The organism is Novosphingobium sp. (genome assembly GCF_965229225.1).
In the GTDB taxonomy this organism is placed as follows: domain Bacteria; phylum Pseudomonadota; class Alphaproteobacteria; order Sphingomonadales; family Sphingomonadaceae; genus Novosphingobium.
Genome location: NZ_OZ245867.1, coordinates 1,641,007 through 1,754,357 on the forward strand (window position 1 = coordinate 1,641,007; position 113,351 = coordinate 1,754,357).

At 66.3% G+C, this 113,351-nt stretch carries 101 protein-coding genes and 2 tRNA genes (2 of these 103 only partly in view); 43 read left to right on the forward strand and 60 right to left on the reverse strand.

Translation table 11 applies throughout. The features are described 5' to 3' along the window. The 3 genes from ACO06X_RS07400 to ACO06X_RS07410 form a co-directional block, all read right to left on the reverse strand. Nucleotides 1-604: the 5' portion of an SPOR domain-containing protein gene (locus ACO06X_RS07400; RefSeq protein WP_421839287.1), read on the reverse strand. It extends 215 nt beyond the left edge of the window; only the first 604 of its 819 coding nucleotides appear in the window; the start codon lies at nt 602-604; its stop codon lies beyond the left edge, outside the window. Nucleotides 605-608: 4 nt separating this feature from the next. After that, nucleotides 609-2,372: an arginine--tRNA ligase gene (gene argS / locus ACO06X_RS07405; protein WP_421839288.1), complete on the reverse strand. Its 1,764-nt coding sequence runs from the start codon at nt 2,370-2,372 to the stop codon at nt 609-611. Between the two features lie 92 nt (nt 2,373-2,464). Next, nucleotides 2,465-3,151, reverse strand: a complete 687-nt coding sequence (locus ACO06X_RS07410) for a hypothetical protein (RefSeq protein ID WP_421839289.1) — start codon at nt 3,149-3,151, stop codon at nt 2,465-2,467. 121 nt (nt 3,152-3,272) lie between these two features. Here ACO06X_RS07410 and ispH point away from each other — a divergent pair, with 121 nt between their 5' ends. Genes ispH through rnhA form a run of 3 tightly spaced genes read left to right on the forward strand, consistent with a single transcriptional unit; the run spans nt 3,273 to nt 5,690 of the window. Then, on the forward strand, nt 3,273-4,268 hold the full coding sequence (gene ispH, locus ACO06X_RS07415; protein WP_421839290.1) for a 4-hydroxy-3-methylbut-2-enyl diphosphate reductase: 996 nt from the start codon (nt 3,273-3,275) through the stop codon (nt 4,266-4,268). A 10-nt stretch (nt 4,269-4,278) separates the two neighbouring features. Continuing rightward, complete coding sequence (gene thrB, locus ACO06X_RS07420; RefSeq protein ID WP_421839291.1) at nt 4,279-5,262, forward strand: homoserine kinase; 984 nt, start codon at nt 4,279-4,281, stop codon at nt 5,260-5,262. Further along, a complete protein-coding gene (rnhA, locus tag ACO06X_RS07425) occupies nt 5,259-5,690 on the forward strand; it encodes a ribonuclease HI (protein WP_421839292.1) in 432 nt (143 codons plus the stop codon). Before thrB ends, rnhA begins: the two co-directional genes overlap by 4 nt. Nucleotides 5,691-5,696: 6 nt before the next feature. On the opposite strand, the gene ACO06X_RS07430 is transcribed toward rnhA, so the two are convergent. From ACO06X_RS07430 to ACO06X_RS07440, 3 genes are all read right to left on the reverse strand, one after another. Beyond that, nucleotides 5,697-5,879, reverse strand: coding sequence for a YegP family protein (locus ACO06X_RS07430; RefSeq protein WP_298165593.1), 183 nt, complete (start codon nt 5,877-5,879; stop codon nt 5,697-5,699). Nucleotides 5,880-5,960: 81 nt separating this feature from the next. After that, nucleotides 5,961-7,076, reverse strand: coding sequence for an NAD(P)/FAD-dependent oxidoreductase (locus ACO06X_RS07435; protein ID WP_421839293.1), 1,116 nt, complete (start codon nt 7,074-7,076; stop codon nt 5,961-5,963). Between the two features lie 5 nt (nt 7,077-7,081). Then, nucleotides 7,082-8,050 carry an alpha/beta hydrolase gene (locus ACO06X_RS07440; protein ID WP_421839294.1) on the reverse strand — a complete coding sequence of 323 codons (969 nt, stop codon included), beginning with the start codon at nt 8,048-8,050 and terminating at the stop codon, nt 7,082-7,084. A 105-nt stretch (nt 8,051-8,155) separates the two neighbouring features. On the opposite strand from ACO06X_RS07440, the gene ACO06X_RS07445 reads away from it, so the two are divergent. The 7 genes from ACO06X_RS07445 to ACO06X_RS07475 all read left to right on the forward strand — a co-directional run bounded on the left by ACO06X_RS07445 (nt 8,156) and on the right by ACO06X_RS07475 (nt 15,519). Beyond that, the gene (locus ACO06X_RS07445) at nt 8,156-8,644 is read left to right on the forward strand and encodes an A24 family peptidase (RefSeq protein WP_421839295.1); all 489 of its coding nucleotides are present in this window, start codon (nt 8,156-8,158) and stop codon (nt 8,642-8,644) included. A 59-nt stretch (nt 8,645-8,703) separates the two neighbouring features. Continuing rightward, nucleotides 8,704-9,738 (forward strand): Flp pilus assembly protein CpaB, encoded by a 1,035-nt coding sequence (gene cpaB / locus ACO06X_RS07450; RefSeq protein ID WP_421839296.1) that lies wholly within the window; start codon nt 8,704-8,706, stop codon nt 9,736-9,738. A gap of 1 nt (nt 9,739) precedes the next feature. Beyond that, a complete protein-coding gene (locus ACO06X_RS07455; RefSeq protein ID WP_421839297.1) occupies nt 9,740-11,413 on the forward strand; it encodes a type II and III secretion system protein family protein in 1,674 nt (557 codons plus the stop codon). 14 nt (nt 11,414-11,427) lie between these two features. Beyond that, a complete protein-coding gene (locus ACO06X_RS07460; protein WP_421839298.1) occupies nt 11,428-12,111 on the forward strand; it encodes a CpaD family pilus assembly protein in 684 nt (227 codons plus the stop codon). A gap of 3 nt (nt 12,112-12,114) precedes the next feature. Beyond that, a complete protein-coding gene (locus ACO06X_RS07465; protein WP_421839299.1) occupies nt 12,115-13,446 on the forward strand; it encodes a pilus assembly protein CpaE in 1,332 nt (443 codons plus the stop codon). 82 nt (nt 13,447-13,528) lie between these two features. Next, complete coding sequence (locus ACO06X_RS07470; RefSeq protein ID WP_421839300.1) at nt 13,529-14,500, forward strand: type II secretion system F family protein; 972 nt, start codon at nt 13,529-13,531, stop codon at nt 14,498-14,500. An 8-nt stretch (nt 14,501-14,508) separates the two neighbouring features. Next, nucleotides 14,509-15,519 (forward strand): type II secretion system F family protein, encoded by a 1,011-nt coding sequence (locus ACO06X_RS07475; RefSeq protein ID WP_421839301.1) that lies wholly within the window; start codon nt 14,509-14,511, stop codon nt 15,517-15,519. A gap of 163 nt (nt 15,520-15,682) precedes the next feature. On the opposite strand, the gene ACO06X_RS07480 is transcribed toward ACO06X_RS07475, so the two are convergent. From ACO06X_RS07480 to ACO06X_RS07505, 6 genes are all read right to left on the reverse strand, one after another. Beyond that, nucleotides 15,683-16,690 (reverse strand): fumarylacetoacetate hydrolase family protein, encoded by a 1,008-nt coding sequence (locus ACO06X_RS07480; protein WP_421839302.1) that lies wholly within the window; start codon nt 16,688-16,690, stop codon nt 15,683-15,685. After that, nucleotides 16,687-17,145 (reverse strand): MarR family winged helix-turn-helix transcriptional regulator, encoded by a 459-nt coding sequence (locus ACO06X_RS07485; protein ID WP_298165571.1) that lies wholly within the window; start codon nt 17,143-17,145, stop codon nt 16,687-16,689. The genes ACO06X_RS07480 and ACO06X_RS07485 overlap by 4 nt, the downstream gene beginning before the upstream one ends. A 65-nt stretch (nt 17,146-17,210) precedes the next feature. Further along, nucleotides 17,211-17,861, reverse strand: a complete 651-nt coding sequence (locus tag ACO06X_RS07490) for a TetR family transcriptional regulator (RefSeq protein WP_421839303.1) — start codon at nt 17,859-17,861, stop codon at nt 17,211-17,213. Beyond that, a complete protein-coding gene (locus ACO06X_RS07495) occupies nt 17,858-18,727 on the reverse strand; it encodes a crotonase/enoyl-CoA hydratase family protein (RefSeq protein ID WP_421839304.1) in 870 nt (289 codons plus the stop codon). Before ACO06X_RS07495 ends, ACO06X_RS07490 begins: the two co-directional genes overlap by 4 nt. Before the next feature lie 77 nt (nt 18,728-18,804). Beyond that, nucleotides 18,805-19,587 (reverse strand): SDR family NAD(P)-dependent oxidoreductase, encoded by a 783-nt coding sequence (locus ACO06X_RS07500; protein WP_421839305.1) that lies wholly within the window; start codon nt 19,585-19,587, stop codon nt 18,805-18,807. A gap of 55 nt (nt 19,588-19,642) precedes the next feature. Further along, nucleotides 19,643-20,815, reverse strand: coding sequence for an acetyl-CoA C-acetyltransferase (locus ACO06X_RS07505; protein ID WP_421839306.1), 1,173 nt, complete (start codon nt 20,813-20,815; stop codon nt 19,643-19,645). A 307-nt stretch (nt 20,816-21,122) separates the two neighbouring features. On the opposite strand from ACO06X_RS07505, the gene ACO06X_RS07510 reads away from it, so the two are divergent. Continuing rightward, on the forward strand, nt 21,123-22,388 hold the full coding sequence (locus ACO06X_RS07510; RefSeq protein WP_421839307.1) for a hypothetical protein: 1,266 nt from the start codon (nt 21,123-21,125) through the stop codon (nt 22,386-22,388). A 356-nt stretch (nt 22,389-22,744) separates the two neighbouring features. Here the strand turns inward: ACO06X_RS07510 and ACO06X_RS07515 are convergent, their stop codons facing one another. Further along, entirely contained in the window at nt 22,745-23,701 is a 957-nt protein-coding gene (locus ACO06X_RS07515; RefSeq protein ID WP_421839308.1) for an acyl-CoA dehydrogenase family protein, read from the reverse strand. A gap of 124 nt (nt 23,702-23,825) precedes the next feature. Then, a complete protein-coding gene (locus ACO06X_RS07520) occupies nt 23,826-24,965 on the reverse strand; it encodes an acyl-CoA dehydrogenase family protein (protein WP_421839309.1) in 1,140 nt (379 codons plus the stop codon). 88 nt (nt 24,966-25,053) lie between these two features. On the opposite strand from ACO06X_RS07520, the gene ACO06X_RS07525 reads away from it, so the two are divergent. The 3 genes from ACO06X_RS07525 (at nt 25,054) to ACO06X_RS07535 (ending at nt 29,097) form a co-directional block, all read left to right on the forward strand. Further along, on the forward strand, nt 25,054-25,860 hold the full coding sequence (locus tag ACO06X_RS07525) for a crotonase/enoyl-CoA hydratase family protein (protein ID WP_421839310.1): 807 nt from the start codon (nt 25,054-25,056) through the stop codon (nt 25,858-25,860). Between the two features lie 140 nt (nt 25,861-26,000). Beyond that, complete coding sequence (thiL, locus tag ACO06X_RS07530) at nt 26,001-26,879, forward strand: thiamine-phosphate kinase (protein ID WP_421839311.1); 879 nt, start codon at nt 26,001-26,003, stop codon at nt 26,877-26,879. A gap of 112 nt (nt 26,880-26,991) precedes the next feature. After that, the gene (locus tag ACO06X_RS07535; protein ID WP_421839312.1) at nt 26,992-29,097 is read left to right on the forward strand and encodes a sodium-translocating pyrophosphatase; all 2,106 of its coding nucleotides are present in this window, start codon (nt 26,992-26,994) and stop codon (nt 29,095-29,097) included. A 70-nt stretch (nt 29,098-29,167) separates the two neighbouring features. On the opposite strand, the gene ACO06X_RS07540 is transcribed toward ACO06X_RS07535, so the two are convergent. Then, complete coding sequence (locus ACO06X_RS07540; RefSeq protein ID WP_421839313.1) at nt 29,168-30,067, reverse strand: LysR family transcriptional regulator; 900 nt, start codon at nt 30,065-30,067, stop codon at nt 29,168-29,170. A 140-nt stretch (nt 30,068-30,207) separates the two neighbouring features. Between ACO06X_RS07540 and bdcA the strand changes: the two genes are divergently transcribed. The 5 genes from bdcA (at nt 30,208) to ACO06X_RS07565 (ending at nt 37,308) form a co-directional block, all read left to right on the forward strand. Further along, complete coding sequence (bdcA, locus tag ACO06X_RS07545; protein WP_421839314.1) at nt 30,208-30,921, forward strand: SDR family oxidoreductase; 714 nt, start codon at nt 30,208-30,210, stop codon at nt 30,919-30,921. Nucleotides 30,922-31,183: 262 nt separating this feature from the next. After that, nucleotides 31,184-31,591 (forward strand): glycine zipper 2TM domain-containing protein, encoded by a 408-nt coding sequence (locus ACO06X_RS07550; protein WP_421839315.1) that lies wholly within the window; start codon nt 31,184-31,186, stop codon nt 31,589-31,591. A gap of 79 nt (nt 31,592-31,670) precedes the next feature. Next, complete coding sequence (locus ACO06X_RS07555) at nt 31,671-32,441, forward strand: SH3 domain-containing protein (protein ID WP_421839316.1); 771 nt, start codon at nt 31,671-31,673, stop codon at nt 32,439-32,441. A gap of 151 nt (nt 32,442-32,592) precedes the next feature. After that, nucleotides 32,593-32,784, forward strand: coding sequence for a Thivi_2564 family membrane protein (locus ACO06X_RS07560; RefSeq protein WP_421839317.1), 192 nt, complete (start codon nt 32,593-32,595; stop codon nt 32,782-32,784). A 246-nt stretch (nt 32,785-33,030) separates the two neighbouring features. Beyond that, nucleotides 33,031-37,308, forward strand: a complete 4,278-nt coding sequence (locus ACO06X_RS07565) for a CheR family methyltransferase (protein WP_421839318.1) — start codon at nt 33,031-33,033, stop codon at nt 37,306-37,308. A gap of 84 nt (nt 37,309-37,392) precedes the next feature. Here the strand turns inward: ACO06X_RS07565 and ACO06X_RS07570 are convergent, their stop codons facing one another. The 10 genes from ACO06X_RS07570 to infA all read right to left on the reverse strand — a co-directional run bounded on the left by ACO06X_RS07570 (nt 37,393) and on the right by infA (nt 44,629). After that, nucleotides 37,393-38,508, reverse strand: a complete 1,116-nt coding sequence (locus tag ACO06X_RS07570) for an OmpA family protein (RefSeq protein WP_421839319.1) — start codon at nt 38,506-38,508, stop codon at nt 37,393-37,395. 343 nt (nt 38,509-38,851) lie between these two features. Next, nucleotides 38,852-39,733 carry an enoyl-CoA hydratase/isomerase family protein gene (locus tag ACO06X_RS07575; RefSeq protein ID WP_421839320.1) on the reverse strand — a complete coding sequence of 294 codons (882 nt, stop codon included), beginning with the start codon at nt 39,731-39,733 and terminating at the stop codon, nt 38,852-38,854. A gap of 19 nt (nt 39,734-39,752) precedes the next feature. Then, nucleotides 39,753-40,532, reverse strand: coding sequence for an SDR family NAD(P)-dependent oxidoreductase (locus ACO06X_RS07580; protein WP_421839321.1), 780 nt, complete (start codon nt 40,530-40,532; stop codon nt 39,753-39,755). A gap of 328 nt (nt 40,533-40,860) precedes the next feature. Beyond that, the gene (locus ACO06X_RS07585) at nt 40,861-41,586 is read right to left on the reverse strand and encodes a spermidine synthase (protein WP_421839322.1); all 726 of its coding nucleotides are present in this window, start codon (nt 41,584-41,586) and stop codon (nt 40,861-40,863) included. A gap of 3 nt (nt 41,587-41,589) precedes the next feature. Next, nucleotides 41,590-41,898, reverse strand: coding sequence for a DUF6481 family protein (locus tag ACO06X_RS07590; RefSeq protein ID WP_421839323.1), 309 nt, complete (start codon nt 41,896-41,898; stop codon nt 41,590-41,592). A 483-nt stretch (nt 41,899-42,381) separates the two neighbouring features. Further along, nucleotides 42,382-42,457, reverse strand: a tRNA-Phe gene (locus ACO06X_RS07595). Between the two features lie 104 nt (nt 42,458-42,561). After that, nucleotides 42,562-42,732, reverse strand: a complete 171-nt coding sequence (locus tag ACO06X_RS07600) for a DNA gyrase inhibitor YacG (RefSeq protein ID WP_421839324.1) — start codon at nt 42,730-42,732, stop codon at nt 42,562-42,564. Beyond that, a complete protein-coding gene (locus tag ACO06X_RS07605; protein ID WP_421839325.1) occupies nt 42,729-43,742 on the reverse strand; it encodes a ribonuclease E/G in 1,014 nt (337 codons plus the stop codon). Before ACO06X_RS07605 ends, ACO06X_RS07600 begins: the two co-directional genes overlap by 4 nt. 1 nt (nt 43,743) lies before the next feature. Continuing rightward, nucleotides 43,744-44,343, reverse strand: coding sequence for a Maf family protein (locus ACO06X_RS07610; RefSeq protein ID WP_421839326.1), 600 nt, complete (start codon nt 44,341-44,343; stop codon nt 43,744-43,746). Nucleotides 44,344-44,383: 40 nt separating this feature from the next. Then, nucleotides 44,384-44,629 (reverse strand): translation initiation factor IF-1, encoded by a 246-nt coding sequence (gene infA / locus ACO06X_RS07615; RefSeq protein ID WP_292940983.1) that lies wholly within the window; start codon nt 44,627-44,629, stop codon nt 44,384-44,386. A 247-nt stretch (nt 44,630-44,876) separates the two neighbouring features. On the opposite strand from infA, the gene ACO06X_RS07620 reads away from it, so the two are divergent. Then, the gene (locus ACO06X_RS07620) at nt 44,877-47,429 is read left to right on the forward strand and encodes a TonB-dependent receptor (RefSeq protein WP_421839327.1); all 2,553 of its coding nucleotides are present in this window, start codon (nt 44,877-44,879) and stop codon (nt 47,427-47,429) included. Here the strand turns inward: ACO06X_RS07620 and ACO06X_RS07625 are convergent, their stop codons facing one another. Then, nucleotides 47,430-47,843 carry a PilZ domain-containing protein gene (locus tag ACO06X_RS07625; RefSeq protein WP_421839328.1) on the reverse strand — a complete coding sequence of 138 codons (414 nt, stop codon included), beginning with the start codon at nt 47,841-47,843 and terminating at the stop codon, nt 47,430-47,432. Nucleotides 47,844-47,987: 144 nt separating this feature from the next. Between ACO06X_RS07625 and uvrC the strand changes: the two genes are divergently transcribed. The 3 genes from uvrC to ACO06X_RS07640 all read left to right on the forward strand — a co-directional run bounded on the left by uvrC (nt 47,988) and on the right by ACO06X_RS07640 (nt 52,108). Further along, nucleotides 47,988-49,967, forward strand: coding sequence for an excinuclease ABC subunit UvrC (uvrC, locus tag ACO06X_RS07630; protein WP_421839329.1), 1,980 nt, complete (start codon nt 47,988-47,990; stop codon nt 49,965-49,967). Nucleotides 49,968-50,153: 186 nt separating this feature from the next. Then, on the forward strand, nt 50,154-51,329 hold the full coding sequence (locus tag ACO06X_RS07635; RefSeq protein ID WP_421839330.1) for a hypothetical protein: 1,176 nt from the start codon (nt 50,154-50,156) through the stop codon (nt 51,327-51,329). After that, nucleotides 51,326-52,108, forward strand: coding sequence for a hypothetical protein (locus tag ACO06X_RS07640; protein ID WP_421839331.1), 783 nt, complete (start codon nt 51,326-51,328; stop codon nt 52,106-52,108). The genes ACO06X_RS07635 and ACO06X_RS07640 overlap by 4 nt, the downstream gene beginning before the upstream one ends. A 1-nt stretch (nt 52,109) precedes the next feature. Here ACO06X_RS07640 and ACO06X_RS07645 read toward each other — a convergent pair whose 3' ends face one another. From ACO06X_RS07645 to ACO06X_RS07665, 5 genes are all read right to left on the reverse strand, one after another. Then, complete coding sequence (locus ACO06X_RS07645; RefSeq protein ID WP_421839332.1) at nt 52,110-53,027, reverse strand: acyl-CoA thioesterase; 918 nt, start codon at nt 53,025-53,027, stop codon at nt 52,110-52,112. Nucleotides 53,028-53,076: 49 nt separating this feature from the next. Then, nucleotides 53,077-53,925 carry a transcriptional regulator gene (locus tag ACO06X_RS07650; RefSeq protein WP_421839333.1) on the reverse strand — a complete coding sequence of 283 codons (849 nt, stop codon included), beginning with the start codon at nt 53,923-53,925 and terminating at the stop codon, nt 53,077-53,079. Continuing rightward, nucleotides 53,922-55,088, reverse strand: a complete 1,167-nt coding sequence (locus ACO06X_RS07655; RefSeq protein ID WP_421839334.1) for a GNAT family N-acetyltransferase — start codon at nt 55,086-55,088, stop codon at nt 53,922-53,924. Before ACO06X_RS07655 ends, ACO06X_RS07650 begins: the two co-directional genes overlap by 4 nt. Nucleotides 55,089-55,174: 86 nt before the next feature. After that, nucleotides 55,175-56,566, reverse strand: a complete 1,392-nt coding sequence (locus ACO06X_RS07660; protein WP_421839335.1) for an APC family permease — start codon at nt 56,564-56,566, stop codon at nt 55,175-55,177. An 18-nt stretch (nt 56,567-56,584) separates the two neighbouring features. Then, complete coding sequence (locus ACO06X_RS07665) at nt 56,585-57,337, reverse strand: GntR family transcriptional regulator (RefSeq protein WP_421839336.1); 753 nt, start codon at nt 57,335-57,337, stop codon at nt 56,585-56,587. 301 nt (nt 57,338-57,638) lie between these two features. Here ACO06X_RS07665 and ACO06X_RS07670 point away from each other — a divergent pair, with 301 nt between their 5' ends. The 3 genes from ACO06X_RS07670 to ACO06X_RS07680 are packed head-to-tail and all read left to right on the forward strand — an operon-like array spanning nt 57,639 to nt 61,255. Beyond that, nucleotides 57,639-59,030, forward strand: a complete 1,392-nt coding sequence (locus ACO06X_RS07670; RefSeq protein ID WP_421839337.1) for a glutamine synthetase family protein — start codon at nt 57,639-57,641, stop codon at nt 59,028-59,030. Continuing rightward, nucleotides 59,005-60,288, forward strand: coding sequence for an aspartate aminotransferase family protein (locus tag ACO06X_RS07675; protein WP_421839338.1), 1,284 nt, complete (start codon nt 59,005-59,007; stop codon nt 60,286-60,288). Before ACO06X_RS07670 ends, ACO06X_RS07675 begins: the two co-directional genes overlap by 26 nt. Then, entirely contained in the window at nt 60,281-61,255 is a 975-nt protein-coding gene (locus tag ACO06X_RS07680; protein WP_421839339.1) for a phosphotransferase enzyme family protein, read from the forward strand. The genes ACO06X_RS07675 and ACO06X_RS07680 overlap by 8 nt, the downstream gene beginning before the upstream one ends. A gap of 355 nt (nt 61,256-61,610) precedes the next feature. Here ACO06X_RS07680 and ACO06X_RS07685 read toward each other — a convergent pair whose 3' ends face one another. Together ACO06X_RS07685 and ACO06X_RS07690 are read right to left on the reverse strand one after the other, a co-directional pair. Next, a complete protein-coding gene (locus ACO06X_RS07685; protein WP_421839340.1) occupies nt 61,611-62,927 on the reverse strand; it encodes an FAD-dependent oxidoreductase in 1,317 nt (438 codons plus the stop codon). Between the two features lie 125 nt (nt 62,928-63,052). Beyond that, entirely contained in the window at nt 63,053-63,538 is a 486-nt protein-coding gene (locus tag ACO06X_RS07690; RefSeq protein ID WP_421839341.1) for an Lrp/AsnC family transcriptional regulator, read from the reverse strand. Nucleotides 63,539-63,620: 82 nt separating this feature from the next. Between ACO06X_RS07690 and putA the strand changes: the two genes are divergently transcribed. Then, on the forward strand, nt 63,621-67,250 hold the full coding sequence (gene putA, locus ACO06X_RS07695) for a bifunctional proline dehydrogenase/L-glutamate gamma-semialdehyde dehydrogenase PutA (protein WP_421839342.1): 3,630 nt from the start codon (nt 63,621-63,623) through the stop codon (nt 67,248-67,250). An 80-nt stretch (nt 67,251-67,330) separates the two neighbouring features. After that, nucleotides 67,331-68,449 (forward strand): bifunctional transcriptional activator/DNA repair enzyme AdaA, encoded by a 1,119-nt coding sequence (locus tag ACO06X_RS07700; protein WP_421839343.1) that lies wholly within the window; start codon nt 67,331-67,333, stop codon nt 68,447-68,449. A gap of 11 nt (nt 68,450-68,460) precedes the next feature. Here the strand turns inward: ACO06X_RS07700 and ACO06X_RS07705 are convergent, their stop codons facing one another. The 3 genes from ACO06X_RS07705 to ACO06X_RS07715 all read right to left on the reverse strand — a co-directional run bounded on the left by ACO06X_RS07705 (nt 68,461) and on the right by ACO06X_RS07715 (nt 72,291). After that, nucleotides 68,461-68,949, reverse strand: coding sequence for a low molecular weight protein-tyrosine-phosphatase (locus ACO06X_RS07705; RefSeq protein WP_421839344.1), 489 nt, complete (start codon nt 68,947-68,949; stop codon nt 68,461-68,463). Nucleotides 68,950-68,952: 3 nt separating this feature from the next. After that, entirely contained in the window at nt 68,953-69,966 is a 1,014-nt protein-coding gene (locus ACO06X_RS07710) for an ACP S-malonyltransferase (RefSeq protein ID WP_421839345.1), read from the reverse strand. 126 nt (nt 69,967-70,092) lie between these two features. After that, the gene (locus ACO06X_RS07715; protein WP_421839346.1) at nt 70,093-72,291 is read right to left on the reverse strand and encodes a dehydrogenase E1 component subunit alpha/beta; all 2,199 of its coding nucleotides are present in this window, start codon (nt 72,289-72,291) and stop codon (nt 70,093-70,095) included. Between the two features lie 148 nt (nt 72,292-72,439). Here ACO06X_RS07715 and ACO06X_RS07720 point away from each other — a divergent pair, with 148 nt between their 5' ends. Further along, nucleotides 72,440-73,582 carry a diguanylate cyclase domain-containing protein gene (locus ACO06X_RS07720; protein WP_421839347.1) on the forward strand — a complete coding sequence of 381 codons (1,143 nt, stop codon included), beginning with the start codon at nt 72,440-72,442 and terminating at the stop codon, nt 73,580-73,582. A 4-nt stretch (nt 73,583-73,586) separates the two neighbouring features. On the opposite strand, the gene ACO06X_RS07725 is transcribed toward ACO06X_RS07720, so the two are convergent. The 5 genes from ACO06X_RS07725 to wrbA form a co-directional block, all read right to left on the reverse strand. After that, nucleotides 73,587-74,657 carry a glycerophosphodiester phosphodiesterase family protein gene (locus ACO06X_RS07725; RefSeq protein ID WP_421839348.1) on the reverse strand — a complete coding sequence of 357 codons (1,071 nt, stop codon included), beginning with the start codon at nt 74,655-74,657 and terminating at the stop codon, nt 73,587-73,589. 52 nt (nt 74,658-74,709) lie between these two features. Next, a complete protein-coding gene (locus ACO06X_RS07730) occupies nt 74,710-75,651 on the reverse strand; it encodes a carbon-nitrogen hydrolase family protein (protein WP_421839349.1) in 942 nt (313 codons plus the stop codon). 26 nt (nt 75,652-75,677) lie between these two features. Then, the gene (locus ACO06X_RS07735; protein WP_421839350.1) at nt 75,678-76,265 is read right to left on the reverse strand and encodes a GNAT family N-acetyltransferase; all 588 of its coding nucleotides are present in this window, start codon (nt 76,263-76,265) and stop codon (nt 75,678-75,680) included. Next, a complete protein-coding gene (locus ACO06X_RS07740) occupies nt 76,262-76,672 on the reverse strand; it encodes a ketosteroid isomerase-related protein (RefSeq protein ID WP_421839351.1) in 411 nt (136 codons plus the stop codon). The genes ACO06X_RS07735 and ACO06X_RS07740 overlap by 4 nt, the downstream gene beginning before the upstream one ends. A 133-nt stretch (nt 76,673-76,805) precedes the next feature. Beyond that, entirely contained in the window at nt 76,806-77,405 is a 600-nt protein-coding gene (wrbA, locus tag ACO06X_RS07745; protein ID WP_421839352.1) for an NAD(P)H:quinone oxidoreductase, read from the reverse strand. Nucleotides 77,406-77,705: 300 nt separating this feature from the next. Here wrbA and purC point away from each other — a divergent pair, with 300 nt between their 5' ends. Continuing rightward, nucleotides 77,706-78,491, forward strand: coding sequence for a phosphoribosylaminoimidazolesuccinocarboxamide synthase (gene purC / locus ACO06X_RS07750; protein WP_298164217.1), 786 nt, complete (start codon nt 77,706-77,708; stop codon nt 78,489-78,491). 168 nt (nt 78,492-78,659) lie between these two features. Here the strand turns inward: purC and ACO06X_RS07755 are convergent, their stop codons facing one another. After that, the gene (locus ACO06X_RS07755; RefSeq protein ID WP_421839353.1) at nt 78,660-79,250 is read right to left on the reverse strand and encodes a group I truncated hemoglobin; all 591 of its coding nucleotides are present in this window, start codon (nt 79,248-79,250) and stop codon (nt 78,660-78,662) included. 11 nt (nt 79,251-79,261) lie between these two features. Then, nucleotides 79,262-80,149, reverse strand: a complete 888-nt coding sequence (locus tag ACO06X_RS07760; RefSeq protein WP_421839354.1) for a DUF3034 family protein — start codon at nt 80,147-80,149, stop codon at nt 79,262-79,264. Nucleotides 80,150-80,242: 93 nt separating this feature from the next. Here ACO06X_RS07760 and ACO06X_RS07765 point away from each other — a divergent pair, with 93 nt between their 5' ends. Both ACO06X_RS07765 and ACO06X_RS07770 read left to right on the forward strand, forming a co-directional pair. Beyond that, nucleotides 80,243-80,851, forward strand: a complete 609-nt coding sequence (locus tag ACO06X_RS07765) for a carboxypeptidase regulatory-like domain-containing protein (protein ID WP_421839355.1) — start codon at nt 80,243-80,245, stop codon at nt 80,849-80,851. A gap of 4 nt (nt 80,852-80,855) precedes the next feature. Next, nucleotides 80,856-83,177, forward strand: a complete 2,322-nt coding sequence (locus ACO06X_RS07770; protein WP_421839356.1) for a putative bifunctional diguanylate cyclase/phosphodiesterase — start codon at nt 80,856-80,858, stop codon at nt 83,175-83,177. 327 nt (nt 83,178-83,504) lie between these two features. On the opposite strand, the gene ACO06X_RS07775 is transcribed toward ACO06X_RS07770, so the two are convergent. Together ACO06X_RS07775 and ACO06X_RS07780 are read right to left on the reverse strand one after the other, a co-directional pair. Further along, a complete protein-coding gene (locus tag ACO06X_RS07775) occupies nt 83,505-84,035 on the reverse strand; it encodes an MltR family transcriptional regulator (protein ID WP_421839357.1) in 531 nt (176 codons plus the stop codon). Nucleotides 84,036-84,442: 407 nt separating this feature from the next. After that, nucleotides 84,443-86,344, reverse strand: coding sequence for a CocE/NonD family hydrolase (locus ACO06X_RS07780; protein ID WP_421839358.1), 1,902 nt, complete (start codon nt 86,342-86,344; stop codon nt 84,443-84,445). 99 nt (nt 86,345-86,443) lie between these two features. Here ACO06X_RS07780 and ACO06X_RS07785 point away from each other — a divergent pair, with 99 nt between their 5' ends. Then, the gene (locus tag ACO06X_RS07785) at nt 86,444-89,296 is read left to right on the forward strand and encodes a M16 family metallopeptidase (protein ID WP_421839359.1); all 2,853 of its coding nucleotides are present in this window, start codon (nt 86,444-86,446) and stop codon (nt 89,294-89,296) included. On the opposite strand, the gene ACO06X_RS07790 is transcribed toward ACO06X_RS07785, so the two are convergent. The 4 genes from ACO06X_RS07790 to ACO06X_RS07805 all read right to left on the reverse strand — a co-directional run bounded on the left by ACO06X_RS07790 (nt 89,293) and on the right by ACO06X_RS07805 (nt 93,218). Continuing rightward, entirely contained in the window at nt 89,293-90,426 is a 1,134-nt protein-coding gene (locus tag ACO06X_RS07790; RefSeq protein WP_421839360.1) for an ABC transporter permease, read from the reverse strand. The two genes, ACO06X_RS07785 and ACO06X_RS07790, sit on opposite strands and share 4 nt — an antisense overlap. Before the next feature lie 235 nt (nt 90,427-90,661). After that, nucleotides 90,662-91,639: an ABC transporter ATP-binding protein gene (locus tag ACO06X_RS07795; RefSeq protein WP_421839361.1), complete on the reverse strand. Its 978-nt coding sequence runs from the start codon at nt 91,637-91,639 to the stop codon at nt 90,662-90,664. Beyond that, nucleotides 91,636-92,607 (reverse strand): HlyD family secretion protein, encoded by a 972-nt coding sequence (locus ACO06X_RS07800; protein ID WP_421839362.1) that lies wholly within the window; start codon nt 92,605-92,607, stop codon nt 91,636-91,638. Before ACO06X_RS07800 ends, ACO06X_RS07795 begins: the two co-directional genes overlap by 4 nt. Then, entirely contained in the window at nt 92,604-93,218 is a 615-nt protein-coding gene (locus tag ACO06X_RS07805; RefSeq protein ID WP_421839363.1) for a TetR family transcriptional regulator, read from the reverse strand. Before ACO06X_RS07805 ends, ACO06X_RS07800 begins: the two co-directional genes overlap by 4 nt. A gap of 295 nt (nt 93,219-93,513) precedes the next feature. On the opposite strand from ACO06X_RS07805, the gene purS reads away from it, so the two are divergent. Further along, nucleotides 93,514-93,747: a phosphoribosylformylglycinamidine synthase subunit PurS gene (gene purS / locus ACO06X_RS07810; RefSeq protein WP_421839364.1), complete on the forward strand. Its 234-nt coding sequence runs from the start codon at nt 93,514-93,516 to the stop codon at nt 93,745-93,747. A 2-nt stretch (nt 93,748-93,749) separates the two neighbouring features. Beyond that, on the forward strand, nt 93,750-94,430 hold the full coding sequence (purQ, locus tag ACO06X_RS07815) for a phosphoribosylformylglycinamidine synthase subunit PurQ (RefSeq protein ID WP_421839365.1): 681 nt from the start codon (nt 93,750-93,752) through the stop codon (nt 94,428-94,430). A 2-nt stretch (nt 94,431-94,432) separates the two neighbouring features. Here the strand turns inward: purQ and ACO06X_RS07820 are convergent, their stop codons facing one another. Beyond that, nucleotides 94,433-96,739 (reverse strand): putative bifunctional diguanylate cyclase/phosphodiesterase, encoded by a 2,307-nt coding sequence (locus ACO06X_RS07820; protein WP_421839872.1) that lies wholly within the window; start codon nt 96,737-96,739, stop codon nt 94,433-94,435. Nucleotides 96,740-97,034: 295 nt separating this feature from the next. Between ACO06X_RS07820 and ACO06X_RS07825 the strand changes: the two genes are divergently transcribed. Next, nucleotides 97,035-97,946, forward strand: a complete 912-nt coding sequence (locus ACO06X_RS07825) for a homocysteine S-methyltransferase family protein (protein WP_421839366.1) — start codon at nt 97,035-97,037, stop codon at nt 97,944-97,946. A 7-nt stretch (nt 97,947-97,953) separates the two neighbouring features. Here ACO06X_RS07825 and ACO06X_RS07830 read toward each other — a convergent pair whose 3' ends face one another. Genes ACO06X_RS07830 through ACO06X_RS07845 form a run of 4 tightly spaced genes read right to left on the reverse strand, consistent with a single transcriptional unit; the run spans nt 97,954 to nt 101,996 of the window. After that, nucleotides 97,954-99,414: an ArnT family glycosyltransferase gene (locus ACO06X_RS07830; RefSeq protein ID WP_421839367.1), complete on the reverse strand. Its 1,461-nt coding sequence runs from the start codon at nt 99,412-99,414 to the stop codon at nt 97,954-97,956. Then, on the reverse strand, nt 99,411-101,234 hold the full coding sequence (gene glmS / locus ACO06X_RS07835; protein ID WP_421839368.1) for a glutamine--fructose-6-phosphate transaminase (isomerizing): 1,824 nt from the start codon (nt 101,232-101,234) through the stop codon (nt 99,411-99,413). The genes ACO06X_RS07830 and glmS overlap by 4 nt, the downstream gene beginning before the upstream one ends. Before the next feature lie 16 nt (nt 101,235-101,250). After that, nucleotides 101,251-101,631 (reverse strand): PIN domain-containing protein, encoded by a 381-nt coding sequence (locus ACO06X_RS07840; RefSeq protein WP_421839369.1) that lies wholly within the window; start codon nt 101,629-101,631, stop codon nt 101,251-101,253. After that, a complete protein-coding gene (locus ACO06X_RS07845) occupies nt 101,628-101,996 on the reverse strand; it encodes a ribbon-helix-helix protein, CopG family (RefSeq protein ID WP_421839370.1) in 369 nt (122 codons plus the stop codon). The genes ACO06X_RS07840 and ACO06X_RS07845 overlap by 4 nt, the downstream gene beginning before the upstream one ends. A gap of 129 nt (nt 101,997-102,125) precedes the next feature. Here ACO06X_RS07845 and ACO06X_RS07850 point away from each other — a divergent pair, with 129 nt between their 5' ends. Continuing rightward, nucleotides 102,126-102,836, forward strand: a complete 711-nt coding sequence (locus ACO06X_RS07850; protein ID WP_421839371.1) for a glutathione S-transferase family protein — start codon at nt 102,126-102,128, stop codon at nt 102,834-102,836. Here ACO06X_RS07850 and ACO06X_RS07855 read toward each other — a convergent pair. Genes ACO06X_RS07855 through glmU form a run of 3 tightly spaced genes read right to left on the reverse strand, consistent with a single transcriptional unit; the run spans nt 102,833 to nt 105,110 of the window. Beyond that, on the reverse strand, nt 102,833-103,279 hold the full coding sequence (locus ACO06X_RS07855) for a DUF3291 domain-containing protein (protein WP_421839372.1): 447 nt from the start codon (nt 103,277-103,279) through the stop codon (nt 102,833-102,835). The two genes, ACO06X_RS07850 and ACO06X_RS07855, sit on opposite strands and share 4 nt — an antisense overlap. Nucleotides 103,280-103,281: 2 nt before the next feature. Further along, nucleotides 103,282-103,725 carry an aminoglycoside 6'-N-acetyltransferase gene (gene aac(6'), locus ACO06X_RS07860; RefSeq protein WP_421839373.1) on the reverse strand — a complete coding sequence of 148 codons (444 nt, stop codon included), beginning with the start codon at nt 103,723-103,725 and terminating at the stop codon, nt 103,282-103,284. Nucleotides 103,726-103,736: 11 nt separating this feature from the next. Further along, entirely contained in the window at nt 103,737-105,110 is a 1,374-nt protein-coding gene (glmU, locus tag ACO06X_RS07865) for a bifunctional UDP-N-acetylglucosamine diphosphorylase/glucosamine-1-phosphate N-acetyltransferase GlmU (protein ID WP_421839374.1), read from the reverse strand. Nucleotides 105,111-105,169: 59 nt separating this feature from the next. On the opposite strand from glmU, the gene ACO06X_RS07870 reads away from it, so the two are divergent. From ACO06X_RS07870 to ACO06X_RS07885, 4 genes are all read left to right on the forward strand, one after another. Further along, complete coding sequence (locus ACO06X_RS07870) at nt 105,170-105,850, forward strand: HAD-IA family hydrolase (protein WP_421839375.1); 681 nt, start codon at nt 105,170-105,172, stop codon at nt 105,848-105,850. A 217-nt stretch (nt 105,851-106,067) separates the two neighbouring features. Beyond that, a complete protein-coding gene (gene yghU, locus ACO06X_RS07875) occupies nt 106,068-106,913 on the forward strand; it encodes a glutathione-dependent disulfide-bond oxidoreductase (RefSeq protein ID WP_421839376.1) in 846 nt (281 codons plus the stop codon). 81 nt (nt 106,914-106,994) lie between these two features. Continuing rightward, nucleotides 106,995-107,069, forward strand: a tRNA-Gln gene (locus ACO06X_RS07880). Nucleotides 107,070-107,126: 57 nt separating this feature from the next. Further along, nucleotides 107,127-108,293 carry an aminotransferase gene (locus ACO06X_RS07885; RefSeq protein WP_421839377.1) on the forward strand — a complete coding sequence of 389 codons (1,167 nt, stop codon included), beginning with the start codon at nt 107,127-107,129 and terminating at the stop codon, nt 108,291-108,293. Here ACO06X_RS07885 and ACO06X_RS07890 read toward each other — a convergent pair. Continuing rightward, a complete protein-coding gene (locus tag ACO06X_RS07890; protein WP_421839378.1) occupies nt 108,290-108,985 on the reverse strand; it encodes a glutamine amidotransferase in 696 nt (231 codons plus the stop codon). The genes ACO06X_RS07885 and ACO06X_RS07890 overlap by 4 nt on opposite strands. Before the next feature lie 216 nt (nt 108,986-109,201). Here ACO06X_RS07890 and ACO06X_RS07895 point away from each other — a divergent pair, with 216 nt between their 5' ends. Next, nucleotides 109,202-110,992, forward strand: coding sequence for a DUF885 domain-containing protein (locus ACO06X_RS07895; protein WP_421839379.1), 1,791 nt, complete (start codon nt 109,202-109,204; stop codon nt 110,990-110,992). Nucleotides 110,993-111,109: 117 nt separating this feature from the next. On the opposite strand, the gene ACO06X_RS07900 is transcribed toward ACO06X_RS07895, so the two are convergent. Next, nucleotides 111,110-111,268 carry a hypothetical protein gene (locus ACO06X_RS07900; RefSeq protein ID WP_169793754.1) on the reverse strand — a complete coding sequence of 53 codons (159 nt, stop codon included), beginning with the start codon at nt 111,266-111,268 and terminating at the stop codon, nt 111,110-111,112. A gap of 23 nt (nt 111,269-111,291) precedes the next feature. After that, the gene (locus ACO06X_RS07905) at nt 111,292-112,887 is read right to left on the reverse strand and encodes an isocitrate lyase (protein ID WP_421839380.1); all 1,596 of its coding nucleotides are present in this window, start codon (nt 112,885-112,887) and stop codon (nt 111,292-111,294) included. Between the two features lie 146 nt (nt 112,888-113,033). On the opposite strand from ACO06X_RS07905, the gene ACO06X_RS07910 reads away from it, so the two are divergent. Beyond that, on the forward strand, nt 113,034-113,351 hold the start of the coding sequence (locus ACO06X_RS07910; protein WP_421839381.1) for a helix-turn-helix domain-containing protein. It continues 1,080 nt past the right edge of the window; 318 of the gene's 1,398 nt are visible here — the first part of the coding sequence; its start codon is at nt 113,034-113,036; its stop codon lies off the right edge, out of view.

Sequence of the window (113,351 nt, forward strand, 5' to 3'; positions counted from 1 at the left end):
CCACCTGCACGCCGATGCCCGATGCGGGGCCAGCCGGTGCAGGCGCAGAGGCCGCAGCGGAAGGCTTCGGAGCAGGAGTGGCGGGCGTTGAACCGGGGGCCGTGCTGCCGGCAAGATTGGCAACGGGCTTCTCGCCCTCGCTGACCTTGAAGCTTGCATCGCCGGTACCTTCGAACGTCTTGCCGCCGGGATCCTTGGGCGCGATCTTGTAGGGTTCCTTGTCAGCCGTGATCAGGCTGCCATCGGCGGCGGCCGAGCCGGCGTTCCGGTGCGAAATCACGTAGATGCCGCCGACCAGCGCTGCCAGCAGCAGGAACGCCAGCACAGCGAAGCCGATCAGGCGGCTGTTGCCATCCGCCGGTTCGTCGAAATCGACATCGTCCGCGCTTTCCAGCCAGGGCAGGCGTTCCTCGTCGCCAAGGGCGAGGCGATCGTCCTGCGCGCCATCGAAGGGCGTGCTGACGGCATCATGCGCTGCGCCCTGCATCGCCTCGGTGCCCTCGGCGGCAGCGTGCTGCGCTGCTTCACCCCAAGCTGCCGGATTGATCGGCATGCCAGTGTTGTCGTCCCCTTCGCCGGTCCCTTCGGCTCCGCTGATAACCATCGCGTCAAAGCTCCTCGGCGGCCTCTACGCCCAATATGGCCAGCCCGTTCTTCACCACTTGCCCGATTTGAACGCCGAGGAAAAGTCGTGCCGATGTGAGCGCTGCATCCTGTGCCACAATGAAGCGCTTGTCAGGCCGGTCGTTCCCCACGTTCCAATAGGCGTGGAAGCCGGCGGCGAGGTCATAGAGGAAGAACGCCACCCGGTGCGGCTCGCGCGCGGCGGCGGCGCTTTCGACCACGCGCGGGAACTGCGCGGCAAGCTTGACGAGGCCGATCTCCTCCGCGCCCAGCAGCGCGACATGCTCCGGCGCGGGCGCAAAGCCCTCTGCCGCCGCCTTGCGCAAGGTGGAGTGAATCCGCGCATGGGCATACTGCACATAGAACACCGGATTGTCCTTCGAGGCTTCGACCACCTTGTCGAAATCGAAGTCCATCTGCGCATCGGGCTTGCGGGTGAGCATGGTGAAACGCACCACGTCCTTGCCGACCATATCAACCACATCGGCGAGCGTGACGAAATTGCCCGCGCGCTTCGACATCTTGAACGGCTGGCCACCCTTCATCAGCTGAACCATCTGGACAAGCTTGACCTCAAACGGCTTGGGCGTGCCGGATTCGGCGCTGGTCAACGCGGCGACGGCGGCCTTGATCCGCTTGACGGTGCCGGCATGGTCCGCGCCCCATATATCGACGAGCGCATCGGCGGCCTGCGCCTTCTGGAAGTGATAGGCGAGGTCCGCGCCGAAATAGGTCCAGCTGCCGTTCGATTTCTTGATCGGGCGATCCTGATCGTCGCCGAACTTGGTCGAGCGGAACAAGGGCAGCGCCACCGGTTCCCAATCATCGGGCAGCTTGCCCTTGGGTGCCTCAAGCTCCCCGTCATAGACCAGATCATGCGCGCGCAGCCACGTTTCGGCCGCATCGACCTTGCCGGAGGCCTGCAGTTCCGCCTCTGACGAGAACAGATCGTGATGGATGCCAAGCGTGGCGAGATCGGCGCGGATCATGTCCATCATGGCTGCGACAGCGCGGGTGCGGAAGGGCACGAGCCAATCGGCTTCGGGCGCCTTGGCATAGGCATCACCGAATTCGGCGGCGAGCGCCTGCCCGACCGGGACCAGATATTCACCCGGATAGAGCCCCTCGGGCACGGCGCCCACTGCCTCGCCAAGCGCCTCGCGGTACCGCAAGTGGACCGAGCGGGCGAGCACATCGACCTGCGCACCGGCATCGTTGACGTAGTATTCGCGCGTCACCCGGTGCCCGGCGAATTCGAGCAGGCTGGCGAGCGCATCGCCCACCACCGCGCCGCGGCAGTGGCCCATGTGCATCGGCCCGGTCGGGTTGGCAGACACGTACTCGACGTTCACCATGCTGCCCCCGCCCATCCCGGAGCGGCCATAGTCGCCAGCCTTGGCGGCGATCTGCGCGAGTTCGGCGAGCCAGGCGCTGTCTGCCAGCCGCAGGTTGATGAAGCCCGGCCCGGCGATCTCGGCGGAGGCAACGCGGGGTTCGCGCGTCAGCTCTTCCACCAGCAGCGCGGCAAGCGCGCGCGGATTGGTGCCGGCAGGCTTGGCCAGCACCATCGCGGCGTTGGTGGAGATATCGCCATGGCTGGCCTCGCGCGGCGGCTCGCAGGTCACCCCGCTTCGTGCAAGGCCCTCGGGCAGCGTGCCGGCGGCGACCAGCGCATCGAGCGCGCGGTCGATCACACCGGCGAAATCGGCGAAGAGGGGAAGAGCGGAAGCGGTTGCGGTCTCGGTCATGAGCGCGCCGTTAGCCCAACCGCGCGCGTTCGCCAACAAACTAGCGCGCTGGTTGGTGCAGCGTCACGCGCTCTTCAGCACCTTCCACCCGATTACCGCGTAGCGTTGTACTTCAGCTGCGCATCGGTGAGCTGGAAGCCCACCACCAGCTCGAAGCTCGCCTTGGCGAGCGCCGAGCGCACTTCGGGCAGCGCGAGCGGATCGGTCGCGGCGTCGGCCTGCCCGGCCTTGCGCTTGCGAGTGAGGAGCTTGCGCACGTTATCGGGCAGCGTCGCTTCGCTGCGGTCGACAGTCGAACCGGCGCGGCCCGTGGCCTGCGCGCGCTCCTGCCCGTCAACGAAATCGATCGTCACAGAGCCGAGCCGCTTGGCGATCACGACATTGCCGCCGCGCATCACGGCGGAGAAATAGGGAAGCACCACCCGGCGCGCGCCCCGCGTATCGGTGCGGCGCGCATAGACATCGAAGGTGGCTTCGGTGCTGAGCTCGGTCTGGCCCTTGGCATCATCGCAGGTGCTGCGCAGATTGGTGATCGAGGCGGTCAGGTCGATCGCGCCCGCATCGGTGCGGGCGGGATCGGTAAACAGCGTGACATCACCGGTCATGTCCGGAATTTCGACCAGGGGGCACGGGCTGCGCAGCGCGGTGACGCCCACGCTGTCGTCCACCACCAGCTCGCCGCCGCCGCCCTTGCACGCGCCCAGCGTGCCCACGAGGGCCAGCGCAGCCAGCGGAGCGAGACGCCGGAAGGAAGCAGGACGAAAGGCAGACGGGGTCATTCAGGCATCCTCGGGCAGCGTAGAGCGCATCCTCTAGCCACCGCAATCCCCCGGCGCAATGCTGCATGCCCCCCTCGTGGCGGGTTTGCGCAGGCGCGCCCCCCTGCTAAGGTCGCCCGTGATGACCACCACCGCACCGACTTCGCCCGCCGCCGCCCAGAGCGGCCTTGCCCAAACCGATCTGGCCCCGCTCAAGCTGTTGATCGCTGCCCCGCGCGGATTCTGCGCCGGGGTCGACCGCGCGATCGAAATTGTCGAGCGCGCGCTCGACCGGTTCGGCCAGCCGGTCTTCGTGCGGCACGAGATCGTGCACAACCGCTTCGTGGTCGACGGGCTGAAGGCCAAGGGCGCGGTCTTCGTCGAGGAACTCGATGAAGTGCCCGATGGCGCGCCGGTGGTGTTTTCCGCCCATGGCGTGCCCAAAGTGGTCCCCGCCGCCGCGACCGAACGCGGGCTCGACTGGCTTGATGCCACCTGCCCGCTGGTCAGCAAGGTCCACCGCCAGGCGGAACGGCAGGTCGAGGCAGGGCGGCATATCCTCTTCGTCGGCCACAAGGGGCACCCCGAAGTGATCGGCACGATGGGCCAGGTGCCCGAAGGCTCGATCACGCTGGTCGAAACGCTGGACGATGTGGCAGCGCTCGATTTCCCGGCGGGAACGGCGCTTTCGTTTCTCACGCAGACGACGCTTTCGGTCGACGACACGCGCGAGATCGTGGCCACGCTGCGGACTCGTTTTCCCGACATCAGCGGCCCGCGCGCCGAGGATATCTGCTACGCCACGTCGAACCGGCAGACCGCGGTCAAGTCCATCGCGGCGCGGTGCCAGCTCCTGCTCGTGATCGGTGCGCCCAACAGCTCCAATTCGCTGCGCCTTGTCGAAGTGGCCGAGCGCGAGGGCACGCCCGCGCGCCTGATCCAGCGCGGCAGCGAGATCGATCCAAGCTGGCTTGTCGGGGTCGAGACGCTGGGCCTCACCGCCGGGGCATCCGCCCCCGAAGTGCTGGTGCGCGAAGTGGTCGACCGGCTGCGGGAGTGGCGCACGGTGGATGAAGAGACCGTGACCACCACGGTCGAGAACATGGTGTTCAAGCTGCCGCGCCAGCTCGCGGACTGAAGCTGGCCCCATGGCAGTCTACACACACCTCGGCGCGGAGGAGATGGCCGCGCTGATCGCCCGTTTCGATGTCGGCACGCTGGTTTCCGCGAAAGGGATCGCGGAGGGCGTTTCCAACAGCAACTGGCTGCTCGAGACGACCGGCGGCGATGGAAGCGGCGCGCGCTTCATCCTCACCATGTACGAATTCCGCATCGAGCTGGAAGACCTGCCCTACTTCCTGTCGCTGCTCGATCATCTGGCGGCGAGGCGTTGCCCTGTGCCGCGCACGATCCATGACCGGGAGGGCAACCTCTATGTCACCCGGCCCGGGCCGGCGGGGGAAGACAAGGCGCTGGCGCTGATCGAGTACCTGCCTGGCGTCTCGGTCAGCACGCCGACCGCCGGACAGGCACGCGCAGTGGGCGGGGAACTGGCGCGGCTGCACCTGGCCGCTGCCGATTTCCCCGGCAGCCGCGCCAATGGCATGGGCGTGGCGGAATGGCAGCGGCTGGCCGCGGCCTGCGGCGCGGAGGGCCTGGCGCGAATCAATCCCGAACTCGCGAAGATCGTGGCGAATGAACTGCCGCGCCTTGCCGAAAGCTGGCCCACCGGCCTGCCCTCAGGCGTGATCCATGCCGATCTCTTTCCGGACAATGTGCTGATGCTGGGCGACAAGGTCACCGGCCTGATCGACTTCTACTTCGCCTGCAACGACATCATCGCTTACGATCTGGCAGTCACGCATGTCGCGTGGTGTTTCGACAAGGACGATACCTTCCGGCCCGATGTGTCGTCAGCGCTGATCGAAGGCTACGAAAGCGTGCGCCCGCTGAACGCCGATGAGCGCGCCGCGCTGCCGCTGCTGGCCGAGGGCGCGGCGATGCGCTTTGCGATGAGCCGCGCGTGGGACTGGCTCAACACGCCCGCCGATGCACTCGTCACCCCCAAGGACCCGATGGGCCCGGCGCGGCGGCTGGGGTTCTACAAGGCCAATCCGGGGATCTTTGCATGAAGCACGTCGCCATTTTCACCGACGGGGCCTGCAAGGGCAATCCCGGCAAGGGCGGCTGGGGCGCGCTGCTGCGAATGGGCGAGGTGGAGAAGGAACTTTCGGGCAGCGAGCGCGAAACCACCAACAACCGCATGGAAATGATGGCTGCCATCCGCGCGCTGGAGGCGCTCAAGCAGCCCTGCCAGGTCACGCTGCACACCGATAGCCGCTACGTGCTCGACGGCATCACCAAATGGATCTTCGGCTGGCAGAAGAAGGGCTGGAAGACCGCCGACAACAAGCCGGTCAAGAACGAAGACCTGTGGCGCGCGCTGGTCGCCGCGGCCCGTCCGCACAAGATCGAGTGGGTCTGGGTGAAAGGCCACGACGGCCACCCGGAGAACGAGCGGGTGGACAAACTCGCCAGCGATGCAGCTATTGCGGCCTGATCCGGCTCAGTCGGTCGTCGTATCGACCACCTCAGCACCCGGACCGTTCTTCAGCACCGAATCGATGGCATTCTTCGCGCTGGCCTTCGACTTGTAGCCTTCGGTCCAGAAGATCGTCTCATCGTTGTAGCAGAAGTAGGCCACGAACTCGCCGGCCTTGTTCTTCCGGATTTCGAAACGGTGCGCCATATCCTTAACTCCCTAGGTAAATATACGGACCCCGTTCTCGTTTAGCACGACACAGGCCCAGTGGGAGTCGGAAATGCGGCGCTACGCGGCAAACCGAGCGGGCGAATAGCACGCTGCGTCGATCGATTCGGTCATCGCATCGCGCGGCAGGCCGAGCAGTTGCTGTGCGCTCAGTCGCGCGGCAGCGGGCGCGGTCTGGATGCCAAAGCCGCCCTGCCCGGCAAACCAGAACAGGCCATCGCGCGCGGGATCAAAGCCGAAAACCGGCAGCCGGTCGGGCGAAAAGCTGCGAAGGCCCGCCCAGCGCCGCTCCAGACCGAGCACCTTCCAATCGACCGCCTGCTCCATCCGGTCGATCGCCTTGGCGATATCGAGTTCCTCGGGCGCGGCATCGCGCGCTACGTCGGGCGTCTCGTCGTGCGGCGAAAGCCAGAGACGGCCGCCTTGCGGGCGGAAATAGAAATCCTCATCGAAGCTCAGCGTCAGCGGCAGCGCCTCCGGCGGGACCGGATCAACTCGCAGTTGCACCATCGAGCGGCGCAGCGGCTGGATGCCAAGCGGCGCGGCCCCGGCAAGCTGCGCCACGCCATCGGCCCAGGCCCCCGCCGCGTTGACCAGCAGCGCGGCGCGTGCCGCCCCCGGCCCCGCAGCGCCGCTCCACGAGAGCGTCCAGTCTGCGCCCGTGCGCTCCACGCCATCGAGCCGCGCGCGGACCCTGAGCACACTGCCTGCCTTGCGCGCGGCGGCAAGATAGTGCTGGTGCATCGCGGCAACATCGATGTCCGCGCATTCGGGCTCCCACGCGCCGATGATCCAGTTCGGCCGCAGACCCGGCACGATCTGTTCGAGCTGGCGGCGCCCGATGAGCTCGATCCGCGCACCGGCTGCCAGGAATTCCGCGACGAAGGCCTCAGCCGTGGCGCGGTGATCCTCGCGCCCGATATGCAGGCCACCACGCGGGCTGAGGAAGCCGTGTTCGGCGAGCCAAGGCCCCGAGGCCGCGGTGAGCGGATATATCTGCGGCCCGCCAATCGTCTCGTGCCAGAACGCGGCAGAGCGGCCAGTGGTGTGGTAGCCGGGCGTATCCTCCGCCTCGATGAGCAGCACGCGGGCGTGCGGGGCGCATTCGGCCGCGAGGCTGGACCCCGCCATGCCGGCGCCGACGACGGCGATGTCAAAGAGTTCGTGCGCAGTCATAGGCTTCAGACCGCCTTTGCCGGAACTGCGCGATCAAGGAAACTCCCGATCGCGGCCATGACCTGCCGCCGCACCGGATCCGCCTCACGCAGCAGTTCGTGGCGCGCTTCGGGGCCCCATGCGACGAGTTCGCCGCGTGGCAGGCGATCAGCCGCCTGTTCGATGGCCGGCCACGAAACCAGCGCATCGCGCTTGGCCGCAAGCAGCAGCACCGGCGCCATCACCGCTTCGAGCACGCCGCGCGCGCGCAGGCTTTCGATCGAGGCCGCCGCGCGCTCCACCCAGCGCCAGCTGGCCGGTCCGATTTCGAGCTCGGGCCGCGCCGCGCGCCACCACAATTCGTCGGAATAGCGGTCCGAATCATGCGTCAGCAGGTTCATGCGATCGTTGCTGGCAGAGCCGGGCTTCTCGCTCGTCTTCCAGGCCATGCGCTCCGGGTTACCGATCCGGCACATGATCTTTCCATAGATATGCTGAACAAACTGGGGAATCGCCGTGACGAATCCGAGCATCGGCGCGCTCAGCACGACGGCATCGGGGCTGGCCGCACCCTCTGCCACCGCACGCAGAACGAGGTGCCCACCCATCGAATGACCGGCCAGAACATGGGGCCCGGGGGTGGTGCGCGCCCAGTCGGACCACAGCGCGCGAAGGTCGGCAATCCAGATCGAAAAGTCGGCAATATCGCCTACCATTGGGTCCGGCGTCATGCGCCCGGAGGCGCCCTGCCCGCGCCAGTCGGCCGCGCTCACGTGCCAGCCTGCCGCAGCCCATTCTGCCAATGTTTCCAGATACTTCTCGTAGAAATCCGCTCGCCCAGGCATGAACAGGATCGACCCGCGAGCCCTGCCGGCGGGGGGTGCGAAACTGATGCGGCGAACCTCGTGGCCATCGGGCAGAGCCCAGCGCCATTCCCGCGCGGTAGCGGGTATCGTCCGCCTGACATCGCAGGAGCCGTCCAACACTGCATTCACGCCAGCACTCCTGTCACAAAGCTTTGGCGGCATCCGCAAGTGCCCGGATATGCGGCGCCTGTTTGGTTACCGTTTGGTAAGTGATTGTCTCGTATGAGACCCCTCATGCAGGGAACTCACATCGTTTACGGACTGGTCGGGGCCTTGGCAATCGCACTAACGGTTGCCGCGATCACCGATATCCGCCGCCGCCAGATCGACAACTGGCTGAATGCCGCCATTGCGGCGGGTGCTCCGCTGTTCTGGTGGGCATCCGGTCTGGCGCTATGGCCGGGGGTCGCTCTGCAGATCGGCCTTGCGGTGGTGACGTTCTTCGTCCTCGCCGGGCTCTTCGCGCTGAAAGCCATGGGTGGCGGCGACGTGAAGCTTCTCACCGCTCTGGCACTGTGGATGCCGGCGCTGCTGTTCCTCAAATTGCTGGTCATCATGGCGCTCGCGGGCGGCGTGCTGACCATCACGATGGGCATGTGGCACATCGCGCGGCGCCAGAAGGACAAGCTCAAGGTCCCCTACGGCATCGCCATCGCGACCGCCGGACTCTGGATCATCACCACCACCGACTGGAGCGCCTTGCACGCCGTTTCGGCGGGCTGACGCTATATTAACCATTTTGCCCGAAACAAGCGGGCGGATCAAACGGCAGGATTGTAGCCATGGACAGGAAGAAGCTGTTGCTGCTGGTAGGGGCGCTGATCGTGGCGATCGGCACGGCCTTTGCTGCCAGGAGCCTGTTTGCGGGCGCCGCATCGCCGCAGGCAGCGGCCGCCGCGAAGGTGCAGTTGGGCGCCAAGGTGCTCGTCGCCAATCGCGCGCTCCCTGCCGGCACCATCATCACGGCTGACGCCATGGGCTATCAGCCCTGGCCGAAGGACCTTGTCCAGGACGTCTACTTCACCGAAGACAAGACCGACATGTCGAAGCTGCTCGGCACTGTCGTGCGCCATCCGATCACGGCGGGCGAACCGGTGACCCAGGGTAGCCTCGTCTCCCCCGGTGACCGCGGCTTCCTCGCCGCCGCGCTCGGGCCGGGCATGCGCGCCGTCACCATTCCGGTGAGCGCGCGCACCGCCGTTGCGGGCTTCGTCTTCCCCGGTGACCATATCGACCTCGTTCTCACCCAGACGGTGAAAGGCGTGGGCCAGCCGCTCAAGGCTGCCGAAACCATCATGCGCAACCTGCGCGTGCTCGCTACCGACCAATCGACCGAGCAGGAGCAGATCGAAGGCAAGACCCGCGTGCGCACCTTCAGCACCGTGACTGTGGAAGCCACGCCCAAGATCGCCGAAAAGATCGCGGTAGCGCAGACTGTCGGCACGCTCAGCCTCTCGCTGCGCTCGCTGGCCGACAATTCGAGCGAACTCGATCAAGCCATCGCCCTGGGCCAGATCAAGATCCCCACCGGCGCCAGCAAGGCCGATGAGGAGCGGATCATCAAGCAGGCGATGTCGAAGCCCATCGAGGCGACCGGCAACAGCTTCGCCACCGGCGGTGACGTGTCGCGCTTCCAGCCGAAGAACGTCAACAATGCCGATCCGGCTGCCGCGATGGCAAAAGCGATCTCGGCGATGCCGCGGGCGATGCCGGGTGGCTCGATGACCTCCGCTGCCCGTTCGCTCCTGAACCCTGGCCCGGTGGTCCGCGTGACCCGCGGCAAGGATACCCAGGAAGTCAGCGTAGGGAACCACTGACATGACCACCCTCGCTTCCATCAAGGCCCAAACTGCGCCCGCGAAAGGCAAGACCATGAAGGCCCGTATCGCATCCCGCCTCCTCCCTCTCGTCGCCCTCGCTGTTCCGCTGGCGCTCGCCTCGGCTCCCGCGCCGGCCCTGGCCCAGACGGTGACCAGCCCGGCCCGCAGCATCGCGATCTCGATCGGTCGCGGCCAGCTGGTCACGCTGCCGGGCAAGATGACCGACGTGTTCGTCGCCAACGACAACATCGCCGATGTCCAGGTGAAGTCCACCAACCAGCTCTACGTGTTCGGCAAGGCGGGCGGCGAGACCACGGTCTATGCCAGCAACGCGAACGGTGACGTGGTGTGGTCGGCCAATGTCCGCGTCGGCACCAACATCGACAGCGTCGACCAGATGCTGAAGCTCGCGATGCCCGAAGCGCACATCGTTACCTCGACGATGAACAACACGGTGCTCCTCACCGGCACGATCGCCGCGCCCGAGGATGCCGCCGAGGCCGAGCGCCTCGTCAAAGCCTTCGTCGACGACAAGACCAACGTGATCAGCCGCCTCAAGATGGCAACCCCACTGCAGGTGAACCTCCATGTGAAGTTCGCCGAAGTGAACCGCTCGCTGATCCGCCAGGTCGGCTCCAACTTCACAACGATCGACGGCTCCAGCGGCTTCAAGTTCGGCCTGAACCAGGGCCGCTCGCCGGCGACGACGATCACCACCGATCCCAACCTGCCGCTCGGCATTGGCACCTCGGTCAAGGGCTATGGCTTCGATCCCACGACCGGCAAGGCCGTGCTGATGGACGGCACCAACGTGACACCGCTGCAGGGCCAGTCCACGCTGGCGGGCCTGACAAAGCTGTTCGGCGTCAACGTCCTTGGCGCGCTCGATCTGGGCGAAACCATCGGTCTTGTCACTTCGCTGGCCGAACCGAACCTCACCGCGCTCTCGGGTGAAACCGCCACGTTCCTCGCCGGCGGTGAATACCCGATCCCGGTTTCGACCGGCCTCGGCAACACCTCGATCGAATTCAAGAAGTACGGCATCAGCCTCGCCTACACCCCCACCGTGCTCGCCAACGGGCGCATCTCGCTGCGGGTGAAGCCGGAAGTGTCCGAACTTTCGTCTGACGGCGCGATCATCAGCAACAGCTTCTCGGTCTCCGCGCTCACCGTGCGCAGCGCCGAGACCACGGTCGAGCTGGGCTCGGGCCAAAGCTTCATGATCGCCGGCCTGCTGCGCAACAACGCGCAGAACACGATCACCAAGATGCCCGGCGCCGGTGACATCCCGATCCTGGGCTCGCTGTTCCGCTCGACCTCGTTCCGCAAGGGCGAAACCGAGCTGGTCATCGTGGTCACGCCCTATCTCGTCAACCCGGTCGATTCGAGCGAGATCAAGCTGCCCACCGACGGCTTCAAGACCTCGACCGCGCTCCAGCAGTTCCTTGGCCATATGGAATCGGATGGCGTGACGGGTGGTGATCGGCCCAAGCCGACCGAGACGCCCGGCACGGTCCAGTCGAACGGCCCGAAGGTCGGTGCGCTCGATGCACCGCTGCCCGATGCAGCCGGCGCACCGGCCGCGCCCGCAGCCGCGCCGAAGAAGGCGAACCGTCCTGCCCGCAATCGTCAGGCCAGCGCCGATGCGGCGCCCGGCTTCAGCATCCAGTGAGAAAGGGCTACCCCATGTCCATTCGTCTGCCCCGTATCGCTCGTCCCGCCAAGGGGGCCATCCGCGTCCTTTGCCTTGCCGGTGTGCTGAGCCTGCCGCTTGCCGCTTGCAACAGCCCCACTGCCGACATGAACCGCAGCCTTGAAAGCGTGCGTCAGCCGGTCGTGCAGCGCACCAGCTACGTGTTCGATGTCTCGACGCTCCCCGGCGGCGGCCTGCCCGTTTCCGAACAGCGCCGCCTCGCTGGCTGGCTCGATGCGCTGAGCCTTGGTTATGGCGACCGCGTTTCGCTCGATGATCCGGTCGATTCGGATCAGACGCGCAATTCGGTCGAGCAGGTGGCCGGCCGCTTCGGCATCCTCCTCGCCGAAGTCGCTCCTGTGACCGAAGGCGCGATCGCGCCGGGCACCGCCCGCATCGTCGTCTCGCGCTCCGAAGCCAGCGTACCGGGCTGCCCGGACTGGTCGGACAAGATCGACAACCGCACCAACAATGCCACCTCGCCCAACTACGGCTGCGCGGTGAACAGCAACATGGCTGCGATGGTCGCCAACAAGGAAGACCTCGTTCACGGCGCCAAGGGCAGCAGCACCACGCTGGTCCAGAGCAACACCAAGGCGATCGAAGCCTATCGCCAGATGCCGGCCACCGGCGCGCAGGGCCTGAAGTCCGTTTCCAGCAAGTCCGGGGGTAACTGATCGATGAGCGCGACCTGGAAAACCGCCAACCGCGATATGTTCGCGGCCTTCATGTGCGACGACGCGGCGCTCGATGTGCTGCGTCCGGTCACGGCCGACATGGGCTGGCAGCCGGAAAAGTGCAACAAGGGCGGCCTGCGCAACGCGATCCAATCCCTCTCGATCGCGGCGAGCCCGGCCATCCTGATGGTCGACCTCTCCGAAAGCGGCGACCCGCTGAGCGATATCAACGCGCTGGCCGAAGTCTGCGAGCCGGGCACCGTGGTGATCGCTGTCGGCCAGGTCAACGACGTGCGCCTCTATCGCGACCTGCTTGCATCGGGCATCCAGGACTACCTCCTGAAGCCGCTGACACCGGGCCAGGTGCGCGATGCACTGGTGCAGGCGCAGGCGATCTTCGCCTCGCCCAAGTCCGCTGATGGCGCGACCGTCAAGCGCCACGTCTCGACCGCAGTGGTCGGCACGCGCGGCGGCGTCGGCGCCTCGACCATCGCGACCTCGCTGGCGTGGCTGTTCAGCAGCGATCACCGCCTGCCGACGGCGCTACTCGATCTCGATGTGCACTTCGGCACCGGCGCGCTCACGCTCGATCTCGAACCGGGCCGCGGCCTGACCGACGCGATCGACAACCCGAGCCGCATCGACGGCCTGTTCATCGAACGCGCGATGATCCGCGCCAACGATAACCTGGCGATCCTTTCGGCCGAAGCCCCGATCAGCGCCCCGCTGATGACCGATGGCAGCGCTTTCGTTCAACTGGAGGAGGAATTCCGCCACGCGTTCGAAATGACGATGATCGATCTGCCGCGGAACATGCTGATCAACTTCCCGCACCTTCTGGCAGACGTGAACGTGGTGGTCGTGGCCACCGAGCTCACGCTTGCTGGCGCACGCGATGCGATCCGCCTGCTTTCGTGGCTCAAGAGCAATGCCAAGCATGCCGAAACGATCGTGGTGGCCAACAAGGTCCACTCCGGCATCGGCGAGATCAGCCGTTCGGACTTCGAAGCCTCGATCGAGCGCAAGATCAACTACACCATACCCTACGACGTCAAGGCCGCCGCCAATGCGGCCAAGCTCGGCCAGACCTTCGTTGCCGCCAACCGCGCCAGCAAGGCGGGCGCGGCCCTGCGCGACCTTGGCACCGCCATCATCGCTACCGGCAGCGATGGCGAAGTGGTTGATGCCAAGGCCAAGGGCAAGCCCGCCAAGGCTGCCGACAAGGGCGGCAACAAGAACGGCGGCGCACCGGGGGCCAAGACCTCGCTGCTCGGCAAGTTCGACATCAAGAAGATGCTCTCCTCCGGCAAAGCCAAGGCCGGAAACCCCGCATGATCCGCGGCCGGCGCTTGTACCCCTGCACGGGGGCCATCGGCGCCGGCACCGCACGTACTGAGAGAACTGGCAGGACCCAGCCATGAACATGATGCAACTCGTGATCCTTGGCGGCGGTGCGGCGCTGGTTCTGCTGCTGATGGCCCTCGCGCTGAGCGGCCCCTCGGCCAGCCGTGAAGCTTCGCGCCGGCTTCAGTCCGTGCGCTTCCGCCACTCGGAAAGCGCGGTGGACAAGGTCGAGGCGCAGTATCGCAAGGCGGTGGCCAACCGCAAACCTGCCACCTTCAAGAAGGCGGGTTCCGGCTCGCGCCTTGAGGCGCTTGCGCTTCGCCTGCACCAGACCGGCAAGGGCTGGACGCTCTCCCAGTATCTCTACGTGTCGATCGGGCTTGCCGTCGGTATCGCGCTGCTCATCTTCATCAAATCCGGCGCGCTGCTAATGGGAGTCGGTGCCGGCGTGCTGGTGGGTGCGGGTATTCCGCACTGGCTGGTCGGTCGCGCGATCAACAAGCGCAAGGTCGGGTTCGTCGCCAAGTTTCCCGATGCGCTCGAACTGCTCGTACGCGGCCTGCGCTCGGGCTTGCCGATCACGGAAACCCTGGTCGTCGTCGCGCACGAACTGCCCGGCCCCGTGGGTGAGGAGTTCAAGCTCGTCACCGATCGCATCAAGGTTGGCCGCACCATGGAGGAAGCGCTCCAGGAGACCGCCAACCGGCTCGACATGGCCGAGTTCAGCTTCTTCTGCATCACGCTGGCCATCCAGCGCGAAACCGGCGGCAACCTCGCCGAAACGCTGGCGAACCTGGCCGACGTGCTGCGCAAGCGTGCGCAAATGAAGCTCAAGATTGCGGCGATGAGCTCGGAATCCAAGGCTTCGGCCTACATCGTCGGCTCGCTGCCGTTCATCGTCTTCGCACTGATCTACTCCATCAACCCGCGCTACCTCGGACAGTTCTTCGTGGATGAGCGGCTCATCATTGCCGGCATCGGCGGCCTCGTGTGGCTGGGCATTGGTGCCTGGATCATGAAGCAAATGGTCAACTTCGAGATCTGAGACCCATCATGCCAGTCAACCCTCCCCCGCACGGTCCCACGCTCCTCGGCGTCGACGTCATCTACGTCGGCTCGATCCTCATGGGTATCGCCGCCGCCGCGATGCTGCTGGCGATCTACGCCGCGGTCACGGTGCGCGATCCCATGGCCAAGCGCGTCAAGGCGCTCAACGACCGGCGCGACCAGCTCAAGGCCGGCATCGTCACGGTCAACGCGAAGAAGCGCCAGAGCATCGTCCGCCGCAACGAGACGACCGACAGCATCAAGACCTTCCTCGAATCGCTGAAGGTTCTGCAGGACAGCCAGCTCCACGATATCCAGCAGAGGCTGGCACAGGCCGGCATCCGCAAGAAGGAATGGGCCGTCGCGGTCGTGCTCGCCCGGATGATCGGCCCGATTGTGCTCGGCCTGGTGTTCGGCGTGTTGATCTACGGAGTGAACTATTTCCCGCTGTGGTCGGCCTTCAAGAAGTTCGGCCTGTTCGCGGGCGCGGTGGGTTTCGGCTACAAAGGTCCGGACATCTGGATCAAGAACCTCATCAACAAGCGCACCAAGGAAATCCGCAAGGGCCTGCCCGATGCGCTCGATCTGCTGGTGATCTGCGCCGAGGCCGGTCTCACCGTGGACGCCGCCTTCGGCCGCGTCGCGCGCGAACTGGGCCGCGCCTATCCCGAGCTTGGCGATGAATTCGCGCTAACTGCAATCGAACTCTCGTTCCTCACCGAACGCCGCATGGCGTTCGAGAACCTGGCGTACCGCGTCAATCTTGAATCGGTGAAGGGCGTGGTGACGACGATGATCCAGACCGAGCGTTATGGCACCCCGCTCGCTTCGGCGTTGCGCGTGCTCTCGGCCGAATTCCGCAACGAACGCATGATGCGCGCCGAGGAAAAGGCCGCGCGTCTGCCGGCGATCATGACCATCCCGCTGATCCTGTTCATCCTGCCGACGCTGTTCGTCGTGATCCTCGGCCCCGCGGCCTGCTCGATCAGCGACAACTTCCTCAATCGGAAGACGTAAGTAGATTACCCCTCCGTCAGCGCTTCGCGCTGCCACCTCCCCATTTGTCCTTCGGAAAAATGGGGAGGAAAAGAGGAGGGGTTCTCCTGCTCCTCCCCATTTTTGCGTAGCACAAATGAGGAGGTGGCCTGCCGAAGGCAGGTCGGAGGGGTAGCTTCTCTCTCTACCCCGCCACCACCTGCTGCTCGATGGCGCCGAACACGCTGTGGCCCTTGGCATCCTTCGCTTCGATCCGCACCGTATCGCCATGGCGGAGAAACGGCGTTGCCGGCGCGCCGTCGCGGATCGTCTCGACCATGCGCTGTTCGGCGATGCAGGCATAACCGCGCCCGCCTTCGGCAACTGGCCGCCCCGGTGATCCGTCCGGATCGCGATTGGAAACGGTGCCCGACCCGATGATCGAGCCCGCGCCGATCGCCCTCGTCTTCGCCAGATGCGCGATCAGCGTGCCGAAATCGAAGGTCATCTCCTCGCCCGCCTCAAGCCGCCCGAACGCGTGACCGTTGAGGTCGACATGCAGCGGCAGATGAAGCTTGCCACCGGCCCATGCCGCCCCAAGGCTCGCGGGCGTGACGAACACCGGCGAGAAATGGCTGGCGGGCTTCGATTGCACGAAGCCGAACCCCTTGGCGAGTTCATCGGGGATAAGCCCGCGCAGCGACACATCGTTGACGAGACCGACCAGCCGGATGTGATCGAGCGCGGCTTCCGGCGAGACACCTTGCGGCACATCGCCCGTCACCACCACCACTTCGGCCTCAAGGTCGCCGCCCCACGCCTCATCGCGGAGCACCAGCGGATCGCGCGCGCCGCGCAGATCGTCGCTGCCCCCCTGATACATCAGCGGATCGGTCCAGAAGCTTGCCGGAAGCTGAGCGCCGCGCGCCTGGCGCACCAGTTCGACGTGATTCACGTAGGCGCTGCCATCCGCCCACTGGAAGGCACGCGGCAGCGGCGCCGTCGCCTCACGCTCGTGGAAGCGCTTGCGCGGGATCGCCCCGTGCTGGAGCTCGATCGCCAGCGCCTCAAGATAGGGCGCATGTCGCTCCCACTCGTCGAGCAGACCCTGCATCGTGGGCACGACGTGATCGGCATCGGCATACCAGGCGAGATCGTCCGAAACGACGATCAGGCGGCCGTCGCGCCGCTGCGGCAAGCTTGCCAGTTTCATGGGCTTTCCCCTTCGATGGTGCGTACCGCGCGCAACAATTTGTCGAGCAGCGCTCTCAGTTTGGCCGTTTCAGCCGGCGAAAGCGCGGCGAAGATCTTCTCGTAAGTCGAAAGCGCGTTGGGCCAGATCCGGTCGTACATGGCGCGCCCCTCGTCCGTCAGCCACAAGTGGTGCGAGCGCCCGTCCGCCTCGTTCGGGCTGCGCGCAACCAGCGCGCGCTCGCCCAGCATCTTGCACGCGCGGTTCACCGCCACTTTGTCCATCAAGGTCGCGCGCACAAGGTCGCGCTGCGTCAGCGGACCGGCATCGCCGAGCACCGCCATGATCCGCCATTCGGGGATCTTGAGGCCGAATTCGCTATGATATTCGCCCGAAATCAGGCTGCTGACCGCGTTCGACGTAATCGCGAGGCGATAGGGGATGAAGTCGGACAGCCTGGATTGCGTGTCAGCCATACCCCGGTTCTAGGCCTGCCGCCGCGCCGCGCAAGCAAAAGCGCATCCAGCTCTCACCGGATTGGTCACCGGGCGAGAATACCCGCCATGATGAAGTCCACGGTATGCTCGCGATAGCGGTCACGCAATTCCTCGGTCAGCGTGTCCTGATCGAAGCAGTGCCGCAGCACCAGCCGCGCCGAAAAGAACCGGTCCGCCGCACCGGTGACGGTGAAATAGAACAGCTGCGGATCGATCGGCCGGAACACGCCCGCCTTCACCCCGTCGCTGATCAGCCGGTCATAGGCCTTGTTGAGCGGCGCGAGATACTTGTCGGCAATCCGCTTCGCCTCGGACGGGTCGCTGTCGCGCACCAGCCGCATCAGCAGCCGATTGAGGTAGGGGAACGCAAAGTAGGTATCGACGCAGCGCGCAATGTGCATCCGCAGCTTGGCTTCCGGGCTCATGCTGTCCTTGGCGAGCAGCGCCTCGACCGACTTGATGATCGCCACCATGTCGCGGTCGAGCAGTTCGCCCAGCATCCCGGCCTTGTTGCCGAAATAGTACTTCACCAGCGCCGAATTGAGCCCCGAGCGCAGCGAAAGCTCGGACAGCGAGATATCGACCTGGTCGCCCTCGCGCATGATCTGCGAGGCGGTCTCCAGCAGCAGTTCCCTTGCGCCCGGCTGTTCTCCGCCGGTTTCCCCCACTGTTGCCACGTTCGTCTGCTCTTTCATTCCCAGCCCGGTTCTTCCCACCAAGGGTAGAACCCCGGCATATCCGAAGAAACGCGTCCGGGGTAGGCCGGAGCGCGCTTTTCGAGGAAGCTGGCCACACCTTCCTTCGCATCGGCCCCGCGCGAAAGCTGATAGATCGCGCGGCTATCAACGCGGTGGGCGTGCATCGGGTGCGGCGTGGCCGAATTGCGCCACAGCATCGCACGCGTCATCGCTACGGAGACGGCGCTGGTGTTGTCGGCAATCTCACGCGCCAACGCGTGCGCGGCGGGCAACAGGTCCTCCGGCGCATGGAGCGAGCGGACGAGGCCACCGGCCAACGCTTCCTCCGCGCCGAACACGCGCCCTGTCATGCACCATTCGAGCGCCTGGCTCATCCCCACGATGCGCGGCAGGAACCAGCTCGAAGCCGCCTCGGGCACGATCCCGCGCCGCGCAAACACGAAGCCGAAACGCGCCGAAGTGCTGGCGAGGCGGAAATCCATCGGCAGTTGCATCGTCGCGCCGATGCCCACCGCCGCGCCGTTGATCGCGCCGATCACCGGCTTCTTCGAATTGAAGATGCGCAGGGTGCAATATCCGCCTCCGTCGCGCACTTTCACATCGTTCAGCGGCACTTCGGTCGGATCGGAAAAGGGCCGTGCGCCGTCGTCCGGTGTCAGATCCGCGCCCGCGCAGAAGGCCCGGTCGCCCGCCCCCGTCACGATCACCGCGCGCACGCTGTCATCGGCATCGGTGCGGTCGAACGCGTCGATGATCTCGGTCATCATCGTGCGCGTGTAGGCGTTCATCTTGTGCGGACGATTGAGCGTCAGCGTCGCGACGCCATCGGCCACATCGAGCAGGATCTGCGTGTAGTCGGCCATTTTCGGCTCTCTCCCAAAAACAGGGACAGTCCCCATTAAAAGGGGGACTGTCCCTATTTATTCATCAACGCCCGAAGTTACCTCGGCGCCATACGGATCGCGCCGTCAAGCCGCACGTCCTCGCCATTGAAGTAACCGCATTCGATCATGGTCAGCGCAAGCTGGGCGTATTCCGCCGGCTGGCCCAGACGCTTGGGGAACGGCACCGAGGCCGAAAGCGCATCGCGCACGTTCTGCGGCGCGCCTGCCAGCAGCGGGGTATCGAAGATGCCCGGCAGGATGGTGTTGACGCGGATGCCCTCGCTCATCAGGTCGCGCGCGATGGGAAGCGTCATGCCGACAACGCCGCCCTTCGAGGCGGAGTAGGCCGCCTGCCCGATCTGGCCATCCTCGGCTGCGACCGACGCGGTGTTCACGATCGCGCCGCGATCACCGTCTTCCTGCGGGTCAAGCGTCATCATGCCCGCCGCCGATTTGGCGATGCAGCGGAACGTGCCGACGAGGTTGATCTGGATCAGCCAGTTGAAGGCTTCGAGCGGAAAGTGCTTGATCGAGCCGTCTTCCTTGCTGCGGCTGGCGGTCTTCACCGCGTTGCCGGTGCCCGCGCAGTTCACGAGGATGCGCTCCTGCCCGATGGCCGCGCGCGCCTTGGCAAAGCCAGCGTCCACGCTCTCGTCGCTGGTCACGTTCACTTCGCAGAACACGCCGCCGATTTCCGCCGCGACGGCCTCGCCCTTTTCCTTCTGCATGTCGAAGATGGCGACCTTCACGCCCTTCGCGGCCAGCGCGCGGGCGGTGGCGGCACCAAGGCCGGAAGCGCCGCCGGTGACGACTGCGGAAACGGAACTATCAAGCTTCATGGCAATTCTCTCCCAAAAACATAAACGTGTCCCTCTCCCCATGGGAAGGGATTAGTTACATCATTTCAACGATGGTCACGTTGGCAACGCCGCCGCCTTCGCACATCGTCTGCAAACCATACTTGCCGCCGCGCGCCTTCAGCGCATGGAGCAGCGTGGACATCAGCTTGGTGCCCGAAGCGCCAAGCGGGTGGCCGAGCGCAATCGCGCCGCCGTTCACGTTGAGCTTCTCCGGGTCCGCGCCGGTGTGCTTCAGCCAGGCCATCGGCACCGAGGCGAAGGCCTCGTTCACTTCATAAAGGTCGATATCGCTGATCTTCATGCCGGCCCGCTGCAGCGCGCGGTCGGTGGCGAAGAGCGGTTCTTCCAGCATGATCACCGGATCGCCCGCCGTCACGGTCAGGTTGTGGATGCGCGCCAGCGGGGTGAGGCCGTGGGCCTTCAGCGCCGCTTCCGAAACGATCAGCGCCGCGCTCGCGCCGTCGCAGATCTGGCTGGAGCTCGCCGCGGTCAGCGAGCCATCGGGCGAGAGCAGCTTGACGCCCGAGATCGATTCAAGGCTCGCATCGAAGCGGATGCCTTCGTCCACGGTGTGCATGGCGGGGCCGTCCGCCGTCTCGATGGCGATGGGCACGATCTCGCCGCCGAAGGCGTTCGCCTGCGTCGCGGCAATCGCCTTGAGGTGGCTGGAGAGCGCGAACTGATCGAGTTGATCCTTGGTGAAGCCATGCTTCTTCACGATCATTTCCGCGCCCATGAACTGCGAGAACATGATGCCCGGATACTTCTCTTCCAGCTGCGGCGACTTGTAGTTGCCCAGCCCCTCTTTCATGTGAAAGATCGCGGTGGAGCCCATCGGCACGCGGGTCATGCTCTCGACGCCCGCGGCGATCACCATGTCCTGCACGCCCGACATCACTGCCTGCGCGGCAAACTGGATCGCCTGCTGCGAAGAGCCGCACTGGCGGTCGATCGTGACGGCCGGGACCGAATCCGGCAGGCGCTTCGCGGCGAGCACGGCATTGCGCCCCACCTGCCCCGCCTGCTGCCCGCCCTGCGAGACGCAGCCCATGATGACATCATCCACCGCCGCGCCATCGATCCCCGTGCGCTCGACAATGGCATCCAAGGTCGCCGCCGAAAGATCGACCGGGTGAACCCCCGCCAGCCGCCCATTCCGCCGCCCGCCAGCGGTCCGCACTGCATCAACGATATAGGCAACAGCCATGGCACTCGACTCCCGTATGCGTTCGTTTAACTGAACGATTAAGGGGTGTCGGGGGTGGGGTCAAGGGATTGGGGTGGGGATGGTGGGGGCGTACCTTGTGCGTTGGCGAAGATGATCACTGCGCGATAAATCTGTGGCAATCCTATCAATAAAATCTTTAAATATGAGCATATTATCATTGATATCCATATATATCAGCATATAATGCTAATTAGTAATTAAAACAATCTGTATTTTTTAAATCTATTTAAATAGAATAATTTCTAGCACTGATTTTTATTTCGACTTTTTTCTTTTTTGAGATTTCTTGGCAAAAAATTATTTAATTTTATTTTGTGAATTTTGTTATTTTCTTCTAGTTTTTTACCTACTGACAGTTATTGCGCTTGAATTGACAGGGCAGTATACTCTTTGCCGGAGAGGGGGATTCATGCCTGAGTTGGATAACCTGCAAGCGAATGAGCCCATTGGGGGAAGCTATAAGGACCGCTCGAGAACTCGAAAGGGCATGCTTCCAGCGCCGATCATCTGGTGGCCTCTCGTCGTTGGTGCCTTTTGCGTGCTAGCCGCAATCGCGGTTGAGCATGGGATTTGGGTCCACGCAGATGGCATTCCTAGTGGGGCTACTACAGCGGATCATCATTCAACTGCGCCGTCGAGGATATTTAATTTTTCGGTGCCGATTCTCTGGCTCGCGGAGATCGGCTACGCACTGATTATCGCTTGGGTCGTTGCGATCGCTATTGAAGCCGGTTCGCGCAAGGAGCACAATCAAGCGATTGAAGAATCCCGCCGCCTAATTTCCCAAGATGTGTTTCAAGGCGTGTACTCTATTAGGCACGATCCGGACTATGTCCGATCAGTCATCTCGACCTGCCTTGAAGAGACCTTGATGCGGGAAAACTATAGCTTGAGCTACAAGGTAGAGAGCCTATCGGGTAAGGCGGCAGAAGCTGCGGGCGACGCCAAAGATAAGCTCGTGCTTGTAACAGTCACAGTCCGGTACGACCTTCGAAACGTTGGGCCCGCTGATCGAACCTATACCTCGACCTATGGCATCCCCGTTCGGGAAGGACCGCTTGAAGAGCATGCTAAGGTGACGCTTATCCAAATTGCGGACGAAACAATTGAGGGCGAGGCACTCCGAAGCCGCGGCAAGAAGACAGACGATGGCGAGCTGGACTATGAGTTCCGTGTGGAACTGCAGGCTCAAGAAAGTAAGGAGGTGTTAATAGAAGCCGTGTTAGTCAAAGATATGTCCGATAATGACACATTCGGTTTTCGTAGGCCCACAATGGGAGCTACGATCCGACTTGACGTAAGTGTGCCTGGGCTAAAATTTGGTGCCTCGGAACGCACGGCGTCAACAATGAAGGTCGTGCGGGCACCCCATCCGGGCAGAACAGCCGAATGGAAGGTCGATGGCCCTATCCTACCATTTAATAGCGTAAACCTCTGGTGGCGCCCCAGTGTGGGCACTGCGATCGAGGATGACGTCGCAAAGGTCGCAGCCCACGCAACTGTTTATGATCAGACGGCCCAGGTCGAACCAGCTTCTGATACCCCCCGTTGAGAACAAGGTTCGCCTTGCGATGTTGGGTTTGATCGCCTACCTAACCCTCAGGACCATTCTGGACATCAAAAAGGAGACGCGAAATGAATACCTTGAAGATCGGCGATGGTGGCTCGAACGGTTAACCGTCGCATCTCACGAGCATGAAACGGCGGCGGTTACGCCGCCGTTTCTTTTTAAGCGAACCCCTTTAGATGATAGTCGCAATGGACAGGGGGCAAACTCATCCGGTGTGGTAAAAACGCCCCATTGAATGACGTTACATAACCAACCAGGTCAACTGTGCAGGCAGCCCTGCCGCATCGCGCATATAATATGTGCAACACACGGCTTGATAGGCAAGCTCACTAGTCCCCTCACCCCACCAACCGGTCCGTCCGCGCCGCCATTTCGCGCCACAGGCCATGCCCGCCCAGCCCCGCCACGCGCTTGCCCAGCCGCTCGGCCCAGAAGGCGTCGCCGCCGAATTCGCTGCGCCAGCCCATCAGGCGGCGGGTCAGGTGGTTGAGGGCGTATTCGATGGTGAAGCCGATGGCGCCGTGCATGCGGTGCGCGATGGGCACCGCGCGGTCCACGGCGATCCCCATGCGCAGCTTGGCCGCCGCGATCTCGAAGCTGGCGTGCCCGTAATCGAGCGCCGCCGCGCAGGCTGCGGCGGAGGCGTCGACGGCTGCCGCCTCCTCGGAAAACTCGGCCATCGCCTGCTGCACCGCCTGGAACTTCGCCAGCGCACGGCCGAACTGGACGCGGGTGTTCACGTGATCGATGGCCAGCGTGAACGCCGCCTCCAGCGCGCCCGAGGCCTGCGCCACGCGAGCGAACGCGCCCAGCGCCAGCAGATCGACGTCACACGCCGCCGTTGCCGCTGCTGCGCCTGTGAAGCTGATGGCATCCCAAGGCTCACCTGCAGGGGAAAGCCCTTCGTCGAACGCGAGAGACTCGGCTTGATAGAGCGAGAGTGTGCCGCCCTCCACATGCACCACCGCCGCAGCATGGCGGCCATAGGGCACGCGGGCTCCGGGCGCGGCGATGGAAATCAGGCCCTCTGGCGCGGCAATCTCCGCCTTCGCCAGCAGGTAATGCGCGATCACCGGCTCGGCCAGCGGCGCGGCCAAGGCGTTCAGCCCCGCAAGGCGCAGCACGGCGAGCACATCGCCCCAGTCCCCGCCGAAGCCGCCCGCATCCTCTGGCACCAAGAGCGAGGCAAAGCCCGCCTCGGCCACTTGCGGCCAGGCCACATCGAAAGGCTTGCCCGCCAGATCGGCGAACAGGCCGGCTGCCATGTCGGTCAGCAGTGTACGGTTGTCGCTCATCAGAGCTTGTTCCTCATGAAAAACTCAAACCCCAACTCCGTTCGTGTCGAGCGAAGTCGAGACACATGAACGCCGCGCTTGGTGTCTCGACTTCGCTCGACACGAACGGGGCGTGGGAAAATGTTCACCGCAGGCCGAGGCCCTTGGCAATGATCCCGCGCAGCACTTCCGGCGTGCCGCCGCGCAGCGAGAAGCTCGGGCTCGCGACCAGAATCCATGTCAGCAGGCGCGAGAGGTCGCTCTTGCCCGCAAGGTCTGCGGAGACAGCCGCCTGCACCATGCGCGGCAGCGCCTGTTCGTAGGCATTGCCGAGGTCCTTGACGATGGCGGCCTCGACCACCGGATCCTCGCCCGCCGCCAGCTTGGCGATGGTGGACATCGACATCTGCCGCAGCGTCCACATCTCCGCCGTAAGCCGCCCGATCAGCTGCGCGGTCGGCGCGTCGGGCTCCGGCCCCATGGCGTCGATCAGTGCGACAAGCAGCATGTGGCTGGAGAGATAGCGCTCCGGCCCCGACCGTTCGAGCGCGAGTTCGGCCACGACCTGCTTCCAGCCATTGCCTTCCACGCCCACCAGCGCATCATGCGGCAGGAGGACATCCTCGAACCAGATCTCGTTGAAGTGGTGCGTGCCCGTCATGTCGATGATCGGGCGGATGGTGATCCCCGGCGTATCGAGGTCGATCATCATCTGCGAAAGGCCGGTGTGGCGCTCGCTGCCCTCTTCGGTGCGCAGCAGGGTGAGCGCGGCGTGGCTGCGATGTGCGCCGCTGGTCCACACCTTCTGGCCGTTGATGCGCCAGCCCTCGTTGGTCTTCTTCGCCGAAGTGCGCACGCTGGCAAGGTCCGATCCCGAGCCGGGTTCGGACAGGCCGATGCAGGCGTAGATCTCGCCCCGCGCCATGCCCGGCAGATACTTCTCGCGCTGCGCCTCGGTGCCATAGCGCAGGAGGAGCGGGCCGGTCTGCCGGTCGGCAATCCAGTGCAGCCCCGCAGGCGCGCCTGCCGCGAGCAGCTCTTCCAGCACGACATAGCGTTCGAGCATCGTGCGCTCGTGCCCGCCATATTGCTTGGGCCAGGTCATGCCGAGCAGGCCGGCGCTGCCCAGCGCCTTCGAGAATTCCTCGTCGAAGCTGAACCAGCAATTGGCGCGCAGCTCGATCGGCCACTTGGCTTCGTGCTTCGCCACAAGGTCGCGAACCTGTTGGCGCAGGGCGGGAATGTCCCCCTCAGGGAGGAACGGATGGAGCGGGAATATTTGCATCACCGCCGTCACTATGGCAGCGCGCGGGCCATCGCAATCGCAAGATTGCTAGTGCCACAGCCCAGAGGGGCAAATCGGGAGAGCCACCATGACCACCCCATTCCTCCACGAAGAGCGCCGCGGCCGCGTTGCCATCCTCACCATGGACCGCGCCGAATCGATGAACGCCATTGGCACGCTGGAAGATTGCGACAACATCGTCGATACGTTCTTCCGCCTGGCGAACGACCGCTCGGTCAGCGCCATCGTGTTGACGGGTGCGGGCCGCGCCTTCTGCACGGGCGGCAACATCAAGGGCATTCGTGATCGGCAGGGCATCGGCCCGCTCGACCAGCCCGACTCGACCGCCGCGAACTACCGGCGCGGCGTCCAGCGCGCGACCCGCGCCATGCTTGATTGCGAAGTGCCGATGATCGCGGCAATCAACGGCCACGCCATCGGGCTCGGCCTCGATCTGGCCTGCGTGTGCGATCTGCGCCTTGCCGCCGATAGCGCGAAGATGGCGGCCAGCTTCATCAAGGTCGGCATCATCCCCGGCGATGGCGGCGCTTGGACGCTGCAGAAGATCATCGGCTATTCGAAGGCGGCGGAACTGTTCCTGACGGGCCGGACGTTCGATGCTGCCTATGCCCAGTCCATCGGGCTTGTTGGCGATGTGGTCCCGGCGGACCAGCTGCTGGAAAAGGCCGTCGCGCTCGCCGAGGAAATCGCCGCCAACAGCCCCCGCGCGCTGCGCCTGACCAAGCGCTTGCTGCGCGAGGCCCAGCATGGCCGCGCGGGCGATGTGCTCGAGCTTTCGGCTGCGTTCCAGGCCATCGTGCATGAAACTGCAGACCACAAGGAAGCGGTGAACGCGATTCTGGAAAAGCGCGCTCCGGTTTTTACAGGGGATTGAGACGGGGTGCGCCCCTCTTCCCGTCCGCCCCCAACCCCGCTCATGCTGAGCTTGTCGAAGGATGCTGGCACAGCCGCCGTGCCAGCACCCTTCGACAGGCTCAGGGTGAGCGGATGTGGGTGGGTCCGCAGGGGGAGTGAGTGAGCGCCGAATTCGCCTTCATCGCCGCACTGCAGGCGCTCGCCTCGCACCCCGCGGCGCGCGGCCTTGCCGATGATTGCGCGGTGCTGGAGGTGGGCGGAGAAGCCCTTATCCTCACCCACGACATGATGGTCGAGGGCGTACACTGGCTGCCCGGGCAAGACCCGGCAGACATCGCATGGAAGCTCCTCGCCACCAACCTTTCGGACCTTGCCGCAAAGGGCGCCGAGCCGCTCGGCGTGCTGCTGGGCTATACGCTCGCCGCCGAGAACACCCGCTTTGCCGAGGGTCTGGGCGAGGCGCTGACGCATTTCGGCGTGCCGCTGCTGGGCGGGGATACCGTGCGCGGGACCGGGGCGCAGTCGCTTGGCCTCACCGCGCTGGGCCGCGCCACGCATCGGCCTGTCCCCTCGCGCAGCGGCGCGCAGGCCGGAGACGGCATCTGGATCACCGGCTCCGTCGGCGCGGCCATGCTGGGGTTCGAGGCGCTCTCCGCCGGTAACACTTCAGCCGACACATCTGCTTACCGCCGCCCCCTGCCCCGGCTTGCCGAAGGCCGCGCGCTGGCGCCGCTCGTCACCGCGATGATGGACGTATCGGACGGGTTGCTGCTCGATGCGAGCCGCATGGCAGCGGCGAGCGCGGCGACATTTGCGCTCGATCCGGTCGCGATTCCCCTCCCCGCCGAACTGCCGGTCGAACGTGCCCGCGATGCGCTGAGTTGGGGGGACGACTACGAGCTGCTATTCACCCTTCCCACCGGCACCGCGCCGCCCTGCCAGGCGCATCGCATCGGCACCGTGCTGCCCCTCGGGATCGTACCTCTACTCCTCGGTGACACTCCGCCGGAAGGCCCGCTCGGCTATGAACATTGCTGAAAAATCACACCTGAAGGCTTGCGGCATGAAAATTATGCACTAGCCTCCCGCCCCGACCCGCGAACGACGGGTACCGGCCGAAAAAGGCCGGTCAATAAAGGGGGTGTCTGTTGTGAGTTTAACCGTAACCGCAATCGTATTGGGGGTCGTGGCCATCATCTATGGCTTCGTCACCAGCCAGCAGGTGCTCGGCGCACCGGCCGGCAATGCCAAGATGCAGGAAATCGCTGCCGCCATTCAGGAGGGCGCGCAAGCTTACCTGAAGCGCCAGTATACCACGATCGCCATCGTCGGCGTGATCATGGCCGTCATCGTCGCTGCCGCGCTCGGGCCCATCTCGGCCGCAGGCTTCGTCATCGGTGCCGTCCTCTCGGGCGTCGCCGGGTTCATCGGCATGAACATTTCGGTCCGTGCCAACGTGCGCACCGCTGCCGCCGCGCAGACGGGCCTGCAGGCCGGCCTCACGCTCGCCTTCCGCGCGGGCGCGATCACCGGCATGCTCGTAGCCGGCCTTGCGCTCCTCGCGATTGCGGGCCTGTTCTGGTATCTCACCGGCCCCGGCGGCTACAGCGTCGGCGGTGAAGACCGCACCGTGGTCCTCGCCCTCACCGGCCTCGCGTTCGGCGCCTCGCTCATCTCGATCTTCGCGCGCCTCGGCGGCGGCATCTTCACCAAGGCCGCAGACGTCGGCGCCGATCTCGTCGGCAAGGTCGAAGCCGGGATCCCCGAAGATGACCCACGCAACCCCGCCGTGATCGCGGACAACGTGGGCGATAACGTGGGTGACTGCGCCGGCATGGCCGCCGACTTGTTCGAGACCTACGTCGTCACCGTCGGCGCGACGATGATCCTCACCGCGCTCCTCCTCAAGAACGCCAGCAACCTGATCGATCTCATGGCGATGCCGCTGCTCATCGGTGGCGTCTGCATCGTCACCTCGATCATCGGCACATACTTTGTCCGCCTCGGTGGCGGCAAGAACATCATGGGCGCGATGTACAAGGGCTTCCTGGTCACCGCCGTGCTCTCCGTCCCTGCCATCTGGTGGGCGATCAGCCACAGCCTCGGCGGCGATATGGAAGCGCCCATCGGGGATCAGGCCTACACCGGCCGCATCCTGTTCTATTGCGCCTTCCTCGGTCTCGTCATCACCGGCGTGATCATCTGGATCACGGAATACTACACCGGCACCAACTACCGCCCGGTCCGCTCGATCGCCAAGGCTTCGGAAACCGGCCACGGCACCAACGTGATCCAGGGCCTCGCCATCAGCCTTGAATCGACCGCCATGCCCACGCTCGTGATCTGCGCGGGCATCATCATCGCCTTCAAGCTCGCCGGCCTCATGGGCATTGCCTATGCTGCTACCGCGATGCTGGCGCTGGCCGGCATGGTCGTCGCGCTGGACGCTTACGGACCCGTTACCGACAACGCCGGCGGCATCGCCGAAATGGCCGGCCTCGACGATTCGGTCCGTGAAAAGACCGACGCGCTCGATGCGGTGGGCAACACCACCAAGGCCGTCACCAAGGGCTATGCCATCGGCTCGGCAGGCCTTGCCGCGCTGGTGCTCTTCGCCACCTACACGACCGACCTCAGAGAGTTCTTCCCCGATCTCAACGTGTCGTTCAGCCTCGAAAACCCCTACGTCATCGTCGGCCTCCTGCTCGGCGCGCTCCTGCCCTATCTCTTCGGAGCCATGGGCATGACCGCCGTGGGCCGCGCCGCTGGCGACGTGGTGAAGGACGTGCGCGACCAGTTCCGCGAAAACCCCGGCATCATGACCTACGATGTGAAGCCGGACTACGCGCGGACCGTCGATCTCGTCACCAAGGCTGCGATCAAGGAAATGATCATCCCGTCGCTGCTGCCGGTGCTCGCACCGATCGTGGTGTACTTCGTGATCGCCGCCGTCGCAGGCCCGGCCAACGGCTTCGCCGCGCTGGGTGCCCTGCTCCTCGGCGTGATCGTCTCCGGCCTCTTCGTCGCCATCTCGATGACCTCGGGCGGCGGCGCATGGGACAACGCCAAGAAGTACATCGAAGACGGCAACCACGGCGGCAAGGGCAGCGAAGCCCACAAGGCCGCTGTCACCGGTGACACGGTGGGCGATCCCTACAAGGACACCGCCGGCCCCGCCGTGAACCCGATGATCAAGATCACCAACATCGTCGCCCTGCTGCTGCTCGCAGCGCTGGCAACGCACGTTGGCCATTGAGCCAACACTGATCTGAAAAGCCTCGAAGCCCCTCCCTCACCGGAGGGGCTTTTTTTGTGCCAGACTGCGGTCAGGTCGCTTCCCAGTAGGGCGGATCGCCGAAGGTGCGGCGCAGGCAATCGCCCAGCGCGCGAATCTTGGCCGATGCGCCATGATCACGCGGATAAGTGAGGAACAATTCGGCCCCTTCCGCCGGCCAACCGGGGTTCACTTCAACCAGCGCGCCGCGTCGCAGTTCTTCGTGGACGAAGAAAGTGGGCAGCAGGGCAAGGCCCAGACCGGCAAGCGCGGCATCGCGCATCACCAGCCCGTTATTGACCCTGAGCGCCGGGCGCGGGCGGACCACCGTCCAGCCGTGCCCCGTGGCAAAGCGCCAGTCGCCCGAGCGGTTGGCGTAGAGGATGCCGCGATGCGCCTCGAGATCGGCGAGGCTTGCGGGCACGCCATGCTCAGCCAGATAGTCCGGCGCGGCCACCAGCAGGCGGCGGCTGGAGGCCAGCCGCCGCGCGATCAGTCGCCCGTCCCCGATCGCACCATGACGCAGCACGGCATCAAACCCGCCTGTCGCCGCATCGACGAAGGCATCATCAAGTTCCAGCGAGAGCTCGATATCGGGGTGGTCCTGAAGAAAGCGGGCCAGCGCCGGCCCCAGGTGCAGTGTGCCGAAGCCGACCGGCGCGGAAAGCCGCAGCGGACCGGCGAGCTTGCCGCTGGTCGCATCGAGTTCCGAGGCGGCGGCTTCCATCTCGCGCAGGATGCGCTGGGCTCGGGGCAGAAAGGTCTCGCCGCTGTTGGTGAGCGCAAGGCGGCGCGTCGAGCGCTGGATCAGCGTCGCGCCCAGCGTTCGCTCCAGCTCGGCCAGCCGCTCGCTGACCACCGACTTGGCAAGGCCGAGCCGCCGCGCCGCCGCACTGATCGAGCCTGCATCGACCGTGGTGACGAACGCGGCAACGCCATCGAGCTTCATCATCGTTCGGCTATTCCGTCAGCAAGAACCCGGATCGGGCGGCTAGTGCGAACGATGCATCATCGGCATCTTCAGGTCCAGCAGAGGGGCCACGCAGACCGGATGTCCGGTCGCTCTGCCCCCCCACAACAAGGAGACTGACCATGACTGATCTTGCCGCAAAGACCGCCCTCATCCTCGGCGGCAGCCGGGGCATCGGCGCCGCGATCGTGCGCCGCTTCGCCGCGAGCGGTGCCGCCACCGCCTTTACTTATGCCGGATCGCGCGATGCCGCCGAAGCTCTGGCCGCCGAGACCGGGGCGGAAGCGATCCAGGCCAACAGCGCCGACCGCGATGCGCTGGCCGCCACGATTGCCAGCCGTGGGCCGCTCGATGTGCTGGTGATCAACGCCGGCACCCTCGTAATGGGTGATCCGCTCACGCTCGATCCGGACGCCATCGACCACATGATCGACGTCAACATCCGCGCGCCCTATCACGCGGCGGTGGAAGCCGCGCGGCGCATGAACGAAAACGGGCGCATCATCGTGATCGGCTCGGTCAATGGCGACCGGATGCCCTTCGCGGGCGGTGCGGCCTATGCCATGACCAAGTCTGCCGTGCAGGGCATGGTGCGCGGCCTCGCGCGTGATTTCGGGGATCGCGGCATCACCGTGAACAGCATCCAGCCGGGCCCGACCGACAGCGACATGAACCCGGCCGAAGGGCCCATGGCCGCGACGATGCACAGCTTCATGGCGATCAAGCGCCACGCCCGGCCAAACGAGATTGCCGAACTGACCGCCTATCTTGCCGGCCCCCACGGCGCGATGATCACCGGATCGCTGCAAACCATCGACGGCGGCTTCGGCGCCTGAACGGACGATTATCATGCCATGTCACGAACGGGGTGCCTTCAATGGTGCCCCGTTTCTGCACGGTGCCCCGCGTGGAGCCTCGCGCTCCGCTTGCGGAATATACGCGCGGGCGGCCCCCTTGCAGCGGGGATTGCAGAGCGCCGCGTGGGTAGTTTCCGATCCTGTCGCGCTGGCGGGAGGCTTCTAAGTTTGATGGGTCCCATGTGACGTCCGGTCGGTGCAACCCGCTCCGTCCGGCTCGCTGCACAAGGAAGCACAGCCCATGCGTACAATCCTGATGGCCATCGCCGCCTCCGGCCTCCTTGCCGGATGCGCCCAATATGGCGGCCCCGAACCCATGAACTCGCAGTGGAGCAACTACGACTACAACCGCCCAGATCCGAGCTACGGCGGCTATGAGGCCAATCGCTACTACCGCAAGGATTCCAGCCGCTATCGCGAACGGCGGATGGACAACAACGAGCGGATCTATCGCGGAAACGACGGACGCTATTATTGCCGCCGCTCCGATGGAACCACCGGCCTTGTGATCGGCGCGATCGGCGGCGGAATGCTGGGCAACGTGATCGCTCCCGGCGGGTCCGAAGCGCTCGGCACCGTGCTTGGCGCCGTTGTCGGCGGCGTTGCTGGCCGCCAGATCGATCGTGGGCGCAATGTCCGCTGCCGCTGAACGGCCCCCGCAGCGCGGCGCGTAAAGCCGCCGCGCGCTGCTCACTACTGCCTGATAGATCAAGAAGGGAGCCCTGTTGATGCGCTCGATCCTCACTTTGGCAGCGCTGGTTGCCGCCGCCGTGCCGCTGACCGGTGCCACGGCGCAAACCATGCGCGGCTACACCGCCGTTTCAACGCGGCTCTATTCCGGACCGCTGCGCGATTATCCCACCGTGCGCACGGTGCGCCGCGGCACGATGGTCAATGTACACGGCTGCCTGCGTGACTGGACTTGGTGCGATGTCACCTACCGGGCCAATCGCGGCTGGATCGCGGGCGAAGCCCTTCGCATCCAGTATGCTGGCCGCCGCCGCGGCGTCGGGGCCAACATGGGCGTGGGCATCATCTCGTTTGCATTCGGCTCCTATTGGGACAACCACTATCGCGGCCGGCCGTTCTATGGCCAGCGCCAGCGGTGGCAGTCGCAATACGACAACGCCTATCGCCCGGAGTGGGGCGAGCGCGAGAAGCGCCGGGACTGGGGCTCCGATCGCAATAGCGGACGAAGGCACGATCGGCGGCGGACCGAAGGCCAGCATGGCCAGGATCTTCACGGCGATAACCGGCAGATCGAGGAACAACAGCGCCGCACCCGCGCGGTTGAGGACAGACGCAGCGCTCCGGACATGTCGCGGTACAGCGCAGAGCCTTATCGGTTTCCCGAACATGGCAGCAGCGCGGCGCAGCCTGATCGCCAGATGGGGCCCAACGCCGGGCCGAACAACTTCAATGGAGGCAGCGCCCGCGCTGCACAGGGCCCTGAGAAGGCCTCCACCTCAGCCGAGGCTGCGAGGCAGCCCCAACCCTGACTGCGTCTTGGCTCGATAGTGCCTCCCCTCCCGCAAAATCGGGCCAAGTCACACGGGAGCGTGCCGGAACCTATGCTGCGGCGAAGTTCCGGCACGGTCTTGCCAAACACTACGGGCCTGATTGCAGGGCACCTTGCAAGAGTATCACGCTATGTCACTGATCAATCTCATCGTCATTCTGGTCGTGGTCGGGGTCATTCTCTGGCTGATCAACAATTACCTGCCCATGGACGGCAAGATCAAATCCATCCTCAACGCGGTCGTGGTCATCGCGGTGGTCTTGTGGCTACTGCAGGCGTTCGGCCTGCTCACTTCGCTGGGTGCGATCCGCGTCGGCGGCTGAACGCTGCCGCGCCGAACAAGAAAAGCAGAGCCATCGGCCAACCGGCCGGTGGCTCGCGCCATTTGCGATGGGGTGAGTGCTGACGAGGTGTGTTAGGCACCGTCATCACGAAGGGCACGAGATGACGCAGAGAGTTTATGGCCAGTGCCTCCGGCGCAGGAGGTCTGCCGCCTCGTTCCTGCGGTGGTAAGCCCGCCGCACGTTGCAAGCCGACCACCACAGAGGAAAGACCTGCCACCCCGCGCGGTGCTCCCGATCATCGCGATCGGCGCTTCGGCGGGCGGGCTTGAGGCAACCTCGCGCCTGTTCGATGCGCTGCCAGCGGCGACCGGCATGGCCTTCATTGTCGTCCAGCACCTCGATCCGCACCACAAGAGCCTGATGGTGGAACTGCTGGCCGAACACACTGCGATGCCAGTGGTCGAAGCCGTGCATGGCCGGCCGCTGGTGCCCGATCACGTCTATGTCATCCCCCCCGGCCGCTACCTTTCGGTGCGTGCAGGAACCTTGCGCCTTTCCGCGCCCGAGGCCGGACATGGCGCGCGCCTGCCGCTGGACTGGCTGATCCGCTCGCTCGCCGCCTCGTGCGGGAGCCAGAGCGCTGCCGTCATCCTGTCCGGTACCGGCGGCGATGGCTGCCACAGCATCCCCGCGCTGCACGGGGCGGGCGGGATGATCCTGGCCCAGACCCCGGCCGAGGCCGAACATCCGGGCATGCCGCAGGCCGCAATCGATACCGCGCTCGTCGATGCCGTGCTGCCGGTGGCGGCCATGCCCGAAGCGCTGATCGCCTTTGCCGCCCGCGTCACCCGCCCCGGCTTCATCGCCAGCGTGCAGCCCCAGCTCGATACCTCTGCCGGCCTTGCCGCGATCCTCGCCGCGCTCAAACAAACGACCGGGCAGGACTTCAGCCACTACAAGCCCGGGACGATCACCCGGCGGATCACGCGGCGCATGGCGCTGCTGGCGATGACCGCAGGCGACATGGCGGCCTACGCCGAGCGGCTGCGCGGCGATGCGGAAGAGTGCGCGCTGCTCGCGAGCGACCTCCTCATCAACGTGACCAGCTTCTTCCGGGACCCCAAGGTCTTCGAAAGTTTCGAGACCGAGATCCTGCCCGAGCTGATCGAACGGCTGGAGCCCGGGCAGGCGCTGCGCATCTGGGTGGCCGGTTGCAGCACCGGCGAGGAAGCCTATTCGATCGCGATGGTCTGCCACGATGCGCTCGCCGGCGCGCGGCGCGATCTCAAGCTGCAGATCTTCGCCTCCGACCTCGACCCCGATGCCATCGCCGCCGCGCGCGAAGGGCTCTATTCGCACGATATCGCAGCGGTGGTCTCGCCCGAGCGGCTGGCGCGCTACTTCACCGAGGAGGATACCGGCTACCGCGTCGTCCCGGCGCTGCGCCACCATGTCGTGTTCTCGGTGCAGGACGTGCTCAGCGATCCGCCGTTCTCGCGTCTCGATCTCATCTCCTGCCGCAACCTGCTGATCTACCTTGATGCGGCGGCGCAAGGCCGGATCATTTCACTGTTCCATTTCGCGCTCAAGGAAGGCGGCTTCCTCCTGCTTGGCACAGCGGAGACGATCGCCAAGCCCGACCCCCGCTTCGCGCCGGTGGCCCGCGCCGAATGCTGCTACCGCCACGTCGCGCGGACTCGACCGGGTGAGCCGGGTTTTCCCCTGAGCTTTGATGGCAAGCTGCCCATGCTGGCCACCGCCGGAAACGAATCGCCCGCTGTGCGCCGCAGCCTCGCGGAGATCTGCAACCGGGCCGTGCTCGCCAATCACGCGCCTGCCGCGGTACTCGTCAACCAGCAGAGCGAATGCCTCTTCTCGATGGGGCCGACGCACCGGTTTCTTCGGGTGACGCCCGGGTATCCCACGCAGGATCTGCTCGGCATGGCCTCTCCGACCCTGAGAACGCGGCTGCGCCAGGCGATCCGGCGTGTCAGCCGCGATGAACCACGCGTCGATGGCGGCACAGTGCGACTGACGATCGATGGCGCGCAGGTCGATTTCGCCATCACCGTCGAACTGCTGCTTGATACTGCGGAACAGCTGATCCTCGTCTGCTTTGCCGAACGGCCGGCGGCCAACGGTGCCCCGCACGCAGACCTCGCCCCGGAGCAGGCCAGCCGCATCGCCGAACTCGAACGCGAGCTGGTCGATGCGCACGCCGAGTTGCAGGCCGCGATCCACGAGCGCGAGATCGCGGGCCAGGAGCAGAAGGCGATCAACGAGGAGGCGCTTTCGGTCAACGAGGAGTTCCAGTCGACCAACGAGGAGCTGCTCACCTCGAAGGAGGAGCTGCAATCGCTCAACGAGGTGCTGACCGCGCTCAACAGCCAGCTGCAGGAAACGCTCGACCGTCAACGGCTCGCCTCGGACGATCTCCAGAACGTGCTGTTCAGCACCAATGTCGGCACGATGTTCCTCGATGCGGCCTTGCGCATCCGCCTGTTCACCCCTGCGATCAGCCCGCTCTACAACGTGATCGCCAGCGATGTCGGGCGGCCTCTGGCAGATCTCAGACCGATTGCCGATGACCCCGAACTTCTCGCCGATGCGCAGCGCGTGCTCGACAACGAGGCCACGATCGAGCGCGAGGTGCATGCCCCCGGCGATACCTGGTACGTGCGCCGCATCTTCCCCTACCGGGCGCACGACAGCCGCATCGAAGGCGTGGTGATCACCTTTGCCGATATCACCGATCGCAAGCACGTCACCTCGGCGCTGGAGGAAGCCAAGCTCGAGGCCGAGCGCGCCAACGCCGCCAAATCTCGCTTTCTTGCTGCGGCAAGCCACGATCTGCGCCAGCCGCTGCAGGCGCTTGCGCTGCTCAAGGACTTCCTTGCCCCCAACTTCACCGGCGAACGCGCGGCCGAACTCATGGCGCGCTTCGACAAGACGCTGGGCGCGCTTTCCGGCATGCTCGACGTGCTGCTCAACATCAGCCAGATCGAGGCGGGCGCGGTGCAGCCCGAAACCGTGGTGTTCCCGGCGGGCGAGATGCTCGGCCGCCTGCACGGCGAGTTCCTCGCGCTCACCGAAGCGCGCGATCTCTCGCTGCGGTTCATGCCAAGCTCTGCCTGGATCGAAAGCGATCCGCGCCTGCTCGAGCAGATGGTGCGCAATCTCCTTGGCAATGCGGTCAAGTACACGCGCACCGGGCGCATCCTGCTGGGCTGCCGGCGGCGCGGTGAGACCTTGCGCATCGAGGTGTGGGATACCGGCATCGGCATCGAGGCCTCGCAGCTTGAAAGCATCTTCGAGGAATTTCACCAGGTCGACAACCCCGCGCGCGAGAGCGGTCTCGGGCTGGGGCTTGGCCTCTCTATCGTGCGCCGGCTGGGGCGGCTGCTGCGCCATCCCGTCGATGTCCGTTCGGTGCCGGGGCGCGGATCGGTCTTCGCGATCACCGTTCCCTTGCGCAAAGGCGAGACCCGCCTGCCTCCATCGCCCCCGGGCGAGCCGGTTCCGGACCCCGGATCCGCTCCAATCGCGCGTCCCTCGGCGATCATGGTGGTCGAGGATGATCCCGATCTGCTCGATCTCGTCGCGCAGCTGCTGCGGGATAACGGACACATGGTGAGCTGTGCCGCCAATGGGACGGAAGCGCTGCGCTTGGTCTCAGGAGGTGCGATCCGCCCCGATATCCTGCTGACCGACTACAACCTGCCTTCAGGCCAGAGCGGGGTGGACCTGCTCATGGCGCTCAGATCGCGGCTGCACCGCCCGCTTCCCGCTATCGTGCTTACCGGCGATATCTCCACCGCCGCGCGCGACAGCATTGCCGAGGCGAACTGCATCCATCTCAAGAAGCCGGTAAACCCGGCAGCGCTGCTGCGCGCGGTGGAATCGCTGTGCCCACCGGCGCCGGCCCCGGTCATCGCCATGCCGCCGGGCCACACCCCGCAAGTCGTGCCGGTGACTTATGTGATCGACGACGAGCCGCATGTCTGCGAAGCGATCCGCGATCTGCTCACCGCGCATGGCCGCGAAGTGCAGGACTTCACCAGTGCCGAGGACTTTCTCGCGGTCTACCGCGCGGGGCGGCCGGGGTGCCTGCTGGTCGATGCGCATCTGCCGGGGCTGAGCGGCATCGGCCTGCTGGGCGAACTGCGCGCGCGGGGGGATCACTTGCCGGTCATTCTCATCACCGGCGATGGCGACATCGGCCTTGCGGTGGCGGCGATGCGCGCCGGTGCCTGCGATTTCATCACCAAGCCGGTGGGGCGCGATGCGCTGATGGAGAGCATCGACCGCGCGGCAGAGCAGTCGCACACGATCCGCATCGCCGATATCGCGCAGGCCGAAGCGGCAGCCTGCTTTGCCGCGCTCACCACGCGGCAGAAGGAAGTTATGGAGATGGTCCTTGCGGGCGAGCCCAGCAAGAACATCGCGGCGGACCTCGGCATCAGCCAGCGCACGGTCGAGAATCACCGCGCCGAAATCATGCACCGCATGGGCGTGCGTTCGCTGCCCGAACTCGCCCGCAAGGTCCTCATGATCGAAAGCTGATCCCCGGCCGGCGCAACGGCGAATGGGGCCGGCATCTCTGCCGACCCCATGTCCGGGCCCGAAGGCCGGTTGCAACCTGTGCGATCAGAAGCCCGAACCCGGACCGTAGCTGATCTCCACGCGGCGGTTCTGCACTTCGCGAACGCCGTCAGCCGTGGGCACCCGCTGCTGGGTCTCACCGAAGGCCTGGCTGGTGATCGCACCAGAGGCGATGCCATGCCCGGTCAGGTAGCTCTGCACGGCGCTGTCGCGGCGTGACGAGAGACCGAGGTTGTACTTCGAGGAGCCCGAACTGTCGGTGTGGCCGGCGAGCATGATGGCGACGTTGGAGCAGTTGCCATAGGCCTGCACCGCGTTGTCCAGCACGCTGGCCGCTTCGGGCGAGATGTCCGACATGTCCCAATCGAAGAACACGATGAACGGGCCGCGGTTGCAGGTAACCACCGGCGGCGGAGGCGGCGGGGGCGGAGGAGGCGGCGCCATCATCGGCGGCGGGGGCGGCGGCGGAGCTGCCTCGGGTTCCGGTTCGACTGCGGGGCTGCCGAAGCTGAACGTGAGCGTTGCGAGCAACGAATGCGAGCGCAGGTCGGCCTTCCGCGAGAAGCCATCGGCGGCGAGGAACGTATCTGCGCCATCGGGGCGGAAGTAGCGGTACTTTACGCCGAAATCGACATTGCGGCCGAGCGGCACCGTCAGCCCGGCGAGCGCCTGCCAGGCAAAGCCATGCGCGCGATCGTTGAGCGATACCGCGCCAGGCAGGTTCTCCGCGAGCCGCGTCCGGGCATAGCCGACACCGCCACCGGCATAGGCCTTGATCCCGCCCCAATGGCCGAGACCGACGAGCGCGTTAGCCATGCCGGCCCAAGTGCTGGTCTCGCCAGAGAGATTGCCATTCGAGGTGTATTCGCCATTCGGCAGCGGGGTTCCGACCGGGCGCGTCTGGGTGCGCAGCTTCGAACGGGCATAAAACCCTTCCGCCTCAAGCCGGAAATGGCCGAAATCATAACCGATCGCGCCGCCGGCTTCCCAGCCGGTCTTGAACCGATCCGTGTGCTCATAGCCCCCTGGGCCACTGACATCCGAGCGCTGCTGCTTTACCGCGCCACCTTCCAGGGTGATGTAGGGCCCGGCATCGGAGGCATAGGCGCTAGTGCCGAGCGCACTGGTGGCCAGCATCAGGCCGACGAGAATTTTCCTCATGAAGTATCCGTTCTTTTTTGGTGAGGCCGCAAGATGCGGCCACAGGGTAAGAGGGGGGGATCTGGATCTGCAGCAGGCCGACGACGAACAGGGCCGACAGCCCGGCAGAGGCCGGGGCGGCTCGAACAACCTGGCCGTGAAGATCGGGTTTTCTTGGTTTAGGGGCGCGGGCGATTGCCGACGTCGAATGCTGGGTAGCCCGCCAGCGCGGCCGGGCACAGCTTCGGAATATACCCATGGCGGGGCAACCAGCCCTGCGGACCCGGGGATCATGCCATCAAGGAAAGGCTGAACGCTGACCGCTTAGCGCGGGCGACGATTCGCGATAGCCTAGCCCGTTCGCTTATTTCGTTTCAGCGGGCGCCTTTGCGATTGCAGCGCTAGCCGGGGCCGACGTGCGGTAATCTCCGAAAGACCGATCGCGAGCATCGAGCGCACCGCGGACGTCACCAGCGCGGAAGCCGGCGAAGGTCTGCCGGGAAGCTTCCGTGGTCATCGCCAAGGCCTGCATTTCCGTGCCCGCACGGATCGCAGAGCGCAGCCCCATCGCTTCCATCGCGCGGTGTACCGATCGCTTGTTGATCTGCTGGACCTCGGGCGGGATCTTCGCGATCCGCTCCGCGATCTTGAGGACTTCGCCTTCAAGCTCATCGGCAGGGAACACCCGGTTGGCAAAGCCCACGCGCACCGCTTCCTGGGCAGACAGCGAATCCCCGGTCAGCATCTGCTCCATCGCCGAGCGGAGGCCGCACAGCCACGGATGGAACTGGGTATCGGGCGGGCTCATGCCGCGCACCGGCGGGTAGCCGATCTGCGCGTCCTCGCTCAGGTAAATGAGGTCGCAGGCCGTTGCGAGCTCCGTCGCCCCGGCAAGGCACCAGCCGTGAACCTGTGCAACAACGGGTTTCGCCAGATCCCAGATCCGGAACACCCCCTCGACGACGTGCCGCGGCCAGAAGCCCGCGCCGCCTGCGGTGTAATAGGGCGGCTCCTGCATGCCGGCCTCCGGCGAAAGGTCATAACCGGCGGAAAAGCAGGCCCCGGCCCCCCGCAGGATGATCACCCGAACCTCGGGGTCCTTGTCGGCCTCTTCGAGCGCCGCGAACAGCTCGGTCCTGAGGGCATTCGAGAGCGCGTTGCGCTTCTCCGGACGGTTCAGCGTGAGCCGGCGGATACCGGCCTGCGGCGTGTCGCTCAGCACCAGAGAAAGGGGCGCATCTTCCATCGGGGCAACTCCAGTTCGGTCAATAGATCGTGTACCCGCCATCAAGGACGATGCTGTCTCCGGTGTGGAACCGCGATGCATCGGAGGCGAGGTAGACCGCGATCCCGCCGAAATCCTCAGGCTCGATCCATTGCCGGAACGGCACGCGCGAAATCACCTGCCGGTTGAACTTCTCGTTCGCCTGCGCGGCTTCGGTCATTTCGCTGACCGTCCAGCCCGGAAGCACCGCATTGGCGCGCACGCCGTAGCGGGCAAACTCGACAGCGGTTGCCCGAACAAGCGAACACAGCGCTCCCTTGGCAGCGCCATAAGCCTGGTTGCGCGCCGCGCCGTGGATGGCCGAAGTCGACGAGATCGCTACCAGCGATCCCCCCGGATCGCCCGCTTCGGCGCGCGCCTTCATATGCTTGCATGCCTCGCGCAGCGTAAAGAACACGCCGTCCAGATTGACCGCCATGACCTTGCGCCATTGCTCGGTCGGAAACTCGTCGAACGGAGCCCCACCGCCAACGCCGGCATTGGCCACGACCGTATCGACACGGCCGAATTCGGCGACCGCCTTTTCCATCGCCGCGCACACCGCGTGTTCGTCCGAAACGTCCACGATCTCGCAGGCGATGCGCGCTCCGGTTTCCTCCAGCCTGATCTTCGCTGCAGCATTCTTGGCCGGGTTCGTTCCCCAGATAACAACGGACGCCCCGGCCTGCGCGAGAGCCTCCGCCATGCCGAGGCCGATGCCGCCGTTCCCCCCGGTCACAAGCGCTACTTTCCCGCTAAGGTCGAAGGGCTGGTAAGGCATTGCGATGCTTCCTCAATTGGCACTCGGCGGCCGCATTGCCCGGGAGGGTCCTCCACCAGCCCGAGCTAGTCCACTTGTCCAAAGTGCTAGTGAAAACATGGCCGTTGTCGAGGTCGCAGCCACGCGCATCTGCTTTCGCGTCCATTTTTCTGCGGTCTGACTGCGATCTTGAATTCAGGCCTTTGAGGGCGGTCCGGACTGGCTCAATCCGAGCCGGTCCGGCCATTCAGTCGATTTTCGACGCGCCGTCCAGCACCCGACTGCTGCCAACGGCGAACGATCCGAAAGCAACCACATGACAGCCTCGGAAACTTCGCGAGGCTAGCCATTACCTGCGCTTGACTGCCATTATGATCACATGCTGTTCGTCTCGCCCGGGCGGGGACGAACCCGGCCCCCGATCGGTCTCGATCACCGTGACCGCGAAGCCACTGCGGGCAAGTGCTCCAGCAAATCTGTCGTCGTGCGATGCAGACCAGACGCCGAGAATTCCGCCGTCCTTCAAAGCAGACCATGCGGCCGCTACCCCTTCCCGGGAATAGAGCCAATCATTCGCCCGGCGCGTGAGGCCTTCCGGTCCGTTGTCGACGTCAAGCAGGATGCAATCGTAACCTTGCGCCGCGGATTCAATCAAAAAGGCAACGTCGTCCTGTACCAGTTGCACACGCGGGTCATCGAGACACCCATCGGTGATGCACGCCATGGGCCCTTTCGCCCACTCGACGATCTTCGGCACGATTTCCGCAACCGTCACTTCAGCATCGCTGCCGAGCACCCGGAGCGCGGATCGCAGCGTATAGCCCATGCCGTAGCCGCCGATGAGCATATGAAGCGGGGCGCGGCCGCCGAGTTCGGCGCAGACCGCGCTGGCGAGCACACCTTCCGAGGCCGAAAGGTCGGTGCTCATCAGTTCATTGTCGTCGAGCAGGATCGCGAAATCAGTCCCATTCCGGATGAGGCGGAGCCTGCTCCCATCCGGAACGAAAGCGGTGTCGACGAGGTGCTCGCCGGCATTCAAAGCGGATAGGCCGTTGGCGCTGGCAAGATGCTTCAAGCGCTACTTCTTGCGTGCCTTGCGGGCCGCATACTTTGCGTCCCGAGCCGCCTTGCGCTCCGCTTCGGTAAGGGCAGGCGCTACCTTGGCAGCGCGATCAGCCTTCTCGGCAAGTTCCTGCGCCTTTTTCGCGGCGAGCAACGCGCGCTTTTCGGCCTGCATTTCCTCACGCGCCTTGGCCGCGGCAATGCGTTCTGCCTGCGCTGCGGGATCAAGCGGGGCTCGTGCCTTGAGTTTTGCGAGTGCCTGTTCTCGCGCAGACGCTGCCGCCGCGCGCCGAGCCTCGTGCCCGGGTTCCTTGTAACCTGCCATAAACGGGGTCGTCTCCGAAGGGGGCGCCTGCTCTCCCGTGCGATGGGATCGCAATCCGCCAGGATGCATCTGACGGCGAGCGACGCCCACGCCTGCAAACACAACCGGCGTGGCGGCGTGGCTGCACCGACATCGCGGCGCCCTACGCCGTGTCTCGGCCTATGTCACGGATTGTTGTTCAACGGGATCGACCAGAAGGTGCCTGGGGCCTTGCGTGGTGGCGAACGGGAGCCATCGCACCACCAGTTCTCAAAACCAGACCCTTCGCAACCAGCCCTACTCAACACATCGGTGGGGCGTGATGGGATTGTAGCTTCTGACGATTGGAGCCGGACCTGCGAAAGGCGGCTGGCACGGACATGCGTGACCGTCGCAAAATCGTGAAAACTGAGATTTCGGCGACATGCGGGGAAGGGATGAATATCATTGCGTCAGCGAACGCGGAATATCGGGTCAGCTGACTAATGCGGTGCGGAAGGCCAATGGTGCCCGGGGACGGAGTCGAACCGCCGACACCGTGATTTTCAGTCACGTGCTCTACCAACTGAGCTACCCGGGCATCGCCGTCGCGGGGGGCCGACATGGCTCGTCCGCGCGTTGGAAGCGCGCCTATGGCGAAGGCTTGGGCCCTTGTCCAGCCCCCAGTTGCCGAAAACTGGCTGCCTAGATGTCGCCTTCCGGGTCCACCACCGGCCCGGGCAGGGTATAGCCCTCCTCCAGCCAGTTCACGAGATCGCGGTCGCGGCAGCGCGACGAGCAGAACGGCGCGTATTCGGTCACGCGCGGCTTGCGGCAGATGGGGCAGCGGCGAATGGGCGCAGCGGGTGTGGTCATGCTGCAATCGCCTGCGCGAAGGTGGCGGCGGGCGCAAGCCCTGCGTCCTCGTGCCACTGGATGTTTCGGCCGGTGCGGCGGGCGAGTTCGGCTTCCCATTCGCTGCGCATCGCGCGGCGCACGGCGGGGTGGGCGGTGAGAAGCAGCGTGCCGGGCTCCGCCACCCGCTCGGCCATGCGCAGCAGGCGGCGGGCGGCAGCGGCGGCGGGCGCGCGCGCAAAGCGGGCGATCAGCGAGGGCCGCTCCAGCCGCGAAACGAGCTGGACAAAGCCGAATCCGTTCATCCCCGTGCGCTCGCCCTGCCAGCCTGCGGCGGCGAGCGTCTCGGCCAGCGCCTCGTCCACCGCGCGGCGCTGCGCCTTTTCGGCGAGCGAGGGAAAATCGATCCCCACCGACCCGCCAATGTCGAAGCGCCGCAGCGCCGCGGCGATCGCGGGCACGGCGGCCAGCGCCAGCGCGGGGAGCGGCGGCGGGCCGTCGATATCGATCACGGTCATCGCGGGCGTCGGGCTGACCACAAGGCTGCCCCCGGCAAACGCCACCTCGCCGGTCAGCGCTTCGGCGACGAGGTCGTCCCAGCCCGCCTCGGCAAAATCGCGCCCGTGCATCGGCACGCTGCGCACCGGATGCGGGCCGTCAGAAAGCTCTTCCAGCAGCGAGGGTGCTGGCCCGGGTGCATCCCCTGCTGCGGCGGGGCGAACTTGCGGCAGCTTGGCGCGGCCCTTCTCGGCAATCGCGGAGCGCATCACCCGCACCCGCACCGCCTGCCCCTCGGTCAGCTTGGGATCGAAGCCCTCACCCAGCGCCTCGCTGCCATCGGGCAGGCGCACCACGGCGCGGCGGGTGCCGGGAATGCGCGCACCGAGCCGCGCTTCCACCACTGCGCCCGCACGCCACGGCTCATCCCACACCACCCGCGCGGCGATGATTTCACCCTGCTCGACAAGGATTGCCCGCTCCTCGCCGATGCCGCTCTCGATCAGCCATTCTGGCCCGGAAATCGTTGGCATATCAGGCAATCGTCAGCCCCGCCGCGCGCAGCAGCCGCCGCGTTTCATAGAGCGGCAGGCCGACCACGCCCGAGTGGCTCCCGGCGAGCCAGACGCAAAACCCCTCGGCACTACCCTGGATGGCATAGCCGCCGGCTTTCCCGTGCCATTCGCCCCCGGCGATATAGGCCTCGATCTCGGCGGGCTCGAGCCGCTTGAACCGCACCACCGTCTCGCTCAGCGCCTCGCGCAGCGTGCCATCGGGCGTCAGCACGGCGATCGCGGAAAACACGCGGTGGCGGCGACCGGATAGCAGCGCGAGACAGCGGCGCGCCGTTGCCTCGTCCTCGGCCTTGGGCAGGATGCGGCGCCCCACGCCGACCACGGTGTCACCGGCAAGGATCACCGCGTCCGGCGCCAGTGCCGCCGCCGCGCGCGCCTTGCCAGCCGCAAGGCGCACCGCATGCGCGCGCGGCTGTTCGCGGGGCAGCGGGGTCTCGTCGATATCGGTGGCGAGGATGCGCGGCGCGGGTATGCCGAGCCGGGCCAGCAATTCGCGGCGGCGCGGGCTGGCGGAAGCCAGCACGAGCTCGCGAGTCCCGGATGCCGACGGCACGGCCATCAAGCCGCAGCCGTCATGGCAGCCATCATTGCCGTGCTGCTTAGAACTGGCCGGGCCCCGAACGACCGGGCATGAAGCGGTAGGTGATGCGGCCCTTGGTCAGATCATAGGGCGTCAGCTCGACCAGAACCTCGTCGCCCACCAGCACGCGGATACGGTTCTTGCGCATCTTGCCGGCGGTGTGGCCAAGGATCTCGTGTTCGTTCTCAAGCTTCACGCGGAACATCGCGTTGGGCAGGAGTTCGACCACCTGGCCGCGCATCTCGAGGAGTTCTTCTTTCGCCATAGGCGGGGTCGATTGCCTTTTCGTGGGTGTAGGTTGCACGCATTGCGGGCGCGTAAAAACACCCACGCGCGCGGCGCATAGCGATCTCGGCACAAAAAGAAAAGCGCGAAGGCAAATGCTGCGCTGCGACAAATTGATACGAAAGGGTCATTGTCGGCCAGAGGTGCACCGCCCTACGAGCTGCCAGAGGGGGGCAGCAACCTCGCGCCGGGCCGGATTGCCCGGGCCGACAACGGGATACTGACCGATGGTACTGCCAGATCGCGCCGCAGCCATGGCGCTGCTCGCGCTGACACCGCTTCCGGCCGCAGCCGCTCCCGCCGCCACACCGGCCCAGCAGGCACAGGGGCAGGAGCAGGAGCAGCAACCCGCCGCTGCACCCGCGCCAGACCCCGAAACCGGCACCACCGATGCGGACGGCGACATCGTCGTTGTCGCGACCCGCGTGCGCGGCGAGGTGGAGACCGCCGTCCCGCCCATCATCACGCTTAGCGAGGACGATATCGCCGCCTATGGCGCAGGCTCGCTCCAAGCGCTGCTTACCGCGCTCGCCCCGCAGACGGGAACCGGGCGGGGGCGCGGCGACGGCACGCCTTCGGTCCTGCTCAATGGCCTGCGCATCGCCAGCTTCCGCGAGATCCGTTCGATCCCGCCCGAGGCGATCCGCCGGGTCGAAGTCCTGCCCGAGGAAGTCGCGCTCAAATACGGGTTCCGGCCCGACCAGCGCGTGGTCAACTTCATCCTCAAGGACAAGTTCCGCAGTTTCGGCAGCGAGACCGAGGTCAAGCTTCCCGGCGCGGGCGGCTTCAGCGATCTCAGCGAGGAAGCGACGCTCACCCGCATCGAGAAGGCGAGCCGGATCAACCTCACCGGCACGCTCGAGCGCCGTTCGCCCCTGACCGAGGCGGAGCGCGGCATCGTCCAGCCCGCCGCCAGCGGCGCGGCGACTGTCTCCACCGATCCGAAGCAGGGCGATTACCGCACGCTGCTGGCCGATGCACGCAGCGCGGTGCTCAATGGCACCTGGGCGAAATCGCTCGGCACCGGGGCTTCGATCACCCTCAACGGCCTTGTCCAGCGCAACGACAACCGCAGCCTCAACGGGCTCAACACGATTGTCCTCACCGCGCCCGATGGCAGCCTCACCCAGCGCACCACGCAGCTGCCCGCCCCGCTGGCCAGTCGCACCGTGTCCGATACCGTTTCAGCCGGGGCGACGCTCAACGTGCCGCTCGGCGCGTGGCAGCTTGCCTGGACATCGGACGGCAGCCATGTCGCCACCACCACCACGATCGATGCGCGCGCAGACCTCTCCGGGCTGCAGACCATGGTCGATCAGGGCGCGTTTTCTCCCTTCGGCGCCCTCCCCGCAGACGCGGTGCTGCCCGCGCCGCAAGGCATTGCGCGCAGCAAATCGGATACTGCGACGACGCTGGCCACCGTCACCGGCTCCCCGCTGCGCCTGCCCGGCGGGCAGACCGCGCTCACGCTCAAGGCGGGGTTCGCCTATTCCGGCCTCCGCTCTGCCGATTCGCGCCAGCTGGGAGCGCCCGCAAATCTCAAGCGCGGCGATGGGCAGGCCGGTTTCAGCCTCGATCTGCCCATCACCAGCCGCCGCGAAGGCTTCGGCGGCAAGCTGGGCGATATCTCGCTCAACGTGAACGCCGAGGCGCACACCGTCTCCGATTTCGGCGGGCTCACCGCGTGGGGCGCCGGCCTTACCTGGGGCGCCACGCCCAAGCTGACCTTCGCCGCCAACTACATCGCCAGCGAAAAGGCACCGGGCCTTGCTGATCTTGGCGCACCGGTCACCGTCACCACCGGTGTCGCGCTCTACGATTTCACGCGCGGGGAGAGCGTGCTCGCCACCGTCATCACCGGCGGCAATCCTGCGCTGACCAAGGAGCGCCAGCGCGATATCAAACTTTCGGCGAACTGGGATCTGCCGATCGGCAAGGAATCCGCGCTGCTGGTCGAATACTTCCGCAACCGCTCGCAGGGTACGACCAACGCCTTCCCGCTGCTCACGCCCGATGTCGAGGCCGCCTTCCCCGGCCGCGTCTTGCGCGATAGCTCCGGGCGGATCGTCAGCGTGGATCAGCGCGCGGTGACATTTGCCGAAACCACCGGTTCGCGCCTGCGCGCCAGCCTCAATTTCGGCGGCCCCTTCGGCAAACCCGATCCCAACGCGCGGCGCGGTGCCTTTGCCGGCACGCGTCGACCGGGCAGCGGCGGCCCCGGCGGCGCTCGCCCTGCAGGCGGCGGCGGAGGCGGAGGGCGCGGCGGCTTCGGCGGCGACGGACGCGGCCACTGGAACCTCAGCCTCGCCTACACGCAGGAACTCGATGAGACCGCGCGGATCGTTCCCGGCGGGCGCGTGCTCGATCTGCTGAACGGCGATGCGCTTTCGGGCGCAGGCATTTCACGGCGCAGCGCCACGCTCGAAGGCGGCGGCTTCTATCGCGGCTTCGGTCTGCGCATTTCAGGCACATACTCCAGCGGCACGCAAGTCGCTGGCGCCCAAGCGAGTAGCGCGGGCGTTCCGGGCGCATCACGCCTCGATTTCGGCGATCTCGCCACGTTCAACTTGCGCGGCTTCATCGATCTCGGCCGCATGCCAAAGCTTGTCAGCCGCGCGCCGTTCTTCAAAGGCACGCGCATCGCGCTGGGGGTCAACAACCTGTTCGATGCGGTCCAGAACGTCACCGACCAGACCGGCGCCACCCCGCTGCGCTACCAGCGCGGCTACCTCAATCCAGAGGGCCGCGTGTTCAGCATCGAATTGCGCAAGCAGTTCTGATCAGGAGGAATGGACGCGCAGCCCTGGCCGTCCCCGCGGAAAACCGCGCTCGTGGCGCCGCGCTTGCGCCCTTTCGTGATCGCCGCGCGCATCGGCCAAGTGGCGCACGCGCACCACCTCGTGCAGCGGCAGCGGCTCCTCGAACACGATGCCGAAGCGCGCGCCCTGCGACCACACCACGCTGCCGAACACCTCAAGTCCCTGCGTCGTCAGCACCACGCCCGCGCCGGGCATCGGCAGCTTGGCCGCAATCGTCACCCGCGCACCAGACTGTGAAAGGTCGTCGAGCAGGCAGTTCTTGTGTCCCTGAAGCAGCAGCACCTTGGCCGGAATATAGAGCCGCACCCGTGGCATCGCACGGCGTCCGGTGAGGCGGGGCAGCGGTATGATCGGTTGGCAGGAACGTGCATTCATGATGCGCGCAGGTCTGCGCCCGAATTCTTTAAGCGACCATCGTGATGGGACTAGCAGGATTCCCCTAATGGCAGGTCTCTGCGCGGGGATATCTGCCCGCCGCCCCTCCCCAAGCCGCGCCCGAACGACTATCTCGAACCCGCCATGGCGCGCCGCACACCCCCTTCCCCGTCCGAAAATCACTCCGGCCCGCAAGTGCCGGAACCCCTGCTGCCGCAGGCCTCGGAGCGGTTCAACGAGGACAAGGCGACCTACACCGTGCGCGGTTCGGACCAGCCGGATATCGAACGCGGTGTCGCCGCCATCCGCGAAGTCGTCGCCACCTTGAAGCCCAAGCCCGGCGTCTACCGCATGCACGATGCGCGCGGCGATGTGCTCTATGTCGGCAAGGCGCGTGCGCTGAAGAACCGCGTGGCGAACTACACCCAGGTCGATCGCCTGCCCCAACGCCTCAAGCGCATGGTCAGCCAGACGCGCTCGATGACCATCGTCACGACCAATTCGGAGGCCGAGGCGCTGCTGCTCGAAGCGCAGCTGATCAAGCGCTATCGTCCGCCCTACAACGTGCTGCTGCGCGACGACAAATCGTTTCCCTTCATCCTCCTGCGCGCCGATCACGCCTTCCCGCGCATCAGCAAGCACCGCGGCGCGCGGCGCGCCAAGGGCAATTACTACGGCCCCTTCGCCAGCGCCGGTTCGGTCAACACCACGATCAACGCGGTGCAGAAGCTGTTCCTGCTGCGCAGCTGCAACGATGGCTACATGTCGCGCCGCGATCGGCCCTGCCTGCTCTATCAGATCAAGCGCTGCTCGGCCCCCTGCGTCGACCGGATCAGCGAGGCGGACTACGCCGAGCTCGTGCGGCAGGCGAAGGACTTCCTCGGCGGCAAATCGGGCGCGGTGCAGAAGGAAATCGAAACGCAGATGAGCGCGGCCGCCGAAGCGCTGGATTATGAGCGCGCGGCCATGCTGCGCGACCGCCTGCGCGCCGCCACCTTCATCCAGGGCAGCCAGGCGGTGAACGCCGAAGGCGTCGGCGATGCGGACGTGTTCGCGATCGCAAGCAAGGGCGGCCAGATCAGCATCCAGGCGTTCTTCATCCGCGGCGGCCAGAACTGGGGCCACCGCGCCTTCTTCCCCGGCCACACCGAAGGGCTGGAGGAGCACGAGGTCATGACCAGCTTCCTCGCCCAGTTCTACGAGGAAGTCCCCCCGCCGCGCCTGATCCTCGTCGACCGCGAGTTGCCCGAAGCCGACCTTCTCGCCGAAGCGCTCCACGGCGCGGCGGGCGGCAAGGTCGAAGTCTCGGTCCCCCAGCGCGGCGACCGCCGCCGCCTGATGGAACAGGCGCAGCGCAATGCGGTCGAAGCGCTTGAACGCCGCCTTGCCGAAAGCGGCACGAAGGCCCGCACCTGGCGCGAAATGGCCGAATTCCTCGAACTCGGCGAAGCCCCCCAGCGCGTCGAAGTCTACGACAACTCCCACGTGCAGGGCGCCCATGCGCTCGGCGCGATGATCGTCGCGGGGCCGGAAGGCTTCCTCACCGGCCAGTACCGCAAGTGGAACATCAAGACCGCGCAGACCAACGACGATTTCGGCATGATGCGCGAGGTGTTCCAGCGCCGCTTCGCCAAGGCGCAAGACGACGACCCGGACCGCGAGGCTGGCACATGGCCCGATCTCGTCCTCATCGACGGCGGCAAGGGGCAGCTCAACGCCGCGCGCGAGACGCTGGAGGCCATGGGCATCGAGGATGTCACCCTCATCGGCATCGCCAAGGGCCCGCACCACGGGCGCGAGGGGCGCGAGGTGTTCCACTTCATGGACGGGCGCGAGAAGATGCTGCCCGTGAACTCGCCAGTGCTGTTCCACCTCCAGCGCCTGCGCGATGAAGTCCACCGCTTCGCCATCGGCGCGCACCGCGCCAAGCGCAGCCGCGCGATCACCGCCAGCCCGCTTGATGAAGTCCCCGGCATCGGCCCGGCCCGCAAGCGCGCGCTGCTGCTGCACTTCGGCACCGCCGGCAAGGTCCGCGCTGCCAGCCTCGAAGATCTCCAGCGCGCGCCAGGGGTAAGCGCCACGGTCGCGCAGGCAGTCTACGATTTCTACCATCCGGGCGCCTGAAGGCGGTTCCGCTGCGCACCTGTGTTGCCCCTGCCCTATAAGGAAAGGGGCGCATGGCCAGATCAATCCATATCGACTCCGAATCTTTACTATCGTGTGATAGTGACATTTGCCTATCGCAGGCAGATGGCAGGCGATCCGAGGGGCACGGTGGACAGAGGGGCATCATACAGCGCAGGCGCGCCCGTGCGGCAATCGCCGGCACGGATGCTCGTCGTGGCGCTCGCCGCGCTTGCATTTCCGCTGGCCGCGCCAATCTCGGCGCAAGGCCAGGCCACCACCGGCGTCGGCTCCCAGTTCGAGCTGACCTACTGGCAGTCGGTCGAAAGCGGCAACGATCCGGCGCTCTACGAAGCTTACCTCGCGCAGTATCCGAACGGCACGTTTGCTGCGGTGGCGCGGGTCAAGCTGGTAAAACTGCGCCCGCTCGCCGCCTCTGCCCCTGCCTCTGCCCCTGCCCCTGCCCCTGCCCCCGCACCCGTACCTGCACCCGCGCAGGTCGTGCCCACACCGCAGCCCGCGCCCCCAGTCGTGACGGCGATGGCAGCACCACCGGCACCAACGCCAACGCCGGCACCGGCACCCGCTCCGAAGCAGCTTGCCGCCGCAAAAGCCGCGCGCTCGGCGCCGCCATCCGCGCCCATCGTGGCCACCAGGTCCGCAGCCGAATCCGCGCCCTATGTCACCGCCGCCGAGCCGGCCGATCCGGAACCCGAAAGCAGCGACAGCGCCGCGCTGCGCCGTCTGCTCGGCGCGCTGGGAGATAGCCAGCGCCTCGGCGCGCCCTCGCCAGCCCCGATTGTCGAGGTGGCCGAAGGAGGCCCCGCGCCAGACACCGCCCTGCTCGCCCCCGCCGCCGCTCCGCTGGCGGTTCCCGGCGCGGCTCCGTCCCGCCTTGTCGAAGTTGCCGGACCGCCGGTTGCCGTGCCCGATGCAGCAGCACTCTCGGCCAGCGCTGCACCGGCGGGGGATCCGCGCCCGATCGCGGTCGGCCCGCTACCTGCCGGTTTCGTTCTGCCGTCACGCCCGCAGCTCGCGGCAATCCCGCCTCTCGCTTTCCCCGCCAGCTTCTGCTCGGCCGAAGCGCGCAATGCCTTCCACGATCAGACCTATGTCACGGCCGTCGAAGCGTCGAAGCGCAACAACGATGCGACGATCGCCTACATGCATCAGCTTCAGGATCTCTACGATACCAACCAGCTCAGCGGCGATATCAATCCGATGAACGCGGTCGCCGCCGAGGCCCGCGCCTATGGCCCGGTCGCCGCGGCCGCCTTCACCGCCCAATCGGCGCTGGTCAGCGCGTTCAATACGCTCATGGCGGTGCCGATCCGCGCGTGCGAGGCCGCGAAGCAGCCGTGACTCCGGCGCGCTTTCCGCGCGGTGCCGGGCTTGTCGGTGCCCTCGCGCTCGTGCTCGCGCCGGTCACCGCGCAGGCTGCCGAAACCGCTGCGGTGTGCCCCGATGCCGCCACCGTGCAGGCTGCCCGCCTTGTCGAGTTCCAGATGATGATGATGGGCGTCGGGGTGCGCTGCCGCCATGTCAGCGTGCCAATCAGCGATCATCTGGACGGCATGAACAGTTCGCGCCGCACCATGTTTGCCGAAGCGAACGACCGCGTCTCCAGCTTCCTGCGCAGCCTCCCCGTCAAGCCCGCGCCCCGCGCCGCCCCGCTGGTCGCGGCTGCCAGCCCCCCGGCACCAGCCGCCCCGGCGAAGCCCGCACCCGTGAAGACAGCCCCGGCCAAGCTGGCCGCCGGCAAGGCAGCCCCCGGCAAGGCAGCGCCCGGCAAGGCAGCACCCGGCAAGCGCACGCTGGCATCGACCTCCATCGCGGCAAAACCGGCCCCCGGCGTAGCGCGCAAGGCACCGCCCAGCCCCGCCGCCGCACCCGCACTTGCCGCGAAGCCCGCCGCGAAAATCTCGCGCCGCACCGATCCCTATGACCGCTACCTGACGATGATCGGCAATCAATATGGCGGCGGCATCACCACGCTGCAGCGCTGCAAGGCCTTCGATGCGATCGTGCTCTCGCTGGCCGACAAGACCAACACCGACCGCCTGCTCACCATGGTGTCCACGTCGCTGGTGCAGGTCACCCTGCTCGAAGCCATCGTGAACTGCCCGCCGGGCAAGAAATAGGTCAGCCTTCGCTTTTCTTCGTCAGCGGCCGGATCAGCCCTTCCTGCGCCACATTGGCGATCAGCTTGCCCTCGCGCGTGAAGATCCGCCCCCGGTTGAACCCGCGCGCGCGGCCTGCCCATGGGCTGTCGCACACATAGAGCATCCATTCGTCGGCGCGGAAATCGTCGTGAAACCAGATCGCATGATCAAGGCTGGCGCCCATCATGTTGCCCTTGGCCCAGCTGATCTCGTGCGGCAACGTGGCGGTGCCGAGCAGTGTCATGTCGCTGGCATAGGCCAGCACCGCGCGGTGGATCTTGGGATCATCGGGCAGCGGCGCCACCGCGCGCATCCAGGTGTGCGACAAGGGCTCGCGCGGGGGGCCGCCCATCCAGTGGCGCGATTCCACCGGGCGCAGCTCGATCGGGCGCGGTTGCAGCATCATGTGGCGCTGCCGCTCGGGCACCTTGTCGGCATATTCTGCGCGCAAGTCCGCCTCGCTGCGCAGGCTCTCGGGCTCGGCCACCACCGGCATGTCCTCGGCGTGCTCCACCCCCGGCTCGCGCTTGTGGAACGAGGCGACCATGCTCAGGATCGGCCTCACTTTGCCATCCTGTCCCTGCTGGCTCGCCACCACGCGCCGATTGGCGAAACTCCCGCCATCGAGATCGCGCATCACCTCGAAATCGATGCCATAATCCTCGTTCCCGCTGCGCAGGAAATAGGCGTGGAGCGAATGGACAGGCCGGTCCGCAGGCACGGTGCGCTCTGCACTTGCCAGCGCCTGCCCGATCACCTGCCCGCCAAACACGCGCCCCACCCCGCCGGGCTTGCGCGCTCCGGCAAAGTGGTCATTTCCGCCATCCGTAACATCGAGCAGGCGCAGCAAGCCGGCGACGAGATCAGCCGGATCGGAACTTTCGGGTGTTTCGCTCATGGCGGGCGGCATTGCCCAACCTGACGTTTGCGTCAACGGAAAGCTGCCTTCAGCCAAACCCCGGCAGCCGCCGCAGCATGCGCCAGCCGGCTGCTTTGGCCCGGTTGTCCGCAGGCCAGCGCCCCGGCGCGCGCGGCGAAAGCCCCATGCGTCGCAGCACCGCGTTGAATGCCCGCGCATCGGCTTCCGCAAAGCTCCATTCCGAACGCCACGTGATCGAAAGCGAAATCGCGCTCGCCGGTCCGTTGCGCACGTAATGCGGTGCCATCACCGGCACATAGAGCGCCTCGCCCGGTCGCAGCTTCCATTCGGTGCCGCCGCGATCCAGCTCATCCCGCCAGTAAAGCTCCCGCCCCCCGCCGGTGTGGTAGGCCTCATGCGTCTCGTCGGGCGCGTAGTTCGGGTTCCCTTGCGGAAACAGCGTCATCGCCTTCACGCCCGCCAGATGCAGCAGAATATTGTGCTCCGGATCAAAGTGATACGGCGTCACCCCGTTCGGGCTGGTGATGAACACGAAGCCCTGCGGCCGCAGCATCGCCCCCGTGCGCGCCTCGATCGCCGGGCGCAGCTCCTCCAGCAGCGCCAGCAGCAGCTCGCGGTAGGCCGGAACCTGCTCGATGTTCTTGAGCGCGGCCCAGCTGCCCGTTTCGTTGATGCGCCGGATCGTCTCGCCGATGCCAAGGCCATTGCCCGGCGGCACGATGCCGTTGAGCCCCACCGGCAAGTCGGCGCGGTTGTATTCGCGGGATTGCTCCGGCAGCGCCTCGGCCAGGTCCGCCAGCGCATCCAACGTCAGCAGCGCATGGCCGCGCAGCTCATGCCGCAGGCGGTGCGGCACTTCAGGATAGGCAGCGGCAAAGGCGGCGCGCGCCTCTGCTTCGAACACGGTACAGCTCATTTCAGGCCCTGCGGATTGCGAGACAGTTCGAAGGAAACGATGCGGCGAAACAGCGCGCGCCGCGCCGGGCCGCCAATGGCGATGGAAAAGCGCCCGATCGCGCGGCGTTCGCGCCATAGCGAATCGATCATCGGATGGTCGGGCACCGCGCAGCTATCGGCCCAGCGAACGCCCGCGCGCTCCAGCAGCGCCAGATTTTCCAGCTGCAGCAGCACGCCCGGCGAAAAGCGCGCAAAGCGCTCGTCGAACGCGGTCTTGTAGGAGAATGCCCCCGGCGGCGCGATCAGCGTCGCCAGCATGGCGATCGGCTCGCCGTCCAGTTCAAGGCTCAGCCGCTCGAGGCAGCCGCGCTCCGCCGCCGCCGTCATGCTCTCGCGAAACAGCCCCGCCGTCTCGCCCGCGCAGGCCAGCGCGCTGCCCGCGCTGCCCTTCCAGCCCCGCGCCTCCAGCGCAAGAAACTCCTCGATCCACAGCGCGATGCCTTCGCCATCGGCGCAGCGCAAGGCGGCAAGCGTGCCCTGCTCCGCCAGCCGCGCCTGCTGGCGGCGCAATTCCTTGCGCTTCTTGCCCGGCAGCGCATGCTCCAGATAGGCAGACGGCCCCAGCGGTGAAGCCAGCATCGCGCGCTCTTCGCGGTGAACCAGCACGATCTGCCGGCGCTGCCGCGCGCCCACCGCCAGCAGCGCCTCGGCCAGCGCCGTCTCCAGCGGCAGCGCGGCCGCGTGGAGAAAGGCCGCCAGCCCGGCGTTGCGGTCCGCCCAGTCAAGCAGCGCTTCCCAGAACGCTTCCTCGGCCCCTTGCGCCACCAGCGGCGCGCCAAGGAAGGCATTGGCATGGAGCCACACCGCCAGATGCGGCAGCGGGTGCTGGCCATAGCGCCGCGCGCGCTGCAAGGGCAGCAGCGCCTGCGGGGCATCCCCCCGCATCAGCGCGGCGATGTGGATGCGCTCCTGCGGATCGAACCGTGCAAGGCCCGGCAGCAGGTACCATGGCTCGAAAAACGGGTTGGGCGTGCCTGCCCGCGCCGCCAGCGCATCCCAGCCCGCGCGGGCATCCGGCGAATCCCATGCGCGCCACGGCAGCACGGCAAAGCTGGCATCAGCCTCGCCCGCTCCGGGAGGGCGTGCCTTCCCCGGCCGTATGGTAAAGGATGCGTCGTTCAAAATCGGGTCTCCAGCCTCAAGGGCTAGCAGTCCGGACCGAACAGGCGGTTAACGTCCAGGCATATTCCGTTACATTTCGCGCAGGTTTACGCCGGCAAAGCGCCGCCCCGCGCATTGCGCCACCAGCCGATGGAAAGCGGGATGAAGCCCAGCGCCAGCCCGCCGATGCCCACCGTCAGCACAATCGGGCTGAAGGTCGGGATCACCCAGGCCGCCACGAGGGTCATGAACAGCGCGCCGATCAGCGGCATCACCACATGGGTGAACGCCTCGCGCATGTCCGTCCGCAGCAGCCCCCGGAAATGCCAGGCCGAGGCATAGCCCGTCAGCCCCATGTAGAAGCAGATCTGCAGCCCAATCGCCTCGATCGAGCTTTCGAGGATCGCCGCGACCGACGACATGTAGGACGCCGCAAACAGCAGCACGAGGCCCAGTGCCCAGATCACCAGCGTCGCCGCCCACGGCGTCTGCCACTCCTCGTGCACAGCGGCATAGCGCGGATGCAGCACGCCCGCGCGCGCCATCGAATACATGCTGCGGCTGAACTGCAGGATTTGCGTCTCCAGCGCGCCCACCGTGCTCAGCACCGTCGCCAGCACCACAAGATAGCTCCACGGCGCAGGGAAAATCTTGGCCGAAATCGCATAGAGCACATTGGTATTGGCTGCGGCGATCTCCTTGTCGGAAAGCGCGATCAGCACCACCGTCATCAGGATCACGAAAAACACGATGAGGTTGATCATCGCCCAGAACGCGCCCTTGGAGGCGTCCTCCGGCTCGGTCTCCTCGCCCAGGTTCATCGTCACGTCCCAGCCCCAGTAGAAAAACACCGAGACGATCGCGCCATCGGCGAACGACTTGAACGTGAACGATCCCGGCGCGATCCACGAAAGCGCGGGCGCGTGCGCCGGGGTGGCGCCAAACCAGATCACCGCCGCGCCCAGCAGCGCGACGACGATGGCCGCCTCGATCACCGTCACGATCACCTGCGCGGTGCTGGCATGCTTGATCCCGCGCAGCACGATGGCGGTCACCAGCGTCAGCCACACCGCCGCAATCGCCGTCACCAGCGGGGTGTTCTCCACCTGATCGGGCGCGAAGAGCAGCAGCGTGGCGGTCGCGGCGGGCAAAGTGGCGGAAACCATGAACACCACCGAGGCGACCATCAGCCCCCACCCAGCAAAGAAGCCCCAGGTCGGGCCAAACACCGAACCCACCCAGGCAAAGGCGGCCCCTGCATCGGGCATCACCCGGTTAAGCTTGGCAAAGGCAAACATGATGCCCAGCATGATCACGCCGCTATAGAGCAGGCTCCCCACCGAAAGCGGCCCGATCGCGGCATAGATCGTGCCGGTCGTCACCGCGACGGTGAAGGCTGGCGATGTCCCCGCGATCCCCATGATCGTCGATTCCAGCGCCGACAATGCGCCTTTCGCCAAACTTGGTTGGCTATTCTGCTGGCCGCCCTGCTCGCTCATGCCATATCGTCCCCCGTTCTAAACCGCCTCACTCACAACTTCCGCTCGCCCTGAGCCTGTCGAAGGACCACGCGCAGCCCCCAAGGCCTCGCTCCTGATCAGCGTGCTGCCGATATGCGCGATGCCATCGCGGATATCGGCCTCGATCGCGATCCGCAGCGCCATCGTATCGCGCCGCCGCAGCGCCGCCAGCGCCTCGCTGTGCCGATCCACCGTGTAATGGCCCGCAAGCGTGCGCATCGCCCGGCGCAGGAAGGGGCCGATCTGCAGCCACAGCGATTCGATCAGCGGCAGGAAGGCCGATTGCCCCGCCGCCCCGTAAAGCATCGCATGGAAAGCAAAGTTCGCCCCGATCCAGGTGTCATAGTCGCGCGCCGCCTCGGCCTCGTTGATCACCGCGTCTTCCGCCTCCAGCCGCGTGATCAGGCCTTCCGTCACATAGGGCATGGCCCGCGCCGCCGCCTCGGCTTCCAGCACCACGCGCGCCGCGATCAGGTCGTCGAAGCGCTCGATCGTCATCGGCGGAATCCGCACCCGCCGGTTGTCCATCAGCTCCAGCGCGCGCTCCGCCACCAGCTGGCGCAGCGCCTCGCGCACCGGCATCGCGCTCACGCCGAGGTCCGCCGCCAACCCCCGGATCGTCAGTGCCTGCCCCGGCTCGATCCGCCCAAGCAGGATGGACTGCCGCAGCCGCGCCAGCACCTGCTGGTGCAGCGTGCGCGGATCATCCGCTCCGCCTTGGGTCTCGGCGACGAGGTCTGTTACCATCATGCCGCCATGTGATCACAAAATCGCGCGCTGGCCTAGAGGCTTTCGGTGTCTCGCAGAGACGCGAAGCAGAAGGGGAGATCGCGAAGAGGTCGCTCCTTGCGGCGAAGCCGCTGCAATGACGCATGGCACGATTCCTCCCTGCGGGACACCACGCCACGCGCCACGCCTCGTCTCTGCGCCCTCTCTTCTCCTTCGCGTCTCTGCGAGAACCCCTTCCCCTTCTCCAGCACCGCGTGATTGACTCCCCCCGCCCTGCTCCATACCACCCGATACGAAAGCTCCCCAAGGACCGCGCAGACCGATGACCACCCCGCAATCCATGATCACCGACCCGGCTGAAGCGCGCGATTTCCTCGCCGCCAACCCGGAAATCGCCTTCATCGAAGTGATCTTCACCGCGCTCTCCGGCGTCCCGCGTGGCAAGCGCGTGCGCAAGAGCGAGCTCATGACGATCTACGAAACCGGCCGCCTCTATCCCAGCTCGATGCTGGTGGCAGACGTGACCGGGCAGGACTGCGAGGACACCGGCCTCGTCTGGGGCAACGGCGATCCGGACTATATGCTGCGCCCCGTCCCCGGCACGCTGGTCAAGGCGCCTTGGCTGGGCGACGACGTCGCGCAAGTGATCACATCGATGTACTACGCAGACGGCACCCCCTGCGAACTCGATCCGCGCCACGTCCTCGCCCGCGTGGTGGACCGCTTCAAGCCGCTCGGCCTCACCCCCGTCGTCGCCTGCGAGATCGAATACTACCTCGTCGATCCCGTGCGCGGCCCGCGCGGCGAAGTCCACCTCGCCCGCTCGCCGCACACGGCTGCGCAGCCCCACCTCATCGACGTATTCAGCCTCACCGACATTCAGGACTTCGCCCCCTTCTTCAAGGAGCTGTGGCGGCAGGCGGACGTGCAGGGCATCCCGCTCGAGGCCGTGATCTCGGAATACGCACAAGGCCAGGTCGAGCTTACCCTCCACCACCGCCCCGATGCCCTGCGCGCGGGCGACGAAGCGCAGATGTACAAGCGCCTCGCCAAGGGCGTCGCGCAGACCCAGGGCATGGCCGCCACCTTCATGGCCAAGCCCTTCAGCCATTCCGCCGGCAGCTCGATGCACCTCCATTTCAGCATGGCGGACGCGGGCGGCAAGAATGTCTTCGCGAGCGAAGACCCCGAAGGCACCGAGCAGATGCGCCACGCCATCGGCGGCCTGCGCGAAACGCAATCACAGGCCTTCGGCGTGTTCGCCCCCAACGCCAATTCCTACCGCCGCTTCCGCGCCAACAGCTACGCGCCCACCGCGCCGATCTGGGGCGTCAACAACCGCTCCGTGAGCCTGCGCGTCCCCGCCGGTCCGCCGCAATCGCGCCACGTCGAGCACCGCTTCGCCGGGGCCGATGCCAATCCCTACCTCGCGCTCGCCGCCATGCTCGCAGGCGTCCACCACGGCATGGTGAACAAGATCGATCCCGGCCCGGCGGTCGTCGGCGATGGCTACAAGGCCGCGGCGGACAGCCCCTATCAGGTTCCCGGCAACTGGTACGCCGCCGTCGACGCACTCCACGCCTCGGCGCTCATGCGCGACTATCTCGGCGATACCTTCGTCGACATGTACTGCGCGGTGAAGCGCACCGAACAGGACCGCTTCTTCAGCGAGGTCACCGCGCTCGATTATGACTGGTACCTCCGCAACGCCTAACTCTGGGCCTGATCCGCTGCTCCAGCGGCGGGACCGCGCCTTCGGGCGCGGCGCCAAGCTGTTCTACGATGAACCGCTGCATCTGGTGCGTGGGCTGGGCGCCAGCCTCTTCGGCGCGGACGGCCGCCGCTATGTCGACATGTACAACAACGTCGCCTCGGTCGGCCACGCGCACCCCCGGATTGTCGAGGCGATGGCCCGCCAGCAGGCCACGCTCAACACCCACAGCCGCTACCTCAGCGAACCCGCGATTGCGCTCGCCGAACGCCTCACCGCGCTCCAGCGCGTCACGGAAAGCGCGGTGTTCTCCTGCTCCGGCACCGAAGCCATCGAAATCGCGCTGCGCATGGCCCGCATGGCCACCGGCGCACAAGGGATCGTCTGCACCGATCACACCTACCACGGGAACAACACCGTCGTCGGCGCGCTGACGAACCTCCCCGCCGGCGACACCCGCCACCCCTGGGTCCGCTCGATCCCCTTCCCCGAAACGCTCCGCCCCCTTGTCCCCGGCGAGGCATCGGCAGACGCCTATATCGCCCGCCTCAAGACCGCGATCGACGACCTCAAAGCCACCGGCCAAGGCTTCGCCGCCCTCATCCTCTGCCCGATCCTCGCCAACGAGGGCCTGCCCGATATTCCGGAGGGCTTCATGGCCAAGGCCGAAGCCCTCGTCCGCGCCGAGGGCGGCCTGATCATCGCCGACGAAGTCCAAGCCGGCTATGGCCGCAGCGGCACGTGGTGGGGCTATGACCATGTCGGCCTCACCCCGGACATCGTCGTCACCGGCAAACCGATGGGCGCCGGTCTCCCCCTCGCCGCCACCACCGCCCGCCGCGAGATCGTCGAGCAATTCCGAGCCGAAACCCGCTATTTCAACACCTTCGCCGCCAGCCCCCTGCAAGGCGCAGTCGGCTGCGCCGTGCTCGATGTGATCGAGGAAGAAGGCCTCGTCGATCACGCCCGCACCCTCGGCGCCGAACTCAAGGCCGGCCTGAAACAGCGCCTCGGCCACACCCCCGGCCTCCTCGACGTACGCGGCAAGGGCCTCTTCCTCGCCGCCGAATTCGTGGACGACCACGGCGGACCGGACGCCGCCCACGCCTTCGCCCTCGTCTGCGCACTTCGCCGCGAAGGCTTCCTCACCTCGGTCGACGGCGCCTTCAACAACTGCGTGAAAATCCGCCCCCCGCTCGTCCTTCCCCGCGAAGACGCGCTCGCTTTCCTCGATGCCTTCGACCGCGTCACGTATGCCTGAAATCGCGGCCTATCTCCCCGCCGCCCGCGCCGCCCTCACCGCCTTCGGCCTCCCCGAAACCGAACCGCATCCCATCGGCAAAAGCGAAAACGTCGTCTTCCGCGCCGACGCGCCCGATGGCACCACCTGGGCCCTGCGCCTCCACCGCCCCGGCTACCACGCCCTCCCCGCGCTCGAATCCGATCGCGAACTCACCGCGCACCTTGCCGCCAGCGGCCTCATCGTCCCCACCGGCCGCCGCACGCGCAATGGCGCGTGGTATGCCGAAGTCCCCACCCCCGATCCCGAAGCCCGCCGCCTCGCCGGCATGACGCTCTGGCACCCCGGCCAGACACTCGCAGACCTGCTCGGCAAGGATCGCGGCCCCGAAACCTGGCCCTGGTTCGAGCGCACCGGCGCGCTCCTCGCCGATCTGCACAACGCCACCTCTGGCTGGACCCCGCCCGCAGGCTTCAACCGCCACCGCCTCGATTTGGAAGGCCTCGTCGGCGAAACGCCCTTCTGGGGCCGCTTCTGGGACGTGCCCAGCCTCACCGCCGAAGAGCGCGGCCTCCTAACCGAAGCGCGCAGCCTCGCCGCCGCCCGCCTCGCCGCGCTCACCGATCCGCTCATCCTCATCCACGCCGACGCCCACCCCGCCAACGTCCTCGTCAGCGGAGACCAATTGGGCCTCATCGATTTCGACGATTGCGCCTGGGGCTGGCCCGCATTCGACATGGCCGTCACCCTGTGGAGCGCCGCCAGCGAACCCCAATTCGCCGCTCTGCGCGATCGTTTCCTGACCGGCTACGCCAGCCGCCGCGCGCTGCCACAGGACGTCCTCGCGCAGCTCGACCTCTTCCTGCTCACGCGCTCGCTCATGCTGATCGGCTGGTGCACCGACCGCCCCGAAGTCGTCGGCGAGGAGTCCGAATGGAAGCCCGGCCTGATCGACAAGGTCCACGCCGCGCTGGAACGACACGGCTAAAGCCTACCGACACCAGCAAACCTCGTCGGCCCGTGCTCGACACGGGCCTTGGCTTATCTTTTTGAGCGTCGCGCCAGAAGAAAAGCCCAACCCCGTGTCAAGCACGGGGTGACGATAATCGGATCAACGAAAAGGCCTAACGCCCCACCCTCGTCATTCCCGCGAAGGCGGGAATCCAGAGCGGCATGCACAGCGCGTCAGTCTATGGATTCCCGCCTTCGCGGGAATGACGAATGGAGAGGAAGAACGCACCACGGAAACCGGCACCCCACCGCAAGCCAAATGAATCAAGTCATTGAAAGGAATCAGGAACCTGAATCGCACCTCAAGTTAACTTGAGATTCAGGATTCATCCCTAGATTCCAAGGCGATCCCTCATCCCATAGTACCACGCGCCCACCACGCAGTAGGGCACGCGAAACAGCTTTCCGCCCACGAACGGGATGTACGGCAGCGAGGCAAAGACGTCGAATTTGGTCATCTGCCCGTCAATCGCTTCGGCCAGTCGGCGCCCCAGCATCTGCGTCGTCGTCACCCCGTGCCCGCTGTCGCCCTGCGAGAAATAGACGCTGTCCGAAACGCGCCCCATCTGCGGATAGCGCGTCATCGTCAGCGCGAAATTGCCGCTCCACTGGAACTCGACCTTGGTGCCCTTCAGCTGCGGGAAGGTCTGGAACATCTGCGGCAGGATCTTGCCCTCGATCGAAGCGGGATCGAACCCGCCATAGATCGTGCCGCCGCCATAGAGCAGCCGGCCGTCCGCCGTGCGCCGATAATAGTCCGGGATATAGCGGATATCCTCGATGCAATAGTTGGTCGGAAAGAGCGTCTCCAGCAGCTCATCCCCCAGCACCTCGGTCGCAATCACCTGGCTCGAAACCGGCAGCACGCGCCCCGAAAGATCGGGCGCTGCATCGCCGAGGTAAGCATTGCCGCAGACCAGCACCTTGTTCGCGCGCACCATGCCCTTGGCGGTATGCACCACCGGCTCCGCACCGCGATCGACATGCGTGACGCGCGAGTTCTCGAAGATCCGCCCGCCCAGGCTCTCGAACGCCGCCGCTTCGCCCAGCACATAGTTCAGCGAATGCATGTGCCCGCCGATGGGGTCGAACATGCCGCCGACATAGCGGTCCGAATTGATGTGCTCGCGCGCGGCTGCGCCTTCCGCCAGGAACATCTGCGTGTGGCCATGCCGATGCCATTCCTCGGTGCGCTCGACCAGCGTCTTCAGCTGCGGCTTGCTCATCGCCATGATCGCGTTGCCCGCGCGCAAGTCGCACTGGATGCCATACTTGGCCACGCGCTCGCGGATGATCGACTGACCCTCCAGCGCCATCGCACCAAACGCCTTCTCCGCCTCCACGCCATAGTGCTGGCGCACTTCGAGCATGCGGCGGCTGTAGCCATTGACCAACTGCCCGCCGTTGCGCCCCGAAGCGCCCCAGCCCACGCGCTCGCCCTCGACCACGATCACCTTGTACCCGCGCTCGGCCAGTTCCAGCGCCGCGCCCATGCCGGTGAAGCCTGCACCCACCACGCAGATGTCCGCGCGTTCCTCACCCAGCAGCTCCGGCCGCCGAGGCGTGGGGTTCGCGCTCGCGGCATAGTACGTCGGCATGCCGGCATAAGGCGAGGCGGGCGAGAAATGGTCCACGATAGGGTCGGTCATCAGGTGGAAATACCGGGCCTGCCTGGCGATTGTCAACGCAAAATGTGATCACATTATTGTTATGCGGGTAGCAATGCGACAAGCAAACCCTACGAACTCACTCATTTTGTGATCATGTTTCCCGCTCAATCATGCGGATCGCGCACGGTCTCCATCGCCACGAAGGTGGAAGTGTTCGCCACATGCGGCAGGCTCGAAATCTTCTCGCCCAGCACTTCGCGGTAGCGGCGGATGTCCGCCGTGCGCACTTTCAGCAGATAGTCGAAGCTCGAGGCGATCATGTGGCATTCCTCGATTTCGGGAATGCGCAGCACCGCCAGCCGGAACGCCTCCAGCGCGGCCTCGCGCGTGTCGGAAAGCTTCACTTCGGTAAAGGCGACATGGTCCATCCCCAGCTTGCGCGGATCGAGAATGGCCCGGAATCCCCGGATATACCCTTCCACGATCAACCGCCTGAGCCGCGCCTGCGTCGGCGATTTGGAAAGGCCGATGCGCTGCGCCAGTTCGGTGATCGGCAGCCGCCCGTCCACCGCCAGAATGGCCAGAATGGCGCGGTCAAACCGGTCAAGTGACCCGTCCTTATCACTATCAGTATGCATATCGCCTGCCATAGTGCGAAAACTAAGGCCAAGTGGTCTGTACGGCAACGCAAATCGGGCAAATAGCCTGACGCGTTTCTGGTATTCTCCCACCATGCCCAGCCTCCCACCCTTCGCCCCGCGCATCGCCCCCGAAACCCCGCTCCGCCGCGCCATCACGCAGGCCACGCGCATCGCCGAGCGCGAGGCGGTCCGCCCCCTGCTCGCCGCCGCCACGCTCCCCCACGCAGACCGCGCGGGCATCGCCGCGACCGCGCGCGAGCTCATCGAAGCCCTGCGCGCCAAGGCCCGGCATAGGGGCAACTCGGGCGGCGTGCAGGCGCTCGTGCAGGAATTCGCGCTTTCCAGCCACGAAGGCGTCGCGCTCATGTGCCTCGCCGAAGCGCTCCTGCGCATCCCCGACGATGCCACGCGCGACGCGCTGATCCGCGACAAGCTCGCCACGGGCAACTGGGCCGCGCACCTCGGCGGTGACAAGCCGCTCTTCGTCAACGCAGCCACCTGGGGCCTCGTCATCACCGGCAAGCTCGTGGCAAGCGTCGATGCCACCGGCCTCGGCCACGCGCTCACCCGCATGGTCCACCGCCTTGGCGAACCGGTCATCCGGCGCGGCGTCGATGTCGCCATGCGCATGATGGGCGAACAGTTCGTGATGGGCGAAACGATCGAGGACGCGCTCACCCGCGCCCGCCGCCGCGAAGCGCAGGGCTTCGCCTTCAGCTACGATATGCTGGGCGAAGCCGCCGCCACCGCCGCCGATGCCGCGCGCTATCTGGAGGCCTACACCGCCGCGATCCACGCCATCGGAACCGCCAGCGCCGGGCGCGGCATCGTCTCCGGCCCCGGCATCTCGATCAAGCTCTCCGCACTCCACCCCCGCTATGCCCGCGCGCAGGCGCACCGCGTCATGGCCGAACTCGCTCCCCGCGTTCTCGCCCTCGCCGAGCTCGCCAAAAGCTACGACATCGGCTTCAACATCGACGCCGAAGAGACCGACCGCCTCGAACTCTCGCTCGACATTCTCGAAGGGCTTGCCCACGCCCCCACCCTCGCAGGCTGGAACGGCCTCGGCTTCGTCATTCAGGCCTACCAAAAGCGCTGCCCCATGGTGATCGACTGGATCGTCGATCTCGCCCGCCGCGCGGGCCGCCGGATCATGGTCCGCCTCGTCAAAGGCGCCTACTGGGACGCCGAAATAAAGCGCGCGCAGGAAGCTGGCCTCAGCGACTTCCCGGTCTACACCCGCAAGGTCCACACCGATCTCGCCTATCAGGCCTGCGCGCAAAAGCTCCTCGCCGCGCGCGATGCCGTGTTCCCCCAGTTCGCCACCCACAACGCGCAAACGCTCGCCAGCGTGCTCCACCTCGCCGGCCCGGATTTCACCCCCGGCGACTACGAGTTCCAGTGCCTCCACGGCATGGGCGAACCGCTCTATGAGGAAGTGGTCGGCCCCGAAAAGCTCGCCCGCCCCTGCCGTGTCTACGCCCCCGTCGGCACGCACGAAACGCTGCTTGCCTATCTCGTCCGCCGCCTCCTTGAGAACGGCGCGAACTCGTCCTTCGTCAACCGCATCGCCGATCCTGACGTGCCCGTCGAAGCCCTGATCGAAGACCCCGCCGCCGTGGTCGCCGCCGAACCCCAGCCCGGCGCGCCGCACCCCGCTATCGCCCTCCCGCAGGCCTTGTTCGCCGACCGCCAGAATGCCAAGGGCCTCGATCTTGCCGACGAACCGACCCTTGCCGCGCTCGCCGAAGCCCTGATCGCCAGCGCCGCGCAGGACCACCGCGCCGGTGATCCCGCCCGCCCCGCGCAGCCGGTGCTGAACCCCGCCGACCACCGCGACGTCGTCGGCCATGTCCACCCCGCAACCCCGGAAGACGCCGCCCGCGCCGCGAGCGCAGCCGCCGCATCAAGCTGGAGCGCAACCCCCACCGCAACCCGCGCTGCCGCGCTCGAACGCGCCGCCGATGCGATGGAAGCCGCGCGCATCCCCCTCATCGCGCTCCTCATCCGCGAGGCCGGCAAGAGCGCCGCCAATGCCCTCGCCGAAGTGCGCGAAGCGGTCGATTTCCTGCGCTACTACGCCGCCGAAGCGCGCCGCCTGCCCGCTGAGGCGCACTCGCTCGGCCCCGTGGTCTGCATCAGCCCGTGGAACTTCCCGCTGGCCATCTTCACCGGCCAGATCGCCGCCGCGCTCGCCACCGGCAATCCGGTCCTCGCCAAGCCAGCCCCCGAAACCCCGCTCGTCGCCGCCGATGCCGTGCGCATTCTGCACGCCGCCGGCATTCCCGCAGACGCGCTCCATTTCCTCCCCGGCGGCGGAGAGATCGGCGCCGCCCTCGTCGCCGCGCCCGGAACGCAAGGCGTCGTCTTCACCGGCTCCACCGCCACCGCACGCGCGATCCAGCAATCGCTCGCCGGTCGCCTGACAGCCCACGGCGCCCCCATCCCCTTCATCGCCGAAACCGGCGGGCTCAACGCGATGGTGGTCGATAGCTCCGCCCTCGCCGAACAGGTCGTGGCCGATGTCCTCGCCTCCGCGTTCGACAGCGCGGGCCAGCGCTGCTCTGCCTTGCGCCTGCTCTGCCTGCAGCAGGATATCGCAGACCGCACCCTCAACATGCTGAAAGCCGCGATGGCCGAACTCGCGGTCGGCAACCCCGCCACCCTCGCCACCGATGTCGGCCCGGTCATCTCACAGCGCGCCCGCACCGGCATCGCCGCACATGTCACCGCCATGCGCGCCGCCGGTTTCCCCGTGACGGAAATGCCCCTCGTCCCCGAAACGGCAGAGGGCACCTTCATTGCCCCCACGCTGATCGAACTGGCGAGTCCGCGCGATCTCAAGGCCGAAGTCTTCGGCCCCGTCCTCCACGTCGTCCGCTTCCGCGCCGAGGACATGGACAGCCTCATCGAGGCCATCAACGCCTCGGGCTACGGCCTCACCTTCGGCCTCCACACCCGCATCGACCAGACCGTCGAGCGCGTGACCAGCCGCATCCACGCGGGCAATCTCTACGTGAACCGCAACATGATCGGCGCGGTCGTTGGCGTGCAGCCCTTCGGCGGGCGCGGCCTTTCGGGCACCGGCCCCAAGGCAGGTGGCCCGCTCTATCTCACCCGCTTCGCCCCGGGCGCCGTGCCCAGCCTGCCCGCAGCCGAACGCCCCGCCGAGCCGGACACCGCCCTTGCCGCCTTCGCCCTGCGGGCCTCCGCGCAAGGCCTCGCCGCCGCCGCCAGCGCGGCATGGGACGCCGCCAAGGCCTCGCTTCTCGGCTTCACGGCAGAACTTCCCGGCCCGGTCGGCGAACGCAACACGTACCGCCTCGCCCCGCGCGGCCGGATCGCCTGCAGCGCCACCAGCGTCGAGGTGCTGTGGCAGCAGGTCGCCGCCGTGCTGGCAACGGGCAACATCGCCGTGATCACCGTTCCCAGCCCGATCGCAACCCGCCCCGCCGGCTTCCCTGCGGCGCTCGCCGCCCGTGTGCTGTGGGACGGAGCAGACCTCAGCCAGATCCCGGATCTCGCCGCCATGCTGATCGAAGGCCCCGCATCGCGCATCGCCGAAGCCAGCCGCCAGCTGGCGCAGCGCGAAGGCGCCATCGTCCCCTTGCACATATCTGCTCCCGGCGGCACCCCGCTCCATCTCCTGCTCGAGGAAGTCACCCTCTCGGTCAACACCACCGCCGCCGGCGGCAACGCCAGCCTGATGGCCCTCGCCTAGCGGGATTGCACCGCAAGCTCCGGAGCGCATCGTCACGCCCTGCCCGCTATCCCGCTGCTAACCTCGGCAGGAGCCCCCAGATGTCCTTGGCAATTCCCTCCCCCGCACGCTACGCCCAGCCCGTGGCAAGCCCCGAAGCCCTCGACGAAGCCCGCTGGCACCATGTCACCGCGCGCGCAAAGGCGGCGGACGGCACTTTCGTCTATGCCGTCAAGACCACCGGCGTCTATTGCCGACCCTCCTGCCCTTCGCGCCTCGCCAAGCGCGAGAACGTCCGCTTCTTCGCCGCCCCGGTTGAGGCTGAAGCCGCCGGTTTCCGCGCCTGCCGCCGCTGCCACCCCGCCGCCGCGCAGGAACCTGCCACCGCGCTGATGCAGGCCATGGCCCGCTACATTGCCGATCATGCGGAGGATGCGCTCCCCCTCGCCCACCTCGCCGATCAGGCCGGGATGAGCCCCAGCCATTTCCAGCGCGCGTTCAAGGCCGTGCTCGGCGTCTCCCCGCGCGAGTATCAGTCCGCCCGCCGCCTCGCCCGCTTCAAGCTGGCCTTGCGCGAAGGCGAAGGCGTGCTCGAAGCCAGCCTCGATGCAGGCTACGGCTCGACCAGCCGCATCTATGACATGGCCGATGGCAGCCTCGGCATGACCCCGAGCGCCTATCGCGCAGGCGGCGAGGGTGAGCACATCGTCCATGCCACCCGCGAAACCATGCTCGGCCCGCTGATGATGGCCGCCACCCGGCGCGGCGTCTGCTTCGTCCAGTTCGGCGAAAGCGCAGAAGCGCTGCTTGCCCAGCTCGCCGCCGAATTTCCCAAGGCTGCGCTCCTCCCCGCTGCGCTCGCGGCGACAGCCCCGCTGGATGACTGGATGGCTGCGCTCGCCGCCCATTTCGAACAGTCTGCCCCCCGCCCCGATCTCCCGCTCGATCTGCGCGGCACCGCCTTCCAGATCCGCGTCTGGCGCTTTCTCCTGTCGGTGAAGCCGGGCGCTGTGGTGAGCTATTCCGAAGTCGCCGCCGGCGCCGAAAGGCCGCGTGCCGTCCGCGCCGCCGCCAGCGCCTGCGCTGCGAACCGCATCGCGCTCCTCATCCCCTGCCACCGCGCCTTGCGCGCGGACGGCAGCCTCGGTGGCTACCGCTGGGGGCTGGAACGCAAGCGCGCCCTGCTCGATGCGGAGCGGCGCGAGCGGGCCAGAACCTAACCGCCCAGAACCTAACCACCCAGCCGCGTCACGATGTACCGCGCCGCCTCGCGCACATCGATCCAGGTCTGCGCGAAATCCTCGGCGCTCCCGCCGAAGGGATCGATCACCGCCGTCCCCTCGCGCCCCGGCACCATGTCCATCAGCAGGCTCAGCCGCGCCGTCGAGCGGCCGAGCAGCCCGCCCGGCTCGATCCGCCGCAAATCGCGCAGGTTCTGCTGATCCAACGCAAAGATATAGCCGAAGCGCTGGAAATCCTCGCGCCGCACCTGCCGCGCGCGGTAGCCTGTAATGTCGATCCCGTGGCGCGCCGCTTCGGTGATCGCGCCATGATCGGGCGGCTCCCCCGCGTGCCATCCGCCGGTCCCGGCAGAATCGATGGTGATCGCCAGCCCCGCCGCAACCGCCTCGGCGCGCAGCGCGGCCTCGGCCAGCGGAGAGCGGCAGATATTACCCAGGCATACGAACAGAACCGACGGCTGGCTCACAAGCTGCCCCATAGCTCAGATGGTGATGAGCCGCCGCTGGGCTTCCCGGCCCATTGCGACGAGAAACGGATCCTCTTCCTGCCTAAGGGAAAACACGTATTTGCTGTCAATGTCCAGCCATCGCTGCGCAATCATGGTTTGCCCAATGGCGCCACCCAGCGTTTCGCCCGGTCCCAGCAGCACCACGCGGTCGGGCGCGAACTCCCTCAGCGCCACCGTCATCGCCGCGGTAAAGTCGTAAGCCGCGAGGATCTGGTGCCCGAAGGTATAGTCCCACAGCGCTTGCGGGTCGGCTTCGAAGCGCCGCCACACCTTCCCGCGCCCATCGATCAGCGGCACTTGCGGCGCACCAAACCACGCCGCCGGCAGCGAAGCGCGCGCCGCATCGGCGCTCGCCTGCATCAGGGGCGTGTGAAACGGCCCATGCCCCGGCAGCCGCAGCGGCGGGCGCGGCAGCGGCGGCAATTGCGCAGTCAGCGCATCAAGCGCCGCTTCCGGCCCCGCCACCACCAGCATTCCGCCCAGCCGGATCGAAGGCAGCACGCCCACACGCGCGCAGGCCGCCTCGACCGCGCGCGCGGTTGCCGGATCGACCCGCCAGTCCTCGCCCGCCATCACGATCACCGCCTGCCCGCCGCTCTCGTGCTTCTGCGAATTCAGCCCCATCGCATCGGCAATGGCAAACCCATGCTCGCCCGATACCACACCTGCGCAGGCCAGCGCGGTATACCAGCCCATCGAATTGCCGGTGACGGCAACAACCTCGAACCGCTCGCGGTCGAGGCTCAGGAAATCCAGATAGGCACAGGCATGGATCAGCGGCGCCGCCACATCCCCGCGCGGATGCAGCTTCGGGTCAAACTTCTTCGCCCCATCAAGCTCGCTCAGCGTCGGCTTCCCGGCAGCGGCGCACACCCCGTCGAAATGCGCCAGCCACGGCGATCCCGCATGGTGCCGCGCGAGATAGCCCAGCTCGGGCGCATTGTAGGTGCCGCGCCCGGGGCAGACGACAACGACGGTTTCCTTCATGGCACTCTTCTCCCTGCCCTCTCCCCGTGCGGGGAGAGGATACGCAGGCTTGGCAGCTTGCTGCCTAGCCGGAGTTGGAGAGGGGCAACTGCGCCCGCGAGGTGACAGCCCCCAGACCAAGCTGCGCTAACCACGCACCATCTCCAGCGCCTTCGCCACAATCCCGTCCCGGCTCGGCAGCGTATGTGTCGCCGCGCGCGCCAGCGGGATGAAGCTGTCCGTCGCCGCCAGCACGCCCAGCGCCTTGTCCGGCGCCCTCAAGGCCATCAGCGCCAGCAAGGCCTCGCTCTGCGAACCCGTCTCGCGGCACTCGTCGACCACCAGCACTCGCCCGCATGGCGCGGCAGCCTCCAGCAGCGCGTCCTCGGCCAGTGGTGCAATCCAGCGCAGATCGATCACCCGCACCGCCACGCCCTGCTCGGCCAGCAGCTTCTGCGCCTGCAGCGATAGATAAACCCCGTTGCCATAAGTCACGATGGCAAGGTCCGTCCCCTCACCATGCACCCCGATCTCGCCCACCCGGATTTCGCTCACCCCCGGCGCTTCATAAACCGAAGTCCACAGCCCATCGCCCTCGGCATGCAGATCGCGCGTCATGTAGAGCGCAATCGGCTCGACGAAGATCACCACGCGCTGCTCTTCATGCGCCAGCCGCACGCATTCGCGCAGCATCAGCACGGCCTCGCGGCCGCTCGAAGGCACCGCGATCACCAGCCCCGGAATATCGCGGAACACGGCCAAGCTGTTATCGTTGTGGAAGTGCCCGCCAAAGCCCTTCTGGTAAGGCAGCCCGGCAATCCGCACGACCATCGGGTTGGTATATTGCCCATTGGAAAAGAACGACAAAGTCGCCGCCTCGCCCCGGATCTGGTCCTCGGCATTATGGACGTACGCCAGGAACTGGATCTCCGGCATCGGCAGCAGCCCGTTGTGCGCCGCGCCGATGGCCAGCCCCAGAATGGCCTGCTCATCCAGCAGCGTATTGATCACCCGTGCCGAGCCAAACCGCGCGTGCAGCCGCGCCGTCGCATTATAGACGCCGCCCTTGGGCCCCACATCCTCGCCGCAGACAATCGCGTTCGGGTATTGCAGCAGAATATCCGCCATGCCCCACGAGATGAGCCGCGCCATATGCTGCGGCTTCTCCATCGCCGCCGCTTCATCCGCAAACACCGCTTCCCGCGCCTCGGCACGCGCCAAGGGTCGCTCAACCCCTTCGCGCCTGGGCGGCACGATGCTGGCCATCACCGCCGCTGCATCGGGCAGCTTGGGCCGCTTTATCGCCAGCTCCACCTGCCGCAGCAACTGCGCCTCGATCGCGTCATAGGCGCTGCGCACATCGGCGGCGCTCATCATGCCTTCCTCGATCAGCAGGGCCGCGCTGGCCAGCAGCGGATCGCGCGCATTGTCCGCCGTGATATCCGCCTTCGACATATAGACCTGCTGCACATCGTTCCCGGCATGGCCATAGAGCCGCACCGTCTTCATGTGCAGGAACACGGGCTTGCGATACCGCCGCGCATAATCGACCGCCTCGCTCGCCCCGCGCCACGCGTCCGCCAGATCGCAGCCATCGCAGGCGATGTAGTGCAGCCCCGCCCGGCCCGACCAGTTCGCCTCGACCCACCCCTTGGGCGTGCGCGTCGAAATGCCGATGCCGTTGTCCTCGCACAGGAAAACAATCGGCATCGGCGCCCCCTGAAACGCCGCCCAGGCCGCCGTGTTCAGCGCACCCACCGCGGTCGAATGGTTGGCCGAAGCATCGCCGAACGAGCACAGCACCACGCCGTCCTTCGCCAGCGTCGTCTCCTCAAAGCCCATCCGCCGCGCAATCCCGATGGAAAACGCCGCCCCCACCGCCTTGGGCAGGTGGCTCGCAATCGTGCTCGTCTGCGGCGGAATCGCCAGCCGCTTCGAACCCAGCACCTTGTGCCGCCCGCCCGAAATCGGATCATCCGCGCTCGCGGTGAAGGAAAGCAGCATGTCCCACATCGGGTTTTCGCCCGGTACGCGGTTCGCGCGGTGGATCTGGAACGCGGCATCGCGGTAATGCAGGAACGCCACGTCATCCACGCGCAGCGCCTCGGCCAGCGCGGCATTCCCCTCGTGCCCCGAAGAGCCGATGGTATAGAACCCCTCGCCCCGCGCCTGCAGCTTGCGGCTCAGCCGGTCGAGCTGCCGGCTCACCATCTGGCTGTGCAGCAAGGCGGCGGCGCGCTGCGGGGAAAGCCCCACCGCGGCCAGCCCCAGATTGCTCCTGCGCTGCAAGTGCCCCGCCTCCAGCGCGGCGACAAACTGCTCATGAACCTGCTGTGCGGCGTCCATCAGCGCGGACCGGTTTCATTCGTGATCATCCCGTAAGCCCTAGCCAAAGCCGCGGATGCAGTCACCCCGTTGCAGGCAGGCACAGGCCCATTCAGCCCAAAAACATCGTTAACACGGCCTTTACGCCTTCACAGTAAAACCCCTTTGCATGATCGGTGCTCTCACCCGCCTGCGCGCGCGGCTCATGCCGCCGATACCGGATGCGATCCGGGATGATTTCACCATCCTGCGCGCCCAGCGTGTCGAAACGCAAACGCCGCTGATGTACCTCATGCTGATCGCCACCACGCCCACTGCGGCCTGGGTCGGCGCGGCGCATGTCCACTGGGGCGTGCGCTTCGGCATGCCCGCGCTGCTCGCGCTGCTCTGCGTGCTGGGCCTCATCGAAAACGCGCAGAGCCGCCGGCGCCGCATGAGCCTGCGCCGCGCGCGCATCCTCGTCGTCAAGACCAACCACGTCTCCGGCTGGGTCGGCTCGATGTGCAGCGCGTGGTGCGTGGTGAACTGGCTCGCCTCGCCGCCCGAAAACCACGCCAACTTCGCGATGATCCTCACCATGGGCTCGCTCGCCACGGCCTATTGCCTCTCCTCGATCCGCGCCGCCGCGATCCTCAATCTCGCGGTCGGGGTGCTGCCGATCACCGTGCTGATGCTCTCGTCCGGCCGGGTGGGAGAAATGGCCGCCGCCACCAGCCTGATCCTCGCCACCGCAATCCTCATCCGCTTCATCCTCCAGGGCCACGCCATGCTGGTCGATCTGCTGCAACTCCAGGCGCAGACCCGCGATCTGGCCCATACCGACCCGCTCACCGGCCTCGCCAACCGCCGCGCGCTCGATGATCAGATCGCCCAGCTCCTGCGCCCCTCCACCCGCACGCGCCCGTTCAAGCTCGCACTGCTCGATCTCGATGGCTTCAAGTTGGTGAACGATCGCTACGGCCACGCCTTTGGCGACAAGCTGCTCTGCTCGGTCGCCGCCCGCCTCAGCGAAACAATCGGCGCGCGCGGCCTCGTGGTGCGCCAGGGCGGTGATGAGTTCGCCATCCTCATCCCCCCGCACTCCCCGCTGATCACCGCGCCGCTCGCCGATCAACTGCTCATCGCGCTCGTGCGCCCGCACATGATCGATGGCCACCCCATCACCGTGGGCGCCAGCGTCGGCGTCGCTCTCTGGCCGGATGACGGCGCAGACGCCGATGACCTGTTCGATTTCGCCGACAAGGCGCTCTATCAGGCCAAGGCTGAGGCGCGCGCGGCGGCCACGCCCGCCAACGACGCTGCCGCCGCCTGAATGCTCACTTCAGCGGATCACCCTCCACCGCCGCGCGCCCCAGCGCCGGATCATCGGCAAAGAACCCGTCCACCCCCGCCGCCACGAACTGACGCACATCGGCAACCATGCCCTGCGGCCACCGCGCACCGGGTTCGCCCCGCCGCAGATTGGTAGGCAAGAACTGGTTCTCCGGCCGGAAGGTGAACACGCCCACCTTCAGTCCCGCTTTGTGCGCATCCGTGATCAGCGCAGCGGGCGCGCCCGCATTGCCCTCAGCGTCCAGCGGAATTACCCGCCGCAGCGGCGGGCCGATCCACTGCGCATAGATCGCGATCTCGGCGAGGCCCTTGGGCGTCACCATCTCGTCGAAGGTCAGCGCGCCGCCTGCTGCGACCACATCGGCGGGCTGCTTCACATCGCTTGACTGGATCAGCTGCAACAGCGCCACATTGCCCATCCCCGCCAGCTCCCGGTGCAGCCGCTTCAGCGTCGCGATCTCGAAGCACTGCACGATCACCGGCGCGCGCCGCAGATAATCCGAAGCCTTGATCGCCGCGACCAGCTTGCCCGGCGTGTCAAACCCCAGCCCCGCAAAATACGTCGGATGCTTGAGCTCGGGAATCAGCCCGACGCGCCTGCCACTCCGCGCCGCCAGCGCCACGATCTCGTCAAACGTCGCCACCTCGAACTGGCCATCATGGCGCATGCTCTCCGGCCGCAGCGCCCCCAGCCGCTCCTTCGCGCGCAAGGTTTTCAGCTCCGCCAGCGTGAAATCCTCGGTAAACCAGCCGTCCTGCCGCCGCCCGTCGATCACCTTCACCGCCTTGCGCGCAGCAAATTCCGGGTGCGCTGCCACATCGGTCGTCTCGGTGATGTTGCTCTCGTGCCGCGCCACCAGCACGCCGTCCTTGGTCGGCACCAGATCGGGCTCGATGAAATCCGCCCCATCCGCAATCGCCTTCGCATAGGCGGCCAGCGTTTCCTCCGGCAGCCATGCGGAAGCCCCGCGATGCGCGAAGATCAGCGGCTTGGCGGCAAGCGGCGTTGCGGTCATCACCATTCCCAGAACCAGCAGCAGAAGGCGGATCATCATGGCGAAACTCCCGGCGGAATGCACCCGCTAAGCCGAGCCCAAGTCAGGGGCATTACAGCAGCGAGACCACCCGCACCGCCGGCAGCGGCCCCGCGCCAGGCTGATCGCGCCAGTCCCGCGCATTGAGGACGCCGCCATCGGCGCGCAATTGCGCCACGCATGCCAGATCGATCTCGCCAAAAACCCACGCGCTCTCGCCCTCGGCACCCAGCGCGATCACCCCGTCCTCGGGCATCCCGCGGTCCGGCGGCCCATAGACCCCCGCTGCCCCCCGGTTCACGTCCACCGCCGGAGACCAGTCCGCGATCCCCACTGTCGGCGCCTGCACCGCATAGCACTGGCCTTCCAACGCGCGCGCCTGCGCCCCCAGCCGCACGCGCCAGTAGCCATGCAGGCTATCCGTGCAACTCGGCACCAGAAGCACATGCGCCCCCGCATCCACCGCCGCGCGCGCCAGCAGCGGAAACTCGCTGTCATAGCAGATCAGCACTGCGATCCGGCCCAGCGCCGTCTCGAACAGCGCCAGCCCCTCCGCGCCCGCCGAAACGAACCACTGCTCGCGCTCGAAGCGCGTCATCACCAGCTTGTCCTGCGTGCCCGCCTTGCCATTCGGCGCAAACAGCCGCGCCGCATTGCGATAGCGCCCGTCCGCATCCAGCCGCGGCAGGCTCGCCGCCAGAATGTGCAAGCCAAACCGCGTCGAAAGCTCGGCGTGGAGCGCATCCACCCGCCCGATCAGCCCCGCCACGCTGGCCAGCGATCCTGCCAGATCGCCCATCGTTTCGGGCTCAAGGCTCGCCAGTTCCATCGCGCCATACTCAGGAAACACCGCCAGCGCCGCGCCGCCCTCAGCAGCATCGGCCACCCAGCGCGTCAGCTTCGCCGCATAGGCATCCCAGTCGGCCAGCTGCTCGATCGGATACTGCGCGGCAGCGATGGTGTAGCGGGGCGAAAAATGGGGACTGTCCCCTTTTTTCTTGGGGACTGTCCCCATTTTTCGCCCCGCTTCCACGCCCATGCTCACCACGTCCTCAGCCAATACTGCATGGCCTTCAGGCTCTCGCCCGCCTCGCCATGCTCCTTCCACGCCAGCTCCGTCACCAGCCCCGGCACCACGGCATAGCCGCGCTTCGTCCAGAACGCATCGTGCGGCACATAGCCCTCAGGCCGGGCCGGGTGATCGTCCGGCCGGATCACCGCCGCAAAGCACGCCGCATTGGCCCCGCACGCCCGCGCCTGCGCCTCGCGGTGATCGAAAAACGCATGACCGATCCCGAGCCCGCGATACTCGGGCAGCAGCACGCTCTCGCCAAAATAGAACAAGCGGTTCACATCCAGCCCGCGCGCCGCAAAGGGTTCGCGGAACTCCGCCTTCTGATGGATCATCGGCGCCGCCGTCGCCGCCCCCACAATGCGCGCCCCGTCAAACGCCGCAACCAGCACCGCATCCGCCGCCGCGGCATATTCGGCCAGATACTCGGCCTCGTAAGCCGCATCGCCGTCATAGAGATAGGGATACGCCGCAAAGACGCGAATGCGCAGCTGTGCCAGATCCCCCAGCGCCGCGCCGATTTCCGCGCCGGTCAGCGGGCGGACGGTAACGCTCAACCAACCACCTGCGCGGTCCAGTCGGCCAGATTGTAATACATCGTCAGCCGCGTGATCTTGCCCTCATCCACCGCAATGAACGCGCCCGCCGGCAGCACATAGGTCTGGCCGTTCGCCTCGGGCAGCCCCTCGTCGGTGGCGAGATAGGCGCCGTGCACCACGAACTCCGCCGCCGCGCGCGACCCATCATCGGTCGCCATCAGCACGATGTCCCGCAGCTCTTCCTTGTAGCAGCGCTCCATGTGGCCAAGGAACGCGGCAAACTTGTCCTTGCCGGTCACCCGCTCGCCCTGGTTCACGTCGTGCGCGACCGTCTCGCTCAGACAATCGAGCATCCCCTGCCAGTCGCCCGCGTTGAACGCGGCGTAATAGCGGGTCAGCAGGGCGATGGTATCAGCACGGCTCATGGGCGGGTCTCCTTCAGCGCCGCGTATCTAGCGAGGCCGAAGGTAATGCACCACATTACAAAAACGCAAAACGCCCGAAGCCCTCTCCCCTTCAGGGGAGAGGGTTGGGAGAGGGGAATAGGCCGGAGGGGTATTACCCGAACAGCTTCGCCGCCGTCGTCGCCACACGCTTGCCCAGATAGCGCGCGCCTTCCAGATCGGTGTCGCTCGGCTGGCGGCTGCCGTCGCCGCCGGCCACCGTGGTCGCCCCGTAAGGCGCACCGCCGACCACTTCATCGTTCCGCATCTGGCCCTGATGGCCATAGTCGAGGCCCACGATGGTCATGCCGAAGTGCAGCAGGTTGGTGATCACCGAAAACAGCGTCGTCTCCTGCCCGCCGTGCTGCGTCGCGGTCGAAACGAACGCCGCGCCAACCTTGCCGTTCAGTGCGCCGCGCGCCCACAGGCCGCCCGCCTGATCGAGGAACGCTGCCATCTGGCTGGAAATCCGGCCAAAGCGCGTGCCGGTGCCGACCACGATCGCGTCGTAGTTCTCCAGCTCCGCCACCGTCGCCACCGGCGCGGCCTGATCGAGCTTGAAATGCGCGGCCTGCGCCACCTCCAGCGGCACCGTCTCGGGCACGCGCTTCACGTCCACTTCGGCGCCCGCCGCGCGCGCACCTTCGGCGATCGCGTTCGCCATCGTTTCCACATGGCCGTAAGCCGAATGATAGAGCACCAGAACCTTTGCCATCGGATGTATCCTTTGCTTCGCGGAAAGGGGCACCGAATCGCGCCCGCCGCATTGTGTGAAGCCTGTTTACCGCACACCATTGGTCCGGTTCAGCCGGATAAACTTGTCTTGATTGTTCGAAATTATCGAATGTGCCGCCGATTTTGTGTCCATTTGCGCGGACGCGCATTTTGTCCTAAGGGCATCGCGCTCGCCCCGGCCCAGCGCAGGTATCGCTCCGGCGATTTCCTTGCTCCGCCGGGGCTTTTGATTTGCCGCAAGTGGCCTATCTTTGGCCCAGCGCCTAGGAAAGAATCGCCCATGTCCCGTCGCCGCCAGATCTACGAAGGCAAGGCCAAGATCCTCTATGAAGGTCCGGAGCCTGGCACGATCATCCAGTATTTCAAGGATGATGCCACCGCCTTCAACGCGCAGAAGCGCGGCACGATCAACGGCAAGGGCGTGATCAACAATCGCATCAGCGAGTATGTGTTCACCCGCCTGGCGCATATCGGCATCCCCACCCACTTCATCCGCCGCCTCAACATGCGCGAACAGCTCGTTCGGCAGGTGGAAATCATCCCGATCGAAGTGGTCGTGCGCAATGTCGCGGCAGGCTCGATCAGCAAGCGCCTCGGCATCCCTGAGGGTGAGCCGCTGCCCCACACCCTGATCGAATACTACTACAAGGACGATGCGCTGGGCGATCCGCTGGTCGCCGAAGAGCACATCGCCTGCTTCGGCTGGGCCAGCAACGAGGAGATGCAGGACATCTCCTCGATGGCGATCCGCGTGAACGATTTCATGGTCGGCATGTTCGCCGCGATCAACATCCGCCTCGTCGATTTCAAGCTCGAATTCGGCCGCATCTGGGATGGCGACTACAGCCGCGTGATCCTGGCGGACGAGATCAGCCCCGATGGCTGCCGCCTGTGGGACATGGTCACCGGCGAAAAGCTCGACAAGGATCGCTTCCGCCGCGATCTCGGCGGCGAAGAAGAAGCCTACCAGGAAGTCGCCCGCCGCCTCGGCCTGCTCGAAAACGACGGCGGCCCCAGCGAAGTCTTCGACCTCGGCGCCCACCGCAAACTGCGCGGCAAGAAGTAACCTCAAAGGTCCTCCCCGTTTTTGCGAAGCACAAACGGGGAGGTGGCAGCGCGAAGCGCTGACGGAGGGGTAAAGGGAAGCAACCCCCGCTCATCCTGAGCTTGTTGAAGGACGGGCAAGGGACATAGCCCCCTCCTCTTCAGAGGTGGGCGCAGGGGGCGGTGGAAATCACCGCTCCGTCACATCCCGGTCCATCGGCGCCAGCTTCGCCAGCAGCCGGTTCTGCGCTGCAAACGGCACATGCGCCTCGCGCATCGCGGCTTGCAGGTTCTCGACCAGCGCGTTGAGATCGGCGCGCGTCGTACCAAGCCCCTTGTGCGTGGCCTTCATGTCCCGGCCCGAATAGCTGCACCCTGCATTCAGGATAAAGCACACCTGCTCGAACAGCGTGCGCCGCAGCCGCACCATGTCGTGCTCCTCGAAGATCGCCTTGATCCGGGGATCCGCCTCGCTCAGCTCCAGCGTGCGGTCGGTGATCCGGCGGATGCCCGCCTGCCCGCCAAAGGCACGCGCCATACCCTCGCCGGTAAACGGCTTCGCCCCGGCATTGGCGTCGCTCTGCACATAGGGATCGATCGGAATCTCCCCCGTCACGGGATCGCGCTCCTTGCGCACGACGCCGAATTCCTTGTCCCAGTCGACCGGCGCTTCCGTACCGGTCGGAGCCGGCCCGGCTGACGGTTCAACCACTGGCGGCTCGACCACCGGCGGTTCGACCACTGGCGCAGCGGCCATCAGCAGCGGCAGCAGAAACATCATCCTCGGCCCTCTCAATATGCCAGCTGCAGCGAAAGCAGCCCGCCGCGCTGGTTCTTGAATGTCGCCACCGAACCCACGTCGACATAGGCCGCCGTTACCGTCACGTGCCGGGTCACTGCCCAGGCCGCGAACAGGTCCTTGGCATCATCCTCGTGCGCAATCTGCAAGTTGTCCGGCCGTGTGCGCCATTCGCCGCCCACCACCAGCCGCGAGGTCAGCATCCACCCCAGCGAACCCTCGAACTGCACGCTGCGCCCGCCGTTCCTGTCCCCGCCAAAGCCGAGCAGGCCAAACTGGTTGGCCTTGGTCAGCCGCACCGTGGCATTGGCCAGCACGCTCGCGCCCAGAAACAGTTTGGTCGCGCTCACGGTGAAATCGGTGCCGGCCGAAGCCCTCGCCCCCACCGCGCGCACCACCGCGCCATCGAGATTGCGCTTGTGCTCGGCCCCCACGCTGATCTGCGGCAGCCAGCCGGGGCCATAGACGAGATCGCCCGCCAGCCGGACCTTGGCCGAAAAGATATCCTGATTGAACTGGAACCCGCGCCCCAGCCCCAGCGCCGCGCCCACATGGCGCGTGTTGAAGTTCTGCCGCGCATAAGCGAGCTCAACCCGGTCGCGGATGCCGATGGCGATGCCGTGGGTGTCGAGCCGGAAGTCGGGCAGCTCCACCCCGGTCACATGCGCCGAAATGCCCACCGCGCGGTTCGTGCCCATGCCCGAAATCGTCGCCCAGGTGGCAAGCCCGCCGCCGCCGCTGCCTTCGATCGTCGTCACGCCGTTCGTGAGGATCAGCTTGCCGCTATCGAAGGTGATCGCTTCGCGCGCCGCCGCCGAAGCGCCGGAAAGCATCACCCCCAGCCAGCAGGCGAGTGCAGGAAGTACGAGGTTTTTCGGCATACTCCGAAGTTAGCCCAACCCCCTTGATGAATGGTAAAGGCAGTTCACCGCAAGATTGACCATATCTTAGGAAAAGCGTGCGAATCCGCACATATGGACTTGCGCTTCGTGTCTCGGCTGCCGCTCGGGCTTGCCTGCCTGCTCGGCGTTTCGGCAACGGGGCCGCAGCAAAGCATGGTGCAGGTGTTCGACCAGCGCGGCCTGCCCGTCGAAGGCGCGGTGATCGAAGTTCCACCGCCCTCCGGCAGCACGCGCGCCGTCGCATTCCCGTGGCGCTATGCCATGGCCCAGCGCAACCAGACCTTCGTTCCCGGCACCCTGATCGTGCCGCAGGGCGCCTCGGTCGCCTTCCCCAATCTCGATATCGTGCGCCACAGCATCTACAGCTTCTCGAAGCCTGCGCGCTTCCAGATCGATCTCTACGGCCGCGATCAGACGCGCTCGCAGCGCTTTCCGATCACCGGCACCGTCGCGCTCGGCTGCAATATCCACGACAAGATGCGCGGCTACATCCGCGTCGTCGCCACGCCTTATGCCGCCGCCACCGATCTCAACGGGCGCGGCCAGATCGATGGGCTCGCGCCCGGCACCTACCGCATCACCGTGTGGCACCCGCGCCTGCGCAGCAGCGCCAACGAAGCCGTCCAGACCCTCACCATCGCGCCCGGCACCCCGGCGCGCGTCACGATAGAGCTGCGCTGATCCGATGCCGCACGCCCTCCTCGCCCGCCTCGCCGCCCTCCGCCCGCGCACCTTGCGCGCGCGCATCGCCGCGCTGTTCATGGCGCTGCTGGCCGGAGTCATGGCCGTCACCGTCGCGGTCGCCGGCAGCGGCGTCAGCCTGTTCGCCCACCGCGTGGCCGAACGCGACATGGCCGCCAACGCGCGCGTGTTCGAACAGCTCATCGCCAGCCGCGCCGGGCAACTGCGCGATGCGGCGGTGGTCGTCGCCCGCGATTTCGGCTTCCGCGAGGCCTTTGCCCTCAATGACCGCGCCACGCTCGGCTCCGCGCTCGCCAGCCTCGGCGAACGCAGCGGGGCCGAGGTCGCGGCGGTCGTCATGCTCGATGGCACCGTGGTCACCAGCCCCGGCGCGCCTGCTCTCGATGGCAAGACGCTCCTCCCCGCGCTCGATGCCGGGCAAAGCAGCGGCGTGATCGATCTCAAGGGCCGGCTCGGGCTCGCCGTCGTCGCCCCGATCGAGATCCCCGATCTCTCCGGCTGGCTCATCCTCGCCCAGCCGCTCGGCACGCGCGATCTCGAAGCATTGGGCCGCCTCTCCGCCGTCCCGGTCAAGGCCTCGGTCGCACCCGCCGCCACGCTCGCCCCGGCGCAGCGCGCGCTTGGCCTCGGCCGCATCGGCGAACTGCCTTCGCCCCAGGGGCTTCAGCTCGTGCGGCTATCCGCGCTACCCAGCCTCCAGCGCGGCATCGAACCGCGCCTCATCCTCAGCCACTCGCTCGCGCAGGCGATGCAGGCCTACCGCGCGCTCAACACCGTGCTGCTCGGCATCGCCCTCGTGGGGACGCTCGCGGGCCTGTGGCTCGCCCTGCGCATCGCGCGCAGCATCGGCCGCCCGCTCAGCCAGCTCGCCGAAGCCGCACGGCGCTATGCCGGCGGCACTGTCGCCAAGGTCGCGGTGACGGGCGACGCCGAAGTCGCCGATCTCGCGCTCAGCTTCAATGCCATGGTCGATGCGATCGAGGAGCGCGAACGCCAGATCGTCCACAGCGCGCTGCATGATGGCCTGACCACGCTCCCCAACCGCCGCTTTTTCATCGAAAAGCTCGATCGCGCCGTCGCCCGGCAGACGCCTGCCAACCGGACCATGGTCGTCTTCGTCGATCTCGACAATTTCAAGATCATCAACGATACGCTCGGCCACCCCGTCGGCGATGCCCTGCTTTGCCAGGCCGGCCAGCGCCTGCAGGAGCGCTTCCCCGATCACATGGTCGCCCGCTTCGGCGGCGACGAATTCGGCCTCCTCGTCACTGGCCTCAGCGAAAGCGCCGATCCCGCCTCGCTCGCCCGCACGATCCACGCCGCGCTCAACGATGAAGTCGATATCGGCGGCCGCGCGGTGCAGCTCACCGCCAGCTTCGGCGTCGCCGTCGGTCCCTCGGACGGCGCCACCAGCGACGAATTGCTCAAGAACGCCGATCTCGCGCTCTACCGCGCCAAGAGCGAGGGCAAAGGCACCTACCACTTCTTCGAGGCCGCGCTCGATGAAGAAGCGCGCCGCCGCCGCCAGCTCGAACTCGATCTGCGCCGCGCCGTGCGCGAAGGCGGCTTCGAACTGCATTTCCAGCCGCTCTACTCAATGACGCAGCAGCGCCTCAAAGGCTTCGAGGCGCTGATCCGCTGGAACCATCCGGAGCGCGGCCTGGTCAGCCCCGCCGATTTCATCCCGCTGGCGGAGGAAACCGGCCTCATCGTCCAGATCGGCGAATGGGTGATCCGCGATGCCTGCGCCCGCGCCGCCGCCTGGCCCGGCGAACTCTCCGTCGCGGTCAACATCTCGCCGCGCCAGTTCATCAGCCCCGTGCTCGCGCAGACCATCGTCCAGTCGCTCGCCGCCTCGGGCCTCCCCGCGCACCGGCTCGAACTCGAAATCACCGAAAGCATCTTCATCGGCAACGTGGAGCGCACCCTCGCCATGCTCCACAGCCTGCGCGCACTCGGCGTGCGCATCGCGCTCGATGATTTCGGCACGGGCTATTCCTCGCTCAGCTACTTGCGCAGCTTCCCGTTCGACAAGCTCAAGATCGACCAGAGCTTCGTGCGCGATCTCGGCCGCGATGCCAGCGCCGGCGCGATCATCCGCGCCATCACCACCCTCGCCGCCGCGCTCGGCATCGAGACGCTGGCCGAAGGCGTCGAGTTCGAATCCACCATGGAAGCCCTGCGCCACGAAGGCTGCGACCTCATCCAGGGCTACCTCGTCAGCCGCCCCGTACCAGACGCCGCCGTCCCCGCCCTGATCGACCGCCTCGCCGGCGAACCGGCCCAGCGCGCGGCAGCAGGCTGACCGCAAGCTCCTCCCCATTTTTGCGCAGGGACAAATGGGGCGGTGGCAGCCCGCAGGCGGGTCCGAGGGGTAATCCCTCCCCGAGCTTGTCTCATGGAGGTGGCAGCGCGAAGCGCTGACGGAGGGGTATCTACCTCAGAAGAAAGAGCCTCCGGCGGGCAAGGGCCACAGCCCTTGCATCCCCAAACCAGTCCCGGGCTCTACCCCACCCTTCGTCATTCCCGCGAAGGCGGGAATCCAGAGCGGCAGCCACGACGCTGCCTCTCGGATTTGGGGATTTGGTAAAGTGTCACCGTAATCACGTAATCATTGAGATTTGCCGCCATGCTACGCGCCAGTTCGCTCGGCGGCGCATACCAAATTGCTCAGCGTTATGATCAGATATGAGGCAGTCGAGTTAAATTTCTCTCGGTTGCCCGACTTATCCCAGTCTTCACGAAGATAAGCACGGGCTTGCGCATCTTGGTCACCGTAATCCTGACCATCTCCAAGTCGGTATCTCATTTTTCCAATAATTTCAGGAATATCCCCATCCTCGAAAGATGTTATCCTGACATTATGTGCGAACCTGTTTCTTATTCTAGCTATCTGAATTAAGTCATTGTACCAACTTTTTTCTATAATCCCTAAGGCAAAGGCAACATCCATTCTCGCTGCTGCGGTAGATAAGGCTCCCGTACCTTCGAACATTTTTTTTCTTAGTTCACCGTTTAGGGATGGCATCTTTGTTACGATTAAATCACCAAGGCATCCTTCGATGAATGCGGCGCTGATGATCGCACACACTCGATCGTTAAGCTGTCGCGCGCCTGTTTGCTGAAGGGTCGTGATGAGGTCTTGGACGTGATCGGATGCCATGGCATAAGCCCACTATGAGACAGAACGAAAGATAAACTGATCAACGCTTTAGAATTTCCGGGGACAGTAGCATTTCCGGGGACAGCATACCTATTTCCCGCCTTCGTGGGAAAGACGAGGGTTTGGTGATTTGCAATTACGGTGACCACAATTACGCAATTACGGTGACAGTTTACCAAATCTCCAAATACCTCCTTCACTCCACCACCGGGATTACGGTGACGGATTACGGGATTACGGTGACACTTTACTAAATCCCCAATCCCCCCACCGCGGCAGTGTTTGGCCGCTCTGGATTCCCGCCTTCGCGGGAATGACGAAGGTGGGGGCCAGGCTCCGAACGAAGTTCGGGAAGCAAGGGCTGTGGCCCTTGCCCGCCGGAGGCTTGCGGTGCGGCTTCCTTGCCCCTACTCCACCACCGGCAGCGCAATATAACTCCCGCTCTCCCCCCCCACGCTCACCTTCTGCACCGCCTTCACATAATCCCCCGGCTTCGCATCCAAAATCGAAGGCACAAACGTCTGCGGGTTGCGGTCATAAAGCGGGAACCAGCTCGATTGCACTTGCACCATGATCCGGTGCCCCGGCAGGAACACGTGGTTCGCCTGCGGCAGTTCAAACACATAGCCCAGCGCCGCCCCGGCCTTCAGCGGCCGCGCCTCGCTCAAGGTCTCGCGGAAGCGGCCGCGGAAGATGTCCATGCCCACCGCCAGCTCGTATCCGCCCATCGCCCGATCGCCCGGCACCGCATCGGGATAGACGTCGATCAGCTTCACCACCCAGTCGCTGTCGGTCCCGCTGGTCGATGCCGTCAGGTGCACCACCGGCGCACCCGCGATCGTCACCGGCTTGTCGAGCACCGGGCCGACGAAGGCCAGCACATCGGGCCGCCCCGAAACCGCGCGCTGGTCGCCCACCAGCCAGGTCGGCCAGGGATTGCCGTCATAGCCTTCCTGCTGGTTGGGCCGGGGGTAATACGTCACGGGCTTGGCCGGGTCGGAGACATAGTCCACCGTCCCCGCCGCAGCCGAAGGCTCGAAGCCCAGCCCCTCGCCCGGCAGCAGATAAAGCTTCTTCTCCCCCTTCGCTGCAGGCCAGCCCGGCAACCGCTGCCACTGGTTGGTGCCGCTCTGGAACGCCGTCACCGTCGGCACGTCCATCGGCTTGTCATAGAGATAGTGCGCCAGGAACGGCGCCAGCACGTTCATCCGCCACCACTTGCCGGTGTCCGCATCCCAATGCAGCGCGCCCAGCGTATCGGCCTTCTCGATCGCCTGCCCGTGATACCACGGCCCGATCGACATATGCAGCAGGCCGTCTTTATCCGCGCCCTTCAGCGCCTTCCAAACCGCCGGCGCGCCGTAGATATCCTCCTGATCCCACAGCGAATGAACCAGCAGAGTCGGCACCTTGAGCGGCGCCTTGGCCAGCACCTTGTCCATCGCCTGTTCCTGCCAGAACCCGTCCCACGCCTGATGCGCCTTCAGCTTCTGCCAAAACCCGATCTGATCGAGCCCCTGCGCGGTCGCCAGCGCGCCCGCCGAGCCATACTTCATGAAGTGCGCATAGGCGTCAGCCTCGGCCACTTCATACTTGTTGGCGTTGTCGCGCGTCGCCACCTGCTCCCAGATATAGCTGATGCCGATCTGGCGGAACGCGCCGTTGTGGAACCAGTCATCGCCGCGCCAGCCATCGACCATCGGGTTCATCGGCACCGCCACTTTCAGCGCCGGATGCGGGTTCACCAGCGCGGCGAGCGCGGTGAAGCCGTCATAGCTGATCCCGATGATGCCCACCCGCCCGTTGCTTTCGGGCACGTTCTTCACCAGCCAGTCGATGGTGTCATAAGTGTCGGTCGCGTGGTCGGTCTTCGTCGGGTTGAGTGACGTCCCCACGAAGGGCCGGTTCATCACATACGTGCCCTCGGAGCCATACTTGCCGCGCACGTCCTGCACCACGCGGATATAGCCGCCCGCGCTCACCACATCGGGCGCATGGTCATAGCCATCCAGCGCCACGGCCATGATCGGCGAGCCATGCTGGCTGGTCATTTCCTCGGCATTGTAGGGCGTGCGCGTGAGGAGCATGGCTGCATTCTTCGCGCCCTTGGGCACCATGATCACCGTGTGCAGCTTCACCCCGTCGCGCATCGGGATCTCGACCGCGCGCCGCTCGTAATCGCGCGCCGCAACCGGCTGCGTGATCGCCTGTGGCCGCTCGTCATAGACGGGCGCCTTGGCCGGCGCTGCCCAGGCGGTCCCCGCACTCGCCAGCAGCAGCCCCAGAGCCAGACCTGTGCGCAGTTTCATGTTCCATTCCCCTCATCACGATGGCGCGAGCTTAACAGCAGGCCCTCCGCTGCCAAGCGTCATTGCGCATTCACCCGCAAGCCGCCAGAACCGCCGGTGATGTTCCACCGCGCTTTCGTCCGCCTGTTCGCCCTGCTCGTCCTCGCCGCCGTGCCGCTTGCACCGGCCGCGGCAAAACCTGCGCCCGTCTGGGCCTTCGAACACAGCGACCTCGCGCCCGATCCCGCCTTTCGCTTCGGCCGCCTGCCCAATGGCATGCGCTACGTTATCCGCCACAATGCGAGCCCCAAGGCCACTGCCGAAGTCCGCCTCCAGATCGATGCCGGCTCGCTCGACGAGCAGGATGGCGAGCGCGGCTTTGCCCATTTCGTCGAGCATATGGCCTTCAACGGCAGCGCCCATGTGCCCGAGGGCGAGATGATCAAGCTGCTCGAGCGCGAGGGGCTCGCCTTCGGGGCCGATACCAACGCGCAGACCAGCTTCGAACACACGCTCTACATGCTGAGCCTGCCGCGAAACGAACCCCGGCTCCTCGATACCGCGCTCATGCTGCTGCGCGAGACGGCGAGCGAGCTTGCCTTCGATCCCGCCGCCGTGGAGCGCGAACGCGGCGTTGTCCTGTCCGAACTGCGCGACGGGCAAGGCTATGCGCTGGACAACAACAAGGACCAGATGGCCTTCCTCTATCCCGCCGCGCACTTCCGGGATCGGCTCCCCATCGGCACGGCGGATTCGCTGAAAGCCGCCACGTCGGACGCGCTCAAGGCATTCTGGGCGCGCGAATATGTGCCTGCGAAAACCACGTTGATCGTCGTCGGCGATTTCGATGCCGATGCGGTCGAGGCGGCGATCGCCAAGCGGTTTGCCGATTGGCCCGCCCGCGCCCCCGCAAAGCGCCCCGCTCAGGGCCGCGTCCATCCCGATCAGCAGGGCGCCGCGCGCATCCACCTCGATCCGGCGCTATCGGAACGCGTCACCGTCTCGCGCCATGGCCGCTGGCGCCGCGAGCCCGATACCGAAGAGCAGCGCCGCGTCGATCTCCTGCGCCAGATCGGCTACGGCGTGATCAACCGCCGCATGCAGCGCCTCAGCCGCATCGCGCAGCCGCCGTTTCGCGGCGCGGGGCTTGGCACCAGCGAAGTCTTCCACATCGGCCGCACCACCAATCTCGTCGTCGATACGCCGGACAAGGGCTGGCGCGATGGTCTCTTCGCCGCCGCGCAGGTCTACCGCGAGGCGCTGGCCAGGGGCTTCACCGCAGCCGAAGTGGCCGAACAGGTCGCCAATGCGCGCACGAGCTTGGAAAACGCCGCCGCCGCCGCCGAAACGCGCAGCAACGATGCGCTCGTCGGCGCGGTGATCCAGCTCCTGCGCGATGAAAAGGTGCCCACGACCCCCGCCTCCGCGCTCGAACGCTTCAACCGCCACGCCGCCTCGTTCACCCCCGCCGCCGTGCTCGCCGCGCTGCGCGCCGAGGTACTGCCGCTCGATAACCCGCTGATCCGCTTCCAGGGCCGCACCGCGCCCGCCACTGGCGCTGCAACCGGCGAGAAGGCCCTGCGCGCCACCTGGAACGAAGCGCTGCGCGCGCCCCTGCGCCTCAAGGTCAGCGCGCCCTCGGGCATTTTCGGCTATACCGATTTCGGCACGCCCGGCACGATTGCCAGCGACGTCACCCGCGCCGATCTCGGCCTGCGCCAGATCCGCTTCGCCAACGGCGTGCGCCTCAATCTGCGGCGCACCGATCTCGAACAGGACCGCGTGCTTGTCCGCCTATACGTCGATGGCGGCGAACTGCTCGATACCCGGGCCAATCCCCTCGCCACCGAAATGACCGCAATGCTCCCCACCGGCGGCCTCGGCAAGCACAGCCTCGATGATCTGCAGACCCTGCTCGCTGGCCACTCCGTCGGCAACGGCATCGCAGCATCGGGCGATGCTTTCGCGATGGGTGCGGGCACCACCCGCCGCGATCTCGAACTCCAGCTCCAGCTGCTCGCCGCGCAGATCACCGATCCCGGCTGGCGCGCTTCGGCAGACATCCTCTACCACCAGACGATGACCAACTTCTTCGCGCGGCGCGATGCCACCCCCGCCTCCGCGATTGCCAACACGCTCCCCGGCCTCCTTTCCAGCGGCGATCCGCGCTTCACCATCCAGCCGCCCGAAGCCTATCAGGCGCTCACCATGGCGCGGCTCAAGGCCGATATCGGCGATCGCCTCGCAAACGGCGCGATCGAGCTTACCCTCGTCGGCGATCTCGATCCCGATGCCACCATTGCCATGGCCGCCCGCACCTTCGGCGCCCTCCCCGCGCGCGAACCCGATTTCCGCCCCTACGAGGAAGCCCGCCAGCGCAGCTTCACCCCCCAGCGCGGCCTCACCGTGATCCGCCACAAGGGCGAGGCCAACCAGGCGATCGTCCGCTATGTCTGGCCCACCACCGACGACAGCGATCCCGTAACCGCCATCGGCCTCGAACTCCTGCAGGAAGTCGCTGGCATCGAAGTGCTCGATGTGGTGCGCGAGGCGCTCGGCAAGGCCTATTCGCCCGCCACCTCCTCCTCGCTCAGCCGGGTCTGGCGCGGCTGGGGCACGTTCAGCGTCAACGCCTCGGTCGATGTGGCCGATGTCGCCGCCACCCGCACCGCGATCGAGCGCACCATCGCCGGCCTCGCCGCCGCACCCATCGATGCCGACGTCCTCGCCCGCGCCCGCGCCCCGATGCGGGAAAGGCTCGACAACCTGCTCAAGACCAACGCCGGCTGGCTCGCCCTCACCGAACGCGCACAAAGCCAGCCCGAACGCCTCGAACGCTACTTCAAGGCCCGCCAGCGCCTCGATGCACTCACCGCCGCCGATCTCCAGTCCCTCGCGAAGCGCTACCTCGCCCCCGATCAGGCCGTCGTCGCGCTCGTCCTCCCCGAAGGTGCCCCCACCCCTGCTCTCTAAGCCACCGTATCCTGATAGCGCCGCACCGCCACGAACCCCAGCAGCGCCAGCATCCCCGCCAGCACGCCCATCTCCGGCAAGGCATCGATGATCCCCCAGCCCTTCAGCATGATCCCGCGCACCAGCCGGATGAAATGCGTCGTCGGCAGCACTTCGGCCAGCGTCTGCGCCCAGCCCGGCATCCCGCGATAGGGAAAGGCAAAGCCCGAAAGCAGCACCGAGGGCAGGATATAGAAAAAGCTCATCTGCATCGCCTGCAGCTGGCTCTGCGCCAAGGTCGAAAGCGTGAAGCCCAGCCCAAGGCTCGTCACCATGAACAGCAGCGTCGCCCCCAGCAGCAGCGGTAGCGGCCCCGCAAACGGCACCTGAAACAGGAACCGCGCCGCCAGCAGGATCACGCTCAGTTGCACCACGCCGATGCCCAGATAGGGCACGATCTTGCCCACCATCACCTCGAACGGGCGCAGCGGCGTCGCCAGCAGGTTCTCCATCGTCCCCTGCTCCACCTCGCGCGTCACCGATAGCGCGGTCAGCATCACCATCGTCATCGAAAGCACGATGGCGAGCAGGCCGGGCACCACGTTGTGGCTGGTGATCCCTTCGGGGTTATAGCTCCGGTGCAGCACCAGATCGACCGGCGATGGCCCCGCCGCGCGGCTCCCCAGCGGCCCGATCAGATCGTGCCCCAGCGCGGTCGCCACCGCCTCGCTGATCGCGCCCAGCGCCGGACCGGTGGCGGCGGGATCGGTCGCGTCCGCCGTCACCAGCAATTGCGGCCGCCGCCCGCGCACCAGATCGCGCCCGAAATCAGCGGGGATCGTCACCACGAACTGCACTTTGCCGTTCTGCAGCAGTTCCTCGCCCGCACCGGGGCTTTCCACCAACTCGGTCACCTTGAAGTAGGTCGTGTTCCGCAGCGCCGCATCGATGGAGCGGGCAAACACCGAATTGTCCCCCCGCTCGATCGCCATCGGCAGCCCGCGCGGATCGTTGTTGATCGCATAGCCGAAGATCATCAGCTGCATCAGCGGCATGACCAGCATCATGCCCACCGTGCCCCGGTCGCGCAGCATCTGCCGCACTTCCTTGAACACCATCGCGCCGATGCGCTGCAACGGGGTCGCGCTCATGCCGGGACCATTGTTTCGCGCAGCGGCGCAGAGGCGCGGAAAGAAGAAGGATTTGGTTCGCGCAGAGACCGCAGAGATCGCAGAGATGTTCCGAGCGCCGCAGGCCCTTTGCATCCACGCACAGGCTTGAAGGTATCACGCGGCTTCGCCGCAAAGCGCGACACCTTTGCGCTCTCTGCGGTCTCTGCGCGAACCCCTCTTCTCCGCGCCCCAGCGCCTCTGCGCGAGAAAATCCTCATGCGTGCACCACCACCGAGTTATCCTCGGCCCCGCGCATCAGATGGATGAACACGTCCTCCAGGCTCGGGCTCGCCTCGCGGAACGCAATCGTATCGGCCCAAGGTGCCACCGCCGCATGCAGCGCCGCCATGTCAGGCCCGCAGACATGCAGCGCCGTACCGAAAGGCGCCGCCATCGCCACGCCTGCCCGCGCCTCGATCTCCTTAGCCAGCCGGTCAGCCCCCGGCCCTTCCCCCTGCAAAGCCTTGAGGCCCGAATCCGCCACGACTTGGGCAATGCTCCCCCGCGCCAGCATCCGCCCATAGGCGATATAGGCGATCTCGTGGCAGCGCTCGGCCTCGTCCATATAGTGGGTGGAGACGAGCACGGTCATCCCGCCCGCCGCCAGCCCATGAATCTGCTCCCAGAACTCGCGCCGCGCCTGCGGATCGACGCCTGCGGTCGGCTCGTCCAGCAGCAGGATTTCCGGCCCGTGCAGGACGCAGGCCGCGAGCGCGAGGCGCTGTTTCCAACCGCCCGAAAGCTTGCCCGCCAGCTGATCGCCGCGGCTCGTCAGCCCCAGCTGCTCCAGCGCCTCCGCCACGCGTTCGCGCCGCCGGTCCAGCCCATGCACCCGCGCAAAGAACTCCAGATTCTCCGCAATCGTCAGGTCCGAAAACAGCCCGAACTTCTGCGTCATGTATCCCACGCGCGCCTTGATCGCGCTGCGCCGCGTGCGCAGGTCCTCGCCCAGCACGGTGCCTTCGCCCGCATCGGGGATCAGCAGCCCGCAGATCATCCGCAAGGTCGTCGTCTTGCCCGAACCGTTCGGCCCCAGAAACCCGCAGATCCGCCCCCGCGCCACTGCAAGATCGACCGCATCGACAACGGTCCGCCCGCCAAACTTCTTGGTCAGCCCCCGCACATCGATGACCAATTCCTCCCCGGAACGGGGAGGGGGACCATCCGCAGGATGGTGGAGGGGCAGGTTCATTTTGCGCTCACCGCCACCGGCAGCCCTAGCGGCAGCGGCTGGTCTGTCGGCAGCATGGCCTCCACCATGAACACCAGCTTCGAGCGCGCATGCTCGCTGTAGATCACCGGCGGCGTATATTCCGCGCGCGGCGCGATGAAGCGCACCGTCGCGGTCCGCTCCGCCCCGCAGCCATCGCAAGTAAAGCGCACTGCCTGCCCCATGCGCAGCCCCGCCACCTTGTCCTGCGGCACGAAGAAGCGGATCTTGCGCTTGTCATCCGGAATGATCGAGACGACCGGCTGGTTCGCCGGCACCCATTCCCCCGGATTGAAATAGGTCTGCTCCACCTGCCCCGCCGCCGGGGAGGTCGGCGCGATTTCCTGTCGCCGCCGCGCCTCGGCCGCCAGCGCCGCCTTGGCACCCTCGACCTGCGCAGCCGCCGCAGCCTGCTGCGTACCGCGCCCCACACTGAGCGCGCCGCTGCGCTGCTGCGCCTGCGCCTGCGCCACCTGCGCTGCCGCGCTGTCCCTCGCCGCGCGCGCCGCATCCAATTGCGTGCGGCTGGCAAAGCCCTTGGCCGCGAGATCGGCAAAGCGCCGGAAGTCCGCCTCCGCCCGCACCAGCTGCGCCCTTGCCGCCGCTTCCGCTGCGCGCGCCACGTCGATCTCGGGCGTCCGCTCGCGCGCCGCGCCCAGATCGCTGAGCGAAGCCTGCGCCGATTGCACTTGCGCCGCCGCCTGCGCCGCGCTCGCATCCGCGCTACGCGGATCGAGCGCAAACAGCGCTGCGCCTGCACGCACCCGCCCGCCGCGCTCCACTGGCCGGCTCGCCAGCGTGCCTGAAACCGGCGCGGCCACATAAAGCGCCTCACCCTCGACATAGCCCAGCCACGGATCGGGCGCGCTGCTGCGCGTGAAGAACCACACGGCCCCACCCCCCAGCGCGGCCAGCAACAGCAGGATCGGCAGGCGCGCGCGCAGGCTCATGCGAAATCTCCCCGGGCCGTCAGCCCCTTCAGCAGCACCTCCGCATGGCTCACCGCCATCGCCTCGATATAGAGCGGCTCCGCGCCCACCGGCTCGAACACGATGCGCCACAGCGCGGAAAAGATCATGCCGCCCGCCACGCTGCGCGCCGCCAGCGCCGGATTGGCGCAAGTGAACTCGCCGCGCGCCACGCCGTGGCGGATGATCGCCTCGATCGCGCCGAGCACGCGGGTGATCGCATGATCGTGGTAGAACTTCACCAGATCGGGAAAGGCCTGCCCCTCCCCGATGATCAGGCGCGGCAGGAAGGCAATGTTGCCGCTCCCCAGCCGCACCATCACCACGTGAATGAACCGCCGCAGCGCATCGGGCGCGCTCACGCCCCCAAGGTCCGGCATGGCCTCGGGCAACACATGCCCGATCATCCCTTCGACCAGCGCGCGAAACAACGCCTCTTTGGTCTCGAACCGGCTGTAGATCGCGCTACGGCTGATCCCCACCCGCTGCGCGATGTCGTCCATCGTCGTCGCGGCAAATCCGCGCGTGGCAAAGGCGTCGCGCGCCGCATCGAGAATGCGGTCATCGCGATCGGGGGGTGTGACTCGGGCCATGGCCGAATAAATAACAGACGCGTCTGTTATTTAAAAGCGGTGGATGGCTCCGGCTGCCCAGATTTTCCTACAGCGCGTCCTTCTGCTATAAGGGCGGCATGGCCAGCATTTCCGCCATTTTTGATGATTTTGCGGGGCTCCCGGCAGCCGTCCGGCGGACGCAGATGGAACCGCTTCGGTTTTTCGCTCTGGACTGTGTCAACCGTGTCAACTTCCGCCGCCTTGCGCTTCGGTCCGCGCCGGAGCATAGGCGCGTCCGAGTCTCCCCCCAGCCGTCCGGAAAGGCCGTTCGCCCATGAAGATCCGCGTTCATGTCAGCCTCAAGAACGGCGTGCTCGATCCCCAGGGCCGCGCCATTCATCACGCGCTCGAAGGCCTCGGCTTCGAAGGCGTCAACGATGTGCGCGCCGGCCGCCTGATCGAAATGGACGTGGCCGACAGCACCACCGACACCGCGCTGGAAGACATGTGCCGCAAGCTCCTCGCCAACCAGGTGATCGAGAACTTCCGCATCGAGAAAGTGGCCTGACCATGGCTTTCACCGCCGCTGTCATCACCTTCCCCGGCTCCAACTGCGATCGTGACATGGCGGTAGCAATCGAGAAGATCACCGGCGGCACGGTCCACCGCGTGTGGCACGGCGATGCCGAACTGCCTGCGGGCCTCGATTTCATCGCGCTGCCCGGCGGCTTTTCCTACGGCGATTATCTGCGCTCGGGCGCAATGGCCGCGCGCTCGCCGGTGATGCAGGCGGTGGTCGCCGCCGCCCATCGCGGTGTCACCGTGCTCGGCGTGTGCAACGGTTTCCAGGTGCTCACCGAAGCCGGGCTGCTCCCCGGCGCGCTGATGCGCAACGCGGGCATCCGCTTCGTCTGCCGCGATGTGCCGCTGGTGGTGGAAAACAACCAGTCGCTGTTCACCGCGCGCTACACCGCTGGCCAGCGCATCACGATCCCCGTCGCGCACCACGATGGCAACTACTTCGCCGATGCCGAAACGCTGGACCGCCTCGAAGGCGAAGGCCGCGTCGCCTTCCGCTACGCCGAGCCCGTCAACGGCTCGCAGCGCGATATCGCGGGCGTCCTCAACGCCGCCGGCAACGTGCTCGGCATGATGCCCCACCCCGAACGCATGATCGAACCCGCGCAGGGCGGCAGCGATGGCCGCGCCTTGTTTGAAAGCGTGCTGGCAGGCCTCGGCGCCGCGGCCTGATCTCAGGCCTGCTGGCGGCGCCAGTCCATCGTATCGAACAGCGCGCCCGCGTCGCGCGCGGTCATCGGGCGGCCGAAGTAGTAGCCCTGGATTTTCTTGCAGCCAAGCAGGCGGATCTTGGCAAGTTCTTCCTCGGTCTCGACACCTTCGGCGGTCGTCGACATCTCGAGCGCGTCGGCCATCGCCACCACGGCGCGCACGATGGCGAGGCTCTCGGGATTGTCCTTCGCCGCGCCCTGCACGAAGCTACGGTCCACCTTGATCGTCGAGAAGCGCAGTTTCCGGAGGTACCCCAGCGAGGAGTAACCCGTCCCGAAATCATCGAGCGCCACGCCGCAGCCCAACGACATGATCCGCTCCAGCGTCTGCTGCGCCGCCGTCCCGTCGCGCACGAAGATGCTTTCGGTCACCTCGATCTCGAGCCGGTGCGGCGGCAGGCCGCTGGCGGCCAGCGCGGAGACCACCACTTCGGCAAAGCTCGGATCGAGCAGCTGCTCGCCCGAAACGTTGACTGCCACCTTGATCGGGTCCGGCCAGTTCATCGCCTCGAAGCACGCGGTGCGCAGCACCCATTCGCCGATCGGCACGATGAGCCGGGTGTCTTCGGCGAGCGGAATGAACTTGGCGGGACTGATCGGGCCATGGTCCGCCGAATGCCAGCGCAGCAGCGCCTCGAAGCTCACCGGCTCCTCGGTGATCGCGTCGACCACCGGCTGATAGGCCAGCGCAAATTCCCCGCGCTCCAGCGCGTGGCGCAGCGCAAACTCAAGCTTGCGCCGCTCCTCGGCATGCGCATGCAGCGAAGGCTCGTAATCGAAGTGCAGCCCGCCGCCCTCGTCCTTGGCGCGGTAGAGCGCGAGGTCGGCGTTGCGCATCAGCGTCTCGACCGTCGCGCCATCGCGCGGCCCGATCGCCGAGCCGACGCTCGCGCCGACATAGAGCGTATGGTGGTCGATCTCGTAAGGCTGCGAAAGCGCGGTGATGACCGCATAAGCCACTTCGCGGATCCGCGTCCCGTCGCCCGTATCGCGCACCACGATCGCGAACTCGTCGCCGCCAAGGCGCCCGCACAGCTCGTTCTCGCTCATCAGCGACTTCAGCCGGTCCGAAACCTTCGCGAGCAGCTGGTCGCCAACGAGGTGCCCAAGCGTATCGTTGACCGCCTTGAACCGGTCGAGGTCGATCATCATGAAACCGCAGCGCATCCGCCAGCGGTCCGCCTCGCACATCGCCTCGCCCAGCGTCTCGGTCAGCATCAGGCGATTGGGCAGGCCGGTCAGCGTGTCGTAGCGGGCGAGATAGGCGATCTTGTCGGCGCTCTCGCGCTGCTCGGTTACGTCCGAACCGACACCGCGGAAGCCGATGAAATTGCCGTTGTCGTTAAATCGCGGCGAAGCGGAGAGCTCCCACCAGCGGTTGTTGCCGTGCAGGGTCACGTGGACCAGCAGGTTCGAAAAGCTCTCGCGCCGCTTCAACCGTTCGGCCAGATCATGCAGCGAGGAATGGAAATGCCCGCTTTCCCATGCCGATCCGGCAATCAGCTGGATCAGCGGCTTGCCGTCGATGTCTTCGGGATCCTCACCCAGCGCGAAGGCAAAGCGGGGGCTCGCGGCACGGACCCGGCGGTTGGAATCGGTCTGCCACAGCCAGTCCGCCTCGCCTTCCTCGAACTCGCGCAGCAGCAGCGAGACGACCTCGCTCTTTTCCGCGACGCCCGCTTCGGCGACTTTGCCGGCGAGGAACATGCGCGCCGCCTCGAGGCTGCCGACCCAAAGGAAGATCACGAAGGTCACTGCCGCAGCCGCCGCCGTCACCTTGCCGAAGAAGACAAATACCACGACGCTCGCCGCGCCAAGGATCGCGTTGAACAGCACCGCGCCGAGCGGAACGGCAGCGAAAGCCAGCGCCGTGCCGGCCATCAGCATCGCCATGATCGTCCAGACCAGCAGCCGCTGCTCGGGCGAGGCGAAGGGCGACATGACGAGGATCGGCAAGACCCACACCAGGCCCGCCGCAACGGTGCACACGGTGTGGCGGTGAATTTCGTGCCGGGTCATCCGGCGGCGATCGGCATCCTCCAGCGTGCGGTCGAAGCTTGCGCCCCAGGCCAGCACCCCGGCGAGCGCCACAGCCCAGCCCAGCAGCACCGCAATCGGGATCGCCCCCCACAGCGCCTGAACGACGAGCATGGCCGCAAGCCCATGGGCGACCAGCCTGGGACGGGTTAGCCGGGCGAGACCGGAATACTGCAATCCGCGCAGTCGCCCCCAATCACCTTCCGCCGAATCGGAGAGGCCCAGCACGGCCATCGCCGGAAGTTCCCGCGGCAGGGCGGGCAAGGTTTGATCAGTGGTTCGCGTCACACTTCGCGGCTTAGTGGGGAAACCTTGCGCAATGGTAAGCGCGCGGAGCGCTCCGCTGCAGGCTCCGCCGTTCCGGCTGTTTTTCAGGCGCCTGAAACTACGGGCACAAGCCCGTTCCGTAACGAATGGCCTGGCACATTTTTTACCTTCTGGCTGCGGTACCTGCAGCTTGCACCTGCCGCTTTGCCTGGCACCGTGCTAGCGCCTGCAGGCCACCCTTAGCGCGAGTTTCGTCCCGACCATGAATGCCCCCCTCCTGATCCTCGATGGCGGCACCGGCCGCGAACTTGCCCGCAGCGGAGCGCCTTTTCGTCAGCCCGAATGGTCGGCGCTCGCACTGATCGAGGGGCCGCAGTTCGTCAGCGCCGTCCACCGTGCTTATGTAGCGGCCGGAGCGGACGTGATCACGACCAATTCCTATGCCATCGTCCCCTTCCATATCGGCGAGCAACGCTTTGCCGAGCAGGGCGCCGCGCTCACGGCCCTCGCCGGACAGCTGGCGCGCGAAGTCGCTGATTCAGCACAAGAGTCCACGGGACGAAAGGTGCATGTCGCGGGATCGCTGCCGCCCATCTGCGGGTCCTACCGCCCCGATCTCGTCGATCTCGACCGTGCCCGCCCGGTGCTCGAAGTCCTCGTCGCAGCGCTCGCGCCCAGCATCGACCACTGGCTTGCGGAGACCCTGTCCTCGCTCGTCGAAGCGCGGCTGGCCGCCTCGCTCACCGCGCCCACGGCCAAGCCGCTGTGGCTCTCGTTCACGCTGGAGGATGGGCAGCCGACCGCCGAGCCGGTCTTGCGCTCAGGTGAGAGCGTGGCCGAAGCCGCCCGCCTTGCGCAGGAGATCGGCGCGGCGGCGCTGCTGTTCAATTGCAGCCAGCCCGAAGTGATGGAAGCCGCCGTGCGCGCCGCGCATGCAGAGCTGGGGCCTGACAGCCCCATCCGCATCGGCGTCTATGCCAATGCCTTCCCGCCCATGGCCGCCGATGCCGAAGCCAACAGCGGCCTTACGCCCATCCGCGAGGACCTGACGCCGGACGGTTATGGCCGCTTCGCCGCGGCGTGGCACGCAGCCGGCGCCTCGATTCTCGGGGGGTGCTGCGGGATCGGGCCGGAGCACATCGCAGCGTTGCGGGCGAGCGCGGGCGAGGCCTGACCGGCGGTCAGTTCGCGCCCGGCGCAGGCTCGGGCCGCCGTTGCCACAAGGTCAGCCCGTCCCCCAGGATCAGGTATTCCCCGACCGGCGTGTAGTGGGCGCGAGCCTCATTCATCACCGTCGGTGCCGTGAACGAGGTCGCGTAGATGCTCAGGTCGGACCGCGTCAGGATGAACATCGGGCGCTTTGCAAGGAACTCGGCGACGATCTGCTCCTGCGGCCACCCCACCGCGCCGTGCTCCATGTATTCAGCGCTGTGGAACGGGAAGGGATACCTTGCAATCGGGCGCGTGTCCGTGGACGCATAGGCCGCCGTCGGCCCGGAAAAGACATAAAGCGTGCGGCTCGGGCCGCCCGCCTTGATCCGCTCGACCATGGCGTGGAACTGCGCCACATCAGTGCGACCGGCAGCGATGTTCTGCGGAAAGTTACCCACGACGACAAGCGCCCCGACCAGCACCGCCGCACCAAACCAGCCAGCGCGCTGGCGCAGATCGTAGAACGGCGCCGCCAGCAGCACGGCGAACGGGGCAAGGAAGGCGTAGTAGTAGGCCAGCACATTGCTCGGAAAGTAGATCGAGGCGAGCGCCCCCACCGTCATCACCACGACGAGGGCACTGGCCCGGCGCGGATAGGTCTGGCCAAGCCGGAACCTTGCCCAGACCCCGGCTGCGATCATCAGCAGGAACGGCGCGATCACCGTCAGGGTCTTGGGATGAAACCGTCCGATGCTCGTCTTGCGTTCGAAGATCGAGACGAAGTTGGCGTAGATGAAGTCATCCCAATGGCCCGCAGCCGCATACCACGCGCCGATCGCGATCGTGGGCGCAAGGCCCGCCAGCGCATAGAGGCAAGCCCGCCGCAACACCGGCAGCACCGCGCGGAGCCGGCGATAGTCCTCCACCAGCACGAACGCGGCAAACACCGCACAGAACGGCGCGGCGGTATACTTGATCTGGAGCGCGAACCCGCCCAGCAGCATGGCCAGCATCATCGCCCGCAGCGAACCCGGATAGACCATCGCAAGGTACATCATGCCCATGCAGAACGGCGTGAACAGCAGCTCGCTCTGCGCGCCGCGGCATCCGAACACGGTCATCGCAAGGAGGTAGAGCAGCGCTGCGACCCAGCCAGTGCGGCGGTCGGCCAGCACTGCCGTCATGCGATAGGCGAGCCAGGCCCCGATGCAGGCAAACAGGTTGGCCATGGCGAGATAGGCGAAGGCCCCGCGCCCGAGCAGCGCATGCGCGCCCTCATACAGCAGGAACAGGCCGACCGGCTTGCGATCCCAGATGTCGACATAGGGCACCTGCCCATCGAGCATGGCAGTGGCGACGTAGGAATAGAACTGCTCGTCGTGATCGACGACCGGATTGTCCATCCACCAGATGCGGATCAGCAGCGAGGACGCGGCGATGAACAGCAGGACCGGCAGTTCGCGAACGAAAGGGCCGGCCCTCGTGGTCATTCGACGGTGACCGACTTCGCCAGATTGCGCGGCTGGTCCACATCGGTCCCCTTCGCCACGGCCACGTGATAGGCCAGCAGCTGCACCGGCACGGCATAGACCAGCGGCGCGATCAGCGGGTGGACGCGCGGCATCTCGATCGTGGCGAGGCAGCCCTCGCCCGCTTCCTCGATCCCCGCCGCATCCGAAATCAGCACGACCTTGCCGCCGCGCGCGCGCACTTCCTGCATGTTGCTCACGGTCTTCTCGAACAACGGCCCCGAAGGCGCGAGCACGATCACCGGCACGGCCTCGTCGATCAGCGCGATCGGCCCGTGCTTCATTTCGCCCGAGGCATAGCCTTCGGCATGGATGTAGCTGATTTCCTTAAGCTTCAGCGCGCCTTCCAGCGCCAGCGGATAGTCCGGCCCGCGGCCCAGATAGAGCACGTCGCGCGCCGGGGCGATGAGGTGGGCCATGGCCGCGATCTCGTCGTCATGGCTGAGCGCGGCGTTCAGAGCAGCGGGCGTCTCGGCCAGCTGGTTGACGATATCGGCTTCTTCCTCGCGCGTCAGCCGCCCGCGCTTGACCGCCAGATGCGCAGCCAGCGCGGCCAGAACGGCCAGCTGGCAGGTAAACGCCTTGGTCGAGGCGACGCCGATTTCCGGCCCGGCGTGGGTCGGCAGCAGCAGGTCCGCCTCGCGGGCCATCGAACTGGTCGGCACGTTGACTACCACTGCGATGGTCTGCCCTTCCGCCTTGCAATGGCGCAGCGCGGCCAGCGTGTCCGCCGTCTCGCCGCTCTGCGAGATAAATAGGGACAGTCCCCCTTTTTCGAGCACGGGATCGCGGTAGCGGAACTCGCTCGCCACATCGATATCGACCGGCAGGCGCGCAAACTGCTCGAACCAGTACTTCGCGACCATCCCCGCATAGAAGCTCGTTCCGCAGGCGACGATGGTCACGCGGCTGATGCTCGAAAGGTCGAAATCGATCTGCGGCAGCGCCACGGTCTGGTCGATCCGGCGCAAGTAGCTGCGCAGGGTCTGCGCCACCACGGTCGGCTGTTCGAAGATTTCCTTCTGCATGAAGTGGCGAAACTCGCCCTTCTCGATCGCCGCCGCTGTCGCGCCCGAAGCCACGATAGGCCGCGTCACGAGGTTGTTGTTCACGTCGTAGATCGTCGCGCCCTCACGCGTGATCACCACCCAGTCGCCCTCTTCCAGATAGGTGATCCGCTGGGTCAGCGGAGCCAGCGCCAGCGCATCGGACCCCAGATAGGTCTCGCCCTCGCCATAGCCCACCACCAGCGGCGAGCCGAGCCGCGCGCCGATCAGCATGTCGTCGTGCAGGCGGAAGGCAATCGCCAGCGCAAAAGCGCCGCGCAGCGTGGGCAGCACGGCCTTCACCGCGTCCTGCGGCGAATGGCCGGCCTCGACCTGTTCCGAAACGAGGTGCGCGACGACTTCGGTGTCGGTCTCGCTCTCGAACTTGCGACCGCGCGCGATCAGGGCATCGCGCAGCGGCTTGAAGTTTTCGATGATCCCGTTGTGTACCAGCGCCACTTCGTCCGTCGCGTGCGGGTGGGCGTTGCTGGTCGTCGGCGCGCCGTGGGTGGCCCAGCGGGTGTGGGCAATGCCGATGTGGCCTGCGGCCGGATGGCGGGCCAGTTCGAGAACGAGGTTGTTCAGCTTGCCCTCGGCCCGGCGGCGCACCAGCTGGCCATCGGCGACAAGGCAGATACCCGCGCTGTCATAGCCCCGGTATTCCATGCGGCGCAGGCCATCGACCAGCCGGTCCGCGACCTGTTCCTTGCCGACAATTCCGATAATTCCGCACATGGGGAGGTGCCTTCGTCTAGAGAGTATAGGGGACGCGGATGCCGGGCATCTCGGCCGGGAAATCCTTGGTGTTGCGGGTGACAAGGACGCGGCCGCGGGTGAGTGCGGTGGCAAGGATGATCGCGTCCGGCGATTTCAAACGCGGCCGTTCGCGCCGCAAGGCTGCTGCGCGCGACGCGATCTCCACATCGATTTCGTCAATCGCGAACCGGTCAAGGAATGCTTCGGTCTCGCGCAGGGTCTGGCCTTCGCCTTTCGAGAGAATCTCCACCCAGGCCAAGCGGCTGAGCCACAGCCGCCGTCCCGCCGAGGCCGCGCGCTTGAGCTCGGCCCGCGCGCGATCATAGCCGAGCAGTGCATCGATCACGATGTTGGCATCGAACGCATAGTCACTCACGCGGCGTCATCTTCCGGCGAGGCTGCAGCATGGCGCATGGCGAGATAGACAGCGCGCTGGCGATCGTCTTCGGCATCGAACAGGTCCGGAAACTCCGCCTTGGTCGCCTCGTAGTCGTCATCCCAGGGGCGCGTCCACGATGCTCGCTCGCGCCGCTGCCATTCGACGGAATCGCCGATATCGGTGCGATCCTTCCACAGACCGAAACCCAGATCGATCCAGTCCGTGCCCGGAGACGCGGCCTGCGCCTTGTAGGTAGCCACCGCATCGCGCAGCACCGAGGCGCGCGACTTTCCCTGCTCGGCCGCGCGGGCATCGAGCCAACGGATGTCTTCATCAGGCAGGTCGGCAAGGATGCGCGTCATAGTGATATTGCGATATCATATCATGATATCATGTCAAGCGGATTGGTCGGGGCTTGTCTCCGCCCCGATCCCCTATAGTCTTCAGACGTAAACAAGTCGGTACAGCCGATGCGGGAAGGGGAACCCACGATGGCCGCTACGTCCACCCTCAAGGTCTATCACCTGCCCGGGGCTTGGGGCCTGCCCACCGTCAGCCCGTTCTGCCTCAAGCTCGACGCATGGCTGCGCATGACCGGCATCCCGCACGAGAGCATGACTGCAGCCACGCCCTTTGCTGGCCCCAAGGGCAAGGCCCCGTGGATCGAACTCGATGGCCAGAAACTGGGCGATTCGACCTTCATCATCGCGCACCTTGCCGAGCGGTTCGGTGTCAATCCCGATGCCCACCTGACCCCCGCCCTGCGCGGCACGGCGGTGGCGATCCAGCGGCTGATCGACGAAAATCTCTACTGGACGATGGTCCATGATCGCTGGATGAACGAGGCCAACTGGCGCCAGTTCCGCGATGTCGTGCTCGGCGGCCTCGCCGTGCCGCTACGCCGCGTGCTCGGCCCCATCGCCCGGCGCGGAGTGAAGAAGCAGCTTGAAGGCCACGGCATGGGCATCCACAGCGCTGCGGAAATCGCCGCCATCGGCCGCCGCGACGTCAATGCGCTTTCCGATATCCTCGGCGCGTCGGACTGGTTCTTCGGCGCCGAGCCCAGCTCGACCGACGCGGTGGTCTACGCCCAGCTCGTCAACATCTGGCGCGCCCCGTTCGAAAGCGAGGTCCGCCGCGCCATCGGCCAGACGCCGAACCTCGTCGCCTTCATCGACCGGTTTGCGGCGCGGTACTACTAGCGGTTCTCGCGCCACCAGCGGAAGGTGAACACCGCCGCGCCCGGTCCGTCACGGCCCAGTTCGGCGAGCTTATCCAGCGCTTCAGCCACGCTCGGGATATGCCCTTCGGGAACTTCCCACAGCGCCAACGAAGGCTCCATCGGATCGAACCATTCGGCCCGCCGCGCCAGAACGCTGCGGTGATCGGCCTGGCGATAGGCAAAGGCCTCCAGCGAGGGCACATCACGCCAGACCGAGAGGTTGACGATGAAATCGGCATCCCCCGCCACGGCCTCGATCGCGGTGGCATCGTTGGCATCGCCCTCACCCACCAGCCGCCAGATAAAGCCATCCGCCACATCGGCCTGCGCGTTAACGTGATCGAGCGCGTCCATGAAGGGCTGGTTGGCGGGATCGGCCTTCGGGCGGCGGAAGCGGGCAACATTGAGCTGGGCGATAGGCACGATCAGAGCTCCTGCCGGAAATAGACCACCCGCTCGGTCTCGGCAAAACCGGCGGCGAGATGGAAGGCATGGCTTTCGGTGTCGTCATGCCAGGTATCGGAAGCGAATTCGCGGCACCCCTGTGCCCGGCCCCAGTCCGCCACGGCCGCAACCAGCCGTCGCGCGAGGCCCTGCCGCCTCGCTTCCGGCGCGACGCAGATGCCTTCGAGGAACAGCACCGGGGAATCCTCGCAGCCGTTCACGTACTCGTGGCGGATCGACGCTTCGGCAAAGCCGACGACTGCTGCGCCATCGAGCGCAACCAGATTGAGGAACCGCTCCGGCTCGGCCAGTTGTTCCTCGGCTTCTGCGCAGTGCTCCGCTTGCGAAGACTCATCCCACAGCAAGTGCCGCAGCGTGGCCCAGCCTTCGAGATGCTCCTCGGCTGCCGGGACTACGGTGATCATTTGCGCCCCCTCTACTTCCGCTCCGCCTTCTTGCGCTTCATCGCGTCGTGGAAGCGGTCGGCCCAGCCGGGCTTGACCAGTTGTTCGGCGCGGACCAGCCGCAATTCGCCGTCAGCCACGTCGCGGCTCACCGCACTGCCCGCCGCCACGATGGCGTCCGCCCCGATCTTCACCGGCGCGATCAGCGCGGAGTTCGATCCGATGAAGGCACGCTCGCCGATAACGGTGCGATACTTGAAGTAGCCATCATAATTGCAGGTGATCGTGCCCGCACCGATGTTCGCGCCTGCGCCCACATCGGCATCGCCCAGATAGGTCAGGTGATTGGCCTTGGCGCCGGCATGGAGCACCGCGTTCTTCACTTCGACGAAATTGCCGACGCGCGCCTTTTCTTCCAGCACCGCGCCGGGGCGCAGCCGCGCGAAGGGCCCAACTGAAACACCGCTTTCCAGCCGCGCGCCTTCGATATGGCAGAAAGCGTGGATCACCACGCCGTCCGCCACTGTCACGCCCGGGCCGAACACCACGTTCTGTTCCACCGTCACATCGCGGCCAAGCACGGTATCCCACGAAAACCACACCGTCTCGGGCGCGACGAGGCTGGCGCCATCGGCCATCGCCTGCAACCGCCGCTTCTTCTGCCAGCGTCCTTCCGCCTCGGCGAGTTCGGCGCGGCTGTTGATCCCCGCCACTTCGTCCGGATCGTCCGTCACCACCACCGCGCACACCCGCCCGTCGGAATTGGCCACGTTGACGATATCGGTGAGGTAGTATTCGCCTTGCGCGTTGTCGTTGCCCACGCGCGCCAGCAGCGCAAAGAGCTCCTCCCCGCGCACCGCCATCAGGCCAGAATTGCACAGGCGGCAGGCGCGCTCCTCGGCGCTCGCATCCTTGTGCTCGACCATCTTGGTGACGACGCCGTTCTCGGCGATCACCCGGCCATATTGCAGCGCATCCTCAGGCTCGAAGGCCAGCACCACGACTGCCGGATTGTCCGGCCCATGCAGCCGTTCCAGCATCGCCCGCATCGTTTCCGTGCGCACGAACGGCACATCGCCATAGAGGATCAGCACATCCCCCGCGAACCCGGCAAGCGCGCTCTCCGCCTGCTGGACGGCATGGCCGGTGCCGAGCTGTGGATCCTGCACCGCCAGCTCCGCGCTGTCGCCCAGCGCCGCCGCCAGCTGTTCGCGCCCCGCGCCGACCACCACGACCTTGCGCGCCGGGTCCAGCGCATCGGCGCTCGCAAGCAGGTGCATCAGCATGGGCCGCCCGGCGATCGGGTGCAGCACCTTGTGCAGGTCGCTTTTCATGCGGGTGCCCTTGCCGGCGGCGAGGACAACAAGAGCCAATGGGTGTTCAGGCGGGGAGGAGGCGTCAGTCATGCGCGTTCCTTGCCAGCATTTGCTTGCAGTTTCCAGAACGCGCCGCCACGGAGCGCGGCATGACGGATTTTCCCTTCCAGATCGTCGGCTTCGACCTCGATGGCACGCTGCTCGATACGGCTTACGACATCGGTCATGCGCTCAACCATGCGCTTGCCCATGTCGGCCGCCCGCTCGTCCCGCTGGACGAGGCACGGCGCTACATCGGCGGCGGCAGCGCACAGCTTCTGCACAACGCGCTCACCGTCAGCGGCGGGCTGGATGGCATCGATTTTCCCGCGTTGCAGGAGCGGCTCCTTGCCTTCTACGCCGATAACATCGCCCGCCACACCGCGCTGTTCCCCGGCGGCGAGGCCATGCTGGAAGCGTTGGCCGCACGCGGCGTCCACCTCGCCATTGCCACCAACAAGCGCGAAGACCTTGCCCGCCGCCTGTTCGACGAGCTTGGCCTCACCTCCCGCTTCGCCACAATCATCGGCGGCGATACGCTCGGCCCCGGCCGCGCCAAGCCTGCGCCCGACATGCTCCATGAAATGGTCGCTCGCTGCGGTGGTGGCCGCGCCGCCTTTGTCGGCGATACCACCTTCGATGTGGGCGCGGCACGCGCCGCCAATCTGCCCGTCGTCGCGGTCCGCTTCGGCTTCAACGATCTGCCCGCCGATGAACTCGGCGCGGACGCGGTGATTGACCATTTCGACGAATTGGTCCCGACACTGACGCGGATTGCGCTCAAAAAATAGGGACAGTCCCCATTTTTAAATTATATTTTAGTAGATTACCTCCTGCTTACCTCTGAATTAAAATAGGGACTGTCCCTATTTTTTGGCTGCCGCCTCGAACCTCGCGATAGAAAAAGGTGGGGCGCGAGCAGAATATCTGCGCGGCCCCTGCGCCTTGCCATCCGCGCGCGGCAGCGCCACTCTTGGGGCAAGCAAAACTTCCCGCAAGGAGATCCCGATGTCCGAAGAATACGTGCCGCCCAAAGTCTGGACCTGGAACAAGGAGAACGGCGGCGCCTTTGCCGGCGTCAACCGCCCCACTGCCGGTGCGCAGAAGGAAGTGGAGTTGCCGGTCGGCGAGCACCCCTTCCAACTCTACTCGCTCGGCACGCCCAATGGCCAGAAGGTCACGATCCTGCTCGAGGAATTGCTCGAGCTTGGCATTACGGCTGCGGAATATGATGCCTGGCTGATCAAGATCTTCGAAGGCGACCAGTTCGGCAGCGGCTTTACCGATCTCAATCCCAATTCCAAGATTCCCGCGATGCTCGACAAGAGCGGCCCCGAACCCTTCCGCCTGTTCGAATCGGGCGCGATGCTGGTCCACCTTGCCGAAAAGTTCGGCCACTTCCTGCCCAAGGAAGGCCCCGCCCGCGCCGAAGTGCTCTCGTGGCTGTTCTGGCAGGTCGGCTCGGCCCCGTTCATGGGCGGCGGCTTCGGCCACTTCTACGCCTATGCCCCGTTCAAGATCGAATATGCGATCGATCGCTATGCGATGGAAACCAAGCGCCTGTTCGATGTCGCCAACAACCAGCTCAAGAAAACCCGTTTCCTCGCCGGTGATGAATACACCATCGCCGATATCGCCACCCATCCCTGGCTCGGCAATATCTATCGCGGCGATGCTTATGGCGATGCGGCGACCTTCCTTTCGATGCACGAATACGAAGCAGTCGGCCGCTGGGTTGCCGAGATCGACGCCCGCCCCGCGGTGAAGCGCGGCAAGCTGGTCAATCGCCCCAATGGCCTGCCCGAACGCCACAGCGCCGCCGATTTCGCGTCGCTGCCGGAAGGGACGCTCTGACGGTCCGGCGGATGGGGCGAAATCCTGCCCCATCCGCCCCTTTTCATTCATGAACGCGCCGCTATAAGCGCGCCTTCCCGCTGGGGCGTCGCCAAGTGGTAAGGCACCGGTTTTTGGTACCGGCATTCGGAGGTTCGAATCCTCCCGCCCCAGCCAGCTTCCTGTCGAGACGGGGCTGGGCAGGCTGCCACCGCAGCGCTAGCGTGGAGCGCGATGACCGATCTTCGCCTCAATCCCATCTACGCCGAAATGCCCGTTACCGTGTTCGAGCACATGTCGGGCCTTGCCCGCAGCCTCGGCGCGATCAATCTGGGCCAGGGCTTTCCCGATACGCCGCCGCCCGCCGCGCTCACCACTGCCGCGATGCGCGCGATGGAAACCCGCTCGCAGCAGTACCCGCCGAGCATGGGCGTGCCCGAACTGCGCGATGCGGTCGCCGGATTCTACGCGCGGACCCAGGGCCTTGCCCTTGCGCGCGAGCAAATCGTCGTCACTTCGGGCGCGACCGAAGCGATTGCCGCCGCGATCCTTGCCGTCGTCGGGGCAGGCGATGAAGTGCTCCTCTTCTCGCCCGCCTACGATGCCTATGCCCCACTGGTCCGCCGTGCTGGCGGTGTGCCGGTGTTCGTGCCGCTAAGCCCGCCGGGCTGGCATTATGACGAAGCCGCGATCCGCGCTGCGATAAGCCCGCGCACCCGCGCCCTGATCCTCAATGATCCGCTCAATCCCACCGGCTCGGTCGCGAGCGGGGAGGAACTCGCCCTCCTCGCCCGGATCGCCTGCGAGCACGATCTCGTCGCCATCTGCGACGAAGTGTGGGAAGCCGTGCGCTTCGATGGCCGTGCGCACCAATCGCTGCTGGCCGAGCCCGGCATGGCGCAGCGCACGATCAAGATCGGCTCGGCCGGGAAGATCTTCGGCGCGACGGGCTGGAAGGTCGGCTGGATGGTCGGCGATGCCGCGCTCGCCGCAGTGCTGGGCAAGGCGCACCAGTTCCTCACCTTCACCACCCCGCCGATGCTGCAATGGGCCGCCGCCGAAGGCCTCGCCGATCCCGCGATCACCGGGGCGCTCCATGCCGAATGGTCCGCCTCGCGCGCCGTCCTCATCGAAGGCCTGAAGCGCGCGGGCTTTGCCGTGCTCGCTAGCAAGGCCACCTGGTTCGCCTGCATCGACCTGCCCGCCAGCGGTATCGCGCTTGACGACCGCACTTTCAGCGAACGCGCGGTGCGCGAGGCGGGGGTCGCCTCGATCCCGCTCTCCGCGCTCTGGGAAGGGGAAGGTGGCCCCACCACCATCGTGCGCCTGTGCCACTGCAAGCCGCCTGCGATGCTGGAGGATGCCATTGCGCGCCTCAGCCGCTGGCGCGAAAGTCTTTAGGCGGCAAGTCCCGCCAGCCACTCCGCGATCATCGCCCGCCCGGCGGCAACTGCGCCCGGCCCATGCGCCGCATGATCTGTGCGCAGTTCGTTCGGGCACTTCCCGGCGGCAGTCAGGTAATCCATGTCCTGCGCGATCCAGTCCTCGAAGCGCTCGTCCTCGCCCATCTCGGCATGGAACTGCAGTGCCAGCACGTTGCGCCCCTTGCGGAACGCCTGATGCGGATAGAGCGGACTCGAAGCCAGCAGCTCCGCTCCATCGGGCAGGGTGAACGTATCGCCGTGCCAATGCAGCACCGGCACCTCCGCCAGATGGCGCAGCGGCCCCTCGCGGTCGCGGATCGTCACCGGCGCGAATCCGATTTCCTTGACCGGCCCGGCATAGACATCTGCCCCCAGCGCCGCCGCGATCATCTGCGATCCGAAGCAAACGCCCAGCGTCGGCCGGTCCGCCGCCAGCCGCCGCGCCAGCAGCTTCAATTGGCAGGTAATCCACGGATGCGCCTCGCGCTCGTAGACACCCATCGGCCCGCCCATCATCACCACCAGATCGGGCGAGACGAGGTCCAGCGCGTGAAAATCGTGGTCGATTACATCCACCCGGTTGATCACGTAGCCCGCCGCCTCGATCGGCGCGCGGAAGCCGGCAACGCCTTCACGCGGTACATGGCGGATGATCAGCGCGGTCTTCATCGATGCGGCTCCCGAGTCGGAAGTTTATTTCTACTAAAACGATAGACTAAAGCCAACGAGAGGATTTTGCGGCGATGAAAGCCCAGCTTGGGGTCAGCGCAGAAAGCCCTTCGCTACGGCCTTGCGAAGCGATAGCGTTCGGCGTCATCCAAGGAGCCCGATGTGCGCAAGCCTTTCACGAACCGCGTTGCCCTTACCCTACTGCTGTCCCTATCTGTGGCAGCCCCCGCCACCGCGCAGACACCGCAGGCGCAAGCGCCCGCCGTACCGGCCCAAAGCGAAACCGGCCGGCTCTATGCCTTCCTCGATCAGGCCTTCGCCGAGCAGCTGCGGCAACAACCCCAGCTCGCCACCTACCTCGGCGACAAGGTGGGCAAGGATCAGTTGGACGACATCAGCGATGCGGCCGCGCTGCAACGCCTCGAATGGCGCCGGGCCAGCGTGACGCAGATGAAGGCGCAGTTTGACCGCAGCAAGCTTACGGCGGAAGGACAGACCAACTACGACATCTGGGCGCTTGAGCTCGAGCGCGCCGAACTGGCCTATCGCTTCCGCACCTATACGCCGCCGTTCTATTCCTTCCTCTATTCGCTCCATTCGCAATTGCCCGATTTCCTGGTCAACACGCACTTGGTCAAGGATGCAGACGACATGCGCGCCTATGCCGCGCGGCTGCGCGCCATTCCGGCGGTGCTGGACGAGGCGATCCGACGGAGCCGCGCGGCCGATGCCGCCGGCGTCCGGGCGCCGCGCTTCCAGATCGAGCGGGTGATTTCCGGCAGCGGTGCGATCATCTCCGGCGCCCCGTTCGGCGCGGGCGAGGATTCGCCGCTGTGGGCCGATGCGCAGGCCAAGCTTCAGAAGTTGCAGGCCAGCGGCAAGGTCACCCCGGCAGAGGCGAATACCTTGCTGGCCGATACGCGCGCCGCCTTGCTGACGATCCGGCCCGCCTATGAACGGGTGATCGCCTGGGCAAAGGAAGACCTGCCAACCGCACCCTCCGGCCGGGTCGGCGCGGTTTCGCTGCCCGGCGGTGCCGATTGGTACGCCGCCGCGCTCAGGCTCAACACCACCACCGATCTCACGCCCGCGCAGATCCATCAGATCGGTCTTGCCGAGGTCACGCGGATCGAGGGCGAGCAGGACAAGCTCGCGCAGGCCGGCGGGTTCAAGGATCGTTTTGCGTTCTACGCCGAGCTGGCGCGCAAGAACCCGCCCCAGCCATGGACCGACGCACTGCGCGCTGATTATCTGCAGAAGGCCAATGCCGCGATCGCGCACAACCGCACGCTGCTGCCCAAATTCTTCGGCACCCTGCCGACACGGGCCATGGAAGTGGTGCGCGAACCCTCGTTCAGCGAAGTGACCGGCGGGGCAGCGCATGCGGCCGGGCCCAGCGCCGATGGTTCGCGCCCGGGCCGCGTCTATGTCCACCTGCTCGGCCAGACCAGCGATCCCTCACCCGATGCGATCATCGACCTGATGTGCCACGAAGGTGTGCCGGGCCACGTCATGCAGGGCGATATCCAGATCGGCCAGACTGCGGGGCCGCGCTTCCGCCAGGCCACCCGCTATGTCGCGTTCGGCGAAGGCTGGGGCCTCTATGCGGAAGCGCTGTGCAAGGAAATGGGCGCCTATCCCGACGTTGCCAGCGATTTCATGCGGCTCGATGCCGAGGTGTTTCGCGCGGCGCGGCTGGTGGTCGATACCGGTATCCATGCGCTTGGCTGGGACGAGGAGAAGGCGGTCGCCTACATGATCGAAAGCGGCCGGGCCACGCCCGATCAGGCCCGGTCCGAAGTGCGCCGCTACATCACGCTCCCGGGGCAGGCGACCGGCTACAAGATCGGCATGCTCAAGATCATGGAACTGCGCCGCAAGGCCGAGCACGACCTGGGCGCGAAGTTCGACATCCGCTCGTTCCATGATCTGCTGATCGGATCGGGCAGCATGCCGCTTTCGATTCTGGAAACCAAGGTCGATGCCTGGATCGCCGCGCGGCGCTGACCGGCACGACACGACACAACACGACACGACACAGGCAAAAAGGCCCGCCGCGCGATATGTCGCACGGCGGGCCAGCTTTCCTCCCCAGGAAAGTATCGTGTGGGGCGCGGGGGCGAATTACCGGCCCATTGCGCTCCCGAGCCGGTGGTAGAGGTGCGAGAACTTCACCGATTCCGGCTGGTCCTCGATCACCTTGAGGTAATGCAGCACTGCCTCGCGGATCAGCTTGAAGTCTTCGGTGGAAAGGACCGCACGGGCCCGGGTCGGTTCAGCCATTGTCCTGCTCCTCTGCTCGGTGCTTACGCTGCGAACTGGTTCATCGTGTTGTGTGCGCCGCCCGCTTTGAGCGCGGCCTCGCCGGCGAAGTATTCCTTGTGATCATCGCCAAGGTCAGACCCGGCCATGTTCTGATGCTTCACGCAGGCGATGCCCTGGCGGATCTCCTCGCGCTGGACGTTCTTGACGTAGCCCAGCATGCCCGCATCGCCGAAGTATTCGCGCGCCAGATTGTCGGTGCTGAGCGCCGCAGTGTGGTAGGTCGGCAGCGTGATGAGGTGATGGAAGATCCCCGCTTCCCGCGCCGAATCGCGCTGGAAGGTGCGGATGCGCTCGTCGGCCTCGTCCGCCAGCGCGGTGCCGTCGTAGTCCACGCTCATCAGCTTCGCCCGATCATAGGCGCTGGTGTCCTTGCCTTCCGCATTCCAGGCATCGAACACCTGCTGGCGGAAGTTCAGCGTCCAGTTGAAGCTGGGGCTGTTGTTGTAGACGAGCTTGGCGTTCGGGATCACTTCGCGGATGCGGCGCACCATGCCGCCGATCTGGCCGATGTGGGGCTTCTCGGTCTCGATCCAGAGCAGGTCCGCGCCGTTCTGCAAGGATGCGATGCAATCGAGCACGCAGCGGTCCTCACCCGTGCCGGGGCGGAACTGGAAGAGGTTCGAAGGCAGGCGCTTGGGACGCATCAGCTTGCCATCGCGGGCGATCAGCACATCGCCGTGGCCAAGATTGGCCGCATCGACTTCCTCGCAATCGAGGAACGCGTTGTACTGGTCCGCCAGGTCGCCCGGCTCCTTCACGAACGCGATCTGCTTGGTGAGGCCAGCGCCCAAGCTGTCGGTGCGCGCCACGATGACGCCGTCATCAACGCCCAGTTCCATGAATGCGTAGCGGACAGCGCGGATCTTCGCGAGGAAGTCCTCATGCGGCACGGTCACCTTGCCGTCCTGATGGCCGCACTGCTTTTCGTCCGAGACCTGGTTCTCGATCTGGATGCAGCAGGCGCCCGCTTCGATGAACTTCTTGGCGAGAAGGTAGGTCGCCTCGGCATTGCCGAAGCCCGCGTCGATATCCGCGATGATCGGCACCACGTGGGTCTGGTACTCGTCGATCTTGTGCAGCAGGCGGTGCGTGTTGACCGCGTCCCCCGCAGCCTTCGCCGCATCGAGTTCGCGGAACAGCATGCCCAGCTCACGCGCATCAGCCTGGCGCAGGAACGTGTAGAGCTCCTCGATCAGCGCCGGAACGCTGGTCTTCTCGTGCATCGACTGGTCAGGCAGCGGGCCGAACTCGCTGCGCAGCGCGGCGACCATCCAGCCCGAAAGGTAGAGGTAGCGGCCCTTTGTCGTGCCGAAGTGCTTTTTGATGGAGATCATCTTCTGCTGGCCGATGAACCCGTGCCAGCAGCCGAGCGACTGCGTGTACTTGGCCGGATCGGCGTCATAGGCGGCCATATCGGCGCGCATGATCTTGGCGGTGTAGCGCGCGATGTCGAGCCCGGTCTGGAAGCGGTTCTGCAGACGCATGCGCGCCACCGAAGCGGCGTCGATCCCGTCCCAGGGCTTGCCGAAGGGCGCGATCGCCTTGGCGGCTTCGTTGATGGTCTGGGAATAGGTCATGGGTCTCGCTTCCTGTCTGGGGTAGGCTTGATGCACCCCGGCTAGACCCGCGAACGCACCCGCGAAACCCGCAGCGCAGTCATGTTGTCAAACTTTACAGAATATGCTTGTAAAGTTGTACAGGCTTCACAGGACTGCCCGAACCCATGGAATCGCGCCCGCTCTACCTTGGCCCCCGCTTGAAGCGCTTGCGCCGTGAACTTGGCCTCACGCAGGCGGTCATGGCCGACGATCTCGCGATCTCACCGAGCTATATCGCGCTGCTCGAACGCAACCAGCGCCCGCTCACCGCCGATCTCCTGCTGCGTCTCGCCAAGGCCTACAAGCTCGATGTCAGCGAGCTCGCGGCGGACGAGCGCGACGACTACGCCCGCCGCCTTGCCGACGTGCTGAAGGATCCGATCTTCGCCGAGATCGATTTGCCCGCACTCGAAGTGGCGGACGTCGCCACGAGCTATCCCGGC

Bases quoted from the DNA above. Each gene is read 5' to 3' on its own strand.
- argS (WP_421839288.1), bottom strand. From the start codon at position 2,372: ATGACCGAGACCGCAACCGCTTCCGCTCTTCCCCTCTTCGCCGATTTC.
- ACO06X_RS07410 (WP_421839289.1), bottom strand. From the start codon at position 3,151: ATGACCCCGTCTGCCTTTCGTCCTGCTTCCTTCCGGCGTCTCGCTCCG.
- ispH (WP_421839290.1), top strand. From the start codon at position 3,273: ATGACCACCACCGCACCGACTTCGCCCGCCGCCGCCCAGAGCGGCCTT.
- thrB (WP_421839291.1), top strand. From the start codon at position 4,279: ATGGCAGTCTACACACACCTCGGCGCGGAGGAGATGGCCGCGCTGATC.
- rnhA (WP_421839292.1), top strand. From the start codon at position 5,259: ATGAAGCACGTCGCCATTTTCACCGACGGGGCCTGCAAGGGCAATCCC.
- ACO06X_RS07430 (WP_298165593.1), bottom strand. From the start codon at position 5,879: ATGGCGCACCGTTTCGAAATCCGGAAGAACAAGGCCGGCGAGTTCGTG.
- ACO06X_RS07435 (WP_421839293.1), bottom strand. From the start codon at position 7,076: ATGACTGCGCACGAACTCTTTGACATCGCCGTCGTCGGCGCCGGCATG.
- ACO06X_RS07445 (WP_421839295.1), top strand. From the start codon at position 8,156: ATGCAGGGAACTCACATCGTTTACGGACTGGTCGGGGCCTTGGCAATC.
- cpaB (WP_421839296.1), top strand. From the start codon at position 8,704: ATGGACAGGAAGAAGCTGTTGCTGCTGGTAGGGGCGCTGATCGTGGCG.
- ACO06X_RS07455 (WP_421839297.1), top strand. From the start codon at position 9,740: ATGACCACCCTCGCTTCCATCAAGGCCCAAACTGCGCCCGCGAAAGGC.
- ACO06X_RS07460 (WP_421839298.1), top strand. From the start codon at position 11,428: ATGTCCATTCGTCTGCCCCGTATCGCTCGTCCCGCCAAGGGGGCCATC.
- ACO06X_RS07465 (WP_421839299.1), top strand. From the start codon at position 12,115: ATGAGCGCGACCTGGAAAACCGCCAACCGCGATATGTTCGCGGCCTTC.
- ACO06X_RS07470 (WP_421839300.1), top strand. From the start codon at position 13,529: ATGAACATGATGCAACTCGTGATCCTTGGCGGCGGTGCGGCGCTGGTT.
- ACO06X_RS07475 (WP_421839301.1), top strand. From the start codon at position 14,509: ATGCCAGTCAACCCTCCCCCGCACGGTCCCACGCTCCTCGGCGTCGAC.
- ACO06X_RS07480 (WP_421839302.1), bottom strand. From the start codon at position 16,690: ATGAAACTGGCAAGCTTGCCGCAGCGGCGCGACGGCCGCCTGATCGTC.
- ACO06X_RS07485 (WP_298165571.1), bottom strand. From the start codon at position 17,145: ATGGCTGACACGCAATCCAGGCTGTCCGACTTCATCCCCTATCGCCTC.
- ACO06X_RS07490 (WP_421839303.1), bottom strand. From the start codon at position 17,861: ATGAAAGAGCAGACGAACGTGGCAACAGTGGGGGAAACCGGCGGAGAA.
- ACO06X_RS07495 (WP_421839304.1), bottom strand. From the start codon at position 18,727: ATGGCCGACTACACGCAGATCCTGCTCGATGTGGCCGATGGCGTCGCG.
- ACO06X_RS07500 (WP_421839305.1), bottom strand. From the start codon at position 19,587: ATGAAGCTTGATAGTTCCGTTTCCGCAGTCGTCACCGGCGGCGCTTCC.
- ACO06X_RS07505 (WP_421839306.1), bottom strand. From the start codon at position 20,815: ATGGCTGTTGCCTATATCGTTGATGCAGTGCGGACCGCTGGCGGGCGG.
- ACO06X_RS07515 (WP_421839308.1), bottom strand. From the start codon at position 23,701: ATGAGCGACAACCGTACACTGCTGACCGACATGGCAGCCGGCCTGTTC.
- ACO06X_RS07520 (WP_421839309.1), bottom strand. From the start codon at position 24,965: ATGCAAATATTCCCGCTCCATCCGTTCCTCCCTGAGGGGGACATTCCC.
- ACO06X_RS07525 (WP_421839310.1), top strand. From the start codon at position 25,054: ATGACCACCCCATTCCTCCACGAAGAGCGCCGCGGCCGCGTTGCCATC.
- ACO06X_RS07540 (WP_421839313.1), bottom strand. From the start codon at position 30,067: ATGATGAAGCTCGATGGCGTTGCCGCGTTCGTCACCACGGTCGATGCA.
- bdcA (WP_421839314.1), top strand. From the start codon at position 30,208: ATGACTGATCTTGCCGCAAAGACCGCCCTCATCCTCGGCGGCAGCCGG.
- ACO06X_RS07550 (WP_421839315.1), top strand. From the start codon at position 31,184: ATGCGTACAATCCTGATGGCCATCGCCGCCTCCGGCCTCCTTGCCGGA.
- ACO06X_RS07555 (WP_421839316.1), top strand. From the start codon at position 31,671: ATGCGCTCGATCCTCACTTTGGCAGCGCTGGTTGCCGCCGCCGTGCCG.
- ACO06X_RS07560 (WP_421839317.1), top strand. From the start codon at position 32,593: ATGTCACTGATCAATCTCATCGTCATTCTGGTCGTGGTCGGGGTCATT.
- ACO06X_RS07570 (WP_421839319.1), bottom strand. From the start codon at position 38,508: ATGAGGAAAATTCTCGTCGGCCTGATGCTGGCCACCAGTGCGCTCGGC.
- ACO06X_RS07575 (WP_421839320.1), bottom strand. From the start codon at position 39,733: ATGGAAGATGCGCCCCTTTCTCTGGTGCTGAGCGACACGCCGCAGGCC.
- ACO06X_RS07580 (WP_421839321.1), bottom strand. From the start codon at position 40,532: ATGCCTTACCAGCCCTTCGACCTTAGCGGGAAAGTAGCGCTTGTGACC.
- ACO06X_RS07590 (WP_421839323.1), bottom strand. From the start codon at position 41,898: ATGGCAGGTTACAAGGAACCCGGGCACGAGGCTCGGCGCGCGGCGGCA.
- ACO06X_RS07600 (WP_421839324.1), bottom strand. From the start codon at position 42,732: ATGACCACACCCGCTGCGCCCATTCGCCGCTGCCCCATCTGCCGCAAG.
- ACO06X_RS07605 (WP_421839325.1), bottom strand. From the start codon at position 43,742: ATGCCAACGATTTCCGGGCCAGAATGGCTGATCGAGAGCGGCATCGGC.
- ACO06X_RS07610 (WP_421839326.1), bottom strand. From the start codon at position 44,343: ATGGCCGTGCCGTCGGCATCCGGGACTCGCGAGCTCGTGCTGGCTTCC.
- infA (WP_292940983.1), bottom strand. From the start codon at position 44,629: ATGGCGAAAGAAGAACTCCTCGAGATGCGCGGCCAGGTGGTCGAACTC.
- ACO06X_RS07620 (WP_421839327.1), top strand. From the start codon at position 44,877: ATGGTACTGCCAGATCGCGCCGCAGCCATGGCGCTGCTCGCGCTGACA.
- ACO06X_RS07625 (WP_421839328.1), bottom strand. From the start codon at position 47,843: ATGAATGCACGTTCCTGCCAACCGATCATACCGCTGCCCCGCCTCACC.
- uvrC (WP_421839329.1), top strand. From the start codon at position 47,988: ATGGCGCGCCGCACACCCCCTTCCCCGTCCGAAAATCACTCCGGCCCG.
- ACO06X_RS07645 (WP_421839332.1), bottom strand. From the start codon at position 53,027: ATGAGCGAAACACCCGAAAGTTCCGATCCGGCTGATCTCGTCGCCGGC.
- ACO06X_RS07650 (WP_421839333.1), bottom strand. From the start codon at position 53,925: ATGAGCTGTACCGTGTTCGAAGCAGAGGCGCGCGCCGCCTTTGCCGCT.
- ACO06X_RS07660 (WP_421839335.1), bottom strand. From the start codon at position 56,566: ATGAGCGAGCAGGGCGGCCAGCAGAATAGCCAACCAAGTTTGGCGAAA.
- ACO06X_RS07665 (WP_421839336.1), bottom strand. From the start codon at position 57,337: ATGATGGTAACAGACCTCGTCGCCGAGACCCAAGGCGGAGCGGATGAT.
- ACO06X_RS07670 (WP_421839337.1), top strand. From the start codon at position 57,639: ATGACCACCCCGCAATCCATGATCACCGACCCGGCTGAAGCGCGCGAT.
- ACO06X_RS07675 (WP_421839338.1), top strand. From the start codon at position 59,005: ATGACTGGTACCTCCGCAACGCCTAACTCTGGGCCTGATCCGCTGCTC.
- ACO06X_RS07680 (WP_421839339.1), top strand. From the start codon at position 60,281: ATGCCTGAAATCGCGGCCTATCTCCCCGCCGCCCGCGCCGCCCTCACC.
- ACO06X_RS07685 (WP_421839340.1), bottom strand. From the start codon at position 62,927: ATGACCGACCCTATCGTGGACCATTTCTCGCCCGCCTCGCCTTATGCC.
- ACO06X_RS07690 (WP_421839341.1), bottom strand. From the start codon at position 63,538: ATGGCAGGCGATATGCATACTGATAGTGATAAGGACGGGTCACTTGAC.
- putA (WP_421839342.1), top strand. From the start codon at position 63,621: ATGCCCAGCCTCCCACCCTTCGCCCCGCGCATCGCCCCCGAAACCCCG.
- ACO06X_RS07700 (WP_421839343.1), top strand. From the start codon at position 67,331: ATGTCCTTGGCAATTCCCTCCCCCGCACGCTACGCCCAGCCCGTGGCA.
- ACO06X_RS07705 (WP_421839344.1), bottom strand. From the start codon at position 68,949: ATGGGGCAGCTTGTGAGCCAGCCGTCGGTTCTGTTCGTATGCCTGGGT.
- ACO06X_RS07710 (WP_421839345.1), bottom strand. From the start codon at position 69,966: ATGAAGGAAACCGTCGTTGTCGTCTGCCCCGGGCGCGGCACCTACAAT.
- ACO06X_RS07715 (WP_421839346.1), bottom strand. From the start codon at position 72,291: ATGGACGCCGCACAGCAGGTTCATGAGCAGTTTGTCGCCGCGCTGGAG.
- ACO06X_RS07720 (WP_421839347.1), top strand. From the start codon at position 72,440: ATGATCGGTGCTCTCACCCGCCTGCGCGCGCGGCTCATGCCGCCGATA.
- ACO06X_RS07725 (WP_421839348.1), bottom strand. From the start codon at position 74,657: ATGATGATCCGCCTTCTGCTGCTGGTTCTGGGAATGGTGATGACCGCA.
- ACO06X_RS07730 (WP_421839349.1), bottom strand. From the start codon at position 75,651: ATGGGGACAGTCCCCAAGAAAAAAGGGGACAGTCCCCATTTTTCGCCC.
- ACO06X_RS07740 (WP_421839351.1), bottom strand. From the start codon at position 76,672: ATGAGCCGTGCTGATACCATCGCCCTGCTGACCCGCTATTACGCCGCG.
- wrbA (WP_421839352.1), bottom strand. From the start codon at position 77,405: ATGGCAAAGGTTCTGGTGCTCTATCATTCGGCTTACGGCCATGTGGAA.
- purC (WP_298164217.1), top strand. From the start codon at position 77,706: ATGTCCCGTCGCCGCCAGATCTACGAAGGCAAGGCCAAGATCCTCTAT.
- ACO06X_RS07755 (WP_421839353.1), bottom strand. From the start codon at position 79,250: ATGATGTTTCTGCTGCCGCTGCTGATGGCCGCTGCGCCAGTGGTCGAA.
- ACO06X_RS07760 (WP_421839354.1), bottom strand. From the start codon at position 80,149: ATGCCGAAAAACCTCGTACTTCCTGCACTCGCCTGCTGGCTGGGGGTG.
- ACO06X_RS07765 (WP_421839355.1), top strand. From the start codon at position 80,243: ATGGACTTGCGCTTCGTGTCTCGGCTGCCGCTCGGGCTTGCCTGCCTG.
- ACO06X_RS07770 (WP_421839356.1), top strand. From the start codon at position 80,856: ATGCCGCACGCCCTCCTCGCCCGCCTCGCCGCCCTCCGCCCGCGCACC.
- ACO06X_RS07775 (WP_421839357.1), bottom strand. From the start codon at position 84,035: ATGGCATCCGATCACGTCCAAGACCTCATCACGACCCTTCAGCAAACA.
- ACO06X_RS07780 (WP_421839358.1), bottom strand. From the start codon at position 86,344: ATGAAACTGCGCACAGGTCTGGCTCTGGGGCTGCTGCTGGCGAGTGCG.
- ACO06X_RS07785 (WP_421839359.1), top strand. From the start codon at position 86,444: ATGTTCCACCGCGCTTTCGTCCGCCTGTTCGCCCTGCTCGTCCTCGCC.
- ACO06X_RS07790 (WP_421839360.1), bottom strand. From the start codon at position 90,426: ATGAGCGCGACCCCGTTGCAGCGCATCGGCGCGATGGTGTTCAAGGAA.
- ACO06X_RS07795 (WP_421839361.1), bottom strand. From the start codon at position 91,639: ATGAACCTGCCCCTCCACCATCCTGCGGATGGTCCCCCTCCCCGTTCC.
- ACO06X_RS07800 (WP_421839362.1), bottom strand. From the start codon at position 92,607: ATGAGCCTGCGCGCGCGCCTGCCGATCCTGCTGTTGCTGGCCGCGCTG.
- ACO06X_RS07805 (WP_421839363.1), bottom strand. From the start codon at position 93,218: ATGGCCCGAGTCACACCCCCCGATCGCGATGACCGCATTCTCGATGCG.
- purS (WP_421839364.1), top strand. From the start codon at position 93,514: ATGAAGATCCGCGTTCATGTCAGCCTCAAGAACGGCGTGCTCGATCCC.
- purQ (WP_421839365.1), top strand. From the start codon at position 93,750: ATGGCTTTCACCGCCGCTGTCATCACCTTCCCCGGCTCCAACTGCGAT.
- ACO06X_RS07820 (WP_421839872.1), bottom strand. From the start codon at position 96,739: ATGGCCGTGCTGGGCCTCTCCGATTCGGCGGAAGGTGATTGGGGGCGA.
- ACO06X_RS07825 (WP_421839366.1), top strand. From the start codon at position 97,035: ATGAATGCCCCCCTCCTGATCCTCGATGGCGGCACCGGCCGCGAACTT.
- ACO06X_RS07830 (WP_421839367.1), bottom strand. From the start codon at position 99,414: ATGACCACGAGGGCCGGCCCTTTCGTTCGCGAACTGCCGGTCCTGCTG.
- glmS (WP_421839368.1), bottom strand. From the start codon at position 101,234: ATGTGCGGAATTATCGGAATTGTCGGCAAGGAACAGGTCGCGGACCGG.
- ACO06X_RS07845 (WP_421839370.1), bottom strand. From the start codon at position 101,996: ATGACGCGCATCCTTGCCGACCTGCCTGATGAAGACATCCGTTGGCTC.
- ACO06X_RS07850 (WP_421839371.1), top strand. From the start codon at position 102,126: ATGGCCGCTACGTCCACCCTCAAGGTCTATCACCTGCCCGGGGCTTGG.
- glmU (WP_421839374.1), bottom strand. From the start codon at position 105,110: ATGACTGACGCCTCCTCCCCGCCTGAACACCCATTGGCTCTTGTTGTC.
- ACO06X_RS07870 (WP_421839375.1), top strand. From the start codon at position 105,170: ATGACGGATTTTCCCTTCCAGATCGTCGGCTTCGACCTCGATGGCACG.
- yghU (WP_421839376.1), top strand. From the start codon at position 106,068: ATGTCCGAAGAATACGTGCCGCCCAAAGTCTGGACCTGGAACAAGGAG.
- ACO06X_RS07885 (WP_421839377.1), top strand. From the start codon at position 107,127: ATGACCGATCTTCGCCTCAATCCCATCTACGCCGAAATGCCCGTTACC.
- ACO06X_RS07890 (WP_421839378.1), bottom strand. From the start codon at position 108,985: ATGAAGACCGCGCTGATCATCCGCCATGTACCGCGTGAAGGCGTTGCC.
- ACO06X_RS07900 (WP_169793754.1), bottom strand. From the start codon at position 111,268: ATGGCTGAACCGACCCGGGCCCGTGCGGTCCTTTCCACCGAAGACTTC.
- ACO06X_RS07905 (WP_421839380.1), bottom strand. From the start codon at position 112,887: ATGACCTATTCCCAGACCATCAACGAAGCCGCCAAGGCGATCGCGCCC.